This window comes from Sporomusa malonica (assembly GCF_900176355.1).
Classification (GTDB): domain Bacteria; phylum Bacillota; class Negativicutes; order Sporomusales; family Sporomusaceae; genus Sporomusa; species Sporomusa malonica.
Genome location: NZ_FWXI01000014.1, coordinates 1 through 115,343, shown reverse-complemented (window position 1 = coordinate 115,343; position 115,343 = coordinate 1). Strand labels below are relative to the sequence as shown.

Annotated in this window: 112 protein-coding genes, 8 tRNA genes, 1 other RNA gene and 2 riboswitches (1 of these 123 running past the window's edge); of the genes, 17 read left to right on the top strand and 104 right to left on the bottom strand. The window is 43.3% G+C overall.

Going from position 1 to position 115,343, the window contains the following annotated elements; genetic code table 11:
- The 4 genes from B9A22_RS15940 to pheS form a co-directional block, all read right to left on the bottom strand.
- Positions 1-66, bottom strand: the start of a protein-coding gene (locus B9A22_RS15940) for a cell division protein ZapA (protein ID WP_084576933.1). 189 nt of this gene lie to the left of the window's left edge; 66 of the gene's 255 nt are visible here — the first part of the coding sequence; the start codon lies at positions 64-66; the stop codon falls past the left edge of the window.
- 107 nt (positions 67-173) lie between these two features.
- Positions 174-1,571: an amino acid permease gene (locus tag B9A22_RS15935; RefSeq protein ID WP_084576932.1), complete on the bottom strand. Its 1,398-nt coding sequence runs from the start codon at positions 1,569-1,571 to the stop codon at positions 174-176.
- A gap of 188 nt (positions 1,572-1,759) precedes the next feature.
- On the bottom strand, positions 1,760-4,189 hold the full coding sequence (pheT, locus tag B9A22_RS15930) for a phenylalanine--tRNA ligase subunit beta (RefSeq protein WP_084576931.1): 2,430 nt from the start codon (positions 4,187-4,189) through the stop codon (positions 1,760-1,762).
- A gap of 21 nt (positions 4,190-4,210) precedes the next feature.
- Entirely contained in the window at positions 4,211-5,233 is a 1,023-nt protein-coding gene (gene pheS / locus B9A22_RS15925) for a phenylalanine--tRNA ligase subunit alpha (protein ID WP_084576930.1), read from the bottom strand.
- Between the two features lie 55 nt (positions 5,234-5,288).
- Between pheS and B9A22_RS25515 the strand changes: the two genes are divergently transcribed.
- A complete protein-coding gene (locus B9A22_RS25515; RefSeq protein ID WP_176215553.1) occupies positions 5,289-5,657 on the top strand; it encodes a hypothetical protein in 369 nt (122 codons plus the stop codon).
- An 11-nt stretch (positions 5,658-5,668) separates the two neighbouring features.
- Here B9A22_RS25515 and B9A22_RS15920 read toward each other — a convergent pair whose 3' ends face one another.
- The 3 genes from B9A22_RS15920 to B9A22_RS15910 are packed head-to-tail and all read right to left on the bottom strand — an operon-like array spanning position 5,669 to position 8,523.
- Positions 5,669-6,481 carry a TrmH family RNA methyltransferase gene (locus B9A22_RS15920; protein WP_084576929.1) on the bottom strand — a complete coding sequence of 271 codons (813 nt, stop codon included), beginning with the start codon at positions 6,479-6,481 and terminating at the stop codon, positions 5,669-5,671.
- Positions 6,478-7,140: a potassium channel family protein gene (locus B9A22_RS15915; RefSeq protein WP_084576928.1), complete on the bottom strand. Its 663-nt coding sequence runs from the start codon at positions 7,138-7,140 to the stop codon at positions 6,478-6,480. The genes B9A22_RS15920 and B9A22_RS15915 overlap by 4 nt, the downstream gene beginning before the upstream one ends.
- Positions 7,141-7,155: 15 nt before the next feature.
- Positions 7,156-8,523 carry a TrkH family potassium uptake protein gene (locus B9A22_RS15910; RefSeq protein ID WP_371361009.1) on the bottom strand — a complete coding sequence of 456 codons (1,368 nt, stop codon included), beginning with the start codon at positions 8,521-8,523 and terminating at the stop codon, positions 7,156-7,158.
- 98 nt (positions 8,524-8,621) lie between these two features.
- Between B9A22_RS15910 and B9A22_RS15905 the strand changes: the two genes are divergently transcribed.
- On the top strand, positions 8,622-8,801 hold the full coding sequence (locus B9A22_RS15905) for a hypothetical protein (protein ID WP_084576927.1): 180 nt from the start codon (positions 8,622-8,624) through the stop codon (positions 8,799-8,801).
- Between the two features lie 77 nt (positions 8,802-8,878).
- Here B9A22_RS15905 and B9A22_RS15900 read toward each other — a convergent pair whose 3' ends face one another.
- From B9A22_RS15900 to B9A22_RS15865, 8 genes are all read right to left on the bottom strand, one after another.
- The gene (locus B9A22_RS15900; RefSeq protein ID WP_084576926.1) at positions 8,879-9,727 is read right to left on the bottom strand and encodes a class II fructose-bisphosphate aldolase; all 849 of its coding nucleotides are present in this window, start codon (positions 9,725-9,727) and stop codon (positions 8,879-8,881) included.
- A 243-nt stretch (positions 9,728-9,970) separates the two neighbouring features.
- Positions 9,971-10,324 (bottom strand): 50S ribosomal protein L20, encoded by a 354-nt coding sequence (gene rplT / locus B9A22_RS15895; RefSeq protein WP_084576925.1) that lies wholly within the window; start codon positions 10,322-10,324, stop codon positions 9,971-9,973.
- A gap of 40 nt (positions 10,325-10,364) precedes the next feature.
- The gene (gene rpmI, locus B9A22_RS15890) at positions 10,365-10,562 is read right to left on the bottom strand and encodes a 50S ribosomal protein L35 (protein WP_084576924.1); all 198 of its coding nucleotides are present in this window, start codon (positions 10,560-10,562) and stop codon (positions 10,365-10,367) included.
- Positions 10,563-10,583: 21 nt separating this feature from the next.
- Positions 10,584-11,099 carry a translation initiation factor IF-3 gene (infC, locus tag B9A22_RS15885; RefSeq protein WP_084576923.1) on the bottom strand — a complete coding sequence of 172 codons (516 nt, stop codon included), beginning with the start codon at positions 11,097-11,099 and terminating at the stop codon, positions 10,584-10,586.
- A 245-nt stretch (positions 11,100-11,344) separates the two neighbouring features.
- Positions 11,345-13,255, bottom strand: coding sequence for a threonine--tRNA ligase (thrS, locus tag B9A22_RS15880; RefSeq protein WP_084576922.1), 1,911 nt, complete (start codon positions 13,253-13,255; stop codon positions 11,345-11,347).
- Between the two features lie 324 nt (positions 13,256-13,579).
- Positions 13,580-14,485 (bottom strand): putative sporulation protein YtxC, encoded by a 906-nt coding sequence (gene ytxC / locus B9A22_RS15875; protein WP_084576921.1) that lies wholly within the window; start codon positions 14,483-14,485, stop codon positions 13,580-13,582.
- A gap of 79 nt (positions 14,486-14,564) precedes the next feature.
- Positions 14,565-14,891: a GRAM domain-containing protein gene (locus B9A22_RS15870; protein WP_084576920.1), complete on the bottom strand. Its 327-nt coding sequence runs from the start codon at positions 14,889-14,891 to the stop codon at positions 14,565-14,567.
- Between the two features lie 12 nt (positions 14,892-14,903).
- Complete coding sequence (locus B9A22_RS15865) at positions 14,904-16,508, bottom strand: peptide chain release factor 3 (protein WP_084576919.1); 1,605 nt, start codon at positions 16,506-16,508, stop codon at positions 14,904-14,906.
- A gap of 93 nt (positions 16,509-16,601) precedes the next feature.
- On the opposite strand from B9A22_RS15865, the gene B9A22_RS15860 reads away from it, so the two are divergent.
- The 4 genes from B9A22_RS15860 (at position 16,602) to B9A22_RS15845 (ending at position 17,367) form a co-directional block, all read left to right on the top strand.
- A complete protein-coding gene (locus B9A22_RS15860) occupies positions 16,602-16,964 on the top strand; it encodes a hypothetical protein (protein WP_084576918.1) in 363 nt (120 codons plus the stop codon).
- A 163-nt stretch (positions 16,965-17,127) separates the two neighbouring features.
- Positions 17,128-17,203 (top strand) — tRNA-Met (locus B9A22_RS15855).
- A gap of 2 nt (positions 17,204-17,205) precedes the next feature.
- Positions 17,206-17,281, top strand: a tRNA-Thr gene (locus tag B9A22_RS15850).
- A gap of 9 nt (positions 17,282-17,290) precedes the next feature.
- A tRNA-Met gene (locus tag B9A22_RS15845) sits at positions 17,291-17,367 on the top strand.
- A gap of 107 nt (positions 17,368-17,474) precedes the next feature.
- On the opposite strand, the gene B9A22_RS15840 is transcribed toward B9A22_RS15845, so the two are convergent.
- The 9 genes from B9A22_RS15840 to B9A22_RS15800 form a co-directional block, all read right to left on the bottom strand.
- Positions 17,475-17,551 (bottom strand) — tRNA-Val (locus B9A22_RS15840).
- Positions 17,552-17,610: 59 nt separating this feature from the next.
- On the bottom strand, positions 17,611-18,744 hold the full coding sequence (locus B9A22_RS15835) for an acyl-CoA dehydrogenase family protein (RefSeq protein ID WP_084576917.1): 1,134 nt from the start codon (positions 18,742-18,744) through the stop codon (positions 17,611-17,613).
- Between the two features lie 108 nt (positions 18,745-18,852).
- Complete coding sequence (locus tag B9A22_RS15830) at positions 18,853-19,314, bottom strand: DMT family transporter (RefSeq protein ID WP_245824019.1); 462 nt, start codon at positions 19,312-19,314, stop codon at positions 18,853-18,855.
- Positions 19,315-19,461: 147 nt separating this feature from the next.
- Positions 19,462-20,226: a 3D domain-containing protein gene (locus B9A22_RS15825; RefSeq protein WP_245824018.1), complete on the bottom strand. Its 765-nt coding sequence runs from the start codon at positions 20,224-20,226 to the stop codon at positions 19,462-19,464.
- A gap of 60 nt (positions 20,227-20,286) precedes the next feature.
- A riboswitch (cyclic di-AMP (ydaO/yuaA leader) is annotated at positions 20,287-20,436 on the bottom strand.
- A 108-nt stretch (positions 20,437-20,544) separates the two neighbouring features.
- Entirely contained in the window at positions 20,545-21,264 is a 720-nt protein-coding gene (locus B9A22_RS15820) for a L,D-transpeptidase family protein (RefSeq protein ID WP_245824017.1), read from the bottom strand.
- A gap of 97 nt (positions 21,265-21,361) precedes the next feature.
- Positions 21,362-22,150, bottom strand: coding sequence for a 3D domain-containing protein (locus B9A22_RS26345; protein ID WP_281252399.1), 789 nt, complete (start codon positions 22,148-22,150; stop codon positions 21,362-21,364).
- A 136-nt stretch (positions 22,151-22,286) separates the two neighbouring features.
- Positions 22,287-23,540 carry a Zn-dependent hydrolase gene (locus B9A22_RS15810; RefSeq protein ID WP_245824016.1) on the bottom strand — a complete coding sequence of 418 codons (1,254 nt, stop codon included), beginning with the start codon at positions 23,538-23,540 and terminating at the stop codon, positions 22,287-22,289.
- Positions 23,541-23,738: 198 nt separating this feature from the next.
- Positions 23,739-24,410, bottom strand: a complete 672-nt coding sequence (locus B9A22_RS15805; protein ID WP_084576916.1) for a nitrite/sulfite reductase domain-containing protein — start codon at positions 24,408-24,410, stop codon at positions 23,739-23,741.
- Positions 24,411-24,571: 161 nt separating this feature from the next.
- Complete coding sequence (locus tag B9A22_RS15800; protein WP_084576915.1) at positions 24,572-25,081, bottom strand: ferritin family protein; 510 nt, start codon at positions 25,079-25,081, stop codon at positions 24,572-24,574.
- A gap of 130 nt (positions 25,082-25,211) precedes the next feature.
- On the opposite strand from B9A22_RS15800, the gene B9A22_RS15795 reads away from it, so the two are divergent.
- Together B9A22_RS15795 and tpx are read left to right on the top strand one after the other, a co-directional pair.
- Positions 25,212-25,589: a molybdopterin-dependent oxidoreductase gene (locus tag B9A22_RS15795; protein ID WP_084576914.1), complete on the top strand. Its 378-nt coding sequence runs from the start codon at positions 25,212-25,214 to the stop codon at positions 25,587-25,589.
- 29 nt (positions 25,590-25,618) lie between these two features.
- Complete coding sequence (tpx, locus tag B9A22_RS15790; RefSeq protein ID WP_084576913.1) at positions 25,619-26,131, top strand: thiol peroxidase; 513 nt, start codon at positions 25,619-25,621, stop codon at positions 26,129-26,131.
- 60 nt (positions 26,132-26,191) lie between these two features.
- On the opposite strand, the gene B9A22_RS15785 is transcribed toward tpx, so the two are convergent.
- The 3 genes from B9A22_RS15785 to B9A22_RS15775 form a co-directional block, all read right to left on the bottom strand.
- Positions 26,192-28,102, bottom strand: a complete 1,911-nt coding sequence (locus B9A22_RS15785) for a type I glutamate--ammonia ligase (RefSeq protein WP_084576912.1) — start codon at positions 28,100-28,102, stop codon at positions 26,192-26,194.
- A gap of 267 nt (positions 28,103-28,369) precedes the next feature.
- The gene (locus B9A22_RS15780) at positions 28,370-30,463 is read right to left on the bottom strand and encodes a glutamine synthetase III family protein (RefSeq protein ID WP_084576911.1); all 2,094 of its coding nucleotides are present in this window, start codon (positions 30,461-30,463) and stop codon (positions 28,370-28,372) included.
- A gap of 257 nt (positions 30,464-30,720) precedes the next feature.
- Complete coding sequence (locus B9A22_RS15775; RefSeq protein WP_084576910.1) at positions 30,721-31,392, bottom strand: TMEM165/GDT1 family protein; 672 nt, start codon at positions 31,390-31,392, stop codon at positions 30,721-30,723.
- Between the two features lie 199 nt (positions 31,393-31,591).
- Between B9A22_RS15775 and B9A22_RS15770 the strand changes: the two genes are divergently transcribed.
- A complete protein-coding gene (locus B9A22_RS15770; protein ID WP_084576909.1) occupies positions 31,592-32,152 on the top strand; it encodes a nitroreductase family protein in 561 nt (186 codons plus the stop codon).
- A 161-nt stretch (positions 32,153-32,313) separates the two neighbouring features.
- On the opposite strand, the gene rnpB is transcribed toward B9A22_RS15770, so the two are convergent.
- The 14 genes from rnpB to B9A22_RS15700 form a co-directional block, all read right to left on the bottom strand.
- Positions 32,314-32,667: RNase P RNA component class A (rnpB, locus tag B9A22_RS15765), an RNA gene on the bottom strand.
- Between the two features lie 82 nt (positions 32,668-32,749).
- Positions 32,750-33,466: a thiamine phosphate synthase gene (gene thiE, locus B9A22_RS15760; RefSeq protein ID WP_245824015.1), complete on the bottom strand. Its 717-nt coding sequence runs from the start codon at positions 33,464-33,466 to the stop codon at positions 32,750-32,752.
- A gap of 5 nt (positions 33,467-33,471) precedes the next feature.
- Positions 33,472-34,572: a 2-iminoacetate synthase ThiH gene (gene thiH / locus B9A22_RS15755; RefSeq protein ID WP_084576908.1), complete on the bottom strand. Its 1,101-nt coding sequence runs from the start codon at positions 34,570-34,572 to the stop codon at positions 33,472-33,474.
- 22 nt (positions 34,573-34,594) lie between these two features.
- Positions 34,595-35,383 carry a thiazole synthase gene (locus B9A22_RS15750; RefSeq protein ID WP_084576907.1) on the bottom strand — a complete coding sequence of 263 codons (789 nt, stop codon included), beginning with the start codon at positions 35,381-35,383 and terminating at the stop codon, positions 34,595-34,597.
- Positions 35,384-35,388: 5 nt separating this feature from the next.
- Positions 35,389-35,583, bottom strand: a complete 195-nt coding sequence (thiS, locus tag B9A22_RS15745; RefSeq protein ID WP_245824014.1) for a sulfur carrier protein ThiS — start codon at positions 35,581-35,583, stop codon at positions 35,389-35,391.
- 71 nt (positions 35,584-35,654) lie between these two features.
- Positions 35,655-35,765: riboswitch (TPP riboswitch) on the bottom strand.
- Positions 35,766-35,845: 80 nt separating this feature from the next.
- Positions 35,846-36,964: a Nif3-like dinuclear metal center hexameric protein gene (locus B9A22_RS15740; RefSeq protein ID WP_084576905.1), complete on the bottom strand. Its 1,119-nt coding sequence runs from the start codon at positions 36,962-36,964 to the stop codon at positions 35,846-35,848.
- Positions 36,955-37,644 (bottom strand): tRNA (adenine(22)-N(1))-methyltransferase, encoded by a 690-nt coding sequence (locus B9A22_RS15735; RefSeq protein ID WP_084576904.1) that lies wholly within the window; start codon positions 37,642-37,644, stop codon positions 36,955-36,957. Before B9A22_RS15735 ends, B9A22_RS15740 begins: the two co-directional genes overlap by 10 nt.
- 101 nt (positions 37,645-37,745) lie before the next feature.
- Positions 37,746-37,821: transfer RNA gene (locus tag B9A22_RS15730), tRNA-Val, on the bottom strand.
- Between the two features lie 181 nt (positions 37,822-38,002).
- Positions 38,003-38,077, bottom strand: a tRNA-Glu gene (locus tag B9A22_RS15725).
- Positions 38,078-38,086: 9 nt separating this feature from the next.
- Positions 38,087-38,161: transfer RNA gene (locus B9A22_RS15720), tRNA-Ile, on the bottom strand.
- Positions 38,162-38,219: 58 nt separating this feature from the next.
- A tRNA-Asn gene (locus B9A22_RS15715) sits at positions 38,220-38,295 on the bottom strand.
- 63 nt (positions 38,296-38,358) lie between these two features.
- Positions 38,359-39,465: an RNA polymerase sigma factor RpoD gene (gene rpoD / locus B9A22_RS15710; RefSeq protein WP_176215551.1), complete on the bottom strand. Its 1,107-nt coding sequence runs from the start codon at positions 39,463-39,465 to the stop codon at positions 38,359-38,361.
- Positions 39,466-39,521: 56 nt separating this feature from the next.
- Complete coding sequence (gene dnaG, locus B9A22_RS15705; RefSeq protein WP_084576902.1) at positions 39,522-41,333, bottom strand: DNA primase; 1,812 nt, start codon at positions 41,331-41,333, stop codon at positions 39,522-39,524.
- A gap of 278 nt (positions 41,334-41,611) precedes the next feature.
- Complete coding sequence (locus tag B9A22_RS15700; protein ID WP_084576901.1) at positions 41,612-42,610, bottom strand: deoxyguanosinetriphosphate triphosphohydrolase; 999 nt, start codon at positions 42,608-42,610, stop codon at positions 41,612-41,614.
- Between the two features lie 161 nt (positions 42,611-42,771).
- On the opposite strand from B9A22_RS15700, the gene B9A22_RS15695 reads away from it, so the two are divergent.
- Positions 42,772-43,251 carry an LptA/OstA family protein gene (locus B9A22_RS15695; protein ID WP_084576900.1) on the top strand — a complete coding sequence of 160 codons (480 nt, stop codon included), beginning with the start codon at positions 42,772-42,774 and terminating at the stop codon, positions 43,249-43,251.
- A 59-nt stretch (positions 43,252-43,310) separates the two neighbouring features.
- Here B9A22_RS15695 and B9A22_RS15690 read toward each other — a convergent pair whose 3' ends face one another.
- From B9A22_RS15690 to gpr, 39 genes are all read right to left on the bottom strand, one after another.
- On the bottom strand, positions 43,311-44,102 hold the full coding sequence (locus B9A22_RS15690) for a pyruvate, water dikinase regulatory protein (protein ID WP_281252398.1): 792 nt from the start codon (positions 44,100-44,102) through the stop codon (positions 43,311-43,313).
- A 23-nt stretch (positions 44,103-44,125) separates the two neighbouring features.
- Positions 44,126-44,776, bottom strand: coding sequence for a transcriptional regulator CcpN (ccpN, locus tag B9A22_RS15685; RefSeq protein WP_084576898.1), 651 nt, complete (start codon positions 44,774-44,776; stop codon positions 44,126-44,128).
- 37 nt (positions 44,777-44,813) lie between these two features.
- Positions 44,814-46,877, bottom strand: a complete 2,064-nt coding sequence (glyS, locus tag B9A22_RS15680; RefSeq protein ID WP_084576897.1) for a glycine--tRNA ligase subunit beta — start codon at positions 46,875-46,877, stop codon at positions 44,814-44,816.
- A 3-nt stretch (positions 46,878-46,880) separates the two neighbouring features.
- Positions 46,881-47,756, bottom strand: coding sequence for a glycine--tRNA ligase subunit alpha (gene glyQ, locus B9A22_RS15675; RefSeq protein WP_084576896.1), 876 nt, complete (start codon positions 47,754-47,756; stop codon positions 46,881-46,883).
- Between the two features lie 570 nt (positions 47,757-48,326).
- Positions 48,327-49,145 carry a hypothetical protein gene (locus B9A22_RS15670; RefSeq protein WP_084576895.1) on the bottom strand — a complete coding sequence of 273 codons (819 nt, stop codon included), beginning with the start codon at positions 49,143-49,145 and terminating at the stop codon, positions 48,327-48,329.
- 1,156 nt (positions 49,146-50,301) lie between these two features.
- Positions 50,302-50,454 carry a hypothetical protein gene (locus B9A22_RS25510; RefSeq protein WP_176215550.1) on the bottom strand — a complete coding sequence of 51 codons (153 nt, stop codon included), beginning with the start codon at positions 50,452-50,454 and terminating at the stop codon, positions 50,302-50,304.
- Between the two features lie 106 nt (positions 50,455-50,560).
- Entirely contained in the window at positions 50,561-51,007 is a 447-nt protein-coding gene (locus B9A22_RS15660) for a DUF4342 domain-containing protein (protein WP_084576893.1), read from the bottom strand.
- 57 nt (positions 51,008-51,064) lie between these two features.
- A complete protein-coding gene (recO, locus tag B9A22_RS15655; RefSeq protein WP_084576892.1) occupies positions 51,065-51,805 on the bottom strand; it encodes a DNA repair protein RecO in 741 nt (246 codons plus the stop codon).
- A complete protein-coding gene (locus B9A22_RS26575; protein WP_371361028.1) occupies positions 51,796-51,963 on the bottom strand; it encodes a YqzL family protein in 168 nt (55 codons plus the stop codon). Before B9A22_RS26575 ends, recO begins: the two co-directional genes overlap by 10 nt.
- An 83-nt stretch (positions 51,964-52,046) precedes the next feature.
- On the bottom strand, positions 52,047-53,411 hold the full coding sequence (locus tag B9A22_RS15650; RefSeq protein ID WP_084576891.1) for a hemolysin family protein: 1,365 nt from the start codon (positions 53,409-53,411) through the stop codon (positions 52,047-52,049).
- Entirely contained in the window at positions 53,395-53,979 is a 585-nt protein-coding gene (locus B9A22_RS15645; protein WP_084576890.1) for a DUF502 domain-containing protein, read from the bottom strand. Before B9A22_RS15645 ends, B9A22_RS15650 begins: the two co-directional genes overlap by 17 nt.
- 100 nt (positions 53,980-54,079) lie before the next feature.
- Complete coding sequence (gene era / locus B9A22_RS15640; RefSeq protein ID WP_084576889.1) at positions 54,080-54,973, bottom strand: GTPase Era; 894 nt, start codon at positions 54,971-54,973, stop codon at positions 54,080-54,082.
- Complete coding sequence (locus B9A22_RS15635; RefSeq protein ID WP_084576888.1) at positions 54,973-55,371, bottom strand: cytidine deaminase; 399 nt, start codon at positions 55,369-55,371, stop codon at positions 54,973-54,975. The genes era and B9A22_RS15635 overlap by 1 nt, the downstream gene beginning before the upstream one ends.
- A gap of 12 nt (positions 55,372-55,383) precedes the next feature.
- Positions 55,384-55,731, bottom strand: a complete 348-nt coding sequence (locus B9A22_RS15630; RefSeq protein ID WP_084576887.1) for a diacylglycerol kinase family protein — start codon at positions 55,729-55,731, stop codon at positions 55,384-55,386.
- Between the two features lie 9 nt (positions 55,732-55,740).
- Entirely contained in the window at positions 55,741-56,196 is a 456-nt protein-coding gene (gene ybeY / locus B9A22_RS15625) for an rRNA maturation RNase YbeY (RefSeq protein ID WP_217805969.1), read from the bottom strand.
- Positions 56,138-58,219, bottom strand: a complete 2,082-nt coding sequence (locus B9A22_RS15620) for an HD family phosphohydrolase (RefSeq protein WP_245824013.1) — start codon at positions 58,217-58,219, stop codon at positions 56,138-56,140. Before B9A22_RS15620 ends, ybeY begins: the two co-directional genes overlap by 59 nt.
- 173 nt (positions 58,220-58,392) lie before the next feature.
- Entirely contained in the window at positions 58,393-59,349 is a 957-nt protein-coding gene (locus tag B9A22_RS15615; RefSeq protein ID WP_084576884.1) for a PhoH family protein, read from the bottom strand.
- Between the two features lie 17 nt (positions 59,350-59,366).
- Positions 59,367-60,581 (bottom strand): sporulation protein YqfD, encoded by a 1,215-nt coding sequence (gene yqfD, locus B9A22_RS15610; RefSeq protein WP_084576883.1) that lies wholly within the window; start codon positions 60,579-60,581, stop codon positions 59,367-59,369.
- Entirely contained in the window at positions 60,571-60,846 is a 276-nt protein-coding gene (gene yqfC / locus B9A22_RS15605; protein ID WP_084576882.1) for a sporulation protein YqfC, read from the bottom strand. The genes yqfD and yqfC overlap by 11 nt, the downstream gene beginning before the upstream one ends.
- 69 nt (positions 60,847-60,915) lie before the next feature.
- Complete coding sequence (locus tag B9A22_RS15600) at positions 60,916-62,427, bottom strand: ATP-binding protein (RefSeq protein ID WP_084576881.1); 1,512 nt, start codon at positions 62,425-62,427, stop codon at positions 60,916-60,918.
- A gap of 124 nt (positions 62,428-62,551) precedes the next feature.
- Positions 62,552-62,938 (bottom strand): hypothetical protein, encoded by a 387-nt coding sequence (locus tag B9A22_RS15595; protein WP_084576880.1) that lies wholly within the window; start codon positions 62,936-62,938, stop codon positions 62,552-62,554.
- 12 nt (positions 62,939-62,950) lie between these two features.
- Positions 62,951-63,952: a flotillin-like protein FloA gene (gene floA / locus B9A22_RS15590; protein WP_084576879.1), complete on the bottom strand. Its 1,002-nt coding sequence runs from the start codon at positions 63,950-63,952 to the stop codon at positions 62,951-62,953.
- Positions 63,953-63,972: 20 nt separating this feature from the next.
- On the bottom strand, positions 63,973-65,277 hold the full coding sequence (locus tag B9A22_RS15585; RefSeq protein ID WP_084576878.1) for an NfeD family protein: 1,305 nt from the start codon (positions 65,275-65,277) through the stop codon (positions 63,973-63,975).
- Positions 65,278-65,851: 574 nt separating this feature from the next.
- Positions 65,852-66,304: a GatB/YqeY domain-containing protein gene (locus tag B9A22_RS15580; RefSeq protein ID WP_084576877.1), complete on the bottom strand. Its 453-nt coding sequence runs from the start codon at positions 66,302-66,304 to the stop codon at positions 65,852-65,854.
- A gap of 20 nt (positions 66,305-66,324) precedes the next feature.
- On the bottom strand, positions 66,325-66,501 hold the full coding sequence (gene rpsU / locus B9A22_RS15575) for a 30S ribosomal protein S21 (protein WP_021167731.1): 177 nt from the start codon (positions 66,499-66,501) through the stop codon (positions 66,325-66,327).
- Between the two features lie 96 nt (positions 66,502-66,597).
- Positions 66,598-66,945 (bottom strand): histidine triad nucleotide-binding protein, encoded by a 348-nt coding sequence (locus tag B9A22_RS15570; RefSeq protein ID WP_084576876.1) that lies wholly within the window; start codon positions 66,943-66,945, stop codon positions 66,598-66,600.
- Between the two features lie 99 nt (positions 66,946-67,044).
- Positions 67,045-68,367: a tRNA (N(6)-L-threonylcarbamoyladenosine(37)-C(2))-methylthiotransferase MtaB gene (mtaB, locus tag B9A22_RS15565; protein ID WP_084576875.1), complete on the bottom strand. Its 1,323-nt coding sequence runs from the start codon at positions 68,365-68,367 to the stop codon at positions 67,045-67,047.
- A gap of 2 nt (positions 68,368-68,369) precedes the next feature.
- Entirely contained in the window at positions 68,370-69,107 is a 738-nt protein-coding gene (locus tag B9A22_RS15560; RefSeq protein ID WP_084576874.1) for a 16S rRNA (uracil(1498)-N(3))-methyltransferase, read from the bottom strand.
- Positions 69,108-69,119: 12 nt separating this feature from the next.
- Positions 69,120-70,058, bottom strand: coding sequence for a 50S ribosomal protein L11 methyltransferase (prmA, locus tag B9A22_RS15555; protein WP_084576873.1), 939 nt, complete (start codon positions 70,056-70,058; stop codon positions 69,120-69,122).
- Positions 70,059-70,093: 35 nt separating this feature from the next.
- Complete coding sequence (gene dnaJ / locus B9A22_RS15550) at positions 70,094-71,230, bottom strand: molecular chaperone DnaJ (protein ID WP_084576872.1); 1,137 nt, start codon at positions 71,228-71,230, stop codon at positions 70,094-70,096.
- A gap of 20 nt (positions 71,231-71,250) precedes the next feature.
- A complete protein-coding gene (gene dnaK, locus B9A22_RS15545; RefSeq protein ID WP_084576871.1) occupies positions 71,251-73,092 on the bottom strand; it encodes a molecular chaperone DnaK in 1,842 nt (613 codons plus the stop codon).
- A gap of 31 nt (positions 73,093-73,123) precedes the next feature.
- A complete protein-coding gene (gene grpE, locus B9A22_RS15540; protein ID WP_084576870.1) occupies positions 73,124-73,705 on the bottom strand; it encodes a nucleotide exchange factor GrpE in 582 nt (193 codons plus the stop codon).
- Between the two features lie 18 nt (positions 73,706-73,723).
- Positions 73,724-75,307, bottom strand: a complete 1,584-nt coding sequence (locus B9A22_RS15535; RefSeq protein ID WP_084576869.1) for a TCP-1/cpn60 chaperonin family protein — start codon at positions 75,305-75,307, stop codon at positions 73,724-73,726.
- A 14-nt stretch (positions 75,308-75,321) separates the two neighbouring features.
- Positions 75,322-76,353: a heat-inducible transcriptional repressor HrcA gene (gene hrcA, locus B9A22_RS15530; RefSeq protein WP_084576868.1), complete on the bottom strand. Its 1,032-nt coding sequence runs from the start codon at positions 76,351-76,353 to the stop codon at positions 75,322-75,324.
- A 101-nt stretch (positions 76,354-76,454) separates the two neighbouring features.
- Positions 76,455-77,594 carry a radical SAM family heme chaperone HemW gene (gene hemW, locus B9A22_RS15525; RefSeq protein ID WP_084576867.1) on the bottom strand — a complete coding sequence of 380 codons (1,140 nt, stop codon included), beginning with the start codon at positions 77,592-77,594 and terminating at the stop codon, positions 76,455-76,457.
- Between the two features lie 12 nt (positions 77,595-77,606).
- Positions 77,607-79,403 (bottom strand): translation elongation factor 4, encoded by a 1,797-nt coding sequence (gene lepA / locus B9A22_RS15520; protein WP_084576866.1) that lies wholly within the window; start codon positions 79,401-79,403, stop codon positions 77,607-77,609.
- Positions 79,404-79,488: 85 nt separating this feature from the next.
- Positions 79,489-79,989 (bottom strand): hypothetical protein, encoded by a 501-nt coding sequence (locus tag B9A22_RS15515; RefSeq protein ID WP_084576865.1) that lies wholly within the window; start codon positions 79,987-79,989, stop codon positions 79,489-79,491.
- 19 nt (positions 79,990-80,008) lie between these two features.
- Entirely contained in the window at positions 80,009-80,959 is a 951-nt protein-coding gene (gene spoIIP, locus B9A22_RS15510) for a stage II sporulation protein P (RefSeq protein WP_245824011.1), read from the bottom strand.
- Positions 80,960-81,237: 278 nt separating this feature from the next.
- On the bottom strand, positions 81,238-82,209 hold the full coding sequence (gene gpr / locus B9A22_RS15505; protein WP_084576863.1) for a GPR endopeptidase: 972 nt from the start codon (positions 82,207-82,209) through the stop codon (positions 81,238-81,240).
- 151 nt (positions 82,210-82,360) lie between these two features.
- Here gpr and rpsT point away from each other — a divergent pair, with 151 nt between their 5' ends.
- The gene (gene rpsT, locus B9A22_RS15500) at positions 82,361-82,633 is read left to right on the top strand and encodes a 30S ribosomal protein S20 (protein ID WP_084576862.1); all 273 of its coding nucleotides are present in this window, start codon (positions 82,361-82,363) and stop codon (positions 82,631-82,633) included.
- Positions 82,634-82,681: 48 nt separating this feature from the next.
- On the opposite strand, the gene holA is transcribed toward rpsT, so the two are convergent.
- The 4 genes from holA to B9A22_RS15480 all read right to left on the bottom strand — a co-directional run bounded on the left by holA (position 82,682) and on the right by B9A22_RS15480 (position 88,052).
- Positions 82,682-83,722, bottom strand: coding sequence for a DNA polymerase III subunit delta (gene holA / locus B9A22_RS15495; protein ID WP_084576861.1), 1,041 nt, complete (start codon positions 83,720-83,722; stop codon positions 82,682-82,684).
- A 146-nt stretch (positions 83,723-83,868) separates the two neighbouring features.
- A complete protein-coding gene (locus B9A22_RS15490) occupies positions 83,869-86,256 on the bottom strand; it encodes a DNA internalization-related competence protein ComEC/Rec2 (protein WP_084576860.1) in 2,388 nt (795 codons plus the stop codon).
- Positions 86,257-86,258: 2 nt separating this feature from the next.
- Positions 86,259-86,867, bottom strand: coding sequence for a ComEA family DNA-binding protein (locus B9A22_RS15485; protein ID WP_084576859.1), 609 nt, complete (start codon positions 86,865-86,867; stop codon positions 86,259-86,261).
- Between the two features lie 69 nt (positions 86,868-86,936).
- Positions 86,937-88,052 (bottom strand): GGDEF domain-containing protein, encoded by a 1,116-nt coding sequence (locus B9A22_RS15480; protein WP_176215549.1) that lies wholly within the window; start codon positions 88,050-88,052, stop codon positions 86,937-86,939.
- A 530-nt stretch (positions 88,053-88,582) separates the two neighbouring features.
- Here B9A22_RS15480 and B9A22_RS15475 point away from each other — a divergent pair.
- Together B9A22_RS15475 and B9A22_RS15470 are read left to right on the top strand one after the other, a co-directional pair.
- Positions 88,583-90,001, top strand: a complete 1,419-nt coding sequence (locus tag B9A22_RS15475; RefSeq protein WP_084576857.1) for a sodium:solute symporter family protein — start codon at positions 88,583-88,585, stop codon at positions 89,999-90,001.
- 13 nt (positions 90,002-90,014) lie between these two features.
- Entirely contained in the window at positions 90,015-90,437 is a 423-nt protein-coding gene (locus B9A22_RS15470) for a HutP family protein (protein ID WP_084576856.1), read from the top strand.
- A gap of 124 nt (positions 90,438-90,561) precedes the next feature.
- Here B9A22_RS15470 and B9A22_RS15465 read toward each other — a convergent pair whose 3' ends face one another.
- From B9A22_RS15465 to B9A22_RS15445, 5 genes are all read right to left on the bottom strand, one after another.
- A complete protein-coding gene (locus B9A22_RS15465; RefSeq protein WP_084576855.1) occupies positions 90,562-91,023 on the bottom strand; it encodes a hypothetical protein in 462 nt (153 codons plus the stop codon).
- A gap of 121 nt (positions 91,024-91,144) precedes the next feature.
- The gene (locus tag B9A22_RS15460) at positions 91,145-91,891 is read right to left on the bottom strand and encodes a peptidoglycan-binding protein (RefSeq protein ID WP_084576854.1); all 747 of its coding nucleotides are present in this window, start codon (positions 91,889-91,891) and stop codon (positions 91,145-91,147) included.
- 172 nt (positions 91,892-92,063) lie between these two features.
- Complete coding sequence (locus tag B9A22_RS15455) at positions 92,064-93,881, bottom strand: two-component system sensor histidine kinase NtrB (RefSeq protein WP_084576853.1); 1,818 nt, start codon at positions 93,879-93,881, stop codon at positions 92,064-92,066.
- 273 nt (positions 93,882-94,154) lie between these two features.
- Positions 94,155-94,607 (bottom strand): 2-thiouracil desulfurase family protein, encoded by a 453-nt coding sequence (locus tag B9A22_RS15450; RefSeq protein WP_084576852.1) that lies wholly within the window; start codon positions 94,605-94,607, stop codon positions 94,155-94,157.
- An 81-nt stretch (positions 94,608-94,688) separates the two neighbouring features.
- A complete protein-coding gene (locus B9A22_RS15445; protein WP_217805967.1) occupies positions 94,689-94,940 on the bottom strand; it encodes a DUF1294 domain-containing protein in 252 nt (83 codons plus the stop codon).
- A 269-nt stretch (positions 94,941-95,209) separates the two neighbouring features.
- Between B9A22_RS15445 and hcp the strand changes: the two genes are divergently transcribed.
- Complete coding sequence (gene hcp / locus B9A22_RS15440; protein WP_217805966.1) at positions 95,210-96,577, top strand: hydroxylamine reductase; 1,368 nt, start codon at positions 95,210-95,212, stop codon at positions 96,575-96,577.
- A gap of 78 nt (positions 96,578-96,655) precedes the next feature.
- Here hcp and B9A22_RS15435 read toward each other — a convergent pair whose 3' ends face one another.
- The 15 genes from B9A22_RS15435 to B9A22_RS15365 form a co-directional block, all read right to left on the bottom strand.
- Positions 96,656-97,939, bottom strand: a complete 1,284-nt coding sequence (locus B9A22_RS15435; protein WP_084576850.1) for an ammonia-forming cytochrome c nitrite reductase subunit c552 — start codon at positions 97,937-97,939, stop codon at positions 96,656-96,658.
- Positions 97,932-98,405, bottom strand: a complete 474-nt coding sequence (locus B9A22_RS15430) for a cytochrome c3 family protein (RefSeq protein ID WP_139796270.1) — start codon at positions 98,403-98,405, stop codon at positions 97,932-97,934. The genes B9A22_RS15435 and B9A22_RS15430 overlap by 8 nt, the downstream gene beginning before the upstream one ends.
- Positions 98,406-98,633: 228 nt before the next feature.
- Positions 98,634-99,917 (bottom strand): ammonia-forming cytochrome c nitrite reductase subunit c552, encoded by a 1,284-nt coding sequence (locus tag B9A22_RS15425; protein WP_084576849.1) that lies wholly within the window; start codon positions 99,915-99,917, stop codon positions 98,634-98,636.
- On the bottom strand, positions 99,910-100,389 hold the full coding sequence (locus B9A22_RS15420; RefSeq protein WP_245824010.1) for a cytochrome c3 family protein: 480 nt from the start codon (positions 100,387-100,389) through the stop codon (positions 99,910-99,912). The genes B9A22_RS15425 and B9A22_RS15420 overlap by 8 nt, the downstream gene beginning before the upstream one ends.
- Positions 100,390-100,409: 20 nt before the next feature.
- Positions 100,410-102,623, bottom strand: coding sequence for a cytochrome c biogenesis protein CcsA (ccsA, locus tag B9A22_RS15415; protein WP_084576848.1), 2,214 nt, complete (start codon positions 102,621-102,623; stop codon positions 100,410-100,412).
- The gene (locus B9A22_RS15410) at positions 102,620-102,991 is read right to left on the bottom strand and encodes a cytochrome c maturation protein CcmE domain-containing protein (RefSeq protein WP_084576847.1); all 372 of its coding nucleotides are present in this window, start codon (positions 102,989-102,991) and stop codon (positions 102,620-102,622) included. Before B9A22_RS15410 ends, ccsA begins: the two co-directional genes overlap by 4 nt.
- On the bottom strand, positions 102,988-103,647 hold the full coding sequence (locus B9A22_RS15405; RefSeq protein ID WP_084576846.1) for a cytochrome c biogenesis protein: 660 nt from the start codon (positions 103,645-103,647) through the stop codon (positions 102,988-102,990). Before B9A22_RS15405 ends, B9A22_RS15410 begins: the two co-directional genes overlap by 4 nt.
- Positions 103,648-103,655: 8 nt before the next feature.
- The gene (locus tag B9A22_RS15400; protein ID WP_084576845.1) at positions 103,656-104,333 is read right to left on the bottom strand and encodes a heme exporter protein CcmB; all 678 of its coding nucleotides are present in this window, start codon (positions 104,331-104,333) and stop codon (positions 103,656-103,658) included.
- Complete coding sequence (locus B9A22_RS15395) at positions 104,308-104,922, bottom strand: ABC transporter ATP-binding protein (RefSeq protein WP_084576844.1); 615 nt, start codon at positions 104,920-104,922, stop codon at positions 104,308-104,310. The genes B9A22_RS15400 and B9A22_RS15395 overlap by 26 nt, the downstream gene beginning before the upstream one ends.
- 85 nt (positions 104,923-105,007) lie before the next feature.
- A complete protein-coding gene (locus B9A22_RS15390) occupies positions 105,008-105,364 on the bottom strand; it encodes a nitrous oxide-stimulated promoter family protein (protein ID WP_084576843.1) in 357 nt (118 codons plus the stop codon).
- Between the two features lie 567 nt (positions 105,365-105,931).
- Positions 105,932-106,855 carry an AEC family transporter gene (locus B9A22_RS15385; RefSeq protein WP_176215548.1) on the bottom strand — a complete coding sequence of 308 codons (924 nt, stop codon included), beginning with the start codon at positions 106,853-106,855 and terminating at the stop codon, positions 105,932-105,934.
- Positions 106,856-107,028: 173 nt separating this feature from the next.
- Complete coding sequence (locus tag B9A22_RS15380) at positions 107,029-107,949, bottom strand: hydroxymethylglutaryl-CoA lyase (RefSeq protein WP_084576841.1); 921 nt, start codon at positions 107,947-107,949, stop codon at positions 107,029-107,031.
- A gap of 19 nt (positions 107,950-107,968) precedes the next feature.
- Positions 107,969-109,168 (bottom strand): CaiB/BaiF CoA transferase family protein, encoded by a 1,200-nt coding sequence (locus B9A22_RS15375; protein WP_084576840.1) that lies wholly within the window; start codon positions 109,166-109,168, stop codon positions 107,969-107,971.
- Between the two features lie 81 nt (positions 109,169-109,249).
- Entirely contained in the window at positions 109,250-110,644 is a 1,395-nt protein-coding gene (locus B9A22_RS15370; protein ID WP_245824009.1) for an MFS transporter, read from the bottom strand.
- Between the two features lie 350 nt (positions 110,645-110,994).
- Positions 110,995-112,908, bottom strand: coding sequence for a sigma 54-interacting transcriptional regulator (locus B9A22_RS15365; RefSeq protein WP_084576839.1), 1,914 nt, complete (start codon positions 112,906-112,908; stop codon positions 110,995-110,997).
- 243 nt (positions 112,909-113,151) lie between these two features.
- Between B9A22_RS15365 and B9A22_RS26570 the strand changes: the two genes are divergently transcribed.
- The 3 genes from B9A22_RS26570 to B9A22_RS15350 all read left to right on the top strand — a co-directional run.
- Positions 113,152-113,553 carry a YkvA family protein gene (locus B9A22_RS26570; protein WP_084576838.1) on the top strand — a complete coding sequence of 134 codons (402 nt, stop codon included), beginning with the start codon at positions 113,152-113,154 and terminating at the stop codon, positions 113,551-113,553.
- A 134-nt stretch (positions 113,554-113,687) separates the two neighbouring features.
- Complete coding sequence (locus tag B9A22_RS15355) at positions 113,688-114,521, top strand: DUF2935 domain-containing protein (protein WP_084576837.1); 834 nt, start codon at positions 113,688-113,690, stop codon at positions 114,519-114,521.
- 264 nt (positions 114,522-114,785) lie between these two features.
- Positions 114,786-115,343 (top strand): TMEM165/GDT1 family protein (locus B9A22_RS15350; RefSeq protein ID WP_139796268.1); only part of this gene is annotated, 558 nt, incomplete at its 3' end.

Genomic DNA, 115,343 nt, shown 5'->3' with positions numbered 1-115,343 from the left:
ATTACCTTTTAGTGCATAGCTTTCACCGTATATTTCAACGGTAACTTTGTTTTTTATATCTGACATACTCCACCTGAAATCATATATTTATTGAGACTATACTTCTACCACCCAAAAACTAATTCCTGCTAGAAAAAGAAAAAAGGCGGAACAACCCGCCTGGTAGATAAAAATTATTGATCGCTAACAGCTTTGGCTTTATTTAAAACACTATTACGATAGCTGTAAATAAAGTACACAACGAAACCGATAGCCGACCAAATCCCAAACCGTACCCAGGTTTCTATCGGCAAATTAAACATTAAATAACCGCAGGACAGGACAGCTAATGGTGCAATAACCGAAACAGCTGGGCACTTGAATGGACGGGGAATATCAGGTTGAGTATGTCGAAGGACTAATACACCAATTGCAGCAACAACAAAGGCAAACAACGTACCAATGTTGGTAAGCTCAGCGATAACGCCTATTGGTGTAAAACCGGCGATAAGCGCAACAGCGATGCCAGCAACGATCGTAATAATATGCGGCGTTCCGTATTTAGGATGTACCTTACAAATACTGGCCGGAATGAGTCCATCGCGTGACATTGCAAAAAATATTCTTGTCTGTCCATACATCAATACCAATAACACTGTAGTTATACCGGCGATAGCGCCAGTACCTACCAAGGCTGAGCCAAAGTTATAGCCAATGGCACGAAGCGCATAGGCAACAGGTTCAGCGTTATTCAAATCCTGGTAAGGAACTACCCCTGTCAAAACACCAGCAACAATAATATAGAGCACCGTACATACAACAAGTGACCCAATAATACCTATAGGTAAATCTCGCTTAGGATTGCGGCATTCCTCAGCAGCCGTAGCCACAGCATCAAAACCGATGTAGGCAAAAAAGATAATTGCCGCACCTGCCGCTACGCCGGAGAAACCATATGGCATAAGTGGTGACCAATTAGCGGGATTTACTTTAGGCCCAGCTAAGGCAAGGAAAATAAAAACTGCAACAAGTTTTACTATTACGAGAACTTTATTGAGTGTAACACTTTCCTTAGTACCACGCACTAATAAAAGACTTAAAAAAAGTGAAATAAGCATCGCTGGAAGATTTACAATTCCCCCATCGGCAGGAACGGCAGTGAGCGCCTTAGGAAGTTCAATACCACCAGATTTCAGCAGCCCGACCATATAGCCGGACCAACCAGCAGCTACAGCGCTCGAGCCAACCGAGTATTCAAGAACAAGATTCCAGCCAACAATCCAAGCAATGATTTCACCTAGTGTAGCGTAACTATATGTGTACGCACTCCCCGCAATTGGTACAATGGCAGCAAGCTCGGCATAAGCCAAAGCAGCGAATGCACAGGCCAAGCCAGAAATAACAAAGGATATCATAATTCCAGGACCAGCGTACTCAGCGGCAGCTACACCGGTTAAAACAAAAATTCCAGTACCGATAATGCAACCTATACCTAGAAGTATTAAGTCAGTTGCGCCAAGACTCTTTTTCAGACCTTTTTTCTCTGCACTATCTTTAAGCATTTCAATACCTTTTGTGCGGAAAACATTCATACTATCACCTCTCTGTAATTTCTTCCAATGGAAAAAAATAGACCTGTCCACAAAAGACAGATCTATTTTCTATAAATATCCAGCTAGCGCAGACATTTACAGACTACGTCCATCACGGTTAACAGTGTAACACAAAAATGAACATAGGTAAAGGTTTTTTTGTTCTTGTGTAGGAGACATTTTCCAGGTTATTCCCGGAGTTTCGCCGCGAAAGTCTTTTCTAAATAAACAATTATATTTCTATAATGTTCATCAATTACAACATCTGTCAATGTCCGGTCATTTGCCCGGAAGGTAAGCGAGAAGGCTAGACTGCGTGAGCCAGCTGTCACTTGCTGCCCAGTATAAACATCAAATAATTGGACAGCCGTAAGTAAGGGACCGGCATTTTCAATTATGGCTTGGGTTACAGCTCCGGCTGGAACATTTTCAGATAATACAAGCGCTAGGTCGCGAGTGATGGCCGGAAACTTCGGCAAAGCCTGGTAGCTGGGTTTAGCTGCTGCGTGTTTAACCAAGGCCTCAACATTTAACTCAAACAAATATACCTTACGGTTTATTTCATACGAATTAAGGACCTCCGGATGAACTTCGCCAACTACGCCCAGCAGGTCGCCGTCTTTTTTGATTGCAGCAGTTTTTCCTGGATGCAAAGACACATTGCTAGCTGCTTCTACAATGTAGTCGTTGATCCCCAGTCCTTCGAGGACTACCTCTACACTACCTTTCGCATCGTAAAAATCCACCGTATCACGTGTCTGATTCCATGCCAAAGTATGACGTTTACCAATAAGAGCCCCGCACAACATGAGCGGCTCATCAGGCAGCTCCTTGAGAGGTAACTCTTTAGGTAAATATACTGAACCAAGCTCGTAGAGCTTAAATTCCTCATTTTTCCGTGAGAGGTTACGGGCTATCGTATCCATCACGCCGCCCAGTAAAGTAGTACGCAAAATGGGAAAGTCGTCTGTAATGGGGTTCAAAACCTCGATAGTGCGGCGCAAAGTGCTGCCTTCTGGAATATTTAGTTTGTCAAGAGCATCTGGGTGAGAAAAGCTGAACGAGATAATTTCTGAAAAACCGCTCCCTGTTAACAAGGCTTTAATCTTATCTACAATTGTCTGGGTGTTGCTCTGCTTGCCTTGGGCCATGCAGCCGGCTGGCGTAGTCGAAGGCACATTATTATAGCCGTATATCCTGGCAATTTCTTCACAAATATCAGCTGGCATCGTAACATCACCGCGCCATGTAGGTACAGTTACAGTAATCTGTTCTGCCCCAGCATCAACATCAAACTCGAGGCGTTTAAGTATATCAATCATCGTGCTGGCCGGAATATCTGTTCCCAAATACTTATTTATTTGTTCAGGCGTAAAGGCAACCTGTCTTGGCAACTGCATATCAGGATAAACATCAACAATTCCTGGGCATACCTGGCATGCGCCCATATCTTCAAGCAGCTTGGCGGCCCGATCAAGTGCCTTAATAACATTAGCCGTATCTACCCCGCGTTCAAAGCGCCCAGATGCTTCAGACCGAAGTCCCAGCGCTCGTGAGGTCCGCCGGATGCTCACGCCTTTGAACGAAGCCGCTTCCAACAGGACGTTTTGTGTACTGCCAGTTACTTCAGTAGCTAAGCCACCCATAACCCCAGCAATACCAACAGCCTGTACTGCATCGGCAATAACCAGCATATCGGGTTCAAGTTCCCGTTTAACGCCATCCAGTGTAGTCAGTTTTTCACCAGGATTGGGCTTACGAACAACCAGACTATGGCGTGCCAGCAGGTTATAATCATAAGCATGCATCGGCTGTCCCAACTCCAGCATGACAAAGTTGGTCACATCTACGACATTGTTAATCGGTCTCATCCCAGCAGCTTGGATACGCTGCTGCATCCAAGCTGGCGATGGTCCCACCTTAATATTAGTAAGCATTCTGGCGGCGAATCTTGGACAGAGGCTAGGATCGGTTATTTGGATATTAGTTAAGCTAGTAGCTTTCTCGGTACCAGCCTCTTTTAGTGAGAGCATAGGCTTCTTCAAAACAGCACCAGTCAGTACAGCAATCTCACGAGCAATGCCTATGATACTAAAACAGTCTGCCCTGTTAGCAGTAAGTTCAAATTCAAGCACAACATCATCAAGCCCAAGCGCAGTACGAATATCGATCCCAACCTCGGTATCGTTAGGCAAAATATAAATGCCATTTCTTGCCTCAGATGATACCAGCTTGTTATCAATATTGAGCTCCTCGGTTGAACATAACATACCGCTCGATAACATGCCCCGCAGTTTTGTCGGCTGAATACTCATCCCACTCGGCAGCTCAGCGCCTACGGTTGCGACAGGCACAATATGTCCCTGTCGAACATTGGTTGCTCCAGTAACAATGGTAAGCACTTCTGTCCCAATATCAATTTTGCACACTGACAATTTATCAGCATCTGGATGTGGCCCGATTTCTATTACTCTTCCAGTAACTACACCTGATATATTCTTGCCTAAAGTTTCAACCGCCGCAACAGGAATCCCAGCCATGGTCAGCATATCGGCCAGCTTTTCCGGTGTCTCGTTTATTTCAACATAATCTTTAAGCCATTTAATTGACGCTCTCATAACTTTCCCCCTTTACTAGTCTTAGAATTGACGTAAAAAGCGTATATCATTGTCAAAAAACAGTCTAAGGTCATCAATACCATATGTCAGCATTGCAATACGTTCTACGCCCATACCAAAGGCAAAACCACTTACCTGGTTCGGATCAAAACTGCTCATTTCCAGCACACGCGGATGAACCATGCCTGACCCCAAAATTTCAAGCCAGCCAGTACCTGAGCATACCCGGCACCCTTTACCTTCACACATTACACAGGAGATATCTACTTCTGCGCTAGGCTCGGTAAAAGGAAAAAAGCTAGGACGGAATCGTACATTGACTCTATTGCCAAATATTTCTTTAGAGAACAGTTCAAGCGTACCTTTTAAATCGGCAAAACTTATGCCTTTGTCAACCACTAACCCTTCTACCTGCTGAAACATTGGTGAATGGGTAGCATCATAATCTCTCCGGTATACTTTCCCAGGGGCGATAATTCTAATTGGCTGATTAGGCTCAGCCGACTGCATTGTCCGGACCTGGACAGGCGAAGTATGCGTCCTGAGTAAAAATTCTTTTGTTATATAAAAAGAGTCTTGCATGTCGCGCGCAGGATGATCCTGGGGTAGATTTAACGCCTCAAAGTTATAATAGTCTTTTTCGACTTCTGGGCCTTCGGCAATTTCAAAGCCCATTCGCATAAACGTATCCTTAATTCGATTGAGCGTAAGTGTCAGCGGATGTAAATGACCCAGTTCAGCCCGCCGCCCCGGTAAGGTTACGTCAATAGTTTCTGACGCCAACTTCCGGACAACTTCGGCTTGTTTCATAACTTCAAACTTGTCAGAAATAATTTGTTCAATTTCATTTCTTATCTCGTTGACAACTTGCCCCACGCGCGGCCGGTCTTCCGGACTTAATGCCCCAAGGCCGCGCAACACGCCTGTCAACAGTCCCTTTTTCCCTAAATACTTCACTTTCAGCTCGTTAAGCGCGTCTTTACCGGCAATCTCTGCCAGCTCTGTAAGAGCTGTTTCCCTTAATGACTTAAGCTCTTGTTCCATACATGCCTCCTAAGGAATAAAATAAAAAGACTTTCAGCCCCAAGGGGCGAAAGTCTTGATTTCGCGGTACCACCCTAATTATACTCAATTTCCTGTAACGCGGAAAAAACGCCAGACCTACACAAGAACCTCTTCAGTCCGGATACTCGGAAGTGAACTTCTGCCAGCTGTTTCGGCGCCGCTCTCAATCTGTGGCAGCATCCTCCCTGTAGAAACGTGGCTAACATACTCTCTTCGTCATTGTACTGCAATGAAAATCATTATTAAATTATTGCAGCATCAGCCGTTTATACCACAAATACGCAGCAATGGAACCGGTAGCTTCGAACATTCTCCAGAAGAATTCGGCGGTCATCATCGTAAGACCACACCCTCTCTGCCTGTAATGGCAATTTCCGTCATTGCTAAGCGTATTATATCATAGCATTGTGCAAATTACAAGTTGCCCCGCTGCCGAACAGCCTCATATATTATTACGCCTGCAGCTACTGCAACATTGAGCGATTCAGCCTGGCCGACAAGCGGTATATTAATGCGTGCATTAGCTGCTTCAATCAGTTCATGGCTCACCCCTTGTCCTTCATTACCTAAGATAATGGCAACAGACTTTGTAAAGTCTAGCTGATAATAGACATCTGATTTTTGCAAACAAGTAGCCAGCATGGTAACACCACTCTGCCTGAGTTCTGATACCAACTCTTCAGGGGTTACGCCTTCTATTACCGGAAGATGAAATAAAGACCCCATCGTTGCGCGTACCGTTTTCCCCGCATATATATCTGCCGATCCCTTAAGCATAATTACGCCTGTACAGCCGGCGGCATCTGCCGTACGGATAATTGTACCTGCGTTACCTGGATCCTGAATACCGTCTAAAACAACAATCAATGATGACATATTGTCTTGCGTGATCATTTGAGTGATCGAAGCCTGGCGCTTTTTTAAGACAGCCATAATTCCTTGCGGCTGCTCTGTATCAGATATTTTATTATAGATATCTTCAGGTACTATTACCATGCGACATTTTGTTGCGGACAACTTATCAATAATAACTCGCGTCCGTTCACGAGATGCAGCGGCTTCAGTATAAATACAGACTTCAGCAGGCCATGCAGAAGCAGCACATTCTTCGACTATGCGCATTCCCTCAGCCACGAACATTCCTAGACTATCCCGGTACTTTCTTTGCTTAAGTGAAGTAACTTCTTTGATTAACTTATTTGTCGGGCTGGAAACGAACTCGGTCATTCTAATTCCTCTAGCTTTCGAACACCTTTTGTTTGACCAACAAAGATTAAAATATCTCCAGTTTTAATTTTCTCGTCAGGCAGCGGCGGGACAATAAGTTCTTCTCCCCGCTTAATAGCCACGACGTTAACTTCATATTTAGCCCTTAAGTTAGCTTCTGCAAGACTTTGGCCTACTAATGACTTTGGTGCAGTGATTTCAACAATGCTAAGGTTGGGAGATAATTCAATAAACTCTAATACATTTGTTGATACCAGGTTGTGAGCAACCCGTTGCCCCATATCACGCTCTGGATAAACAACACGGTCTGCTCCGATTTTGGATAGCATCTTACCATGTAATTCATTGCGCGCTTTAGCCACAATATATTTTACGCCAAGATCTTTAAGCAAGAGTGTTGTTAAAACATTGGCTTGAATATCTTCACCAATGGCAACAACTACTACATCAAAATTACGGATACCTAAGGCTTTGAGCGAGTTTTCATCAGTGGTATCAGCCTGAACAACATGGGTTACTTCTTCACTAAATTTTTGAATTCGCTCTTCGTCTGCATCAATGGCTAACACTTCACAACCAAGCTTATATAATGCGTTAGCCACACTAGTACCAAAACGCCCTAATCCGATAACAGCAAATTGCTTGTTTTTATTTTTCATGATAACGCTCTCCTCTTAACCGATAATAATTTTACCTTCTGGATATTGCAAATTACCCTTTCTGGTTTTTAATGCCAGCGCCAATGCCAAGGTAACCGGACCAACCCTTCCAGCAAACATGGTTAAAACAAGCCAAAGCTTGCCAGTAGTTGTCAAAGTTGGCGTAATCCCCGTTGATAAGCCTACAGTACCAAACGCAGATGTTGCCTCAAATAATAATTTAAGAAAAGGTTGTTTTTCAGTAATACTGAGCATCATAGTTATAAAAATAACTAAGACAGCTGAAATCAGCATTACTGAAAATGCCTTATAAATAATTGAATAAGGAATTCGCCGTTCAAATAGTTCTGCATCATTTCTTCCCCTGATAAGCGCCCATATGGCAGCTCCCATAACACTAGCTGTTGTAGTTTTTATCCCGCCGCCTGTTGATGACGGTGATGCTCCGATAAACATGAGCAGTACTATAAAGAATAGTGTGGCATCAGTAAGCTTACCGATGTCAAGAGTATTGTACCCTGCCGTACGCGGTGTCATCGACTGGAAATAACTTCCCAAAATTTTTCCTTGCCAAGACAAGTTAGCCAATGTATCCGGGTTATCATATTCCAGCAAAAAGAATACAATTGCACCAAAAATCATCAGTATTAAAGTAGTAATTAATACAACCTTAGTATGTAAAGAGAACCGAGAAAAGCGGCGGTTTGTCCAAATATCTGCAATTACGGTAAAACCAATACCGCCTAAAATAAAGAGCAACGAAATTACTAAGTTAACTACAATGTCATTTACATAATTGGTAATACTAGAAAACGGGCCAGTAACGCTACCAAATAAGTCAAACCCTGCGTTGCAAAAAGCTGAAACTGCATGCCAATAGCCAAAATAAAAGGCTTTGGAGCCCAACTCTTGGTACCATCGGATTGCCAGAATGGTACCGCCAATAAACTCGATTAATAAGGTTGCCTTGATCATATACTGCATCAGGCGTACAACTCCAGCTACTGAAAGCTGATTCAACGCTTCTTGCATGACTAGTCGCTGCCTTAAATTAATCCTTTTGCCAATCAGTATTGCCATCAGTGTTGACATGGCCATTATGCCTAAGCCACCGATCTGAATTAAACTCACTACAACAAGTTGTCCGAATAATGAAAAGTATGTACCAGTATCAACTACAACTAAGCCGGTTACACATACAGCCGAAGTTGCAGTAAATACAGCATCAATAAAACTTAATCTTTGGCCTGTCGCTGATGCCATCGGCATCATTAGCAAGAATGCCCCTCCCAAGATCAGCCCCGCAAACCCCAACACGAGTATCTGGTATGGGGTAAGTTTCCACTGAGCGATATCGAGCAGGTTAGCAATTTTCCCCTCCAAAATATTCCACCTCTTATTCAACTATACCTAAAAATTATACCCAAATTAAGAAAACTAAACAAGCTCCTGGATAAACTATTTAAAAAGGGGGTGATACTTTGAATTCATCAGGAGATTCTGGAGCAACTATGCAGCATATTTTTAACAAAAATATAGCTAACACAGCAACTGTCAACTATAAGCGGCCAGTAACCTCAGGCGAAATTCAAGACAAACTGCGCAACAATCTAACTGAATACAGCGAAAGCAATCCCGAGCCACCATCTATGAAAGACTAATACTAATATATACAAATTTAAGTAACAAATACCCCCGGTCGCTATGCGCCGGGGGTATTAAATAAGTCTTTTATCGCCTATATCGCTTTAGAGATGCAGTCAAAAGATAGCATATATCTACGGACTGAATCCTTAACACCTTTTTTCACCATCGACATAAGATGAATATAGTTAGCTGACTGATTTTTAGCAAGCTCGGCTCGTATGGTTTCACCAGCTGCCATCGACATGTCAGTTGCAATATTAATTTTAGTTATACCTGACTGAATTGAGCTTTGATAATCTTCTTTAGTAAGCTTTGAACCGCCATGCATAACAAGCGGTACATTTACTGTATTGTTTAGTTCTGATAACCGGGAAAAATTGAGTTTGGGACCGCCGTGGTAAACCCCATGATTGGTCCCTACTGCCACAGCCAACGCATCGACTTTGGTTTTCTCTACAAAATTGCAGGCAATATCTGGTTTAACTATGTTTTCTTCATTTATATCTTTGACATTGTCGTAACAACCAACATAGCCCAATTCACCCTCGACTGAAACACCGAGCGAATGGGCTATGCGCGTAATTTCCTTGGTACGTTTTAAGTTGTCCTCAATAGACAGGGCTGAACCATCAAACATAACAGAAGTAAATCCCCAGCGGATGGCTTTCATTACCCCTTCGTAAGTATATCCATGGTCAAGATGGAGCGCAACAGGCACAGATGCTTTTTGTGCACCTCTGATCATTGCCGCACTAAGAGTATCAACATCGACAAATTTAAACAAACGCTCAGGAATACCAAGCACCAGGGGAGTTTTCAGTTCTTCTGCCACCTCAATCACAGCGCCTAAAGTCTCAAAATTAAATACATTAAAACCGCCTACTGCATACTTTCTTTTTCTTGCATCCTGGAGTAATTCTTTCATTGTTACTAAGGCCAAGGGTAACTCCTCCTTTTTTGTTATAGTAAGCCAGTATTAAGTTTTTAGTAATTATTGGTTATATATTTTATTCGCCACTACCCTAAAAAAACCTGCCCATTATAATAAAATTTTAAAAAATCAAATTTTTCAGCTTATATTATACTTTTCTGGATTTGTTTACTAGTAATTCCAATATATATATATATTATGCATTAAGGACGCAAAAAAACTCTCGGAAATATTCCGAGAGTTTTTAAAAACTTACAATTGCTCTTTTGCAGTGCCTACCAGCTTGCCGAATGCAGCCATATCGGTAACTGCCAGATCTGCCAGCATTTTGCGGTTAACTTCTACACCAGCTTTTTTGAGTCCATTGATAAGCTGGCTGTAAGAAATGCCGTTAATACGAGCGGCAGCATTAATCCTGGTAATCCACAGTTTACGGAAGTCGCCTTTCTTGGCGCGGCGGTCACGACGCGCATAGTACAGCGCTTTCATCACTGTTTCGTTGGCTTTTTTGAACAGCTTGCTCTTAGAACCGCGATAACCTTTGGCTAATTTAAGAATCTTCTTATGACGTCTATGTGCAGTAACGCCTTTTTTAACTCTTGGCATGTCACATACCTCCTGATGTACTTATAAATTGTTATATACTTTAGGCGTAAGGAAGCATTTTCACTACGCGGTCATGGTCAGATTTGCTAACCATAGCTGCTTTACGCAGGTTGCGTTTACGGGACGGAGACTTTTTCTCAAGAATATGACTCTTGAAGGCTTTGGCGCGTTTAAATTCACCGCTACCAGTTACTTTGAAACGTTTAGCAGCGCTTCTGCGGGTTTTCATTTTTGGCATGGTTGGATATCCCCTTTCTATTTATGTGCTAGATTGCGTATTGTTGTTGGGCTTTGGAGCTACAATCATAATCATATTTTTACCTTCGAGCTTGGCATCACGTTCGATATTAGCCATCTCTTTAAGCAAGCTAGCCATTCTTACCAGCACTTGTTTGCCAAGTTCAGGATGAGAAAGTTCACGTCCTCTGAACATGATGGTTACTTTGACTTTGTCGCCGTCTTCTAAAAAGCGCTGGGCATTCTTTAGCTTAACGTTAAAATCATGGTCCTCAATGTTGGGACGGAGTTTAACTTCTTTAAGCGCAACTACCTTTTGCTTCTTTTTGACTTCTTTGTCGCGTTTTTGCTGCTCATACCGGAATTTGCCAAAATCCATAATCCGGCATACTGGTGGCTTAGCTGTTGGTGCTACTTCCACCAAGTCAAGGTTTTGCTCCACTGCCAAACGCAACGCGTCTCTCAGCAACATAATCCCCAGCTGCTCATTAGTGCTGCTAACTAACCGAACTTCCCTTGCCCGAATTTCTTCGTTCATCTTTAAAGTTTCTTTGCTAATTGCCGCTCACCTCCTAATATACTTTGCTAAAATAAAAAACGGATGGCATAAACCACCCGCGTAACAGCACAATCCAATAATGATTTGCTTGATAATACCCTACTAACTACCCTGCAGGCGCTGTAAGGTGAGAAGCGGATGGCTTCTGCTTTAAAATCGATTCAATTTACTTGATAATATTAACACCTTATACCATAGAAGTCAAGTTGTTTTCTTTAAAAATATCAACTTTTAGCAGCAATCTCGGCAATCACTGTGGTAACAAAGCTGTCAACAGGCATTGCACCAATATCGCCTTGGCCGCGCTTACGAACAGCAACACAACGCGTCTCAGCTTCTTTGTCACCGACAACCAGCATATAAGGAACTTTTTCTAACTGGGCTTCACGAATTTTGTACCCAATTTTTTCGTTACGGTCATCAACATCCACACGAATGTCCTGGTCACGCATTTCTTGAGCTATTTCTCTAGCGTAATCAGCATGCCGTTCACTTATTGGCAAAATCTTAACCTGCACGGGCGCAAGCCAAATGGGGAAAGCTCCGGCGAAATGTTCGATTAGAATCCCGATAAACCGTTCTATACTTCCGTAGGCCACGCGGTGAATCATTACCGGACGATGCTTAAGGCCATCTTCGCCAATATAAGTCAAGTCAAATTTTTCTGGCATTAGCATATCAAGCTGAATGGTACCGCATTGCCAAGTACGGCCAATGGAATCTTTCAGATGGAAGTCAATTTTGGGGCCATAAAAAGCGCCATCCCCGGGATTAATTTTAAAAGGCATATCAAGCTCTTCTAACGCCTCTCTCAGCGCAGTTGTCGCAGTTTCCCATATCTCATCAGAACCCATAGCCTTTGCCGGTTTGGTACTCAACTCAGCGTGATAGGACAAGCCAAATACGCTGTACACAGTATTAAAGAGCTCAATAACTTTCTTAATTTCAGCCTTGATTTGCGACGGAAGCATAAAAATATGAGAATCATCCTGTGTAAAACTGCGCACTCGCATAAGTCCGTGCAACGCTCCAGAAATCTCATGGCGGTGAACAAGTCCTAGCTCACAGGTGCGCAGCGGAAAATCACGATAACTATGGTGCTGTGTGCGATATATCAGAATACCGCCCGGACAGTTCATGGGCTTTACTGCATAACCTTCTTCGTCAATTTTCGTAAAATACATATTCTGCCGGTAGTGATCCCAGTGACCTGACTGCTGCCATAGTTTTTGATGTAAAATAATCGGGGTCTTGATTTCCTGATAGCCGTACTTTACATGCAGTTTGCGCCAAAAGGCTTCCAGCTCATTCCGGATAACCATACCCTTCGGATGAAAGAATGGGAAGCCCGGGCCCTCATCCTGAATACTGAACAGATCGAGTTCACGCCCTAACTTGCGATGGTCACGCTTGGCCGCCTCTTCCATCATAGTTATATAAGCTTCTAGGTCTGCTTTTTTCTCAAATGATGTTCCATAGATACGCTGCAGCATTTTCCGTTTTTCGTCCCCACGCCAGTAGGCACCGGCAATGCTTTGAAGCTTGATAGCTTTAACACGTCCAGTGGAATGAACATGGGGTCCTGCACATAAGTCAACAAATTCGCCTTGTTTATACAGCGATATTTGCACATCTTCTGGCAAATCACGAATAAGTTCCTGTTTATATACCTCACCTTGTTCGCCAAATAGCTCAATTGCCTCATCGCGACTGACTGTCCGGCGTTCAAGCGGCAGGTTTTCCTTAACTATGGTTTCCATTTCGGCCTGAATTTTTCCCAAGTCTTCAGGAGTAAAAATATGGGTAGTATCAAAATCATAATAGAAACCGTTCGCAATCGCGGGACCAATTCCTATCTTAACATCATCATATAGGCGTTTAACAGCTTGGGCCAGAATATGCGATGATGTATGCCGCAAAGCATCTTTGCCTTCAGCATCTTCAAATGTCAAAAATTCGACTGCTGCATCTTTTTCAAGTTTGGCAGACAAATCTATTACTTTACCGTCTACCTTGGCAACTAACGCTGCTTTAGCTAAATTGCGGCTAATTGATTCAGCAGCTTGGGCCAGTGTTATTCCTTGTTCGACTTCGCGCACTGCTCCGTCTTTTAACGTCATCTTAATTTTGTTCATGTTCGGCAGCCTCCTTAACAAAATAAAAAAACTCTCATTCCCTATAGGGACGAGAGTTTTATACCCGTGGTTCCACCCTGCTTGGCGCAATGCCATCTCAGTATTTGATAACGGGGAGTTATCCCCCGGCTCAGCTTACACGTACTTGTTCAGCTAAGCAGTTTCGAGGTGGTAATGAACGCTTGGTTTGCGTAAAGATGCTTACAGCCTATGACATCTTTTCTCTGGAACGCCTTTCAATACTTCATCTTGTCCTCGGCATTACTGTTAATCGCAGTGTTTAATTATCAAAAATTATATACCAATTCAAAACCATTGTCAAGGCTATAACTCGGTATGAGTAGATTTTCCTGTATAGTCGGCTACACACATTTCACATCCGTCACATAATAGTACCCGGCCATCAAAAACACTTCTTATTGTTTCTAATGCCTCCTGATCTCTAACTCGGTTGGTGCTATGTACCATAATATTATGAGGTGCAATGGTAATCAGTGCGCTTATTAATAAATCTTCATAATTAAGGTTAGTTGAATCGCCTGCACTCTGGCTTTGCAGCACAGCATTTTCCAGGTATTGATTGTTTATTATTTTGCGCTGTGAGTCGTATATTTTGAACACGCCGATGCCGCTGATAACCACATGCGCTTCTTCCACTCGCGGCTCCTGAACATCAACAAAATAGCGCAAAACTCGTATAAATTCCTTATATTCGAGTTCCATCATGAAGTCATCGACCACTTTGTCAATAACCTCAGACAATTGGAGGCGATAATCCTTAAGCCTAAAATTCATAAAACCGTCAAGTACTAACTCATGGTGATTATCAAGATAATCTAAAATTCGTGACAGAACTAAGTCATACCGGGTAGCTGGGCTAACACTCAACGCTTTCATGGCATTGGATTCGACCACAGCGCGTTCGTCGTTATTAAAATAAAAATAGTTGCTGGTAACAATTTTATTTATAAGCTTGTTTTCTTCATTAGTTATAATCCAGTCGGCCAGTATCTGCGATACACTACCTCTTAGCATACTCTTTATCCGTTCATAATTACGAAAAGATAGCTCGCCATCACTGATATTTACGCCGAGAAATTTATAACCGCCTTTATCAAGCTCTTCTATGACTACCCGGAAGCCTTCTTGGGTCAGCGTTTTACAGTCGTTTTCCAGTTTTTCCCTGATATTTCCAGTTGTCCCGTTCAGGCCGATCGAAAGTAACTTCACCACCCTCACTCCCTTCCCATATATTATATGTTCCACAGTGTATTTGCATACAATGAGGGGGATGAAGTGTTTTGGCGGTTTAGTTTACCATGTCTATTTGCTTGTAAATCTCCTCAAGCCATTGATTCCGGCCTTTTATAACAAATTTAATTACTTTATCTTTGATAGTAACGACTTTAAGCACATTAGGGATAAGGAAAAAAGTCTTTTCAGGTCGCAATTCTTTAATATGGGCCAGCGGCACCTCATCCATATATTTATTGCTTATGCTGAGGGCATAGCCAACAAATACCAGCCGATAATCTGTTAAGTAGAGCGCTCCGCTTAAAACATCTCCGTCACAGCTATAACTCGCAAGACACTTTTTCACAATGGTCTCATCTGCTTCTAACGGGAAGCTATACATACAAACCCTCCCTTAGACAAGCCGCGCATCTTCAGGCACAACCAAAAATTCAATGTCTGGGTTGCGTTCCATGACCCATCTGAGCTGCCATTCATTGCTGATCAAAGCGACCGGTCTATCTTTAATATCTTGCACAAAAAGCCCGCTATCCATATTTTTCATAGACTTTACATCAATATTTTCACCGCTAAGCCATCTGGCTACAGAGTATGGCAGCCGGTTCATTAAAATATCAACACCGTATTCATGTTTTAGACGGTATTCAAGCACTTCGAACTGTAGAGAACCAACAACCCCAATGATAAAAGACTCTACCCCATAATCTGGCTGACGAAATACCTGGACAGCCCCTTCCTGGGTCAGTTGAGTCATACCTTTAACAAATTGCTTGCGCTTCATGGTATCTTTAGCTTGTACACGGGCAAATTGTTCTGGCGGAAACACGGGGAAGTCTTGGAATTTAAAATTAAAACCTTCTTGGCATAAAGTATCGCCAATACCAAATATCCCAGGGTCAAACAAACCGACAATATCTCCTGGATAAGCTTCATCAATAATTGTCCGCTCCTGAGCCAAAAACTGCTGCGGTTGAGCTAACTTTACTGGTTTACCGGACTGAGCATGATAGACTGTCATGCCTCGTTCAAACTTACCTGAGCAAATCCGCATAAAGGCCAGACGATCACGATGGGCTGGATTCATATTAGCCTGAATTTTAAAGACAAACGCCGAAAAATTATCATCGCTGGGGTTAATCAACCCTTCTGAGGATACTCGGGGCATAGGCGGCGGTGCCAGCTCCAAAAAGTCTTCCAAAAATAAACGTACTCCGAAGTTAGTCATTGCGCTACCAAAGAACATGGGGGTAAGTTCCCCACGGGCTACTTTATCAAAATCGAATTCTTCGCCTGCTGCATCTAAAAGCGCAATGTCATCACACAGCGCTTGATGAATGTCAGCGCCAAGAATTTCTTTAAAAGCGGGGTCATCTACACTACCCTGTGTTGATGGCAAGGCCCATTGACCGTGTACACCGCCGCGTTCAAACAACTCAATCTTGGCTTCTTTGCGTACGTATATCCCGCTATAATTACCGTCAATTCCAATGGGCCAGTTCATCGGAAAGGCGCGAATTCCTAAAATATTTTCGATTTCTTCCATCAGTTCAAAAGGGTTGCGACCATAGCGGTCAAGCTTATTAACAAAAGTAAATACCGGTATTCCCCGTTGTTTACAAACCTGAAACAGTTTTTTTGTCTGCTCCTCAACACCTTTAGCCACATCGATGAGCATAACTGCACTATCGGCGGCCATCAGCGTACGATATGTATCTTCACTAAAGTCCTGGTGACCAGGGGTATCTAATATGTTAACACGGTAACCGTCATAATCAAATTGAAGCACACTTGATGTTACTGAAATACCACGCTGCTTTTCAATCTCCATCCAGTCTGATACGGCATGTTTTTGCGCTTTTCTAGCCTTTACCGAACCGGCCAGGCGAATGGCACCTCCGTAAAGCAGTAACTTTTCTGTTAACGTTGTTTTACCGGCATCAGGGTGAGATATAATAGCAAAGGTGCGTCGTTTATTAGTTTCGGGAGCAAGGTTTGACATTATTGCCTCCTAAGGTTAATTATATTATTTCTACGGCATAACTGTCCTATTACCGGGCATAATCATATTGAGACTATTAATGGAGGGACACTTATGAGTATACACATGAGTCAACTGCCAGTCAAAAAAGTTTGTATTGATGGCCGTGCGCTTTCAGAAGACGGCGCCTATGAGTTTACTGTCGATTGCGGCGCTGTATATTTTGACGCAGTTTATGATAATGATGGCAAGCTTAAATCAATTGAACAGTATTTTTATACTGACCGTTTTTCGCGAGATGATCTTGACAGTGCTATGAAAGATGATCAACTTCTCACTGTTGATGAGCGGGACTTTCCAGCAAAAACCTACCTGCTAAGCAAACATATATCTGGTCAGGATTGGCTGAGATTCCATGCCGTTGTGCCCTGTGCTGTAAATCCAGATTACTTTTATAACAAATTCATCGGAGAATAAACCTCTTAATAACGTAAACAGTACAATAATTTAATATACACCATTAATTGCTAGTAGTCAACGGCACATGAAAATCCAATAATTACTACATGAGTTAATCAAAAAGACATTGACATAGTATCTGTCGTGCTATATAATCTACTTTGTGGTAAAAAGCCAATATCGCGGGGTGGAGCAGTTGGTAGCTCGTCGGGCTCATAACCCGAAGGTCACAGGTTCAAGTCCTGTCCCCGCAACCAATGCTGGTGTAGCTCAGTCGGTAGAGCGTATCCTTGGTAAGGATAAGGTCACCGGTTCAATCCCGGTCACTAGCTCCATATTTGTTTGGCGGCGTAGCTCAGCTGGCTAGAGCATTCGGTTCATACCCGAAGTGTCCGGGGTTCAAATCCCTGCGCCGCCACCATATTAGATTTTTAGAACCTTGCCGGTTATGGCAAGGTTTTTTTGTTTTAGTATTTTTAAAAAAAATCAAAAAGGTTCACAGGCAAAAACCTGTGAACCGTTATGTACTGGTGGGACTAACTGGACTCGAACCAGTGACCCCTACGATGTCAACGTAGTACTCTAACCAACTGAGCTATAGTCCCCTAACATATTTGTAATTATATTACGGTCAACTTTAAAAGTCAAGCATCAAAATTGCAAATTAGTACAGGATGTTATTGGCAATTACCAAGCGTTGTATTTGGTTGGTTCCTTCGTAAATCTGCATAATTTTAGCATCGCGCATATATTTCTCAGCCGGGTATTCTTTAGAATAGCCATAGCCACCTAACACTTGCACAGCATCGGTAGTAACCTTCATGGCAGTATCAGCGGCAAAGCATTTGGCAATAGCCGATTCTTTTGCATATGGAACACCCTGATCTTTCATCCAGCAGGCTTTATAAACCAACAGGCGAGCAGCCTCAATTTGCATAGCCATATCAGCCAACATGGCCTGTACAAGTTGGAATGAAGCAATTGGCTTATCAAATTGTACCCGCTCTTTCGAGTATTTAACAGCAAGTTCAAATGCAGCTTGCGATAAGCCTACTGACACTGCACCAACAAATGGACGAGCAGCATCAAGCGTCTTCATTGCAACCTTAAAGCCTTCACCTTCACGGCCAATTCTATTGCTAGCCGGGATACGCACGTTTTCCAAAACCAATTCGCAGGTATTAGATGCTCTTATACCCATTTTCTCTTCTTCTTTACCAATAGAGAAGCCTGGTGTACCCTTCTCAACAATAAAGGCCGTTAAGCCGCGGATACCCGCTGTTTTGCGAGTATTGGCAAATATAATATAGATATCGGCAATACCACCATTGGTAATGAAGCACTTAGTGCCATTAATGATATAATCGCTGCCGTCTTTGACAGCGGTCGTTGCAACTGCCCCAGCATCTGAACCGGCACCAGGTTCGGTTAGAGCAAAAGCAGCCAGCTTACCATTATTGATAACCTCAAACATTTTTCTTTTTTGCTCATCAGTACCTAATAACACGACCGGATAGGAAGCTAACGCATTAGCAGCAGTTGTCGTGGCTACACCTGCACAGCCTTTGCCTAATTCTTCATATATAAGAGCAATTGAAACCGCATCAAGACCAGGCCCGTCATATTCTTCAGGAACAGTTAAATTGAGCAAGCCTGCCTCGGCAAGCTTCTTCCACAATTCAGGCGGAACCACACCTTCTTTATCCATCTCTAAAGCGTGAGGCGTGATTTCTTTTGCAACAAAATCTTTTACCATCTTTTGTAGATCCAGTTGATCGGGAGTAAAGTTAAAATCCATGCTTTGCCTCCTTGTTTGTTAGCATAATACCAAAAAATACTAATGATAAGTATACCGCATAATTTTTTCTTTGTTAACACCTTAATGCAAAAAAATAAAAAAAATGTACTATTTTAACAACATTTTAGCGCCAACTGCGAGTAATACCAGTCCAACTACCTGTTTTGGGCTGCAAGCCATACGTTCAAGACCAAATCCGCCAAACTGATCAATAATGATAGCCGTTAATACCTGACCAACAATGATGGCCGTGGTGGCATTGGCCACACCGACACTTGGTATGCTGGCAGCTACCAGGTATATTATGGCTACACCAATAATACCGCCCAGCCAGGAATACCACGGTGCGTCCTGCCATGCATACAAATTGCCTTTTCCCAGGTTAAATATAAACAGTAATATCATCACTAAAATAGTTCCCGTAATTTGAACAATAAAGGTAGCTTCTAATAGGCCAATGGCCTTGCTTAACGAAGTATTAAGCGAACCCTGTACCGCCATTAACACCCCGGAAATTAAAGCAAGTACCAGCGGCAGCATTTCACCAGAGATTAGGTTCAATCCCAACACGCCCCCGTATATAGTATAAAAAGTTTAGCCGACCACCTTCCAACGACTTGGTCATCGGATAAGTGTAGTATAGTACTTGGGGCTTTTTAATATTCTGTGATGGATAACAATATATACAAAAAAAAGCAGGCCGAAGCCTGCTGATCTTTAGTCAATTATAAGGACTGTTACTTTTTGAACACCAAAGTTCAAAGCATCACGACGGCTCTCAAAAGCCAAGTCAATTCGCTGTCCTTTAATAGCGCCGCCGATATCGTCAGCTATTGCATAGCCATATCCTTTGATGTATAACCGGGTTCCTAAAGGAATTACTGATGGATCAACGGCAGCCATGCCTTTACGTAAGAGGTTGCCTCGATATGTATAACTACCATTGCCAGGATCATGTGCAGTGTAGGCGGACGCACTCATAATAAGAGAACGGCTGTATCTACTGGGCTCACCAGCCAAACGCTCAAGATAGGTAAATGTTTCTTTGTCAACAGCACCAGTAACTTGTAAACTGGTACTGTGTTGAAAATCTTTTACAGCCTTAGCGGTGACCGGACCAAAAATACCGTCAATCTCCCCGGCATAAAATCCACCATCTGCAAGAAACTTTTGTACGGCTCGCACAGCATCGCCCCGCGTACCCACAGTTAGAGGAGCAGCTTGTTCCTGTTGTGGTGCAGTAGTAACTGCTGGTGTTGTAGTAGCTGCTGGTGTTGTAGTAGCTGCTGGTGTTGTAGTAGCTGCTGGTGTTGTAGTAGCTGCTGGTGTTGTAGTAGCTGCTGGTTTTGTAGTAGCTGCTGGTTTTGTAGTAGCTGCTGGTTTTGTAGTAGCTGCTGGTGCAGCAGCTGATTCCACTAAAGGCATGCTAACGCCAAGCAACAGGGCAGCAGCAAAAATTGCTGCCAAAAAAGATTTTTTCAATGTATCACCTCTCTTACAATAAGCCTCCGAAGTTAGTTGTCATGCAGTGCAAATAACAAAAACCTCATTAGCTTTAGCCTCCGGGGTTAGCTGTCGGATTCGGGCAAAAGAGAAGGAACATGAGAACGCCCTACCGCATATTTTTGCGGATTCACCCCTGTATTTTTATTGGTTCCCCCGTACCTTATAAGGATTCGGCATTATAAGTAGAATACACGAAAATTCAAGCTTGGTCAAATTCAGTAAACTGCTATAATTTCAGATTATCTCCTATTATCGGCCAATTGTTAAATCTTCATTAAAATTCTTTACTACTTTCTATATTCCTAGTGTTGCACAAAGTTCTTTAGTAGCTACACCGTTAACAGGTATTCCTTTTTCTGCCTGATAGGCTTTTACCGCCTCTTCAGTCATAGCCCCAAACAAACCGTCAGCTCGCCCCTGAAAGTATCCTAACTCTTTAAGCTTAACCTGGAGGGCAACTACGTCAGATCCTGATGTCTTGTATTTTAGATTCCTTTCTATCTTAATTTTTCGACCCTCAATACGTACCGGGGTACCAATAGGAATCCACTCAAACAGTTCTTCAACATCTTTGTTGCGCATCCTGATACAGCCATGGCTGGCGAATTGGCCAATTGTCCACGGTTTATTAGTCCCGTGAATACCAAATGTACCCCAAGGCACATTTAACCCCATCCAACGTGTACCAAAACCTGTCCCCCAGTTGTAATCCTTCCATACTACATTCCACTCTCCAATAGGGGTAGGTGTTTCCCCTTTACCTACAGCAATCCGATATTTTTTATATAACTGGTCATCACTATATATTTCAAGCACTCTTGATTGAATTTTTATTACAACACTCACTTTTCCCTGCGGCGCCTCAGTAGGCTGATTAGTCTCAATAGCAGCTAGTTCTCGCTCATCCATATATTCAAAGCCAATAATACCAAAAACAACACTCAAGATGGCCACGATAGCTATCCCATAAAATATACGGGAGCGCCTAAATCTCAACGATACTTTAGAACTCACCCTGTGTTCCCTCCCTGCAACCAGCTATTCTTCTCAAAAATATATGCACTGACAGAAAGGGATATGAAGTCAATAAAGAAAAACCGGCCTCAGCCGGTTAATTAAGCACATATACCTTTACTTTCTTAATACCATAATCCAAAGCTTCTTGTCTTGTATTAAAAGCTAAGTCAACACGATTTCCTTGTATAGCGCTCCCTTGGTCGTCTGCAATGGCCTCGCCATAACCTTCGATCCACAATTTTGTTCCCATAGGGATAACATTAGGGTCAACAGCCACTACACCTTTTTTCACCTTACCGCCTGCATAGGTCAGATCATTCCACTTACCATTATCAAGCGGGCCAGGGCCATAAGCAGTTGCTGTCATATCAAGCATTTTACGATAGTTTTGCGGAGCACCGGCAAGCGAGTTATTATTCTCTACAGCTTTAGGAGTTAGGATATTGCTGTTATTTAATAACATCGAAAGCAAGGCGAATTCATTCTGGTATCCGGCTAAACGGTCAGTTACCTCTGTCTGGACTTTCTCCTGTACTTTACTGCGGACAGTGGTCTCTACCACCTTAACAATATTCTCCTTTAGGCCTGTCTGGTCTTGGCCTGTCAGTTGTGCCGCCACAGCGGCAATATCGTTAACTGTACTAGCTTTACCTGTACGTTCAATAGCAGTCTGCGCAATTGTACCCCACAAAGCTTCTTTATTGCCCTGTCCCAGGCTATCTTTTATTTTGATCAACTCTTGTATTTGGGCGGCAGTTGGGCTGCCTGCAACGGCTTCGGCAAGCTTGTCCTCCAAAAACGCGGCCTCAGCCTTAGGCAGAGCCGAGGAAAGCAGCGGCATTGCGAAAACCATCAACAGGATAGCAGCTATCTTGTTCTTCAATGTTACGATACTCCTCTCATTTGATGGTCTGGGTTCGAATGACAGTTTATCATACAGTTAACATAATTAATAGCGGTAATTTCAAGAAAAAAAGCCCGCTTGCTTTAGCAAGGGGCAATAATATATAAGAAAAGTTCTATTTTGCTAGTTGGTAGATAGTTTCGGTTAGAACCGCCAGACCAGCAGCAATAGCTTCACTTGCAACATATTCACTGCCATTGTGACTGACACCCTCCTTGCAGGGAATAAATATTAATCCTGCCGGCGCGATATGAGCCATATTCATTGCATCATGCCCTGAACGACTATCAAGCCGCAAGCTTGTCAGTTTTAGCTTCTGGCAGACATCTTCAATTGTTTTATTTATTGTATAGTCAAGTATCATCGGTTTTTCTGACGCGAGCACCTCGATAGCTACCGGTGTATCGTTATCATCAGCGATTGTACTGATAGCATCCTTTATTTCTTGCAGTATTTCAATTATGCTGCCATGCTCTGTACCACGAATATCCACCCACATTTCAACCTGTCCGGGGATTACGTTAATTGCACCTGGAAATGTTTTTAGAATTGTCACTGTCGCCACTGACCCCTGATAATCATAGTCTGCAGCAATATTTCTGACAGCTAACACAATCATAGCCGCGCTAACCAGCGCATCCTGCCGTTCTTCAATCGGGGCACCGCCGGAATGGCCAGCCATTCCAGTCACTGTTATTTTTAATCTAGTAGGAGAAGAAACTTTATCAACTATGCCGATATTCACTCGACCCTGTTCTAAAATTCGTCCTTGTTCAATATGGAGTTCAACAAATCCCTTAATACTATTATTGGCCCGGGCGGCAGACCCAATATGTTCAATTTGTAGGCCAAGGGTCGCCAATTCAGAAGCAAAGCTTATTCCCTCCTGATCTACAATTCGTTTCCAGGAAGAAATATTTGCCAGACCAGCCATGGCTTTACTTCCCATCGTCGCAAAGTTAAAGCGGCTGGACTCTTCGGCAGAAAAAACCACTACTTCCAGGGGATGCTTAATATCACTTCGTTCCTTTAATCTTTTAACAGCTGCTAAGCCGCATATTACTCCCAGTACACCGTCGTATTTGCCGCCTGCAGGGACAGTGTCAAGATGGGAACCTGTCACCACAGCCGGCACGTGTGCTTGAATACCTTCTGGCTCATACCGGCCGATAATGTTGCCAATAGCATCAACATGTACGACAAGTCCTATATCTTGCATAAGCTCAATGATGTACTGCCGCGCCTGATGATCGGCTTTGCTAAATGCCAGGCGTGTGACGCCAGACTTATCTTGGCCAAACTGAGCTATATGCTCTAGCTGCGCAAGAACCCATTCAATAGTATGCGAATGATTAGCTTGAATAGCCACCGCCCCCTTAAGTACATTCTTTACTCACAGTATACCGCTATTTTAGAAAAAATTCCATAATTCTTGCTAAAGAAAACACGGCTTGCGCCGAGCCTTTGGCGAAAGCGGAAGCCGATGTTGCCCTTATCCAGACGGAAAGTTATACTTTCTTACAGGATAAAAGAAAAAAGCGCCTGGGTACACCAAGCGCTCTACTCATTAAGCCAAGATACCTTGTTTTACAGTGTCTAAACCTAAGCGATCAATCATCATACCGATACGCTCATGTTTTCGAGCGGTTGCCTTATAGTAGGCAATAATTTTTTCAATGAGCGGCAACACATCAGCCTGGGGTAATTCTTCAGCTAACAGGTCGGCTATTCTAGCTCTGGCGCCGGCGCAACCGCCGATCACAACCTTCCAGCCTTTGGCGGTACCAATAAGGCCAATATCCTTAACCCAACCCTCAGCACAGGAATTGGTACAGCCGCTAACGCCAAATTTACATTTACCAGGCAATTCCATACCATGATACAATTTATCAATCTCTAGACCCAATGTGAGTCCATCTTGTTGAGCACGCTTGCAGAAATGAGTTGCAGGACAAATCTTGACGCTACGGACGCACAGGCCAACGGCAGCACCTTTTTCCATCCCCAAATCTTCCCAAACAGCGTCAATTTTATCTTCAGAAATACCAACAATGGCAATCCGTTGTGCTGAGGTCAATTTGAGTGCTTTGGCACCATATTTTTCAGAAACATCAGCAATTTTTCTTAATAAATTAATATCAAGTATAACCCCCCCAGGAATATGAGGAGCAATTGCATAGGTTTCTCTGTCGCGCTGAACAATAGCGCCTTTCTCAAGTAAATCAGTTTTAAGTTCCATAAATCGAACCTCCCATATGATAATTATATGTATTGGAATATTATTATAAATTAGATGTTTCTTGTAAAATTCCTGCTAAAAGAAAGAACTTTTTTTCTCAAATAAAAAATAGCGCCAAAACGACGCTATTTTACTTACTTTAAAATAAATAAATCCGATTCTTAAGCCCAACCGTCAAGCATTTCACGTAATTTTACTACGTGTGTCTGCTCCTCGGATTTCAAGAGGTTGAACACATTTCTGGCGTCTTCAAATTTGGCACATTTAGCCAAGGCATCATAGAACAATATTGAATCTTTTTCATCCTGCATAGCCGCTCTTAAAATATCAGCAATACTTTTAAATTCAGGAAATTTTTCCTCAGCTTTGTCTTTAGGGAAAACATATGGTTCAGCAAGCACAGTAAGGTAGCGGGAAGTCTCTTGATCAAACAGATAATCCTCACCAACTTGTTGGTTTTCTTTAACCTTGTTATAGAGCTTAGTAAATTGATCGTGATGTTGAATTTCTTCATTCATAAGTAGCATGAACAAGTCTTTGTGTTCTTTGGTTTCAGCTTGATCATACGCTTTTTTGTAGAAATCGCGACCACGGGCCTCCATATCAATCGCGATTCTTAAAGCCTCCAGATCGCTGAACAAATTGCCCATATCACAGGCGTTTTTTCCCATAATTATATAACCTCCCTTTATTTGCATATTATAAATCTACTGATATATTCCATATTTCCAAGCAAATTCCTTTTGGAAGTTTGTGACTTTTATAACTTTTTTCAAAAAATAGTGAATAATTAGCAATGTCATGTTACATTATTATTATATACCCAATAATCATTCTTGGAAAGGATGGATTTGCGTAAGAAGATATGCCCTCTTCTCAAGAGCTAAAGACTATACTACTACAGTACTGCTCACTGATTTGTCAGCATCAACCTCGATGCTGGTATGGGGTGCAGGCGGTGAATCGCTTGAAGATGAATACGGCGGACCACTCAGAATGCTTATCCCCAATCTCTGGGGATATAAAAGCTGCAAATGGCTGGTAAAAATCGAGTTTGTGGAAAAGTATGTAATGGGCTATTGGGAGTTAAGAGGCTATAGTCACAGCGGTGATATTGAGCCTGGTGAAACCTATGATTCAATACCAGGCAATATCGGTCAATTAGCGGCGGTGAAGTGACTGAATTCTAATATTAAGGGGGACTATTTATGGACAAGCGTACCGATGTCGTTAAATTCGGCGGTAATCCGCTGACACTTCTGGGCAAAGAGGTGAAAGTCGGAGACACAGCACCTGATTTTACAGTATTAACACCAGATTTGAAAACACTCTCTCTAAGTGATACCAAAGGGCAAGTACGAGTGATTAGTGCAGTACCATCAATTGATACTCCTGTGTGTGATATGCAGACTCGCTGGTTTAACCAAGATGCGGGTAATATTGAGGGCCTTCTGGTATTATCCATTAGTGTTGATTTGCCGTTTGCGCTGACACGCTACTGTGCGGCTAAAGAGATTAGTAATGTTAAAACTGTATCCGACCATAAGGATCTTGATTTTGGCTTAAAATACGGCTTTGTTATTGAGGAACTGCGCTTGCTCAGCCGAGGTGCCGTTGTGATTGATAAAGAAAATGTTATCCGTTATGTTGAATATGTTTCCAATATTGAGGAACAACCAAACTACCCAAAAATCATGGAGGTTGTAAAACAATATTTATAAGATGTAAATATAGAAAACTCCCAGTAATAACTGGGAGTTTTCTTATGGACGGATAGCAAATTAGCAGATATGAATCATATTTTTCTTATATTGGCGATAAATAGTTTTTAAAGCACTTACTTTATCTGTCATTTCAATTTGAAGCTCTGATGCAATATCAAATTCACCGGCTTCAATAGCATCTTTAATACGGGTAAACAAACTCTTTTGTGACAAGCAGTCTTTAGCTAAATAGACTCTGAGGGTATTTATTTTGTCCCAATTGTTCAGATCAAGGTCGCTAGCTGAGTCAGCATCATGCAAAGGTTTAGCATCTTTAACAATATCGAGGTTTTCAGGAATAATGCGATTTAACAGTTCAGTTTTCCACCGAACAAGCGCACCGGCAACAAAAGCTTTAATAAGTTCCGGACGGAAAGCCTCCCCAGCAGTAAGAGCTTTAACTTTCTCAGGATATTTAGTAATATTTTGCATATTCTCCCAAACAGTAGCTGGCGGTTTGGCAAACAAGCGGTCACGCTCTTCATCAGAGTAATCATCGAATACGTCATGCTCGCTGCGATATGCCCGTTCAGTCTCAAGATAGAATCCTTGTACCCCGGCATCTTTGGAGAGCTCAGCATCCAATTCTTCTACTGTTTTACCAGAGTTAACAGCAGCTTTGATGCCATCAAGCATACTCATATAGATAGCAGTTAGTGCAATGTAAGTGTTGGTATACGGATTGGGGGAACGAACTTCAAATCTGGTAGCCATAGGATTATTAACATCACGGACAAGGCCAGCTAAAATAGTTCTGTTACGGGATGGTACAGCAGGTGTATGTCCCAATGAGGTGACGATGCATACCGGTGCTTCAAAACCAGGCTTCAAGCGATTAAGCGAGTCATTAGTAGAAGAAATAAACGGATTTATCACTTCATAATGTTTCAGCAGTCCCATAATGGCACCATAGCCAATGGCACTTAAGAAATATTCTTTCATATCGGCAGGTGAAAATAGGTTAACAATTTTTCCGGACTTAAGTTTAGCGGCAAAACCAACATGAGTATGTTCGCCGCTACCCGCAACACCAATAATCGGTTTAGCTTTAAAGGTTACTTCAAGACCATTCGCCCGGAAAGCCTCTTTAACTAAGATCCTGGCTTGCAGTTCATTATCTGCGCACTGAAGTGCATTGGAGAATTTCCAGTCAATTTCAAGTTGCTCCATAACATGAGTCAGGTGACCGGCTTCATCAATTGTAGCTTTTACACCGCCAACTTCTTTGTGACCCATTTCCGGCTCAAGACCGTATTGGGACATCATCAGCAAGGCCTGTTCCATGGCAGTACGAACATTACCGCGAGTCCGCTGCCAGTATTGTTCTTGTAGAACCTGAGAAGCAGATAGCTCTTCTACTTCAGCTTTATTAGTCGGGGTTTTTACCCAAAACTCAAGTTCGGTAGCTGCAGTAAAAACAACATCTTCCACATCAGCACCATTGATATGTTCTAAACCGGCGATCTTACCATTCTTCTGGAAAATCGCCTTTAACTCAGCTCTAATATACTCTAGGCTTTGAGCAAGAATTGACCGCGAATCAACTCTTAGTCCATTATGTACCAAAAATGCCGGGATACGAAGTGTGCCAACAGGCTTACCGGTTTCCTCATCAATATGTTCATAATTATAATCTACAAACCAGTTAACACTAGCATCAGCAAGCATATCTAACTTGGCATTGTTTAAGGTTGCAATGCCAGTAAGAACAACTGACGAGCCGTCTGTTTGCACTGCGCTGCCATTATAGAAATCTTCCATATCTTTAGCGAACAGACTGATAGGAATTTTTTCATCAGTGTCATTGCCAGCCAGGTCAATGCCAACAAGTGAAGCAAATTTGATTTCAGGGTGATTATTGAGCAAGCTTATAATTTCTTCTTTGCCATACTTGCCTGCAGGAATCAAATACACTAAATCTTTTACCATTGTTCTTCACCTCATACACAGAATGTCTTACAGTATAGGTTTTCACATTATTCCCTGGTCAATACAAGTAAAAAAACAGACTCCTCCACTTGCTACTTGCGGAAGAATCCTGGATTGATTCAGGGTTTAAATATGTTTTTATTATAGCATAAAAATACAATTTGTCCAGGAGTTTACAAGCCAGTAGACATTACGGGTCTGCGCGCATGTCAATTTTGCATAAAAAAGCCCCGACTTTTATCAAGTCAGGGCTTTTTTTATCATATATTATACGTTAAATAATAGGTCTCCATAAGTTGGCATTGGCCATACATCTTTATCTACTAAAGTTTCAAGTGTATCAGCAACTTCTCTTAAGGTGCCCATCTTTTCAAATACATCAAATCTGAATAATGAGGCTTGCGCATAAGTATCGCCGTGAGCATTTGAAGCTTTTTCTACAGCTTCTTCAAGTACAGCAATATTTTTCTTTAATGAAGCGGTTAATGAGGACACTTCTATTAACAATTCAGTTTGAGCTGTTAAATCAGCTGCTACACCTGTAGCTTTGATTGTATTGATTGAAGCAGCAAGGTTGGTAGCAAACTTGATAACTGCAGGAAGTATTTGTCTCTTAGCCATTTCTATCATTGTTAAAGCTTCAATATTAATAGTCTTGATATAATTTTCAAGATCTATTTCATAGCGGGATTCCATTTCTACTCTGCTTAATACAGCATGTTTCTCCATTACTGCAATATTCTTTTCAGAAATTAATGCTTTAATGGCTTCTACAGTAGTCTTGATGTTTGGAAGTCCTCTCTTTTCGGCTTCAACTACCCATTCATCTGAATATCCGTTGCCATTAAATACTACATTCTTATGCTTAGTTACATATTCGGTAAGAATTGCTTTAACTTCAGCCTCTACATCTGTAGCCTTCTCTAATCTTTCAGCAACTTCACTTAATACCTCAGCTACTATGGTATTTAAAATATAGTTTGGTGCAGCGATTGAGGCAGAAGAAGGAACCATTCTAAACTCAAACTTATTACCTGTAAATGCGAATGGAGATGTTCTGTTTCTGTCAGTTGCATCCTTAGGTAATGCGGGAAGTGTGGTAACACCTATTTCCATGTGACCGCCAGTTTTCGAGCTTGTTGCTCCACCATTTTCAAGTTGTTCTAATATGTCTTGTAATTGCTCGCCTAAGAATATTGATATAATTGCCGGAGGCGCTTCGTTCGCACCTAGTCTATGATCATTTCCTGGATTTGCAGCTGATACTCTTAATAAATCCGCATATTCATCTACAGCTTTTATAACTGAGCATAAGAATACAAGAAACTGCTCATTATCATGTGGAGTATGACCTGGCTCAAGTAGGTTCACTCCATCATCTGTTCCCATAGACCAGTTATTATGTTTACCGGAACCGTTAATTCCAGCGAATGGTTTTTCATGTAATAAGCACACAAGATCATGTCTTAAAGCAACCTTCTTCATTGTATCCATAGTAAGTTGGTTGTGATCTGTTGCTATATTTGTAGTCGTGAATATGGGAGCTAACTCATGCTGTGCAGGAGCAACTTCGTTATGTTTAGTCTTGGCAGAAATTCCAAGCTTCCAGAGTTCTTCGTCTAATTCCTTCATGTAAGCAGAAATTCTTTCTTTGAGTGAACCAAAGTAATGATCTTCTAATTCCTGGCCCTTTGGAGGTTTAGCCCCAAAAAGTGTTCTTCCTGTAAATATTAAGTCTTTTCTTTGGTCAAATGTTTTCTTATCAACAATAAAGTATTCTTGTTCTGGTCCAACAGTTGTAATAACTTTATTTGCGGTTGTATTTCCAAGGGCTTTTAATACACGCAACGCTTGTTTTGATAAAGCTTCCATTGAACGCAATAATGGAGTCTTCTTATCTAAAGCTTCACCAGTGTATGAACAAAAAGCTGTTGGTATACATAATGAATCATCTTTTATAAATGCTGGTGATGTACAATCCCATGCAGTATATCCTCTAGCTTCAAAGGTAGCTCTAAGACCACCAGATGGGAATGAAGAAGCATCTGGTTCGCCTTTAATTAATTCTTTACCAGAGAACTCCATTATAGCCTTACCATCTGCAGTTGGTGCTATAAATGCATCATGTTTTTCAGCAGTTATGCCGGTCATTGGCTGGAACCAATGAGTAAAATGTGTTGCACCTTTTTCAAGCGCCCAATCTTTCATTGTGCTAGCTACTACGTCTGCAACTGCTGGATCTAAAGGAAGACCCTCTTCAATTGTTTTCCTTAAAGCCTTATAAGTAGCTTTAGGAAGACGTTCCTTCATAACAGCATCATTAAATACGTTTGAACCAAAAATTTTACCTAGCTTGCTCATCAAAAAAACCCCTTTCAATTTTTCATCTTGCATTAAACTTTGAATAATTTATGTTTAAAAATTTTTATCAAATAATTATAGAACCCATTCTTGTATACATAACGCAAACACAACTAAAAAAACAGACTCCTCCACTTATCACTTGTGGAGGAGTCATCATTGACTCAATCTTATTAAATATGTTTTTATTATAGCATAAAAATGTCCTTTGTCTAGATATTAAATTACTTTTTTATTTTTTTTTGGCGGTAAATTAACTATTCTTGCTCACGGGGAAGCTTTGCGCCGCCACTCATTCTGGCAACAAGGAACATTGACAATAAAATTGCCGCTAAACCTCCTACCATGACTGGTGTTGTTAGAATGTGGCGTGGTAAGTATTCATATAGACCAAATACACCGAAAAAGATAAAAATGATAGCTGCCACCCATTTTACCAGACGCTCGGGAATTTTTTTTCCCAAAACCACACCAATGAGTATGCCTATTGCATTAGCTATCATCATACCGGCCGTAGTTCCTAGCCACACAGGTATAATTTCATTTGCAAATTGAGCAGCCAATGCAACAGTTGCCAGCTGCGTCTTATCTCCCATTTCCGCAATAAAAAAGGCAATCGTAACTGTCCAAAAAGGACTGCGGTTTGTGGCTTTATCCTCACCGTTCAGTTCATCACCGCGGATTGTCCATAAGCCAAATATGATAAATGATGCAGCAGCAGCAATCTGTACATATTGTAATGGTATAAACATAGTTATATAACTGCCAACAATTACTGCGAAGAGATGATTAAGAATGGTAGCTACAAAAACTCCCCACAATACAGTAGGCCATGGATAGCGAGTAGCAAAGGCCATACCTAACAATTGAGTCTTGTCCCCCATTTCGGCAAGGACCACAAAGGTAAGCGCTGTAATAAATGCTGTCAAAAAAGTTCCCCTCCTGGAAAGTAATCAATCCACCAGTGATAGTATGACCAAAACCTTGTTATTTTTCAACCCCAAAACTTTACATTTCAAATTGATTAGGCTAATATGTTCATATAATTAACCAATGACCGCATAGAAATGTCCAGACGAACACACAGCTGGCATTGTAATCGGTCGATATCGAAAGGATTGATTTCAATTGGATTTACTTGAGGCCTTAGCCAACCGCCGTTCAGTACGGAGTTACACTGATACAAAAGTAGATAAAGTAATAATTGAGAAATTATTCGTGGCAGCAACCCAAGCTCCCAGTGCCATGAACTCTCAGCCTTGGGCCTATGCAGTAATCCAAGACGCCGCCATTTTGAAAGAATATTCTGATCGTAGTAAACAATTTCTTTTAAACTCGCTTGATAGAGTTCCACAGCTTAACAAGTATAAAGCGGCATTTGAAAATCCTGACTTCAATATTTTTTACAATGCGCAATCTCTTGTGATTATCTTTGCAAAGTCCGAGGGCCTGCACAACGCTGAAGACTGCTGTTTAGCTGCGCAAAATCTTATGTTGACTGCACACAGTCTAGGTCTTGGAACCTGTTGGATCGGCTTTGCCCGCCCATTTTTGAATCTATCTGAAGTTAAAGAAGAACTTGGCATTCCCGCTGACTATGAAGCAGTAGCCCCTATCATTGTGGGGTATCCTCAGGTTAATCCGCCTGCAGTTCCAAAGAAATCTCCAGAAATCCTCTTCTGGAAATAAAGGAAAGTTATACTTTCTATCAGGATGACATAAAACCCGCAGCCAATAAGGTTGCGGGTTTTTACGTTCGCTTGTCCTGTAAGAAAGTATAACTTTCCGTCTGGATAAGGCAACATCGGCTTGCGCTGTCGCCAAAGGCTCAGCGCAAGCCGTGTTTTCTTTATCTGAGTAGTCATTAAGCCGAGTTCTGTTCCGCATTTGCGGCGACGATCATTTATCTGGGCCGGCAGTTGCCTGACAGCTCTAGCGACACAACCCGGAAGGTTCAGCGGGCAGCTTCATCCCTTCCCTATTCGGTCTTGCTCCAGGTGGGGTTTACCTAGCCAGTCAGTCACCTGACTGCTGGTGCGCTCTTACCGCACCGTTCCATCCTTACCTGGCAGATGCCAGGCGGTTCACATTTCTGTGGCACTTTCCCTGAGGTCGCCCTCGCTGGACGTTATCCAGCACCCTGCCCTATGGAGCTCGGACTTTCCTCGAATGCATAAAGCACGCGCGATCATCTTTCATACTCAGAAGCTATATCATTTTGGATATTTATCATAGCATTATTTACTCAACAAGTCAAACTAAGGACAATTACTATTTATCCGATGACTAACCTTCAGGTGGGGTTAAAACCCCATCTGAAGCTAAGTCTACTTTATTAAGTGCTTGACGAATTGAGCGTACTTTAGCTGGAATGTCCGGAGAACCAACAATATCAGTAACTAAAACAAAAATTTTAGCACCATGCTGTTTAACTTCCTGTATATTGTGCTCCTTAATACCGCCAATAGCAACAAACGGGATTTCATGGTTTTTAGCAACATACTCAAGATAGGCAAGCCCTACCGGCTCACAAACGTCTTTTTTGGTATGGGTGGCAAATATTGGCCCAACACCTATATAATCGACACACCCTATTGCTACCGCAGCTTTGACCTGCTCTGGCGAGTGGGTAGACAACCCAAGAATCATGTCACTACCGATCAACTCCCTAACTTTAGCTGGCGGCAAATCTTTCTGCCCAATATGTACGCCATCAGCAGCAACAAGGATCGCCAAATCGATATGATCGTTGACAATGAAAGTAACGCCAGCATTCCTTGTTATTTCCCGTATTTTCAGGCACTCTTCATACATTTGTCCAGCCTTTTTATCCTTTTCTCGGTATTGGATTACCTTAATTCCAGCAGCAATTAGCAATTCTACCACTTCAACATTATTTCTGCCAAGAGAAAATTCTTCGGCAGTTAAAGCATAGATATCGGTTGTCAAAAAATTGCTCATCCCAGGTTTGTGCATCTTAACGATCTCCTTTAATTGATTCATATCAATTACCACATCTGCCAATCTTTATATACAGGCTGATAATTCTGAGAGTATAGCATAGCGGCCATGTCAGCTACACTGCGTTCGTCAGATATCTCAAACTGGGGGACAGAGCCGTCCTCCGAATGCCCCCCCACAGTTGTACACGACCCAGCTGACATCTTGGTAATTCCAAGTTTGAGCATATTATTACGGAGTTCAGCGCTCTCGCGGGTAGATAATGTTATTCCTCCGCGCGGCATAAACAACCGGAAGGCCAACACATACTGAACCAGATTCTTGTCACTCACAATTACCTTTGGCGGAAAGCCGCCGACATGAGGCCTCATTCTGGGAGGCGACATACTTATCTCGACATCCAGGTAGTTGCGTTGCAAATAGTCGGCATGCACCCCCGTTAGAAATGCCTCACTCCGCCAATCGCTAAGACCTAAAAGAGCACCAATATTTACGGCCCGCAACCCAGCCTGGCAAGCGCGTTCAGGGGCGTCAAGGCGATAACGGTAATTACGTTTAGGTCCGGCTGGGTGTAATTCAGCATAGGTTTGTTCATGATAAGTTTCTTGATAGATCGTCATGCCGTCAACACCGGCGTTAGCAAGCTCAACGTATTCTTCTACGTTAACAGGATAAATTTCAATACTAATGGAGGTAAAGTAATCTTTTAATGTATTTACACACTCTTTGATATACTCAACTGAAGAGTGATGACGTGATTCGCCAGTAAGAATCAGAATATGTTTTAAACCGGTAGCGGCAATAGCCTCAGCCTCGGCTCTCACTTGTTCGAGTGATAATTTTTTTCGCTCAATTGCATTATTGGCGTGAAAACCGCAATAGACACACTGATTAACACAGTAGTTAGCCAAATACAGCGGTGTGTACAGCAGTATAATATGTCCAAACTGCTGTACGGTGAGACGATGCGCCTGCTGGGCCATAGCCTCAAGATGGTTCTCAGCTTTAGGTGACAATAATGCCAGATAATCAAAGACGGTTAAACGGTCTTTACTGATAATTCTTTGAATATCGCTGTCAGTAATCTGCGCAAAGAGATCGGCAAAATTCAAATCCCTGTATTTGGCTAATTCTTCATAAACACTCATGCTATCCCTCCTCTAGATATCCTCAGCAATCATGCAAAAAGCCGGTTAACGGCGACGAAGCATCCGCATAATCCTGAATAGCACCAGGACCAGCGAGATATGCTTTGCGGCCGGCGGCAACAGCTAAGCCAAAGGCTTCAGCCATTACTACCGGGTTGCTGGCTGTTGCTACAGCAGTATTAACGAGTACAGCGGCCGCCCCCATTTCCATAGCTTCAGCCGCTTCAGACGGGCGGCCAATACCGGCATCAACAATAATTGGCAATGCAATCTCTTCAATAATAATTTTTACTAACTCTTTGGTTTTAAGACCGCGATTGGTACCTATTGGCGCTCCCAAAGGCATGACAGCTGCTGCACCGGCTTCTACCAAACGTTTTGCAGACATTAAATCAGGGCTCATATAGGGAAGCACCACAAAACCTTCAGCGGCTAAAATTTCGGTGGCTTTAATCGTCTCGATGTTATCTGGGAGCAAATAACGATTATCAGAAATAACCTCAATCTTAATCCAGTTACCACACCCTGCTGCCCTGGCTAACCGAGCAATACGAACAGCTTCATCTGCTGTTCTGGCACCTGATGTATTGGGCATCAGCGTACACTCTTTCGGGATGTAGCCAACTATGTTTTCTTCCTTATTGTTAGGGTCTACCCGCCGCAAAGCTACTGTTACTACCTGTGACCCAGAGGCTCTGACTACTTCTGGAATAAGCCTGTTGTTTGCAAATTTTCCTGTCCCTAAAAACAAACGACTGGTCAGCTCCTTACCACCGATTGTTAAAAGGTCTCCAGCTAGTTTATTCTCCATAGAAATCAGCCTCCTCCTACAAAAGTGACTACTTCAAGGCAGTCTTCGGGTTGTAAAACAATGGCTTGCCAATCTTCCTTTTTAACTATTTTTTGGTTGTACTCAACCACAATAATATTAGGGTTAAATCCTTGGTTAACAACAAACTCGGCAATATTAGGACCAGCTGCTACAAGCAGTTCTTTACCATTTACAGTCAAGCGCAAAGTTGTTCCTCCTTTTTTTTTACAATAAAAAAAGCACGCCCCCGAACGGTAATGACGCGCACAATTACAATTACACACGACCTCCCTCCGCAGGTATTATCCTGATCAGGTATTAGAGGTAAGAAACTTACTAGTTCCACTCTCAGCCCATAACATGAGCTCCCTCGGCCACTCGATTCACTTATATAAATTATTTTATACCAGCATTAGCCAATCGTCAAACTCTTTATAGTTGTACGATACTGAACAAATCTACCTAATACGTTGTGAATATATCTTTAGTTATATTTCGAGTAATAATTGGAACGTTCCAGGAGTTTTTTGCAGAACAATGGTTTAAATAGTCAGCGATACATTCCACTACCGGTTGTTCAGTAGCAAAATGACCGGCATCAACAATTGCCAGCCCTTCGGCAACCGCCTGCTGGGCTTCATGATATTTTACGTCGCCAGTTACTAAGACGTCTGCGCCAGCCTGGATTGCATTTTTTATCAAACCAGCTCCACTACCGCCACATACTGCTGCTCTTCGTATTAGGGTATTTACTGTAGCTGCCACTTTTAGCGAATTAATATTTAATGCTATTTTTACCTGACTGATAAAGTCATCAAGACACAACGGGCTACTAAGGTGGCCTACTCGCCCTAGCCCATACGCAGATCCTTCATTTAGCAGCAAATATTCATCATATGCAACTTCTTCATAAGGATGTGCTGCCAACATCGCGCTAATTATGCTAGAACGTAAACGCGCCGGTAAAACTGTTTCCAGACGACATTCATCAACATACTCCATTTTACCCTGTTCACCAATGAACGGCTTTGTGTTAGGTAACGGCAAAAAAGTTCCCGTGCCCTGAGTTAAAAAAGTACAATGACTGTAATTGCCAATATGACCTGCGCCAGCCTCAGTCATAGCACTTCGTACCTGTTCAACATGTGTACCCGGAACAAACACGATAAGCTTATGAAGCTGTTCTTGATATACAGTAGTCAATGGCTTAACATCTTTCAGATTAAACTTTTGGGCTAATACGTCATTGACACCGCCAGGAGCGCTGTCAAGATTAGTATGCGCTGCATATACGGCTATATCAGCTTTAATCAAGGATGATATCATACTGCCGTACGGCGAGTCAGTGCGGATATTGGTAATACCTTTAAATATCATTGGATGATGAGCAATAATTAAATCTGCGCCTGCTGCAATAGACTCACTGACAACTTCCTGATCTACGTCTAGGGTAACCATAATTTTATGTATCACTTGATTAGGGCTGCCAAGAAGCAGTCCAACATTATCCCAATCCTCAGCTAAGTGCTTTGGAGCCAGTTGCTCAAGTTTTTTGATGATATCACTGCATTTTATAGGCATAGCAGCTTATCCTCCAGCTCTTTAAGTCGGCTGGCATACTCTCTGTATTTATCAGAATGCACGGCATCCGGGCTGCCCTGCATAGCTGATAGCACGCCGCGCAAATGCTTGATTAGTTCATTAATATGCAGTTGTAGCAAAGGATGCTTTGTCTGCCAGAGCAGCGGCCCAATCTCATTTAGCACTGTTTCAAATGCGGGGCTTTCACCCGGTTCGGCAGCGATAATTTGATAAAGTTTCCCATCTTCTTCCACCAACTGCTCTTCAACAATCTGCCAACTATGAGTATGCAACCAGTTGCGAACAAGAGAGGCGGCAATCATGGGCTGTAAAATAAGTCGCTTCAGTGTTCGCGTTACTTCGGGACAGGAGCGCAAGATATCAATAATAGTTGCACCACCCATGCCGGCGATAACCACAACATCAGCCTCACCAGGCTTAACAACCTCAAGCCCATTACCTAGCCGGACGAAAATATGATGTTCTAAATGTACTGATGCGACAGCATTTTGAGCTGATAAATACGGACCTTGGTGAACATCTCCTGCTATGGCGCAGGGAACAATATTCTGCTGTACAAGGTATATTGGCAAATATGCATGGTCTGTGCCGATATCAGCCGGTGTTGATCCGCTGGGGACCATATCTGCTATCGCCTTTAGCCGCTGACCTAATTTCACTAATAGCCCTCCTGTCAAATTCCTGTTAGTAAGCACGATGAATAAACACTAATCAGATGTATAGCAAAAAACCTGCGAAGTTATTTCGCAGGTTTTTTGCATGGTGGGCGATGACAGGATCGAACTGCCGACATCCTGCTTGTAAGGCAGGCGCTCTCCCGGCTGAGCTAATCGCCCGTGTAACTAGTATAAGGATGTTCTTCGCTATTGCTCAGAACTAAGCGATTCGCACAGGTTTTCGCGTCGCTCTCGCTCCTAAAAGACCTGGCTCTCTGCTTATCACTACCGCTCGGAAGTAAGCGACTCACTCAGGTTCTCATTTCGCCTATCGGCTCGTGAGAACCTGGTTCGCTGCTTATGGTGACCCGTAAGGGAATCGAACCCTTGATACCGCCGTGAAAGGGCGGTGTCTTAACCGCTTGACCAACGGGCCAATAATAAATGGTGGGCCCACCTGGGATCGAACCAGGGACCAGCCGGTTATGAGCCGGCTGCTCTACCGCTGAGCTATAGGCCCTAGAGATATTAAAACAGGTTTTCCGAAGGAAAGCCTGTTTAATCAGCTTAATAATAACTGGCTCCTCGAGTAGGACTCGAACCTACGACCGATCGGTTAACAGCCGATTGCTCTACCAACTGAGCTATCGAGGAATATCGCCAACGTTGATTATTATAAAACAATGTCCGTATTACGTCAAGTGCTTTATTTAATTTTTATTCAAGAAAATCTTTCAACTTTTTGCTCCGGCTAGGATGACGGAGTTTTCGCAGCGCTTTAGCTTCTATCTGGCGAATACGTTCGCGCGTAACACCGAAATACTGCCCTACTTCTTCAAGCGTCCGCGCCCGACCATCATCTAGACCAAATCGAAGACGAAGCACCTTTTCTTCACGCGGAGTAAGTGTTTCAAGCACTTCCTCCAACTGTTCCTTAAGTAGCATAAATGATGCGGCTTCGGCTGGAGCTGGAGCATCCTGATCCTCAATAAAGTCTCCCAAATGAGAGTCTTCTTCTTCACCAATCGGAGTTTCCAGCGATACGGGTTCCTGAGCTATTTTCATAATCTCCCGTACCCGTTCAACACTGACATCCATAGCTTTGGCAACTTCTTCAGGTGCCGGCTCCCGGCCTAATTCCTGCAGGAGCTGACGTGATACCCTAATAAGCTTATTAATGGTTTCAACCATGTGAACTGGAATACGAATGGTACGCGCTTGGTCAGCAATAGCTCTGGTTATTGCCTGACGTATCCACCAGGTAGCATACGTACTGAACTTATACCCCTTGTTGTAGTCAAACTTTTCTACAGCCTTGATTAAGCCTAAATTACCTTCTTGAATAAGATCAAGAAAAAGCATCCCACGGCCAACATAACGTTTTGCAATACTTACAACAAGCCTAAGGTTAGCCTCAGCCAGCCGGCGTTTAGCCTCCTCATCACCCTGTTCCATACGTTTGGCCAGTTTAATCTCTTCATCTGCAGTTAAAAGTGGTACCCTGCCAATTTCCTTGAGATACATCCGAACAGGATCATCAATACTAATGCCTTCAGGAATGGTGAGATCTATATCTACTTCTTCGGCCGTTGCTTCCATCTCGGACATGTCTGGGCCTTCAATTAATTCGGCATCTGGAACTTCGTCAACAATTTCAATGCCCTTGTTGCTAAAGATTTCATACATATCGTCAATTTCATCAGGGCTCATATCTTCTGTCTGCATGGTATCCATAATTTCAGAATACGTTAACACACCACGTTTTTTAGCTTTGTGTAAAAGCTCATTGACTTGCTCACCGGACGTAGTTTTCTTATCGGCCATAGTTTTCCCCCCTTCCTCTGGCATTTGACGGTAATAAATGGTTTAATCCTTGATTATTAGTGATGTAATTTGCTGATTTCATGTTTAATTCGCTGGCTTTCCGCCAATTCCTGCAGAAAACCACTATCCCCCATGCGTTCTAATTCATCGGCCATCAGCCGGTGTTGTTCGTACAATACGGTTAGATGTGCTAACTGCATTGTTTTAATACAATCGTCGACCAATTTGGCCACATCGTCAAATTGGGTCTCCATCAACATAATATGCGAAAACTCACTGTTTGCTTTTTCACTCAGGCTATTTACACCGGCATTTATCGCCGCCTGTGTTATATTTTTTTCCATATTATACGCATTAAATATGAAATTAATTATCTCCTGCTGCAGAACGCCTTGTACTTCTTGTGGTGAAATTTTAGCAAACACATAAGGGATAAGCGATAAATCATCACACATCATCCTAATAAGCTGACGCTCAGCCTGCACTACTGCCGGAGCTGGCTGCTTATATAGGAGTGCAATATTTACAGTTTTCCCACTTTTTACATTTTTATCCTTTTTGGCTTGAAGAATATACTTTGTTATCTCGCTTCTTAATGCGCTTTCATCAACAGCAAGAACTTGAGACAAACGGGTAATATGAGCGTTTACTTCCACTGCATTATCTGCTTCAGCCAAAATAGGCGCTAACTTACCGACAACAGCAATTTTACCTTGAACGGTGGAATAATCATCTGATTTCAGTGCTCGCTCAAGCTGATAATCTAAGAGCGGCTGCGCCGACTTGATCAAATCCCGGAAAGCCTCACTGCCATGTTTCCTGATAAATTCGTCTGGGTCTTTGCCATCAGGCACAGATACTACTTTAATGGCTGCCCCTAACGAACGCACTGTCTCAAGTGCCCGGACGGTAGCATTCTGCCCGGCCGCATCTGCGTCATAGGAGAACAGTAGCTCGGCGTTAAGCTTAATAAGGTTTCTAGCCTGCTCAGACGTAAACGCTGTGCCTAGTGATGCTACTACATTCTTGATACCCTGACTATATAGTGTTATAACATCCATATAGCCTTCAACGATAACAACCTGGCTAGAATCACGAATATGCTTATAAGCATGTTCAAATCCATATAAGACATGCCGCTTATTAAAAATCTCAGTTTCCGGCGAATTAAGGTATTTGGGTTGACTATTGTCTAAAACCCTGCCACCAAAACCAACCACCCGCCCTCTTACATCACTTATGGGAAACATAATCCGGTTACGGAATCGGTCATAAACACCATCTCCTGAAGTGCGCGCGGCAGATAAACCCGATTTTAGCAGTATATCAAGAGCTATACCACGTTCACTGAAGGTTAATGATAGTTTATCCCATGGCGGCGGCGCAAACCCTAGTTTAAAAAAATCAATCATTTCGTCAGAGATGCCCCGATTAGCCAAATACTCACGGGCAGCTTTGCCATAATTGGTTTTAGTTAAACAGGCGTGAAAAAAATCTCTGGCTAACTCATTCACCTGATATATTTTGGCAAGTTCCAGGTCTCTGGCTTGCTCACGCGGTGACTTTTCCTTTTCAGGCAAAGGAATATTAAGTTTTTTTGCCAGCAGTTTTACCGCTTCAAAGAAAGTATTGTTTTCAACCTTCATTAAAAAGTTAAAAACATTGCCCCCGCTCTGACAACCAAAGCAATAGAAAAAACCTTTGTCTGGGTTTACTGAAAACGATGGCGTTTTCTCGTTGTGGAAGGGACAACAACCCCAATAATTTTTCCCTTTCTTTTTTAGCGACACATAATCGGAAACAACGCTGACAATGTCGCTCTCTGACCGCAATCTATCGATAAAATCATCGAAAACTGCATCTTTCATTAACTCACCTTATCCAGGTTTGACAAAATTCCCTGCTAAATTTTTTGAGGATGCGGAATATGCAAATAGTTCCAAGCTTTGACTTTATTCTACATTAAGACTAATATTCCTGCCAAAAGAGTGTACGTCATAGAAAGTTGTTTATATAGCCTTTCTTATCATCTTTTGATTTAATAATTATTATTCAATATAAATAATAAAATTCCTCTTTTACATCTTGACAACAATGATAATATTTGCTCAAAAAAACACAGAGCTTATTGGTTAAGCTCTGCGAACTATTTTGGTATCCCCCAGGTAGCTGGGATGAATAGTTTTTCAAATTGCTTAATAGCGTATAGATCAGTCAAACCAGCAATGTAGTCAATCACTACCGTCTGTAATCCCCAGCGTTCTTCCCGCTCCAGAAACTCCTGGGGAAGACTTCCGGGGTTATCGACGTAATACTCGAACAGTTTACTGACAATATATTTGGCCTTTTTCCGGTCAGGCTCAAGTTCATTTGAATGATAGATTCTTTTAAACATAAACTCGCGAAACTCATCCATAGCCGCTTTGACACGGCTGGACATAATAATCTCATTTTTCCCTTCAGACTCGGTAATAATATCAGATACCATTACAGTGATCATGCTTGATGGGTTTGTACCTAACACTTTACTTACATTGGTTGGTAAATCAGAGGGGTTTAACATGCCAGCACGAATGCCGTCATCATAGTCATGGCAAAGGTACGCAATTCGGTCACCAATGCGAACGATACTGCCTTCAAGTGTAAATGGTTTATTGTCGCCAGTATGGTTTAGAATACCGTCCCTAACTTCGGCAGTCAGGTTAAGACCCTGCCCGCCCCGTTCAAGATGTTCCACCACTCGCAAGCTTTGCTCATTGTGACTATAATGGCCAATCAATTCGCGTAAAGCATATTCACCAGCATGCCCAAACGGTGTATGGCCAACATCATGGCCTACTGCAATTGCTTCGGTCAAATCTTCGTTAAGCATCAGGCCACGGGCAACTGTTCGGGATATTTGCGCAACTTCCAGGCTGTGTGTCATTCTCATACGATAATGGTCGCCAGGGGATATGTATACTTGTGTTTTATGTTTAAGTCGTCTAAAGGATTTACTATGAATGATTCGATCCCTGTCTCGTTGAAAGGCGGTACGGAAATCACACAACGGTTCTTCCCTATCCCGGACGGCTTCGCGACTTTTCGCAGCATAGGGTGATAATATTTTAAATTCCTGTTGTTCAATGCGTTCACGAACTTTCATGCTGTCAAGCCTCCTTTTCTTACCTATTATTATACCATTGTTTACCTTTTTTTGATAGCTGAGACATAAGTAGTAACATTTCAAATTCACACTACATATATTTCCTATAGGCGTCTTCTAGAATTATTTGCTATAATAGATGTGAGAAAGGAGGGAATGGAGTGAAATATAATAGAATATTTTTATCCACTCTTTTAGTATTTATTCTTTTAACAGGCATTGCATCGGCCGCCAAACCAATTATAACTGCTGAACGTACATACTTTGATATTAATACAGGCCTGTATGTTTTAAATGGCAACGTTTACATTGAAGTTAAAAACAGGACCATTACTGCTGGCCAAGCCAAGGTAAATCCAGCTACGTTAGAAGTATGGGCCTCAGGCGGCATAACTGTAAAGCAGCGTGACATCTATTTTACCGGTGATAGTGTTTATGTTTATGGCACCAAGGACCATGCGAAGATTGACGGTGGCGTAAACCTATCACGGAACAACCTCTCAATTGGCGCTGACAGTGTCGACTTTAACTGGCGTACCAGAGTCGCCGTTTTCAACGGCAATGTCCGCGTATCCGAGGGCGGTACCAATTGGACGGCCGATTCTGTAAGCTACAATGTTGATCAAAATTGTTTTTTATAACCAGAAACGTCCCTGGAAAACAGTTCAAAACTGAACTGCACCAGGGACGTTTTTATTGGTTATTTTGCCAATTTATTTTTCTGAACTACTTCTAGTATGCGATTGGCCGTCTCTTCTATTGCCTTGTTTGAGACATCGATTACCGGGCAGTCCAGCCGCCGCATAATTAAGCGGGCATAATCAAGTTCCTCATGTATCCGCCCAATATTGGCATAGCTGGCATCAGGTGCTAACCCCATAGTCTTTAGGCGTTCACAACGAATCTCATTAAGCTTAAACTTATCAATAATCAAGCCGACAATCCGGTGTGATGGAACTTGGAAAAGCTCCTGCGGCAGCGGTGCTTCTGGTACAAGTGGCACATTAGCCACTTTAACTTTCTTATGAGCCAAATACATACTAAGTGGGGTTTTCGAGGTACGTGATACACCAATAATAACAATGTCGGCTTTTAAGAGGCCCAGCGGGTTTTTGCCATCATCGTATTTAACGGCAAATTCCACTGCTTCCACTCGTTTAAAATATTCCTGATCCAGCTTATGGATCAGGCCCGGTTTGAGCCGTGGAACCATACCTGAAACATTTTGTACAGCATGAATCATAGGGCCCATAATATCAATTGTAGGAATATTGTGTTCCTGAGCTTGTTCCAGCAGCGCTTCGCGCAAATCAGCAGACACTAAGGTATGACAAATAACACTGCTATGTTTAGCCGCTTCTCGCACTGTTTCAGCAATTTGTTCTACCGAGTTGATATATGGGATTCTAATAATATCAAATTCTCCGGAGTTAAACTGACTGGCGGTAGCACGAGCCACCATCTCAGCAGTTTCGCCAATAGAATCTGACAATGCATAAATAATCGGCAGGTTAGCTATAGCTGTTCCCCTCCTCGTCCCTCGCCAAGTTCAACGAACAATCTGGCGATATTAGTTTTGGTAAGCCGTCCGACCACTTCATAGACTTTCGCGCCTTGATGATTGGCCAGCAAAACAACTGGCAGACTGTCTACCTCGTTGTCGATAATTTTCTTTGCCGCTGTTAAAACAGGTTCGTCTGGAGATGTTACCACAATCTTGGGCATAGGAGTCATCAGCACTTTAACCGGCATCTTATGAAGGTCGCTCCCCCCCATAGCTACCTTAAGCACGTCTTTACGAGACACCACCCCGGCTAGGATTCCTCCTGGCTCAACGACAAATACCGAGCCTACATCCTCAAGAAACATGGTAACAACAGCATCATACGCACTTGTACCTGAGGTGACAACAACAGGTACTGATTGTATATCCTGTACCTTGATTCGGCTCACTTGTTCAGTAACCATGCTTAACGCATTCTTTCCGGTATAAAAGTAGCCTACTTTGGGACGGGCATCCACCATACCGGACATAACCAGGATAGCCAAGTCAGGCCTGAGTGCCGCTCTGGTCACATTAAGACGCTCAGCAATCTGTTCTCCTGTAATCGGCCCTAAAGTCCTGACCATCTCAGCAATTTTCTCTTGCCGTGCCGTTAACCCCAATACCTTGCCACCCCCTTCGCTCACGGGCGTAAATCAACTACATAATGACAATTTTAGATAAATCAGCAGTTTGCGCTGACAGACCGGATATAGCTTTGAGCAAAGCCAAGCGGTTGTTTTTAACAGCAGTATCTTCTACCATAACCATAACAGCACCGAAAAAGGCGTCAATTGGCGCAGCCATACCAGCCAATACGGTAAGTACGCCCTGATAATTTTTCTCTATTTGGTACTTTTCAATCACCGTGCTGGCTTCTACATAAGCCTTATACAAAGCGTGTTCAGCCTCGGTGGAAAATAAACCTGGTTCAATGGTTTCCGACCCAGCATTTTTCGCCAGATTCCCCACCCGTACAAGGGCCTGCACTGCCTTTTGCATAGCAATGGTTCCACCCTCTACTGCCATGGCTTTAGCTCTCAACCAGGTATCATAAATATCGTCAATACCGGCTGCCAATACAGCGTCAATCATGTCATATCTGAGGTTTTCGTCAGTTAGAATATTTTTAATGCGCAGACGGAAAAACTCCTGGATATCTGCTAATAGTTTAGTCCGTCGTTCATTGTCGCTAATTCCTAGTAAGTCCATGGCCTGCCCTGCTATAGCTGCTAAGGAGGCGTGGTATTTAGCGTCAATTAAAATGTTTACTATGCCAAGAGCCTGACGTCTCAGCGCATAAGGGTCTTGAGAACCTGTCGGCAGCAGTCCCCGGCTGAAGGTGGCCACAATATTATCCATCTTGTCGGCTATACTGATTAAACGTCCAGCAGTTGACTGCGGCAATACATCCCCGGCAAACCGTGGCAGGTAATGCTCAAAAACAGCATCGGCAACTTCAGCCTGTTCGCCGCTTAACCGGGCGTATTCCCGGCCCATGATACCCTGCAGCTCGGTAAATTCATTAACCATACCTGTCACTAAGTCGGCTTTGGCCAAATGAGCACCGCGATTAACAACATCTAGTTCGCTCTGGCTACTCCCAAGCATTTGCCCAACCCCAGAAGCCAGACGCTCTAAACGTAAAACTTTATCATAAAGAGTTCCCAATCCCTCTTGGAATACAATAGACTTAAGTTTCTCTACGCGGTTGGCTAATGGCACTTTTTGGTCTTCTTCAAAAAAGAACTGGGCATCTGCCAGTCTTGCCCTAAGAACTCGCTCATTACCATGGCGAACAATATCAATATGGTCTGAGCCGCCATTTCTAACTGTGATAAATATAGGCAGCAGTTTTCCAGCTTTATCGATAACAGGGAAATACCGCTGATGTTCACGCATAGGAGTAATAATAGCTTCAGGTGGCAGACTGAGATATTTTTCTTCGAAATTGCCACACAGTGCTGTCGGGTATTCTACCAGATAGACTACTTCTTCCAGCAATTCTTCATCAATAGTTGCTGTTCCGCCCCTGCTTACTGCTAAGGTTTCGATTTGCTCTCTGATTACACGACGGCGTACGTCTTGATCAACCATGACAAAGTTTTCGCCGAGCCGAGCAAAGTAATCTTCAACTGAGTTTACTTCTACCTCGGCCTGTCCCAGGAAACGATGTCCACGCGTAACATTGCCTGAAGCCACACCCGGCAGGGTAAAAGGAACGACTTGGCTACCAAATAATGCAACCACCCAGCGGATTGGACGAACAAACCGCATGTCCAGATCGCCCCAGCGCATGTTCTTAGGAAACGACATATTATTTACAATATCGGTTAAAAGCCCGGGCAGGAGCTCTGCAACCGGCCGGCCGACTTCCTGGACGATAGCATATATATAGTCATCTTTAACAACAAGTGCCGCCGGATCAATCCCCTGGCCCCGGGCAAAGCCTAATGCCGCTTTAGTAGGTGCACCATCTGGACCAAAAGCAATTTTTACTGACGGACCTTTATTTTCACTATGCTTATCTGCTTGGCTTGCAGCCACTTCTTTTACAATTACAGCCATACGGCGCGGTGTGCCGACAGCCCGGACTTCACCATGGATAATTCTGAGTTCTGCCAGTTTCGTTTTAGCAGCACTTTCCAGTTGCGCCAACGCACCAGGCATAAACTTTGCTGGGATTTCTTCTGTACCTATTTCTAACAATAAATCGTTGGTCATAGCTTATTTACCTCCCTTTAGGAGCGGGTAGCCCAGCTTTTCGCGCTGCTCCAGATAGCCTTGAGCACAGAGGCGTGCCAGGTTTCGTACTCTACCAATAAAGCCAGTACGCTCACTGACACTGATCGCACCGCGGGAACCGAGCAGATTGAAGCTGTGGGAGCACTTTAACACATAGTCATATGCCGGTAGCACATAACCCAGTTCAATGACTCTAATGGCTTCTTTTTCATACATGTCAAATAGCTTAAACAGCAGCTCAGTATCGGCGATTTCAAAATTATAATAAGACTGCTCCACTTCATTGCGGTGGAAAACATCGCCATAAGTAATGCCATTTACCCATTCGATATCAAAAACATTTTCTTTTCCCTGAATATACATAGCCAACCGTTCTAAGCCATAGGTAATTTCTACAGATACCGGTTTCACATCAATACTGCCTACTTGCTGGAAGTAGGTAAATTGAGTGATTTCCATACCATCCAGCCATACTTCCCAGCCTAGACCCCAAGCGCCTAGTGTTGGTGATTCCCAGTTATCCTCAACAAACCGGATATCGTGTTTAGCTGGATCAATTCCCAGCTTAGCCAGGCTGGCTAAATATAATTCCTGAATATTGGACGGTGACGGCTTCATAATGACTTGATACTGATGATGCTGGAACAGGCGGTTAGGGTTGTCACCATAACGCCCGTCAGCCGGACGGCGTGAGGGCTCAACATAAGCCACATTCCATGGCTCAGGTCCCAGCGCTCGTAAGAAAGTTGCCGGATTCATAGTACCAGCACCTTTCTCCACATCATAAGGCTGTTGAATTATACAATTTTGTTCTGCCCAAAAATTTTGCAGTGTCAGGATTATCTCCTGGAATGTCATAAACGTTGACCTCCTACTAAAAAATAAAAACATCTTGTCCCAGTAACTTATGTTCAAGTTACAGGGACGAGATGTTATTCCCGCGGTTCCACCCTGATTGGGTGTATAAAACACCCCACCTTAATATATTGCAAGCTTTACTTTCCGCAAGATCTACGACCTCCGGATTTCCTCCTGCAGCTTGGGAAGGCCTTTCACCTTTAAATACCAGGCTTACACTCTCCCTGGTTCGCTGCATGAAAAAGGTTACTTATTCCCGCATTGCCGTAATTGTCGACTCTAATCGCTGTATAGTTTTATCTATTAGCTATAGTACCCAATGTTCAAAATTTTATCATGGAAATACAGGAAAATCAAGGACTTCTTACTTTTCAGCATACATACCCAAGCAAAATTTTTAATGAAATTCTATATTAACATATTTTTGATTACGTAAATTACATAATCCTTTGAGATGCTGTCATAGGTGGATGCATACCCTAAAGGAAACAAGTACTGGTACTATAAACGGAAGCCCCCTTCCCACTACAACAAATTCACATTCACACATATCCGTGGCTTGCTATCATATCACCTACCAAGATTGCCAATTAATGTAGTGTCAAGAAATATCGAAAATATAGTCGCAATTCGTCTGTCAAATTTGCTATTTGTGTCAGGGGTTAAATCTATATTTCTCAAGGACATATAATATTTGCCTAATGTTTCGTTACATTCTCCTTTTAGCATAAAATAATTGAATTTACTTGAACTAGAATATCCTTGCAATGTGTCTAAGGCTATTGCCCAATCGGCAACCGCTCCAAAACCATCATCGGTTACATTTTCTGGAGTTGCTGTATATATTGAAATATTATCTATATTATTAAAACTTAATCCCTTATCAGTAATTTTTATACTTCCGATAATAGATTGACTATCCTTAATGAGGTATTTCAGACCAGCTATCTCCTCGCTAACTTGAAGAACTATTTCCTTATTTGCATGTCCAGAATATAGCGTAATTGAATGAACTTTACCTTGATTTAAAATACACCTGCTTCTCCCGAACATTAATTTTTCCTTGTTTAGAATTTGATACTCTATCAATTCATTAGTTAATATACTTCGCGCTAAATATAGGTCACTATAATCATTTGGACTGTTTGATTTTTCTTTTTCACTTTCAGTAAATTTTTCTATTATTTTTTCTTTTTCCTCTTTATTAAAAATCCTACGAAATCCGCTATATAAGATTAAGAACACTATTATAAGAGCAATAATTAAAAATGGTTGTACCATAGCCATTCCTAAAATTTCTCCTAATACGTGATTGTACTCTCCAACAACAAATGAAATTATCCCTGCCAATACTATGACCGCGCAAATAAAAATTCCTTTCATAACCAACTCAACTCCCCTCCTGTGAGTGGTAACTATACCTTTTTTAGTACATTTTTACTTGACCTCTCACATATTGCCAGTAACACTTTTCAAGATATATTTCGGCATATACATTGATCTTATATTTCAGACAATAACAAACGCTATTAAAGGTGTTTTAAGGCTTGTATATTTTGTCACAGAAACCCTTAGTGGCAATATATTGAACGCTCTAAAGCTTGCGGTGAGGTTTGATGTCAAAAAATCTGATTATAAATTTGCTTAACGAAGAAAATAGGCTTAGTAAACAATACTTCCATGAGCCTAAAACCTATTGTCATTCCTTCACTTTCAGATACATTTACTGGAGGGGTTGTAGGAGGCGTAGTTATTTCTAGTATTATAATTGCTAATGTTAAACCAAAGTATAAGAGATATATTGGCGTTAAGCTAACAATAATGAAAGCGAATAAGATACTCTTCAAAATGAACATAAATATATTACTCCTTCACTAATCAATTAATTTCCATTATATCAAATAATAGGAAGAAGGTGAAGGATCACAGAAATAGTGACTTCTCCCTCATTTGAAATAATCGGCAGCCTTACACATAAATTTCCGCCAATAATTTACTTATATATGCGAACATAGTCCTCTTACGCCAGCTATGATATTGTTAGAGCCAAAGCCATACCGCTCTCATATTGCTGACATACCAAGAAAACAAGTAACAATACCATTAGCGGAAGCCCTACCCTAAACTTACTAGGTTGCGTCAAGAATACTAATCTCTAATGACATTAACATAGAAATCGAATCTGTCACAATTACATTTTGTCAGATTCATACAAGTTCACTAACCCTTAGTATCCTTGGGTTTGTAGGGCTTTTATTATGATTATTGGCAGGAGTCTTATTTATTATCTGTCATATTGTATATTAGAATTCAATAAGATAGATTGACTGCGAGGCTATTAACAATGGACTCCGTTCAGCCGATTCGCGATAAAAAGCAAACTGATAACATGAATCGCTAAACATAAAAAGAAGGTAGTGCTAGGTATTGACTTTGGCTTAAGAATATCTGACTTGTTATCCCTGTGATAGAGGATGTCAAGAATAAGGAGCGAGTTACTATTCGCAAAAAGAAAGCCAACAATAGAATTTAGTATTCGGACTCGTTAGAAAAGTACTGCTCCAATACCTGCAAGATAACCATTAGGAGCACTATTGCCAAGCAGAAAATCTGGCAGACCTATTACCAGACAGCAAGCCCATAATCTTTTAATGCTGCTGCCAATGCTATTGACATTAAAGACGCTATCGGCATTCATACATTGCGAAAAATTTGGGATTGGGCATATAAAAGTAAAAACTCCCCGCTTAGGGGAGTTTTTCGTAGGTCATTCTATTTGTCTAGTAAATTTTCTTTATCAAATACTAATACGCATCTCTAGGAAACTTGTCCATTTCATCTTCAGGCTCTTCTGCTTGGTCATTGTCCTGCTCCATATCTTCTCGTACCACCTCGATAGTGCAGCGTTTAAACACAGCCACCAGGACGCCCAATGCAGCAAGCTGCGGCAAGACTACAGCGCCGATAGCGCCAAGTGCTACAGGTATTTCAGCCAACACCCTTCCTTCGTGCTTAATACGGATCTTGTTGACGTTTCCTTCGCGAATGAGTTCTTTCACTTTATCAATGACCTCAGTCGAACGCACCGAAAACTCTTCTGTCCAGTTCGTACTATTTTTAGTCTTGTCTTCCAGCTCAATCAGAGTATCAATAACATTGCCGTCATTACGCTCTAGAGCCTCTTTGGCTTCTCGGTAAGATACACCTGTGCGTTCACGAATCGAATCAATCTTTTCCAAACTAATATCCATCTTATAACCCCCAATGTTTTGGGTTAGTATCCCCAATTATAAAATCATTATTCTAGGCTATAAGGCATTAATTCTGTTAATAAAATCCAATGACTTAAGTGGACGTTCGAGTTGATACCGTACAAAACCATAGAGCAGTCTTTCGGCACTAGCCAGCGTCTTGGCACTCACAACAAACTGACCTGGTGCATTCAAATCAATAGCAAACAATTTGTCTAAAAAATCTTTATCTGACTGTTCAAACTCTACAGCGCTGGGCAGACTGCATTCACTACAGATACCACCGCCATCAAGAAAACTAAAATGGGCTGGTAACTTCAGTTCCCTGCCGCAGCGCGCACAGCGTTCATATTCAGGCTGAAACCCAGCCAATACCATCAAATGCCATGCACCTGTCAGTGCAGCAATACGTGGATTACGAATTGCTATTAAATTTAACACTGACAACAGCGAATCAAATACCTCAGGTTCAGACTGTCGCTCCGGCCACAGCCCTGTTGTTAATTCAGCAATAAAATTAGCATAAGCCAACCTAGTTAAATCTTCCTTAATTTTCCGGAACGAAGTTTGTACTTCACACTGCTTTATTGCATCCATTCCCTTGCCAGTAGCCATTGCTAAACTCAAATGAGAAAACGGCTGCAGACTGCCCCCCAGCTTGCTTTTTGGTTTACGGGCACCATACGCCATAGCGGTGACAATACCATATTCGCGCGAAAACAAAGTGACCACTCTGTCAGCGTCGCTCCAATCGCGAGCCGCTAACAGAATGGCTTCAGTTTGATACTCTACTGCCATCTAACCTCACGTAGTAAATTATTCCAAAGATATTCTGGTACAGCTAATAGCTCAGTAGATTCATCTACTGATTCAGGTTGGCTGGTGTGGCAATCTAAACATGCACGATAGGCAAGGTAAGCATCGATATTACCGGTACTTAAAAAAATCTCCCACATTGTTTCCCGTAATAACACTCGACATCATCCCTTCACACTAATATTGACAAGCAAGGATTAGCCTCAAGCCTATATAATTAAATCTACGCCCCTTCAGCTGCTTCCAGCGGAAAAAGCGGTATAGCCTTCACTCTTACAATTCTAAAACCGTTAACACGAAGCACCTCAAACGAATAGTCACCAATATCCACCTTGTCGCCTGTTTCAGGACGACGCCCTAACATTCCGAATATATAACCTCCAAGAGTATCTTCCTCATGGTCTTCTAACCGGATATTTAAGAGCTCGGTTACATCATCTAAAAGCACTCCGCCATCAAACTCATAACTCCCATCAGGCAAACGCTGGATTTCAACGTCTTGAACTTCATCATGTTCATCTTGAATATCGCCAACAATTTCTTCAATCACATCTTCGAGTGCCACTAATCCGGCAGTACCACCATATTCATCAGCAACAATGGCCAAATGAGTACGTTTTCGGCGCATGACTTGCAAAAGATGCGCAACCGACATACCCTCAGGTACTACTAATATCTCCCTGACAATCGAGGTCAGGTCACGCTCACCGTCTGGACATGTGTCAAAGTCCATCAGGTCACGAATGTGAACCATGCCAATAATGTGATCTTTATCCTCCACGCACAGTGGATAACGGGTATGGCCAGTCTCCCGTACCACCTTCATGTTTTCCTCAAATGTATCGTCAGAAAACAGACAAATCATATCCTGCCTCGGCAACATAATCTCCCTAGCCAGACGGTCAGCAAAATCAAAAACGTTGTCAATGAGCTCACTTTCCATCTGATTCAGCACACCACCGCGATGGCTGGCACTTACGATCATCCTGAGTTCTTCCTCCGAATGTGTTATATCAGCAACATCCGCAGCTTTAATTCCCAGCACGCTTAAAATGGACTTGGCGGTGCGATTAAATAACAGGATAATAGGATAACCAAGTTTATGAAAAATATATAGCGGCCAGACACAAGCCAGCGCCATATTCTCGGTTCGTTGAATGGCCATCGATTTCGGTACAAGTTCTCCTAAAACAATGTGTAAAAAAGTAATAACAATAAAGCCCAAAACAATACTTATGGTAGAAATCGCCCACTGAGACAGCGGAACATATTCTATCAAAACAGGCTCTAATAAGGATGAAATGGCCGGTTCTCCTAGCCAGCCAAGCGCAAGGGAAGCTAGGGTAATACCCAGTTGTGTTGCGCCAAGATAGGTATCAAAAGAAGATACTACCTTTAATGCTAGCTTTGCTCGGCTATTGCCTTGTTGAGCCAGTTCTTCCAGTCTGGTTTTACGAATTTTAACTAGCGAAAACTCAGCCACCACAAAAAAAGCATTCAATAAGACCAGTAAAATAGCGGCCCCCAGTTTAACTAAACTGAATAAAGGCGAATCGATAACGCATCTCTCCCTAGTTATTGCAATCATTACCGCGAGGCATAATTGAACCAGCGGTAATAACATATTGCAGTGCACTTTCGCTTGTTACATCTAAAGGTATTATGTCCCGTCTGGGGAGGATAATATTAAATCCTGAGGTCAGATTGAGACTCATAGGAACAAATACACATACGTGCTCTTCAGGAAATTTGTTGGCCAGCGGAGCCGATAACTCTGGCATAACAAATCCCAGTGACTTAACCCCGGGATGCGGATAAGGCACCAATACTGCATTTTTTAATAGCTTCTGTGATTCAAACACAGCTGTAGACAGTTGTTTGACACTGTTATAAATAAATTTTACTACCGGTATTGAGCCTACCACTCGCTCACCGTAACCAATTAGTTTTTTGGAAAGCCAGTGTGAGGACATCCAGCCAATAATAACAATCAAAGATAACACAACAGCGAGCGCTAATCCCGGAAAATGAATAGGCAGATATTGCCCTAACAAACGCTCGGTAAAGGAAAAGATATTAATAATCACAAAGGCCGTAATTGCAATGGGTACGATTACAATTAAGCCATTAATAAAATATTTGTAAATACCCTTCATTAATTCACCTCTCTTTACAAATGATACCATTAAGCGTCGTATTGGTCAATAAACGAATAAGCTACCGCTGAGCGGTAGCTGTAAAAAATTGCGCCTCTTATTACTCAAAACCAAAACTTTTTAATACATTAGCCCGGTTGCGCCAATCTTTTTTGACTTTGACCCAAAGATCAAGATACACTTTAGAGCCCAAAAGATTCTCAATGTCGGCCCGTGCCATTCGGCCAACATCCTTAAGCAGACTTCCACCGGCACCGATTACAATGCCTTTTTGCGAGTCGCGTTCAACATAAATGACCGCTCTAACGTATAAGTCATCATTTGGCCTGGTAGCAATTTCTTCAATGTCAACAAGTATTGCGTGTGGAATCTCTTCTTTAGTCAAATGCAGTACTTTTTCTCTGATCAGTTCGGCAATGACCAAGCGTTCGGGCTGGTCGGTAATCATATCTTCCGGATAATATTGTGGACCTAGTTCAAGGTGTGTTTTTATCTCGGCAACAAGTCCCTCAAAATTGGTATGGTCTAGCGCTGAGATAGGCACTACAGCCGCAAATTGAAATTGCGATGTATATTTCTCAATGATTGGAAACAATTTTGGTTTTTCTATTCTATCTATTTTATTTACTGCAAGAATAACCGGTGTACGGACGTTTGCCAGATTATCTAATATGTAGCGTTCTCCTGGCCCCATTTCGGCAGTCACATCAACAACAAACAGTATGACATCAACTTCACGCAGCGAGCCTTCGGCTTCCCTGAGCATATATTCACCCAGCTTATGTTTGGGTTTATGGATACCAGGGGTATCAATGAATAGAATCTGGGCATCATCCTGGGTAAGCACACCCATAATCTTATTCCTGGTAGTTTGAGGCTTATCTGACATAATGGCCACTTTTTGACCAATTAAATTGTTCATCAGTGTCGACTTTCCGACATTAGGTCGACCAATAACAGCCACAAATCCTGATTTATAATTTTCTTTGTTCACTATTTATCACCGTCTCTTAAAAAATCTTCCTTAGCAAAACTAAAGGGTAAAAGCTCAGCCATACTAACTGTCTGTTGTTCCCCTTTTAGGTTCACCAAAATAATTTGGCCAATGCCAAACTCAGCCATGACTTGCCGGCAAGCGCCACACGGCGATACCGGTCCAGGCGTATCAGCCACCACAGCGATTGCAGTAAGTTTCTCTTCCCCTTCTGATATTGCTTTAAAAATGGCAGTGCGCTCAGCACAGTTGGATAAGCCGTAAGAAGCATTTTCAATATTGCAGCCAGTGTAAACCTGACCGCTCTTTCCCTGTACCGCCGCCCCTACCTTAAAACCGGAGTAAGGTACATAGGCATTCTCTCTAGCCTTAAGAGCAGCTTTAACCAGTTTCTCCATCGCGCTCCCCACCTATTTCAACAGTTTGTCCCAAAACAAAACATAGCCAACACCTAAAGCAGCGACAGCCTGTACTAGTACTGCTCCGGCAGCCGCATCCTTTGCCACCTTGGCCAGGGGGTGATACTCAGGCGAAACCTTGTCGACAATGGCTTCAAGCGCAGTATTAAATATCTCAGCAGTAATGACTCCAGCAATTGTCATGAGCAAGACAACCACTTCAATACTGCTAAGCTCAAGCCACCAAGCCAACCCGATTGCAGCAAATGCTGCAGCCAAATGAAGCTTCACATGACGTTCGCGGCGCACACAGTAAATAATACCAGCCAAAGCGTATCGAAAAGCTGCTAATACTCGCATAGCCGGTAGCTACTGCTCGCGGGTAATTCCCAGGAGCGACAAAACATATTCTTCTTCCTTCCGCATCTCAAGGCGTTCTTCCTCATCTTCATGGTCATAGCCCAAGAGATGCAGCATACCGTGAACTGTCAAATACGCTAGTTCACGTTCCAGGCTATGACCGAATTCTTCGGCTTGGCGGGCGGTAGTCTCAAGGGAGATTATTATATCCCCAAGTAAAATTTCAATATCACCGGGAGCCTCAGCAATATCTGGTTCATGATCACCTGCACAATGCTCGTTCATGGCAAACGACAATACGTCAGTAGCTACGTCTTTGCCGCGGTACTGACGATTAAGTTGCCGGATGTAATCATCGTCTGCAAGTACCACACTCACTTCTGTCTGTGGCTCTAACCCGTATACCTCAGCCGCTTTGTTTAGCACTTGCGTCAGCATTTGTTCCATTACCGGAGTTAACGTCATCTTTTCCTGCAGGTTGTTTATTATTATTTCCATTCTTGGTCTTTCTCCTCTCAAGCTCTTTTAAAGCTTCAGGGTATTCAATACGGGTATGAAACATGCTTGATAATAGTCTAATATACACATCACCAATTATCTTAAGGTCTTTTAAGGTCAAGTCACATTCATCTAACTGGCCATCCTGCAGCCTTTCTCTAATCATTTTGCGGACAGTAGCCTCAATGCGGTTCACATTGGGCTTACTTATCGATCGTACCGCCGCTTCACAGGCATCAGCCAGCATAACGAGCGCCGCCTCCTTGGTCTGCGGTGTCGGGCCTTCATAGCGAAAGTCCGCTTCGATGATACATTCGCCATGTTCAGTTTCAGTAGCCCGCTTATAGAAGTATGACGCCAACGTAGTACCATGATGCTGTTCTATGATATCTGTTATTACTTGCGGTAATTTGTAATCCCGACACAATTCTAGGCCATCTTTGATGTGGGACGTAACAATCAACGTGCTGAGTGATGGCGCGATTTTATCATGCGGATTCTCACAACCTGCTTGGTTTTCAATAAAGAAATACGGCCTTTTGATTTTACCGATATCATGGTAATAAGCGCCTACCCGTACAACCACCGGATCTGCACCAATCGTAACGGCAGCCGTTTCAGCTAGATTACCAACGAGAAGGCTATGGTGATAGGTCCCTGGTGCATCTAACAACAGTCGTTGCAGGAGTGGATGGTTAGGCTTAGCTAAATCTAAGAGCTTGATTGGTGTAGTAATATTAAAGGCATGCTCAAGATAGGGCAAAAGGCCGGTTGTAATTACTGCTGAGGCAATACCGCTGATAGCGCCAAATAGTCCCTGTAATAGTACCTCAGTACCGTCAAGCTGCTCAATAAGGCCAGTTGAGCCAATCACCAGAAAATTAATGGCTGCAATCGAAACCCCAGCTTTAGTAAGGCTGTAGCCATGAGCCATCTTTGTTACACTATATACCCCGGTCATACCGCCAATAAGCGCAGCAGCCACAGCTCTCAGATCATGGTCGACAATTACGCCAAAAAACAGCGCCATAATTACACTAATCAACAGTCCTACCCTATTATCAATAAGAATAGCTGTTAGCAGTGCTCCAGCAGCAACCGGTGCCGCAAAATCCGAGTAATAATGGGCTACTTTACCAATCAGCATGGTGACTAAAACAATTAATCCCAGTAAAATTAAATGCATATCATGGTTATATATATGGGGAGCAAATTTATGTAAATAGCCGAGGGAAATACCCATTACCAGCAGCACAAACACTGTAAGCCCAAGAATTCGTACCTCGCTTACATTGCCGGCATATAGTCCTAACTCTTCCATTACGTGAATCTGCTCGCCGGTTACAACATCACCGCGCCTTACTAATACCTGACCTTTCTTAACAGTTTCTCTTACTGGTTCAATATTAGCCAGCGCCGATTGTTTTCGTTTGTCTGTCTCACGGACGTTTAAAATAAAATTAGGTTGAATCAATGTTTGAGCAATACCGGCTACAACGGCTTCGGCATTTTTACCAAACTCCAATTCTTCCGCTTCCAGTACGACCTGTTTCCGGGCAATATCAAGGTCGTCATCCCTAATGCCACGCTGTAGATACTTGCGCAATATCGATTTAGTGTTTTCCTCAGTTTTTACTAATCCGGCCTCATCTAAGTTAGCGAGAGCATTTACAACCGTACTAGGAAGACTTACAGGCAGATCACGTGATAATCTTTGCAGCTTTTGTTCATTAGTTGTTAGCGTCTTATCTGCTTGAACAAGCCCGGCTACACGAAAAACAGCTTTGGCAGCTTCATCAGCTTTGACCATTATAGCACTATCCAAATCATATACATTGGCGACACTTGCCATTACTTCCAGCTCAAGTTTCTTGGTTTTAGCACTATCAACATAAGATACTGTCCTAGGCGCAATTACGTCTCTGTCACTTACTTGGCCAATCTGCAGCGACACTTTATCTGGAATAAAGTCAGCTGATAAGGATAACATATACAACGCAAAGAAAAGCACAAGCAGCACTATCCGGCGCACTAATGGCCGAGCGTATATGCTGTCTGGCTGAACAAACAATTTACGCAACCTATTATTAACCGACATCATCTTTTTTCAACTCCATACGACATGTATATTCAGCGCCAAAATAGCGCTGAACATACATGTTCTTACTCTTGGCCGTACTGTGCGTAAGCCTTGATGATTCGGCCGACTATCTCGTGTCTTACTACATCGCTTTCGTCCAAACTGAGTACTGCAATACCAGGCGTTTCTGCCAATACAGCCTTAGCTTGCTTAAGTCCTGATTTAACACCTGACGGCAAATCAATCTGAGTTATGTCGCCAGTGATCACCATTTTTGACCCAAACCCTATTCTTGTTAAAAACATCTTCATCTGTTCTGAAGTTGTGTTTTGGGCTTCATCTAAAATGATGAAAGAATCTTCGAGGGTTCGTCCCCGCATATAGGCGAGTGGCGCTACCTCAATAATATTTTTGGCCATATATTTCTGTACCGTCTCTATACCCATAATATCATACATGGCATCATATAGCGGCCGCAAGTACGGATCAACTTTTTCCTGTAAATCACCAGGCAAAAAACCAAGCTTCTCACCGGCTTCTACTGCCGGTCGAGTCAAAATTATTTTTTCCACATGCTTATTTTTCAAGGAAAATACTGCCATCGCAACAGCAAGATAAGTTTTCCCTGTTCCTGCCGGTCCTATTCCAAAGGTGATGTGATTGCGGCGAATTGCTTCCAAATACTGACTTTGTCCTAGGGTTTTCGGTTTAATATGACGGCCTTTGACAGTTACAAGAACAGTATCTGTAAACATCTGGTGGAGAAAATCAGCCTTACCTTCCTGAATCATGCGGAGGCTGTAACGCACATCATGGCTTGTTACCGGGTTGCCCTCACGATATAGATAGATAAGTTCATGAAACAGACGGGTAAGCTGATCAATTTCACTAGAGTCGCCGTCCAAAGCCAGTTCTATTCCCCTAGCTGTTATCCTACTCGCGAATTGCTGACTAATGATTCCTAAATATTCGTCATTTCTGCCCAAAACCGCTATGGCTTCTTTAGTGTCGGCAAAGCTAATCCGTTTTTCCAAATATATAGTGCCCCCTAATTCAATTATTGCGAAATATTTATAGTTTGCCCAATATCTTCAATTGTTTCCACATTCACCTTCACCCTGACAATATTCTCTTCTGGTGTTTTTAGTACTTCAAAATTGCGCGACAGCATTTGAGCTGCTTCAGGAATGGAATTTTGCACTACCTGGATAGCCTTTGCATGAGCCTCATCGCGCGCATCTTCAAACGATTTCACTGCCAGGTTTGAGTTTACCTCATGATAGAGTCTAATAGTTGATTCGACGGCAAACTCGCTATTCCTCCATACAGGTAGCTGTTTATGTATAATCTCGGTTTCAAACTCCCGGAATGGCTGATCTGACGTTGTGTTAAACGCCAACTCACTGCCACCGATTTTTAAAATTACGGCTGCCTGACGGTTGCCGGTGCGAGTAACAGTTGTCTCTTCTAGTTCTGTTTCAGCATAACTCTCATACCAGACACGGGCTTTAATAATACCTTTAGCCCTAATAAGTTCTCGCGGAACATCGATTACCGGCGGTTGGCCTTCAGTAGCAGTCGGCGTTAGTTCAGGCGCAAACCCTTTGACAAGCAAATCACCTTTTTTCACGGTATCGCCTTTTTTTACCGCCGGTTGACCGGCTAAAGCAATAATCTCAGTAATTAAGCCGTCTTTGATAGCAACAATATGCGCCGGAGCTTTGTTTTCCTGTTTTGGCATAGTTTTTTCAACTACTTCAATAACAGCCCGGGTACCAGTAAAGTTGATACCTACCCAGGCTACCTCAGGAATATTTAATAATATTTCCCGCTCGACTGATTTGATGTTAACATCATCTCTTACCGCGCCAGGTTTAAGACCTTGCTGGCTAGCAACATATCTGATTCCGTTTTCCGGAACGCTTTTTAAACCAGTAATATCGACAAACCAAACATAGGAAGAAAGCAGGTTTAGTAAAATAATAAACAGAATGGCACCTGCCATCAGCATCTTTCTGCGTTTAGCACGTTTTATTACAAAAGGCAAACCGCGGTGAGATAGTACTTTTACTTGGGTACGGCTGCGGAACACCAGCGGACGAATCTTAAAAAAATCATTAAGACCGATCCAGGCAATTAAGTCTTCATTTGTTTTATTTATATCCCATAATAGGATTCTTTCAGCAATACAAAGATTAATAAATCGTTCGGGCATTGATCCGCTTATGCGGATTTTCACAGCGCCGCGTACGTAGTTGATATTAAAGATCATATTTTACCTCCTGCACCACACCCTCTACCAGAATTTGCTCAGCTTGCAAGTTCCCCAGCATTAGATCTTCACCAAGAATACATAACTCTCCCTGGTTGAGTTTAATACGAACGAGTGAAGGGGTATACTCAATAATCCCTCTATGGTTCTCAACCAACAATTGTTTATTACCAAGCATAGTTATTCTCGGCATATCAAGCACTATATCTTGCGGTATTTCAAGAAATCCGGCCAGTGACTGCAAATTCCCTCTACGGCGTAGCATGACAAATCCCCCCTCATATACAAATGTATGCCTGCGAACAGGCCAATTAGTACATGAGAAGGGGATTTATTAGATACGAGCTAAATATTCATCAAATTTATGCACTTTAACCGGCGCAGCAAAACGCATATAGTTGGTAGCAACAATGAGTTCACCACAGTCCAGATTTTTAATCTCGTTGCGCTGCTGGAGAATATCTTTACGGCACATAGCCTCCAGTTTACCTCTATCAGATTTAGAGGCAAGTCCCAATATAAACAAAGTATTTAGCTGAGACAGCACTTTATCAGCTAACAGCCGGGGCTGCTGGTCGACAACACATAAGCCAATATTAAATTTCCGCGCTTCACTAACCAGACGGGCAAAGACATTCTGTGTGCTTTGTTCTTTTTTACCTAAGAAGCGGTGAGCTTCCTCAAGAACTATTAGTACTGGCTTAGCAAAAGAGCGTTCGGTCTCAGACTTGTTGGCATAATGCAGCAGCATTTTTTTCGATAACAATGTTGATAACGCCTGCTCTCCCACTGGCGAAATATTTTTTAGCTCAATCAATACCACTTTGCCCTGCTCTAAATCTTTAAGCATTTGGCTAACTGCGGTAATCTCGGCAGGATTATTTGCTTCTTCACTAATATTTAGCTCTTGTTCCAGGTTCCAACAGATGCTTTTGATCTTACTTATTGTACGCGATTGGAATTTTTGACCTGTACATCCCGCTATTTCTTCAATTATATCTTCGGCATCATATTTTAGAACATAATCCATCCATCGATCCTGCCACACGGATGACAGCTTATAGATAGCGTCTAGCTGCGGCTCGCTAAACGTTGCGCAGGCCGTAATATCTTCGGGCTCAACCTCATTATAGTTAAGCGCAAGCTTACGCACATTAGGACGCGCTGCTTCAGGGTTAGTATTATATACCACCAAGCGTTCATTTACCCGGGGATGCAGCGATAAGTCACGGTAATACTCGTTATGCACATCAAAAATGAGTAACCCATAGTTTTCGCTATCAATGATTGAACTTGAAAGCACTTTTACCAAATTACTCTTACCTGACCCAGTTGTTCCAAAAATACCAATATGCTCGGTTATGGCTTTTGAACCAAAAATGCCAACAGGTAATTTGAGTACTGCCCGTCCACTTTTTAAATAGCCAATTTCAAGATCGCCTTTCATTTCATTGAGTAATGCTGTATCATCTGTGGCTAAACCACGTACTTCGCAGAAAAAGTCTGGACAGGTTTTAGGGTTATATAACTGCCCCTGTGCATCTGAATAACAAAGCTGCTCAGCAATGCCAATTTTCACAGTATGGTTGCCGCCCAAATAGAAATCAAGCTCCTCTTGATTCGCTACTTGCCCATTCTCGTCTAGTTTGCTCATTAGGTAACTGACACCATTCATCCCAGACCAACGTGATTTAATCTTAAAATCATAAGCGCGAATATAAAACCGATCATCATTTTTGCCCTCAACAACTAATATGTCCCCAAAGTCAACATCTTGATTAGGAGCAACGACAAATTCCATATAGGTGCCTTTTGCATAAGTAAGGCGGCCTTTATACTCTGACATATGTTTGCCCCCTTGATAAATAAATTTACTCGTGATTTAGTGTGTGCTAAAACAAAAAAATAAAACAGGGGTTATTTTCCCTGTTTTATTTGACTTTGTTCAATTCAACCTATTTTGCCCAGTTCTATTTAAGATGCCGCCATATTGGCCGGTAAGCGCGTGGAGGCTGGATTATTTCTGCAAAAATCAGGCCATTTTGCACCATCTGCGGCGAAACTTTACCCTCCCAAGGCGTAGCTGGTTCTGAAAAGTGTGATACAGTTACAGCCGTCGGCATAGAAATAGCTGGTTTTGGAGGGATTGCCCATGTTTTAGGAGCTTCTACTGCAACCTCAGCGGTTTGTTGCGGAGTATGCTTTACTTTAATTTCTGCTGGTTTTATGTCAATTGGTTGCGGTACTTTTTCAGGAATATCAGGATACTCATATTCTTTGGGCTGCTTGCGCCGTTTTAATAATTCAGGCACAAGATACATGACCAGCATTAATAGCAGCGGTATTAATATGTCCATAGCTTCACCAACCTATTTCTTAGGTTCATCGGTCTTAGGAGTCAAGTCTACTGGACCGGCTTTAGCAATGGTTTCGCGCATCTGGGTATCTGCCAGCACATTGTTCATATTGTAGTAATCCATAACGCCCATGCGTCCTTCTTTTAACGCAACTGCTAAAGCTGTAGGAACTTCGGCCTGGGCTTCTACTACTTTAGCCTGCATTTGCTGAGTATATGCGCGCATTTCCTGCTCTTGGGCCACAGCCATAGCTCGGCGCTCCTCAGCCTTGGCCTGAGCAATACGTTTTTCGGCTTCAGCTTGGTCTGTCATAAGTTCAGCACCAATGTTACGGCCGACATCAACGTCGGCGATATCAATGGATAAAATTTCAAATGCTGTCCCTGAATCTAAGCCCTTAGTCAATACCGTGCGTGAGATATGATCAGGGTTTGCCAATACTTCTTTATGGTCATCAGTCGAACCGACAGTTGTAACGATGCCCTCACCAACACGGGCCAGGATAGTAGCTTCACCTGCACCACCAACCAGTCGGTCAATATTGGCTCTTACAGTAACCCGGGCTTTAACTCTGAGCTCGATACCATTTTTGGCTACCGCTGAGACAAACGATGTTTCAATCACTTTCGGATTAACACTCATCTGTACGGCCTCTAGTACATTCCGTCCAGCCAAATCAATGGCTGCCGAACGTTCAAACGGCAGAGGAATCTCCGCACGATGAGCGGCAATCAAGGCATCAATTACCCGGTCGACATTGCCGCCAGCCAGATAATGGGCTTCAAGCTGGTCAACATTTACAGCAAGACCGGCTTTATTGGCTTTAATTAAGGGAAGTACGATATTACCAGGTGGTACCCGGCGGAGTCTCATACCAACAAGGGTAAAGATACCGACATTGACTCCAGCTGCCAGAGCCGAAATCCACAGTCCGATAGGGACAAAATGAAGGAATATGCTAATAGCGACAATCACCAGGGCTACTACGAAAACACTACCAATTAAAGTTGTCAAATGATTACCTCCCTATATATTTAAGATTTTACTGGGCGTACAACTATACGATTTCCGGTTATGTTCACCACCTTAACTAAAGTATTTGGCTCAATAAACTGGCCCTCAGATACTACATCAAGTTGAACACCATCAATTATCAAGGCTCCGGCAGGCCGAAGTCCTGTAGGCGTTATCCCCATCTTACCCAAATATTGGCTGTAATCTTGGCTGCTGCTAAAACCGGCACTTTTGGTCTCAGCATCTTTTAAAATTAGCCTGGACCATAATTTACTTGTAGGTAATCGCTTTACAAGCACTAAGAACAAGCCAATAGCAACAACTAAACTAATAGCCAGCATGTTAATGGCAACAGCATTAGCTCCAAGCGTTAGAAATAGACTAGCAAAGATAGCAATAATACCACTAATGCCAAAAATGCCTGCTCCTGGTGTATAGAGTTCAAAAAGAATTAGCGCAATACCACCTATAAACAGGATAATTTCCAGCCAGCCGGCAATCCCAGTAATCCACTGACTGCCAAAGAACAGCAGTGCTGCGACTAAACCGATGAGGGCTGCCACGCCTAAACCAGCTGTTTTGATTTCGGTTAATACTGCTAAAAATATAATTGACATTAAAAATGACTTAATTGCAGGGTCAGACAACCATCCTACCAGCTTTTCCTGCCAGCCTGGCGTATATTCCAGTACTTCGGTACCTGCTAAGCCGAAATTTGCCAAAACAGCTTCCCGGTTAGGAGCCACAATATCAGCAAAGCCTATCTGTGCTGCCTGATAATCGGTCAGCGCTAATATTTGACCAGGTTCGGCATAGCCTGGGAAACCAAGGGATTTATCCACCATGGCCTCAGCTACCCTTGGATTGCGTCCTGTCTTATTTGCAGTCGCCGCAAATTCAGCTTTTAAGGCAGCTACCGTCTTTTCTGTGGTGGGTATTGGCTCAGCTGCCCCAATACTGCCTCCTGGCGCCATAGCAATATGCTTATGAGAAATAGCAATAAGTGCCCCGGCCGACCAAGCCCGGTTTTTTACATAACAAATCGTCGGCACAGGTGAATTGATAATCATATCACGAATACTTACCGCAGCATCTACCAGACCACCAAAAGTATCAATTTCAACTAAAACAGCCTGAGCCTGTTTACTACGGGCATCAGTCATGGCCTTATGGACAAGGGCTGCCTGGCCGGCATTTATCTCCCCTTTGATCGATATACTGATTACTGGCCCAGCTTCAGCCTTTACCGGCCTGTCCACACTCAAGAAGGTAACTAAGGCTACTGCTACTATAAATAGAATTCTATAATAAACCGGTTGCCGCATATACTCACCCCAAGCATTCATTTGATTGTATCTTCAGCTCATTACTAGTTTATTCGCCAACAATTGCCATCATTCCTGTTTTCCCCAAAGCTGTTTTGTTATATGTCGAAAGTTTGAAAATTATTACTTATTATTAACCTCTTGACTTGTCGATTGATGTATGTTATTGTCTTATTATAGTTCAAGTGAAGCCCATACAACATGGATCGAAACACTAGTCACAGCTAAATCAGCATATTAAACATAGCTTTTATCTACTACTCTATCTAACACTTCTGTAGTAACTTACACAACATTAATTGTAGCACTTTTACTAAGTATTAATCTCACCAGTATTTTTTCATAAATCGCTGCAGCATAATTACACTATCTGAAATAATAAACTTCACTAACTATAAATAAGACAAGCCTAGCTTGTCTTATTTTTTTGCCCTTCCCCTATCCTTATTGAAAAACGGCTTGCGCTGAGCCCTTTGCAAAAGCAAAAGCCAATGTTGCCCATCTTCAGGGAAATCTTTACCTTCTATCAGAAAAACTAAAATCCGGCGTTTATAACGCCGGATTTAAATTTGTTCTACTTATTTAAGAACTCGCGTACAACATTGTTTACCAGTTTGCCGTCAGCACGGCCCTTAACTTTTGGCATCAGTACAGCCATAACCTTGCCCATATCCTTGGCGCTTGCAGCTTGGGCCTCTTTAACAGCCTCAGCTACAAGAACGCGTACTTCTTGTTCGCTCAATTGTTCAGGAAGGTACTGCATCAGAATGTCGATTTCTTGTTCAATGGTCTCCACCAAATCAGGACGGTTACCTTTGTTAAACTCTTCGATCGAATCCCGGCGCATTTTGACTTCTTTAGCCAGTACGTCCAGAACTTCCTCTTCAGCAAGTTCTTTCTTTTTGTCAATTTCTACATTTTTGATACTGGCACGTACCATTCGTATAACGGAAAGCCTAAGTTTGCCGGCTTCTTTGTCCTTCATGGCCTGCTTCATATCTTCGGTTAACTTGTCTTTAATAGACATGCAAATTGATACCTCCGAAACTAGTTAAACTTACGTTTACGAGCTGCTTCGGATTTTTTCTTGCGTTTTACGCTGGGTTTCTCATAATGCTCGCGTTTTCTTACTTCCGCAAGAACCCCGGCTTTTTGGCAAGTACGCTTGAACCGGCGGAGTGCGCTGTCAAGCGTTTCATTTTTGCCTACTTTAACTTCAGACATCTGATCTCCCTCCCTCCACTAGAACCATTACGAGGAAGTGTACTTGAATAACATACACCTAACTATTATACACCAAAACAAGGAATACTGTCAATATTAACCTGGAGGCCAAGTCATAAATCGACCGCCCAGTATGTGGAAGTGAAGGTGGTACACAGTCTGTCCACCATTATCTTTGGTATTTATGACTGTACGGAAACCATCCTCAGCTAAACCGGCAAGTGCTGCTATCTTAGGAATTGTCGCCATTAAACGTCCGAGCAATGCGGTATCTTCAGGCGCTGCTTCAAGAATGTTTGCAATATGTTTTTTGGGTATTACCAGTAAATGTACTGGAGCAACGGGATTTATATCAGGAAACGCGATAAGATGTTCATCTTCGTATACGGCATTTACCGGAATATCCTTGGCCGCAATTTTACAAAATATACAGTCCTGCTGCATGGGCATTTCCTCCGCAGTAGATAGTAATATACACTTACTCTCTAAAATATTCTGCCTAATTACACAAATTCCTGCCGGAAAAATGGTAGAAAAAGAATTTTATTCAACTATTCGGCCCCAAAGCCCATCTTGGTAGAGCCCTTCAAGCTGTACGCTGCGAATTTTACCATTGTCTTCTTGACTGCCCCTTGTGTAAACGCGTATATAATTCCCGGTCAAGCCTGAGATTATTCCCTTAGTTTCTGTAGCTTCAACCAATACATCAAGCATCTGATCAGTAAACGACTTATGAAATTCTTCAGTCTGCCGATCAGCTATCTGTTGCAGCTGTTGTACCCGCCGCTTTTTTTCAACTTCAGGCACTTGCGCAGAGAATTCGGCAGCTGGGGTACCTGTCCGGCGCGAATAGGGAAATACATGAATCTTGGCAAACGCCATAGTATTAACAAAAGCCAACGTACTTTCAAACATTTCGTCGGTTTCCCCTGGAAACCCAACAATGATATCAGTGGTAATCGCAATTTCCGGCACTTGAACTTTTATGCCGGCAATTAAATCCCGATACTGAGAAGTAGTATAATGCCTATTCATGGCTTTCAAAATCCTGTCATCGCCTGATTGAAGCGGCAAGTGAAGATGCGGGCAGAGACGCTTATCTGTTTGCATTATAGATATTAGTCTGTCAGACACCTCCACCGATTCAAGCGAACCCAATCTAAGACGCATTAGTCTGCTGCCGCCAGCAGCCAACACTGTCTCTAGGGCATCAGTAAGCGTAACCTTTGTCCCCACATTAGCCAAGTCACGACCAAAAGCTCCTAAATGAATCCCAGTGAGCACTATCTCAGTAAACCCGGCTGCAACCAGCTTCTCGGTCTCTGCAGCAATACTGGCAAGCGGCCTGGAACGCAAAGGACCACGGGCGTAAGGAATTATGCAATATGTACAAAAATTAGTACAGCCTTCCTGGATCTTAAAGAAAGCTCTTGTTCGGCCCGGGATAGAAAATAGCGGTATATCCTCAAATTCCCTGGCCTGCATGATATCAGTAACAGCGTTCAGTTGGGCAGTCCGGTTATTAGCAGCAGCTGACTCTACCAATTCGACAATCTGTGCTCTATCCTGAGTACCAACAATAACGTCAACACCAGGGATTTGAGCAACTTGGCCGGGTGAAACTTGAGAATAGCACCCTGCAACAGCAATAATCGCACCGGCATTCTGCCGATTGGCCCGGCGAATGAGCTGCCGGGATTTCTTTTCGCCAAGGTTAGTGACTGAGCAGGTGTTAATCACATAGACATCAGCCTGCTCACTAAAACTAACTACCTCGTAACCACGAGCTTTAAACAAGCCTTCCATTACTTCGGTTTCATACTGATTTACTTTACAGCCCAGTGTTGTAAATGCCACTTGTGGCATAGCTAGCCCCCTAAATCGCCGCACTGATACATAACAGCAGTTAACGCAGCTAAAGCTGCTGTCTCAGTACGCATAATCCGCGGCCCCATGGTAACAACTTTAACGCCATGTCCCAGGCATAACTCAACTTCATCTGAGCTAAAACCGCCTTCCGGACCAATAAACAGTAGATAGGTCGGCCTACCAGTTTCGGTCAATGTCTGTTTTAAGCCTTGAGAAGCTTGTCCCTCATACAGCATGATTTTACTTGCAGAGACAAATTCGTTATTTTTAAGCACATCGGCGAGGCGGGTCACTGGTAATATTTCAGGAATATAACTCCTACCGCACTGTTTGGCAGCTTCACGGGCTATCTTTTGCCAGCGTGCCACCTTTTCTGTTTGTTTAGCCAAATCATATTTAACTACACAATGCTCAGTGACTGCCGGAATTATGCCATACACGCCAAGTTCCACCGCTTTTTGCACAATAAAGTCCATCTTTTCGCCTTTGGCCAAACCTTGAACAAGATAGACAGCCAGTGGTGGCTCAGTTTTGTCTTCAATAAGCTCAATCAACCTGAGCTGGACAGCCTCAGGACTTACTTGAGTGATTTCAGCCTTACCAGATTTTTTGTTTTGACCAGACACTAACACAGTATCCCCAGCGGTCATCCTAAGCACAGAAGCTATATGACGGGCGTCAGTACCGTCAATCACCATAGTTTGGCTAATGGGCGCATCGATAAAGAAACGGCGCATGCAAGCGCCCCCTTAAAGGCTGCCGCTGCCAGCCACAATGGCTACCCAGCCGCCTTCTTCAATCACTTTATCAATAACAAACCCATTATCAATGAGTGCCTCAGTGACATCACTCAAACGCTCGGTAATAATGCCACTGGCAATAAATACGCCTTTACCGACCAGCCGTGTTCGAACGTCAGGCAGCATTTTTATAATTATATCAGCAATAATATTCGCAACGATCACATCGGCCTTACCATCTACACCTGTCAAAAGGTCACCCTGGGTAATTTCTACAGTCTCAGTGACGTTGTTAAATGCAGCATTCTCCTTGGCTACCCGCACAGCTACCGGATCAAGATCAACAGCTCGTACGCTGGCGGCTCCCAGTTTAGCTGCAGCAACTGCCAATATTCCAGAACCTGTGCCAACATCGAAGACAATATTATCCGGCTTGATAACATCTTCCAGGCAGCGGATGCACATAGCAGTAGTATGATGCGTACCTGTACCAAAAGCCATGCCTGGATCTAGTTCGATAACGAGATCCCCTACAGCTGGCAAATACTCTTCCCAAGATGGCTTAATGACAATATGCTCACTCACCCGCACTGGATGAAAATATTCTTTCCAGGAAGAAGCCCAATCCTCTTCCTGTACTTCACGGCAATTAATGCAGCCCCGCCCTTTATCAAGGTTATGTTCGTGCAACTCGTTTACTCGTTCTTCAAAAACTCGCAGTTTATCGTCTAAGAGCTCGTCAACAGGTAAATAAGCTTTGATAATTACAACTTCTGTATTGAGTTCCTCGGGGATGTCGCAATAATCCCAACTCCCTGAGCGCCGGTACGTATTTACCAGTTCTGGATCTTCGATTACTACCCCGCTAGAGCCCAGGTCATGGAAAATATCGGCCACTGCTTCAGTAGCTTCATGAGAGGTTTGAATGCTGATCTCAGCCCATTTCATGCGCCATCGCCCCTTAAACTTCAAATATAAATATATTACACGCCAAAGGCGTCTTTAAACTTTTTAAAAAACCCTTTTTCCTCTGATGTAGGATCAGCGCCTCCGGCTTGAGCAAACTCCTGTAAGAGCTCCTTTTGACGGTCAGTTAGCTTCTTAGGGGTTATTAATTTAACCCGCACATGCTGGTCGCCGCGTCCATGACCGCGTAAATGCGGGATTCCTTTATCCTTGATGCGGAATACTGTGCCTGTTTGTGTACCTTCAGGAATTTTCAGCTTGACCTTACCGTCAAGTGTTGGAACTTCGATTTCATCCCCCAAAGTAGCCTGAACAAAATTAATCGGCACATCACAAATAACATCATTACCCTCACGTGTAAACAGTTTATGCGCTTTTACGAAAAGATAAACATATAAATCCCCTGGGGGACCACCACGTTGCCCGGCTTCACCCTCATGCGCTACGCGAAGTCTTGATCCATTGTCAACGCCAGCCGGAATCTTGATTTTAATTTTGCGTTTAACCCGGACTTTAGCCCGCCCGTTACACTCTTTGCACGGCGACTTAATGATCTTTCCTTCTCCACGACAGCGCTCACAGGCTCTAACATTAACCATACGGCCAAAAGGAGTATTTTGCGTTACCTGAACCTGGCCTGTGCCTCGGCAGTCAGGACAAGTTTCTGGATGAGTTCCAGGTGCTGAGCCTGAACCATGGCAGGCGCTACAGTCTTCAGTCCGCGGCACTTGAATTTCAGTCTCTAAACCGAAAGCTGCTTCCTCAAAACTTATCTCCATATCGTACCGTAAATCAGGCCCCCGCTCTGGCCCAGTATTCCGACCACCGCCAAAACCAAACCCAGCCTGACCGAAGAACATGTCAAATATATCAGAGAAGCCGCCGGCACCGGCACCACCACCAAAACCGCCCCCGCCATTAGCGGCATCAAACGCAGCATGACCAAATTGGTCATACTGCGCCCGGCGTTCGGTATTTGATAGAATTTCGTAAGCTTCGTTTATCTCTTTAAATTTCTCCTCGGCTTCCTTGGGTTCATCGCGGTTAACGTCAGGATGGTACTTGCGGGCCAGTTTGCGGTACGCCTTTTTCAGTTCGTCTTCAGACGCCGTCTTGGCTACGCCTAGCACTTCATAATAGTCTCGCTTACTCACTTCACACCATCCCAAAAAAATTATTTCTTATCTTCGTCCACCACTTTATATTCGGCGTCCACTACTTTATCGTCATTTGGAGCGCCTTGCTGGCCACCTTGTGGGGCACCTTGGGCGCCCTCAGCTTGAGCATTAGCTTGATACATAGCAGTTGACAATTCATAAAGCGGTTTAGTAAGTTCTTCAGTGTCAGCTTTGATTGCTTCAATATCACTGCCTTTTAACGTTTCCTTCAGTTTATCAGCAGCTTGTTGAACCTTTTCTACAAGGGCTTTATCAGCTTTTTCGCCAAACTCTTTGATGGTTTTCTCTGCATTATATACCAGTGAGTCGGCATTGTTGCGTACTTCAACTTCTTCCTTGCGTTTTTTGTCTTCAGCCGCATGGGACTCGGCTTCTTTTACCATTCTTTCTACTTCATCTTTATCAAGTCCACCCGAAGAAGTAATTGTAATCTTTTGTTCTTTACCTGTTCCTAAATCTTTTGCAGAGACGTGAACAATACCATTAGCATCAATATCGAAGGTAACCTCGATGCGCGGAACACCGCGTGGAGCAGGAGGAATGCCTGAAAGTTCGAAGCGTCCCAACGTCTTATTATAAGACGCCATTTCGCGCTCGCCCTGCAGTACATGAATATCAACAGATGGTTGATTATCAGCAGCAGTCGAGAAGGATTGGCTCTTGGAAGTCGGAATGGTGGTGTTACGGTCAATAATTTTGGTAAATACCCCGCCAAGAGTTTCAATACCCAAGGACAGCGGTGTAACATCCAGGAGTAATACGTCTTTTACTTCACCGACAAGCACGCCGGCTTGAATGGCAGCACCAACAGCTACGCACTCGTCAGGATTAACACCTTTGTGTGGCTCTTTCCCCAAGGACTTTTTAATAGCTTCTTGGACGGCCGGGATACGAGTGGAGCCACCAACAAGAATAACTTTGTCAATATCTTTAGCTGATAGCCCGGCATCACTCAAGGCCTGGCGGGTTGGTCCCATGGTAGATTCAATAAGATCAGCGCACAGTTCCTCGAACTTAGCACGAGTCAGGTTAATATCAAGGTGTTTCGGTCCAGTCTGATCAGCAGTGATAAACGGTAGGTTGATATTGGTAGTAAGTACGCCTGACAATTCAATTTTGGCTTTTTCGGCAGCTTCACGTAAACGCTGCATGGCCATACGGTCATTTGCCAAATCAATGCCTTGCTGTTTCTTGAATTCGGCTACCAGCCAATTCATAATACGCTCGTCAAAATCATCGCCGCCAAGGCGGTTATTACCACTTGTGGCTTTAACCTCAAATACGCCGTCACCCAGCTCAAGAATGGACACGTCAAAAGTACCGCCACCCAAGTCAAATACTAAAATGGTGTGGTCGTTGCCTTTATCCATACCATAGGCCAGAGCAGCCGCAGTAGGTTCGTTGATAATACGAAGCACTTCAAGGCCAGCGATAGCACCAGCATCTTTAGTAGCCTGACGCTGGCTGTCAGAAAAGTAAGCAGGAACAGTAATTACAGCCTGAGTCACGGTTTCGCCAAGGTAAGCCTCTGCATCAGATTTTAGTTTTTGCAGAATCATAGCTGAAATTTCCTGTGGAGTATAATCTTTGCCATCAATATTTACTTTATAAGTAGTTCCCATATGGCGCTTAATAGAGCTAACTGTGCCTTCAGGATTAGATACTGCCTGGCGCTTAGCTATTTGTCCAATTAAACGCTCCCCATTTTTTGAAAAACCAACTACTGAAGGCGTAATGCGACTACCTTCCGGGTTGGGGATAACAACAGGCTCGCCGCCTTCCATCACAGACACACATGAGTTAGTAGTACCAAGGTCAATACCAATTACTTTTGCCATTGTTAATTTCCTCCTTAAGTAAAATGCTTAATTAACTGTTTCCTGCTACTTTTACCATGCTAGGGCGAATTACCCGTCCGTTGACTTTATAGCCTTTTTGCAACTCTTCGATGACCATGCCATCAGGCTGGTCGTCTGCTTCAACCCGCATAACTGCTTCATGCTCGGCAGGGTTAAACATATTGCCCACAGCATTGACAGGCTCTACACCTAACTGGCAAAGAGAATTATTCAATTGCCGGAAAATCATTTGGACACCTGTTGTCAATGTATTGAGATCAGTTGTAGAACTGGCAGTTGCCCGTTCAAAGTTATCGACTACAGGCAATAGCTCGCAGATAATACGTTCAGCTACTACTATCGATAATTCTTCTTTTTCCTGCCTGGTACGCCGCCGGAAATTATCAAAATCGGCCTGCAGCCGCTTATATCTGTCAGTCATTTCATCAAGCAAGCGACTTTTCTCATTTAGCGCAGTCAAAAATTGATTTACATCCTGGGGCGAAAAGCAAATTTCTGGATTATCACTAGTTGCCGTATCAGCGTATTCATTTTCCTGGCCTGTATTGGCCTCCACTTGCTCTTGCTTTTCCTCTTGCTCTTTTTTTGCCATAAATTCCACCTCCGCTAGTTAAAAATCCGGCATACCGCTATCTGCAGCGCCTGCCTTCTGGGCATTAGCCCCTTCTTCTTTTTTCTTAATAATAGTATCAATACGCAAAATGGCTACAGCCACTTCACCTGCAGCCTTTATGGCGTGAAGTTTTACGGGGACAGGATCAACGACGCCCCGTTCAAGCATATCGACTACTTCGCCAGTATCACAATCTATACCAAGCGAATCGCAGTTTTGCGTTGCTTGGGTAGTAACAACTTCTTCTACCTTTTCAAGCGGATTAAAACCGGCGTTTTCTACGATTTGCGACAAAGGCTGTTTAAGAGCGTTTGTTACGCAGTCAAGGCCATAGGCAGCCATTCCCTTGAGGTTATCGCGGTACTTACCGACCTCCCTGGCCATGGTAACCTCTATCGAGCCACCACCTGGTATATAGCCGCCTTTCACAGCAGCCTGTACGCTTGAAGCAGCATCTTTTGCAATACGCTCGCGCTCTCCAACTACCTCTTCAGTCGCTGCCCCTACTAATATTGTGGCCATAGGTTTGCCGCTACCGCCGATAACACGTACCTGTTCGAGTTTTTCATCTTGGTAGACCTTTTCAGCAGCCCCCAGATATTTTTCAATATCAGCAGGTTCCTTTTTGAGACCAGTGCGTTTGATCATCCTCGCACCGGTATGATCGGCCACTCGGCGCAAGTCTTTTGACGATACGCGTTCAATCACCATGATGTTGGCATCTGTAAGAATTTCTTCGGCAGCACTATGTACACCACGGTCAACCATAACAACGTTCACACCAAGGCTAACAATTTTTTGAACATTTTTCTTAAACTCGTCCTGAAGATCAATGTAGCGTTTAAAACCAGCCTCGGTACTTAACGCCTCATCTTCAATCTCTTCCGGCTCAAGGGCATCATCAATCAGTAGTAATTTTGCGCCTACTATTTCCTCAGGCATTTCTTGAGTCATGCGCTCCTGATCAACAATAACGCCCATGAATACCTCGTTATTGGCACCGGCTTCAGCGGTTATGATTTCGGATAGCTTAAAGTTATATTCGTTGAGCTTTTCTACACCAATCAGCTTGGCTGCTTCCACGACCAAGTCGGCAATATCATCATGTTCCCGCCCGGCAATCATGGCAATACTCCGGAGGATAGGGTCATTCACCTCGGTAATAGTACGAGCGCGTTCCTTAACGCCGTCTAAGACCTTAGCTATGCCATATTTTACTCCTTCAATTACCCTGGCAACAGGTACACCGCGCATGACCTGACTTACGCCTTCTGATACCAGGCTGCCGGCCATAATTGTGGTAGTAGTTGTACCATCTCCTACTTCTGCTTGCTGCGCCTTGGCAGTATTAATCAGCATTTTGGCTGCAGGGTGATTGACGTCCATCTTATCTAGAATGGTAACACCATCATTGGTAATGATGACTTCGCCAAAGCGGTCAACCAGCATAGTATCAAGCCCTTTCGGGCCGATAGTTCCTTCAACGGCAGCGGTAATTGCCCGCACAGCATTCGCGTTAGTTAATAGGGCGGCCAAACGCTCATCCACATCAGCGCCACTGCCAGCTTGCTTTAAATTCATGTAGTTCCCCCCATCTATAACACCTTATACTTTTTCAGAATATCACCTAAATGGCGCTGCATAAACTTTAACACAGACATAGTTTTTCCATACTCCATTCTGGTGGGGCCCAACACGGCTACAGTTCCTACCACCTGACCATCAATGCGGTAAGTGGCTTGAACAACGCTGCAGTCGTGAATGCCTATATATTTATTCTCCTGCCCAATAGTAACAACAACTCCATCGCTATCGGCCATATGAAGAATATCGCAGAGCAATCGGTCTTCCTCAAACATGGTTAATAAGTCTTTAACTTTATCGACATCCCTGAATTCAGGCTGATTTAACATCTGATTCGTACCGCCAAGATAAATCTTCTCATTTTTCTCAACTGTAAGAACATGCTTTAAAAGTGTAATAGCCCGTTCAAATACTTGAGGGTCAGGCAAAATGTCGTTTTGAATATCTTTTAGAACCGGCGTCGTAATCCGGTCAACAGCTAAGCCTCCAAGCCGGGAATTTATTGCTGTTGCCACCCGGCTCAAGTCTTCATGACAGAGCCCTTCAGGTATTTCTATTATTTTATTTTCCAGCAGCCCGGTATCTGTAACTATGACAACGATTGATCGACGCTCATCCAGTGGTAAAAACTGAAGATATTTAAAAGTACACTGTGACACCTGTGGCGCTAGTACCATGGAAACATTCCGAGTCATGCGAGACAATATCTTAGCTGTCTCTTGGAATACTTCTTCAATCCGTCCGGCCTTAGTATGGTACCAATTATCAATAATGGCAATATCTTGGTCGGAGATCTGGGGTGGTGCCAATAAACAGTCAACATAAAAACGGTAGCCTTTGACTGACGGTATTCTGCCAGCGGAAGTATGCGGTTGTTCAAGATAGCCTAAAAGCTCCAAATCTGCCATTTCATTACGAATAGTTGCAGGACTGACCCCTAAATTGTATTTTCGTGCAATCGTCCGTGAGCCGATCGGTTCTGCGGTAGATATGTAATCATCAATAATGGCCTGCAGTATTTGGCGCTTTCTTTCGTCTAACATCGACAACACCTCCCTGTTGTTAGCACTCATGTCAATCGAGTGCTAACACCTACTAAAAAAATACCACTCCTTGGGTTTAATGTCAAGATAGTACTGCTTATCTAATCAGGCAAAAAACTACTAAATACAATATTACCAAATTTCATGCCTCTGTCAGTCAGCCATATTCGCCTGCTATCTGTTTCCACCAAGTCTTGCCGCTGGAGCTTTTCAAAAATATTGCCGAAATGTCTGAAAAAATCAACGCAAAAAAGTTGAGAAAAATTAGCTACGGTCAGCCCTTGAGAAGTGCGTAATGCTAAAAATATATACTCGGCCATCGACTGGTCGTTAGTTAGTGTTTCTCTCATTACAACCGGGGAACATCCCTCAAATATGGCACTGATGTATTCCGGAATTCCCGTTACATTACTTAGCCGCTCACCATTTAAGAAGGAATGTGCTGCGGCGCCAATACCTAAATAGGGTTGATACTGCCAATATTTCAAGTTATGGCGGCACTCCAAACCTGGTCGAGCAAAGTTTGAAATCTCGTAACGCAGCAAACCCCGGCCAGGCAAAAAGTCAACCATGTGATCATACATTGCTTCCTCGGTTGCTTCGTCTGGTAATTTAAGCAACCCTCGATCATAGGCTGCTGCTAATGGAGTGCCTTCTTCCAGTTTAAGGCCATATACCGAAATGTGGCTGGTATTAACCGCAACTGCCTGCTCAAGCTCCCAGGCAAACCCTTCGAATGTTTGTCCCGGCAGACCGTACATCAAATCAATACTAATATTATTAAACCCAGCGGCATATGCGTATTCAATTGCAGTTAGACTATCAGTGGCCTGATGAATCCTCCCCAATCCTGCAAGTAATTCATTGTTGAAGGACTGTACGCCAAAACTGAGTCTATTTATCCCTGCAGCTTTCAGTGCACTCAACTGCGCTCGTGTTACCGTTCCCGGGTTGGCCTCCATACTAATTTCAGCCTCATTGCTGACATGAAAATTAGCATAAAGACTGGACATTATTTGCTCTAAAAGCTGAACAGGCAACAAGCTGGGTGTGCCACCGCCAATATAGATTGTGTCAACAACCGACTTACATAACACACCGCCCTGCTCAGCAATCTGCTGACACAAGGCGGCGGTATAAGCTGCAAATAGATGCTCTACTCCCTGATAGGAAGAAAAGTCACAATACAAGCATTTTTGCCGGCAAAATGGGATATGAACATATAGGCCAAGCTTACTCATCGCGTTCAACCTTTAATCCATTTTTAAAATAGCCATAAATGCTTCCTGCGGAACTTCCACGCTGCCAACTTGTTTCATCCGTTTCTTGCCCTCTTTTTGCTTTTCAAGCAGCTTCCGCTTACGGGTAATATCGCCGCCATAGCATTTAGCAAGCACATCCTTGCGCATGGCCCGCACAGTCTCCCGCGCGATAACTTTGCTGCCGATAGCAGCCTGAATAGGAATTTCGAACATTTGCCGGGGAATAATCTCTTTTAACTTCTCCGCGAGCTGCCTGCCGCGATGTGTTGCCCGATCTCGGTGGACGATTACACTAAGAGCATCTACAGGCTCGCCATTAAGCAGGATATCAAGTTTAACGAGCGCTGAAGTCTGGTAGCCCAGAAGCTCGTAATCAAGAGAAGCATAGCCACGTGTTGATGATTTCAACTTATCAAAGTAATCAAAAATGATCTCACTGAGCGGCAAATGGTATGTCAGCATAACTCGGTTAGCATCAAGATATTTCATATCTTTAAACTCGCCGCGCTTTTCCTGAGACAATTCCATAACCGCGCCTACATAGTCATTAGGAACCATAATTGTAGCTTTTACATAAGGTTCTTCAACATGGTCAATCTCTTGCGCTGTAGGTAGTTTGGATGGGTTTTCAATTTCAATAACTTCACTATCAGTTTTAAACACACGATAAATAACACTTGGCGCCGTTGTGATAAGAGTAAGATTGTACTCACGTTCGAGACGTTCTTGGACAACGTCCATATGAAGTAGTCCTAAGAACCCACAGCGAAAACCAAAACCAAGTGCAATAGAAGTCTCAGGTTCAAAAACCAGCGAGGCATCATTTAACTGAAGTTTCTCCAATGCGTCACGCAAGTTCTCATAGTCAGAGCTATCGACCGGATAAAGACCGCAATATACCATCGGAGTAATTTTTCGATAGCCTGGCAACTGCTCGGCTACCGGTCGTTCTGCGCTGGTAACTGTGTCGCCTACTCTGGTATCTTTTACGTTTTTAATACTTGCGGCAACAAAGCCGACCTGACCTGGCCCTAATTCATTTACATTAGCCAAATACGGCCGGAAAACTCCAACCTCAGTAACCTCAAAGACTTTATTGGTTGCCATCATTTTAATCTTCATGCCAGGTTTGATCAGGCCATTCATAACTCGGACATAAACAATTACGCCTTTATATGAATCAAAATGAGAATCAAAAATAAGGGCACTTAAGGGGTCGTCTACTTTGCCTGTCGGCGGGGGAACTTTCCTAACAATTGCTTCAAGAATGTCTTCAATACCAATCCCGCTCTTGGCACTAGCCAATACGGCATCAGTGGTATCTAAGCCAATTACGTCTTCAATTTCGGTTTTAACCCGTTCCGGCTCTGCACTTGGCAGGTCAATCTTATTAATTACTGGAATAATCTCAAGGTTATGTTCGAGTGCCAGGTATACATTAGCCAGAGTCTGGGCTTCGATTCCCTGAGCGGCATCAACCACCAAAAGCGCTCCTTCGCAAGCAGCCAGACTGCGGGAAACCTCATACGTAAAGTCAACGTGTCCTGGAGTGTCAATCAGATTAAGCATATACGTTTCGCCGTTTTTTGCTGTATAAGATAACCGGACAGCCTGAGCTTTAATTGTAATGCCACGCTCGCGCTCAAGCTCCATCTGGTCTAACACCTGGTTTTCCATCTCGCGGGCAGAGAGAGCTCCTGTGTACTCCAACAACCGGTCTGCAAGCGTCGACTTGCCATGGTCGATGTGGGCAATGATTGAAAAATTACGAATATGTCCTGTATCCATCAAACTGGGGCTCCTCCCTGGTATAATAAAGCTTTTTTACGCATTTCTATAAATTATACCATCAGCCGCCCGCTAACTGCAAGCTCTACCTATATTCGCGGATATATTCACTCAATTGCTGTATGGCATATTGAGTCCTGGCTCTTATATATTGCGAAGCAGTCTCAATATAAGGCTTGGCTTGATTCCAATATTCGATGGCTTTCTTTTTAGTAGCGAACGCTTCTTCAACGAATTGCCTGTGCCAGACAGAAAACCAATACCATAAACGCGAGCCGTCAATTTCTACCTTGGTAGGAATAATAACTGTGTGATGAGAGAACTTCAGAACAATACTGCGCTCAGTTAGTGAAATATTACCTAACGAATATACACTCCCTAAAGTAAAACCATAACCAAAAGCATAAGCCGAATACACATGCTCTTGATTACGTCCAATATAAAAGAAACGTTCTTGCTCTGGACGCTGGGTAAGTGCAGCCAACTGATGCTCAGCTACCCCCACACCAATTACAATAATTGTTAGTAATATCAGCAGTCCGCGAGCAATTATCCCAGCATCGCCTGTTGCCACCCGTTCGAACACGGCATCCCTCCTATCACAGTTACCGGCTTTCTGCAAGTATTTCTGCTAATACATCCCCAAGCATCTCAATACTACGCACAGCCTCCTCCTTACTGCTTTCCTGGGAACCTACCTCAATTAAGAGCGCCCGTGGATGAAGATGTTGATTATACCGCCATTCTACCAGTTGAATACCTTTACATAATCCAGGGTATTTAGCATTTAGTTTAGCATCAATCAATTTGGCGAAAGCATGGTTTTGCTGCCAATGCGGTTGAGGCAGGTCTTGCTGCCCGGTGGCTACAACAATTGTAATCTTAGCCACTGACATACCAGTAGCCATTGCAGTTACATTTTCGCGTTTATCAGCATCCCTGTGAATATCAAAAATCATTTGGATAGACGGATTATCGGCAAGCAGCTTTTTCGCTGTAGTTTCCGAAGGTCCGTACGCTTTCATAAAACTTGGATAATCATGAATAGTAGCGTTATGGATGGCTTTTACCCCATCTTTCTCTAACTGCTTAGCCAACGCCGCACCTACGTCCACAATATCGCCACGCTGTCCGCCCGGCCTATGCGCCACCCCTGAGTTGGGGATAAAGGCTTCAGCGGTATGTGTATGATATATTGCGACCAATGGCTTGTCATTGCTTGCAGTACTACTAGTATCAAATTTGGGGAAGTTCGGCAATGTTGCAGCACTTACTAGTGGAGTTCCAGGGGATTTAAAAGCCATCATAAAGGGAATTTCCTGAGAAAGTAATGAACGCAAGTCTCTAAAATCAATGCCGCTAAAAAGTAGCACTAATTTATGAACAAGGTTTCCGGCATTGAGTTCCGGCGTTATTTTTATTGCACTCTGCGGCTGGGCTGCACGCGACAAACCAGGAATACCTAAAAAAAGCACGTCCTTCCCTCTGGGCCACAGAGAAGGCAGGTATTGACCGGAGTAGACCGATCCGTTTACAGGAATTGCATTGGTTGTCAAACTGAGATACGTGCCTATGGATAAACCGCTTGCCATTAAAAATATGAACCCGATTAACGCTATGTTAAAAATCTTAGAGGTGCTGTAGACTCGCAAGAAATTATTCAAAAACCTACTTTGGGTGCTTTGTTTTCGTTCTTTTCTTGTTACCATTGCCGCCTCCGCCAGACCCCCGACTGGGTTGTCTCTTGCTAATTTTGTTTACATACAATGTATATGCCTGGCGGCAAAGCGATATTACAGTTATATCGGACTAGCTTTCCGAGTACTTCCTCGTACTAGTGTAAATACAGGTGAATATTCTCGTAGTCAATGTTTGGATGCATGGCTTGGTTAATTCCGCCTGCTACAACAGCGGCAATATCTTCAATCAGCCGGTCAACTTCCTTAGGCGTTACCATAAGGTCACCAAGCATTTCAGGCAACACTTGGCGAACAATAGTCTGGCGGTCTTGATCAGACAAGGTAGCCATGCTTTTGAAATAACGACTGAACGCAGCATGCTCCTGTAGGGTATTAATAGTGTCCATAGCAATGGTCGAAGCATGTACGACTGTCGGTACCCCGATGGCAACAACAGGTACTCCTAAAGAGGCTTGAGTAAGGCCAAAACGTTTATTCCCTACACCAGAGCCAGGGTGAATACCAGTATTAGCGAGTTGAACTGTGGTAATTACCCTATGGCTTGAAGCTGCGGCTAAGGCGTCCATAGCAATCACTAAATCCGGTTTAATATTACTCACAATTCCCTGAATAATCTCAGCAGTTTCCATACCCGTTATGCCAAGGACGCCTGGTGCAATCGCACACACCGAACGGACTCCGCCTTTCAGTTCTGGTGACAGCATCTCCTGAAGGTGACGAGTAACCACTATTTTGTGCGCTGCTCGCGGTCCCAAGGCGTCAGGCGTTACATTCCAGTTGCCAAGTCCAACAATTAAGACTGTTGCATTACGCGGCAGGTTGACCATTTCGACAAGCTCGGTAGCTAAGAAATTCATTATTTTTTGCTGTAACGGGGTATTTTTATATCTCAGCCCTGGCGCTTCAATCGTAATATATCGTCCCTGTGCTTTACCCATCATTCGCTCTGCTTCAGGTGTACTAATATTTACCCGGGTAATAATCGCATCGTCGTCTTCACTGGTCTCAACCACCACACCCGGAATGTCTTCCCGCACCTGCTTTGTCAGCATTTCGCGGGCTTCCAGGGCCAGGTCGGTCCGTGCTGTATTAAAATTTTGATCCATCAAATTCTCTCCTTTTCTCCCAAAATGCTTCAGACCTATCTTATCCGGAAAAAAAGGCGGTTATACGAACCTAGTTTTACTTTATTGCTTGCTTTTTCCTGTAGTTCATGCTAAAATAGCTCAGTAATATATACATAAGGAGGTGAAATACTTGCCAAATATTAAAGCATCTGAGCGTAGCGTAAAAACTGACGCTGAACGGCGTGCCCGCAATTATTCGGTGAGATCAACAATCAAGACTTCTATCCGTAAGGTGGAGGAAGCTGCACATGCCGGTAAAGCAGATGAGGCCAAGACCCTCCTGACTAATGCCGCAAGCGTTATTGACAAAGCTGCCGCCAAGGGCGTTATTCATAAAAATGCCGCAGCCCGTAAGAAGTCCCGCCTAGCTCGTAGAGCAAATGCCACTCAACAAGCTCAATAATTGCAAAAACCTGTTCACTATAAAAGTGAACAGGTTTTTTTATTGCGATTACTCGCACAGTTCAATAATTATTTTTTCCAGCACCACTGGTCCGGTCCGACCTGATTTTAAGTCCCGGTCAGCTGCCGCTAGGCTAAGCATAGCTTGTTTTAGTTTAGCATCATTAAAACCGCGGCTTTGTTTTGCCAGCTTTTCACCAATAAAACCAGGCACTTTTAAAAACTCGGCTACTTCGCGACTGCCATAACCCTTATTTAGCAGTTCTTTAACCTGCCATAGTTGTCTGACTTGCCGGGCTAAGAGCGCCAGGATTCTGACCGGATGCTCGCCTGCAGTCAGTTCTTCCCGCAGCAGCGCAATAGCCTGCGAAGTTTGTCTTTGGCTTAACGCTTCCACCATCGTAAATATGGAAACCTCAGGAACAGCTGATAGAATTTGCAGTAAATCCTGGCGAGTAATCAGTGATTTGTCTGCTGTATATAAGATTACTTTTTCCAGCTCGTTATTCATAAAATCAAGAGAAACCTGCGGCATCATGCTGACCGCCGCCAGCAAATGCTCCTGTGCATCAGGAGTCATTTTAATTTTCAGCTCAGTAAGACGATCTGTCAGCCACCCCCGCACATCTTTGCCTTTTAACGGCGCGGCTTCCAAAACTACACCGTTCTTCTCAAGAGCCTTATAGACCTTGCGGCGTTTGTCCGGCTTATCGGGTGTAATAAACACAACATGACTGTAGGAAGGCATATTGCTAAATAAACTAATTAACCGCTCGGTCGCAGGATCAACCTTGTCCTGAACCTCATCGCCCCCACCCTTGCGTCCGGCACTAAACAGCGCTGTACTACGAACAATAACTAGGTTTTTCCCGCCCAGAAATGGTATTGTTTCAATTGTATTTATCAGTTCCTCCAGACGCGGGTCAGACTCAAAAACAATAAGGTTCATATCTCTGTCTTCAGGAGCTACCACCCCGTTAACAAGGGCTTGCTCAACCTGGCGTATGTGATAGGTTTCCTCTCCATACAGGAGGTATACCGGAGCAAATTTATTCTGCTTGATGGCAGTAAGTACTGCTTTGTAATCCATAGCTCACCATTCTTATTCATTATTTATCCGATGACTAACCCGCTCTAAGACTCCCATCTTCTACAAGTGGGAGTTAAGAGCGGCTAAGTCCCTGGATAAGGGCGACTAACCTTCAGATGGGGTTAAAACCCCACCTGAAGCTAAGTCTACTTTATATAAGTATTAACTTCAATATTTTTGCCGTCTGATTTGAAAACGATGGCCCCTTGTTTATCTGTACGATATACTAATGTGTTCATTTCTGCAAGCCGTTTTATCGTATCTGAATGCGGATGCCCAAACCGGTTACCATAGCCGACAGAAATAACGGCAAACTTAGGAGAAATAGTTTGTAGAAAAGGTACCGTGGTCGAGGTTTTGGCACCGTGGTGCCCCACTTTCAGCACAGTACAGGGAGGTACACCTTTGGCAAGCAGCATTGCTTCTCCCTGTGCTTCCAGATCTCCGGTAATCAAAAAACTATGCTGTCCATAGCTTACCCTAATTACACTGGATACTTCATTACCGTTAGCTCCGCGGCGGCTAGTTTCACTATCACCGACAGCCTGCTCTAAACGAAATACTACGCCGTCAAGCTGAAAACTCTGCCCGGTGTATGCCGGAATAACGGCGATTGCCGGTTTAGTGCGAAGCAGCGCTTGTACTGCCGGTGAGTGCTCTTCCCGCGCCAGCATAACTTTATTAATCCTAATATCGCCGGCAACACCGGCTGCCCCACCAGCGTGATCCTGATGTCCATGAGTCAAAATTAGATAATCAACAGCAGTCACGCCATAGTGTTTAAGATAGGGAGCGACTACCCGCTCCCCAATATCAAAATTTGAACTGCCAAAGCTACCGCCAGTATCTACAAGAACGCCCTTGCCACGTGGTGTGATTACCAGCGTGGCATCCCCCTGTCCTACATCAATAAAGTGTACGGTCAACGGTCTTGGATACCATGTAATGGCTAAAAATATTCCTATAAATAGAAATACAGTAAACGAGCATGCTCTTGGCCACTTTTCAACCAACTGACCAGGCCCTGGCATATGAAGCGGGCGCCAGCCATATACCCAGGCTAGCACAAAATAATAAGCGGCACTGCCTGTTATCCCTACTGATGGTATATACATAGAACTGTAAGGCACCGAAGCCAATAGCGCTGTAAGCATCATAACAAGACCTATCAAGAGACTGCTAATCACAAATATTATGTTTCCAACAGCCGGAACAATGGTGTAGATAATAACTCCGGCCAAACCAAGTATTATGACCAGTTCGACAACAGGTAGGATAATGATGTTGGCAGCAAAAGAGATAACCGGGAAATTATTAAAATACCAGGCTATCAGCGGCAGCACACCAAGCTGTGCACTCAAAGTCACGGCTAACGGTCCTGCTATCCAGGCTGGAAACCGAGCCAGATAGTCTACTGTTCGCTGGTATAAAAATACCAGACCTGCTGTTGCTCCAAAGGACAATTGAAAACTGATATCATATAATAGCAGCGGCTGATAGACAAGCATGCCCAAAGCCGTAATCGCTAAAGCAGCAGGAGCATAGTTTTCTCGGCCAAGTATTACGGCCATCAGGCTAATTAACCCCATAATAGCCGAGCGTATTACCGGCGGTGTAAGCCCGCTCATGACCGCATACAGAATAATCGTCAGAGCAGCTATACTAATAGTTGCCAAAGAACCCAGCCTCAAACGGCTGCCGAACCATCTTATCAGACCTGCTACCAGGGCGATATGCGCACCTGACACAGACAAAATGTGAATTAAGCCTGTTGTCGCAAAATCATCAATCACGTTTTTATTTATACCCTCATAGCCGCCAAAGAGCACAGCTGTTAAAATAGCAGCATCATTTACAGGCATAACCTTTTGTAACGCCTTAACAATTCCATCTTGCCAGCCAGCAAGCGCCACCCGCCAGGAATATGTATTGGAAACTGAGATAACTTTAATGGCCTGCCCTTGTGCGGACATACGGGCCATGATATTCTGCCGTTTGAGAGCGACTGTCATGTCTATCTGGCCTGGATTATTATAACCATGTAATTCCAGTACCTTCCCATAAACGACTATTCTCTCGCCATAGGCTGCAGGTTTAATTTTTTTGTCCTTGTATTGGGCACTTAACCGAACTTTGCCACTGGCACGTACTGCGATACCTTCCTGTTCAGGTTTGACTTTTTCGACTTGCACCACATATCTTACTTGCTTCGTATACTCATCAACCCCAGTTATCTCTGGAACAGTATCAACAACTCCTTCAATACTGACGGTCTGTCCTGCATAATGACTGATATCGCCGGCACGCACTGTAGTATCCTGGCTGTAATAAATCATCCCAGCAACAAAAAACAAGCCGATTACCGGCCAAAAACTATGTCGACAGTTGGTATTGGCACGCCATAACGCAATTATTAGCAGCAAGAGAGCTATGATAGTAAGAAGAGGAATATGCCAGCTATATACCCCAGCTAGCCATATGCCTGCGGCAAAAGCAGCACAGGCAAATATGACGATATTGTTTAGCTCCTCCATGGCTATAGCGTTATTTTATCTTTAAATTGATTATATTTAGATTCACCAATTCCAGGTACTTTTCTGATATCAGTAGGATCTTTAAATGGCCCATTAGCTGTGCGGTATTCAATAATCCGGTCAGCCAACGCCGGCCCAATACCAGGCAGCTTATCAAGATCTGCCTTTGATCCGGTATTTATATTTATCCGATCACCAATATTACTGCCAGCATTACTGACGGCTGGCATGCCCGAAGTCGTGCTTACTGGAACAGCTGAAAAAGGGACATTGACTTGCATTTCATCTTTTAGCTGCATTGCCAGATTAATTCTAGCAGCATCTGCGCCTGGCGCAAAACCGCCAGCCATAGTCACAGCATCGACTACCCGACTGCCGTGAGCAAACTTATACACACCTGGCTTATTAACGCCACCACTGACATACACTACAACTTCGTTGCTGGTTCCGTTGTTAGCGGTGCTGACAACTGCCGCATTGCCTGGTGGAAGTGATTCTGCGGCCATCTCCTGATTATCTGAACTTTTTTGCCAAAAACCGTGAAAGCTATAGGCCAATATCCCACATGCCAGCATAATAACAATAATTAGCTTTTTCTGCAGAATTCCCATAAGGCATACCTCACAATTTGCGCTTTTGAGATATATTTCCACATATTGAGCTGATATCCTTCATGTTTTTTAGTGAACGCAATTTCTCCCTAGATTTTTTGCCCAATAAAGAGCCGTGTCCGCCTCTTCAATGATATTCTCTTTGCTCTTATCCGCCTCTGAGCAAGTTGTCACGCCAATGGAAACCGTTACTTGCCGGCCTAAAAATTGGGTCTCTTGAACAGAGGTTCTTATTCGCTCGGCAATCTCAAATGCCTCGGAGGGTTTCGTCTTAGGCAGCACCACGATAAATTCTTCACCGCCATACCGCCCGACTATATCAGAATCTCGAACACATTTCTTGATCGCCAATGCAACCTTTTTAAGTGCCACGTCCCCTGCCTGATGACCGAAGGTATCGTTATAAATCTTAAAATAATCAACATCCATCATTAAAACCGAGACAGGATTTTGAGCTGCATCCTGTAATGTGTTAGTTAGAAGCTCTTGAAATCTCCGATGATTGGCTAGCCCTGTCATATCATCTGTGTTAGCTAGAAATGTAAGATTGGTAAACTGTTTTTGCATCGCGACGATCTTAAATAAGGCCCGGTCAAGCAGGAGAACCGCCAATGCATTGCATAAAAATTTAGACACTGCCAATACCTTGAAGTTTGACCACGCAGTATACGGTGAAATCGACTGAAACCAATCATAATGCCAAGAAAGAGCAGCCAATGTTAGCAGGTAGATAAATGTCCCTATTGTGGAGGCCAACACAAGCCCCAAATAACGTTTTTTTGAGTGAAGAATAATGTAATACGCTACCGGCCCATACAACAAAGCAGGGATAGCCCACAAAATCCAGCCGCTCCCACCAACTACACATCGGATAATAATGGTCAATATTGCAAGGATAGCACCATCCCGCAGACCCAGATATAAGCTTCCAAGAATAACAACCGCAAGCCTAAGATCAAATATGACTCCTTCGGGTGAACTCTGGATAGGGATTCCCATTGTAAATGCTGACAATAAAGCAAACATTAATATACCAGCCCAATTAATTTCTTTTCTGTCTAAGTTAATCTCCAACCGCAGCTGCGCATATTGTGAGAATAGCGTAATTAACGTAAATAGCACACACAAATTTTCAAGCAACTGAATAGTGAAAGTCCACAGAGATATTTCAAATACTTCTTTCATAGTTCCTACCTTATTCTTCATATATAAAAGGAATCTAAATTAAAAAAAGACCAGATAGCTGGTCTCTATTACTTTTCCGAAGATTATCTTCATTTTACTATTTTTCAACCATGGCTGTCCAACTTGTTTTTGTACATGTAGGTGCCCTGTCTGTCATGAAACGGTAAATACTTGATTTATATATATAGTTCTTTAGCAAATTGCCCTATTTTGCCTTATCGCTCCGTTTGTCTTCATTTTTTTGATGTTGTAATTTTCGCTATTTCTCGACAATTTATTCCTCATTTCGACCGTAGTGAATAAATTACTCCTGGAAATACTATTTTACGAAATAATATAATAGCTGGTATTAAAGTGTTTTACATATATCACCATTGACATTATTTGGTGAGTTGTTTACCATTAAAATTGTAGAATAGCAGCTTTGGACCGGTTTTGTAGGATGGCAGGATTGTAGGAGCCTTTGAAAGCGGGTGAGTAATGATTAGCCGGCCATAGCCAGTTGGTAGTGTAGAAAGGTAGGATGGTTAATGTCAATTCAATTTGGAATCGTAGTCTTGTATATTGCTCTGCTCTTTGGAATTAGCCTCTATGCTAAGCGGAAAGCGGCGGGCGGAAGTATTAACTTTTTATTCGGCGGACGTCAGATGAATACCCTGCTAGTAGCCGCAAATGTGGCCGGCTTGGCTGTTGGAGCCGCATCAACTATCGGCGTTGCCGAAAACGCCTTCTCGGCGGGAATTGCGGCTGGTTGGTATAACGGAGCATGGGCGGCCGGGGCACTGGTAATGGGTGTATTGGCAGCCGGTAAATATCGTGAAATGAACTGTACCACCATTCCTGAATTATTTGAGCGATACTATGATAAGAAGGGCCGTGTCATTAGTGTTATCGGCTTAATCACAATACAATTGGTCATAACGTCACTGCAGTATCTGGCTGGCGGGGCAATTTTGTCTTCCATGCTACCTGAGGTATTCTCTTTTAATGGCGGTATGGTTACCAGCGCTGTTGTTTTCGTTGGAATAACCCTGATAGGTGGTCTCTGGTCTTCTGGTTTATCTAATATTGTCAGCGTTGCACTAATATATATAGGAGTCATTACTGGAACCATAATAACGGTAAGTCAGCAGGGCGGATTACCCACCTTAGCAGCTAACTTACCTCCAGGCACTGATTGGTTTGGTCCAATTGGCGGACTTGGTCTGGCTACTATTGTTGGCTGGTTTGCTGTTATGATTACCCAGAGTATAACGGCTCAAGGGCCTGTTCAAATCGCCTGCGGCGCCGTTAGTGCCAAAGCATCCAAACATGGTTTTATCTGGGGTGCCATCCTGATTTTTCCGATTGGCTTTCTCTGTGCCATAATGGGCTTGGCTGCTAAGGTTGCTTATCCTGACGTGAAGGCGACTATGGCACTGCCTAAGATCATCATGGCGCTTGATCCCATCATCTCTGGAGTAACACTTGCCGCCTTATGGGCTGCTGATGTATCTACAGCTTGCACATTGCTGCTTGGTGCAGGCACCCTGTTTGCACAAGATATCTATAAACGTTTTGTAAATCCAGGAGTTGCCGATAGCAAATATGTTATTATCAACCGTACAACAATTTTAGCACTAGGATTTATCACATTATGGCTGGCCTTTAATGCAGTAGGAATTTTGAAAACCTTGCTGCTCGGATTAAGCCTGACTACTGCTTTTACTCTTGTGTTTTTATTCACCATCTTTGCGCCCGGGTTATGCCGGCGGAATTCCGCCTTTTACACAACCCTTGCCGGAATGTTGGCTTTGTTGGCTTGGCAGTTGGTTCCAGAAGTAAGAGTATTTGCTCACCCCATTTATCTTGAATGGCTTGTATGTATGGTTACATTCCTGGCCGTCTCAGTGATTGATCCTCAAAGGATCATCGCCCCTGAACCAGTCGCTCAAATTGTTAGACAATAACAGGAGATTAAATATGAATGAAATTTCCAGCATCGATGTTGGACGAGCCGCGCTGCGAATGGCCATCAGTGAAACCAGGCAGGATGAGCAAGATACCCGCCAACAGCTTGCTAGACAAAACATGCAGGCAGTAGCTGTAGATTTCGGTGGCGAATTTATTCCCTCAGTAAAAAAAATAATTGAACGTGCTGTTGTTGCTGCCCAACGTCAAAATTTAGTACCTGCCAATCACATTGGTGAGGGCGCAGTTGCAGGAGCAGTGCGTGGTGCTTTAGAGCAGATTGCAGCTAAAGCAGTAGGTCTTAATGTCGGAGGTAAGATCGGCATCGCCCGTTATGGTGAGCACCTTTGTGTAGCTGTTTATTTCGGCGTCGGCGTGCTAAATCTTAATGAAGTAGCGGTAGGACTTGCACACCGCTCATTGCCATTAGGATAAATGAACAAAAACAGGGTACCGGTCATCCGGTATCCTGTTTTTGTTTAACTATGCATAATAAATTACTACATGATTCCTTAAAAAAGCTGAGAGCACCCTTCCTGGAATGCTCTCAGCTCTGATACTAAAGACCTTTTAGCAATTGTGCTAATACTTGATACTTCACATCACGGAAAGCCTGGTCATAATCAACGATATACCACTCGCCGTTTACTTTTTCAAGACCAATTGGCTTAATTACAATACTGAGAGAGTTTTGCCCTTGTTGGAGAGTAGCAAGAGCTGCAGCGTAATTTCCCTGTTGAACCACTTTCTTTACTGAGAGCAAATTAGCATTTTTAATAGTCGTACTGCTTTGCCCTGTAACAAACTTTAATACTGTCTGGGTGTCACCAATAGACGTCGGCGATACGTAAAGCGCGGCCTCATTCATACGATTACCCTTTGCTGCATCAAAAAAGCTATGTACCACCTCTTCTGGTGATAGACCTGACTGACGCTTAAGTTTCGCGCCGCCCCCGCCACAACCTGCTGTAACAAGTAGTGCCATGATGAGTACTGCAACTAGAATAAACTTGTTTCTCATAGTTAGTTTACTTCAACTCCTTCTTTCTAACATTATGGTAACAAGATACATCTGTATTATATCATACAGCCCATGTATTTTCCCTGTTAATTACTGCCTGTTTTTGCATTGAACTGATACGCTAACTAATAATATAGGCGGTAATGTGCCGCCGCCCATAGTCAAAGGCCTCCTCTAAAGTCTCCATGGCCAGATCTATCTTATAACCTTGAATTGCACCACCAATATCATCAGCAACTGCATATCCATACTCCGGAACATACATTTTAGTTCCCAGCGGTATTATGTCTGGATCTACTGCTACCAACCCCCGTCGAACGTAATTCCCCCGGAAAGTAAAGTCAGTGCACCCTTCATCAAAACGGGTATATGCAGTCGATTCAAGCTGAATAGGACGCCAATTTGCCGGGACACCTGTTTCACCTTTCGGTCGCTCTGGTTTCCTTGGCGCAGAATATGGTGGTTTTACAGGAGTAGATTTAACTTTCTTTGTGGTCTGGGGTGTCTTAACTTTATCTTCTAGCTTTAGCGGAGGTTTCTTTTTAGCAGGTTTATATTTCTTCAGAGCCTCCATTGTTTTGCCCCCAATAATTCCATCCACTTCTAATTTGGATATTTCTTGAAAACTCTTTACCGCTGTATATGTTGCCTTCCCAAATATTCCATCTGCTTTGCCTTTTAAAAAACCTGCTTTTATTAGCCTGTCTTGCAGTTTTTTTACATCCTCTCCCTTCATCCCATATCGGGCAATAATTTTTCCTTTTGCTGCATTATTAGGTGACTTGTTGGCGTTAATTGCTGCCGAAGCGGTAATGGGGTGAAAACTGATGGCCAGACCTAATAACACGAGAATCAGCTTTATACGCATTGATTCACCTCTATTTTGCCTTTCTACTTTACTTATACCATATATTACGTTAAATGGAATGGGAGAAAAGTACCATTTTGATGTGGTAATTTATGTTAACCAAAAGGTTTGAAAACTCAAAAACCCCCGCTTTTCAGCCGGAAGGCCGAAAGCGAGGGTCTCTTTTTGGGCATTAATTGACTGGAAACCTAATAACAAAGACAGTGCCTTTACCTTTTTCGGATTGTACACTGATACACCCGCCATGTCTCTCGACAATGCTTTTACATATCGACAATCCCAGACCAGAGCCGTTTTTCTTTGTTGTATAGAACGGTTCAAATACTTTCTCAATATCACTCAGATCCATACCGCATCCAGTATCACTTACTTCCAACTCAACTTCGCTGGTTTGATTATTATATGTACAGGATATAGTAAGCCCCCCTTCATCGAGAGCATCCAGTGCATTCATCGAAAGATTTAAAATAAGCTGCTTAATCTCTTCTGAGTTGAGCAATAACACGGGTAATTCTTCATCAAGCTGAATATGGCAGCTGATATGTCGCGCTAATGCTTCGCTTTCAACAAGTGGGATGATGTCTTTTACTATTTTACTTAAAGACTCTTTTTTCTTCTCAACGTATTTGTCTCTGGCAAGAGACAAGAAATCACTAATAATACGATTAGCTCTATCTAATTCCTCAATGATAGTATCGAACTGCGAACTATAGGCTCCCCCTGTCTTCCTGGCAATGCTTTGAATGTATCCACGAATAACAGTCATAGGATTTCTTACCTCGTGGGCCACAGAAGCTGCCATCTGCCCAACAATATTTAAACGGTCAAGTCTAATCATATCCTTACGTAATTTTTCATGCTCTGTAACATCATGGCAAACTGCAATTGCCCCCGTTATTTCTCCCTCGTTCGCTTTCAAAGGAAAGGCACTGCTAATCCAACACCTATTAAGAAAAAAGTCATACTCATCGTGAATTTCTTCTCCTCTTAAAGCACGAATAATCACAGTACTTTCAAATTCTCTATTGGTACTGTCGGTAAGCAACTTATAGGGGTGATTTACTACCGTCTCCCTGTTAAAGGTTGGATGATAGCTTAAAAACGCCTGATTGCAGTTCTTCACAATACCTTTTCTATCCACAACAAAGATTGCAAGAGGTGTTAATTCAATAAGCTTTTTTAATGTCTGGCTCTCTTCCTGATAATGCTCTGTTTCCTTTTTTAGCTGCTCCCGAAGGGACAAAACGGTATCAAACAGTGGCTCAAGTTGTGGGAAATCCTCAAACTCAGCCGTTGGTAACTCCTTACCCGTAATTTGGTTTGCGAATCGTATCAGCAAATTATCCAGTTTACGAAATACTACCCAAACAACAAGCATCAGAACTACCCACACCAAAAGGCTAATAATGATACCCTTGATAAAGAAATTACTGCTCTCGCTTAAAACATTATCTATTCTCTTACTAACCCACGTAAAGCCAGCTACCGTTCCTAAATGATAGATAGGTGAGATCGCCACAAGCACAGGCGTTCCGTCATACTCAGAATCTTCTACCGAAACCACAGTTTGCCCAGTATTGTACATTTCCCTCACCGCCGGACCATCCAAGGAGATAAATTTTTCCGGCTGTGTGTACGGGTGCATGGCAATGATGCTATCTAAGTTGCGGTGGTAAATACCTATTCTATAATAAGGATGCATACTAGCCATTTCATCCACAAAAGACTGATAATACGCGTTAATGTCTGATATATTTTTAGAGAAAGAACGATCTCTTATGAAACTATCTCTCCAATAAACCAGAGGCTTTCCATTTTGCGGGAGCTTCTGTGCCAACGTTACAGAAATCCTTGCAATTTCCCGTTCATTTTCCATTAAAACAATCTTTTTTTGCTGATCGGAAAAATGATAGAATGCAATGCAAAGCGGTAAGGTAATCACAAATGTGATAATAAGATACGCTTTATGAGCAATACTTTTACTTATCAATGATAGCAAGCCTCCCACATCTGTACGCCGAGTAAATACATAATGGAAATAAGCCAAATAGCGATTCGCTACTCCAATCTATCTCCATCCTATGTAAAATAGATACAACATTTATTTCCATAAAAGTATAATAAATCCTGCAAAATTTCAAAATCATATAGTATTTATTTCTTTTCTAATATACTAAGCTCACCGACTGGTGAGCTTAGTATATTACCACCACATAAAAAAACCTTAGCCAATAACTTGACTAAGGCAAAACGCAATTTACTCTCATCGATTCAAACCAAAATCCTCCCTAAAATTTAAGGCTTGAAATTCATCCTCAGTGTAAACTTTTATGTTTTCCTCTTTTAAGAGTGTACAAAAAATACCATCACCCTCAATCAAATTCCCTGAAAACGTACCATCATAAATCAGTCCACTGCCACAAGTAGGTGATTTTGATTTTAGTATGGCTATTTTGCTCTCAACTAACTTCGAAATAGCTAACGCGACCTTTGCTCCAGCCATATACTCAGCCGTTAGATCTTTACCGCAGTTAGATAAAAATTTCCCAGCGCATTGTTCTACGCTAGGCCGCGGCGTCGATAAATTTGCCAATATTTCCGGGCAGAGCGGTATAGCCTTCCCTTTTTTCACCAGCTCTACTACTTCAGGTATAGGAAAAGCCTGTGCATTATATCTACACTCCACCCCAGCCAGGCAAGCACTAACGATGATCATGCTAACTTACCTCCAATTATCTGTAACCCTGCCTGCAGCAAGGGTTTGCTTCCTGATTGTATAAGAAATCAAATGTATAAATTATATATAATAATATCCAAGTAAGTTGAGGATAAGTAGACAAGGGACACCAATAACAAAAGATACGTGTTTGGTCTTATGACGAAAAGTATACATTCCTGCTAATATACCAAGAGCACCAAAAAGCAACGCACACAAAAACAGAGCCCTTTCGCTTATGCGCCGTCCTCCCTGCTTGGCCTGGTTTTTATCCATCAACATTAACAATAAGGTCACTACATTCCAAGCTATCAACAGCAGTTCTACTTCCAATCTGATGTGAACGATATGTTATTCCTCCAATTCTGCCTTTATTTTTGCTATTGCCCTGTTACGAGGTTACATAGCGATTCATTAAACGTATTATATTTCGATTCACATATAGTGAAATCCTGTAAGTTAAAAGGAACCTACTCAGTTTTTGATTCTCTTCTCTGAGTAGACCTGAATCACATTTCAGGTGATTTACGTCACATACTGAAGAGCCTCTTTTCTTTATACTTAAACATATCAGAAAAAACAATGTAAGGGGGCTCACATTTATGAGCATGTTTTGTAACCAATGTGAACAAACCGCCCAGGGTACGGGTTGTACCAAAATCGGTGTATGTGGTAAAAACGAGGATCTTCAAAGCTTACAGGATATTTTAGTATTCGGCCTTAAAGGTATAGCCGCCTATGCATACCACGCGCGTGAACTTGGTGCACGCGATGAAGAAGTAGACGCATTTGTGCACGATGCCATGTTCTTCACTCTTACTAATGTCGACTTCAACCTTGACCGTCACATCGAAATGGTAATGAAATGCGGCCAAATGAATTATCGGGTCATGGAACTTTTAGACAAGGCCCATACCGATCGCTTCGGTAATCCTACTCCTACTAAAGTTTCTACTGGTACAAAATCTGGTCCTGGAATACTAATCACAGGCCACGACCTCCTCGACCTTTACGAACTTTTAAAACAAACCGAGGGTACTGGTATTAATATTTATACTCATAGTGAAATGCTGCCAGCCCATGCCTATCCAGAATTAAAGAAATTCCCGCATCTGGTAGCTAATTACGGTACTGCGTGGCAGAACCAACAAAAAGAATTCACTGATTTCCCAGGCGCAATCTTAGTTACGACCAACTGCATCATGCCTGTAAAAGACGCTTACAAAGACCGTTTATTTACTAGTGGCGTAGTCGGCATGGATGGTTGTCAGCATATTACAAACCGGAATTTCAGCGCCCTGATTGACAAAGCCAAGGCCTTGCCTGCTTTACCAGAAAATGCGGGCGGCAACCTGACAACAGGTTTTCACCATACTGCGATTTTAGGCTTAGCTGATAAAATCGTTGATGCAGTAAAAGCTGGCAAAATAAAACGTTTTTTCCTTGTTGGTGGTTGTGACGGCGCTAAAGTCGGCCGTAATTACTACACCGAACTTGTAGAGAAAATTCCTCATGATTGTGTAATTCTAACAGTAGCCTGTGGTAAGTACCGTTTTAACCATCTTGAGCTTGGTGACATTGATGGTATTCCACGCTTACTCGACCTTGGACAATGCAATAACTCCTACTCTGGAATTCAGGTTGCTTTAGCCTTATCCAAAGCTTTTAACTGTGGCGTTAACGACCTACCGCTTACCCTAATCTTATCTTGGTACGAACAAAAAGCAGTTGCCATCCTCCTCACGCTGTTAAGTCTAGGTATCAAAAACATCCGGATTGGCCCTACTCCACCGGCCTTTATCTCTTCCAATGTACTTAAAGTATTGCAAGACAATTTCAATTTACAACTTATCTCAACTGCAGATGAAGACCTAAAAGCCATCTTAGGGACCCTGCCTGAATCAAATCAAATTCCTGTTAAATCTGATTCTTTCTTGGCCCGCATTGCGTCTTGGCTTGGATTAAAATAAACCGAAATTAGAAATACCCGCCTAAAACTTAACGTTTTAAGCGGGTATTTTTACAAAATCCTCTGGTCATTACATATTTTATAAAGAATTGGTGCCAGCTGCTTTATTAGCAGCATCAATTGCCTGATGAGCTAAATCAATTGCCTGCCCTAGTGTGTTAAGCTCCTGCACAGGATTATGAAAACCCATACTATTGGCTGCGGCAACATAGTCCCAGTACCACTGGGCGCGACGCAGAAGCTCGCGGGCATTGGCCAGCTCAGTCTGGTTGGCGGCGCTATTTGTACCAGCCTTTTGAATGGCTCCATGCGCTCTAGCAATATTTTGTCCTGCCGTATGCTGAAGCTGCCAAACATTATCCTGGAAGGCTTTTACTTGACTGAACAACAACTCTTTGCCTTGAGTATGGCAAGGTGAGCAACTTTCATCTAGTGTTTTCAGCGGACTTGTTATCCAGTGCGAAGTATACTTTTGTCCACTCTTGCGCATATATGGCATATGACAGTCGGCACAAGAAACGCCAAATTGACCGTGAACACCGTTCTGCCATTCTTCATAATCTGGGTGTTGTGCTTTTAGGACAGGTACCTGAGAATCTGTGTGGATAAAATCCTGGGCAAAACCGCTAGGTTTGGTTGAATAGTATTCGTACATCTGCTGTGGCGTCAACCCTTTATCCCATGGAAAGGTAACCTTGAAAGTTCCTGGTTCAAAATAGTATTCCGAATGGCATTGAGCACAAACATAGCTGCGCATTTCCTCCCGGCTGGCTTTGCTGACATCAATGCCACGTTTCTGCATGGCTTCAGTAAAGGCCGGATTAATGACTCGAAGGCCCATTGTTTCTGGATCATGGCAGTTAGCACAGTTAACAGGATGCTTAGCCTTATCCATCAATTCGGTGAGCGGCTTACTGGCAAAGCCCCAGCCCATCTCTTGGTAAGCCTTCTCAATGTATGGAGTTTTACAGGTAATGCAAGCTCCTTTGGCGGCTGGGCCAATCCGTTTTGATTCACGCAGATCTTCCATGGCATAGGGGTGGCCTCTATCTTCGGTATAGTCTTTGCTAAACGGATTGCCTTTAAAGTTAGTGTACAGCTCTGGCTGCATCTCGGCTTTTTGTACTTTGACGCTGCCGCCATAACCGGTCGGAGACGGTGCCATTTCCATATTCTTTTTATAGCCTGCGTATTCTAACGGATAGTTTTTACCCCATATCTCTGTGTCATATTCACCAATAGAAATTTTAACAAGTTTAACCGTTGACTGTGGTTTAAAAATCCACACCCGACTGATAACTACACCGGTAAACAAAACAACAAGTGATAAAAATGCAATCAGCAATTTTTGTGTCCTATTCAACGCGAATTCCCTCCTTAACAACAATCTGGTTGTGAATCATACCCCTGTGGCATTTCGTACATGATTGTCCGCCTGTAGACATAAAGGTATTGGCAACTGTATGTGCGTGGCAACGCAGACAGTTACGTTCAACAATTGCTCGGCCTTTAGCGCTCAACCGAATCGTGTCAGGATAATCGCGTAAAAATTCATGATAAGTGTCATGCATTCCAGTTTGGTTTTTGACAATCATTTTTTCGACGATATTTTCTTGGGGTAAGTGGCAGTCGCCGCAAGTAAACTGACGGTGGTTAGACACTTGCCACGTAGCTGCGACATACTGCATAGAGTGACAACTGCTGCAAAATGAGGTCTTATCGGCATACGCAATACCACCACCAGCAATAGCCACTCCAATAACAGCGGCTAGAGCACCAAGCAACATCAGCTTAATACTGTTTTTCTCCAAGTACCTTTTCCAGCCCACTAAAGCTACCTCCTCGGTTTTAGCTGCATGTCCGTGCTATTATTTGCTCTATTAGATTTCCAATCTTGGAATTGTTTATGCACTAGACTGGATAAGCCAGACAACAAATAGCATAAGCACGTCCTACTGAAATCAAAAAAAGGACTACCGACAGGTAACCCCAAAAATTTATACTTGCTCTATTTCACAAAAAAAAGAAAGCCGAATACAACGGCTTTCTTTTTGACGTTAAAACTGTTTAATTCCAGCTGCCCTATTGGCGGCTTCAATGGCTTTGTGAGCTAGTTCGTTGGCTTGCCCGAGCGTATTAAGCGCCTGGGACGGGTTATGGAAGCCCATGCTGTTTTCAGCAGAAAGGAGATCCCAATACCATTGAGCTTTGCGCACGAGCTCGCGCGCTTGCGCGAGGTTGGCCTCGTCGACGTCAGGTTGTACAGCTGCTGCTTTTATCGCCTCATGAGCCCTGGCGATATTTTGCCCTGCCATGTGCTGTATTTCAAACGTCTGATCCTGGATGATCTTTACGCGTTCCTGCAGCCAAGGTGCACCTTGACTGTGACAGGGAGAGCAAGAGGCATCCAGCGTTTTAAGAGGGCTGGTAACCTGGTGAGACGAATATTTTTGCCCATCTTTTCTGGTATAGGGCATATGGCAGTCAGCACAGGAAACTCCTGATTTGCCATGAATGCCTGTCGAAAATAGCTCATAATCAGGATGCTGGGCTTTAAGCATCGGAGCTTTGGAATCAGGGTGCTGCCAGTCCTGAACAAAGCCACTCGGCTTGTCGCTATAGTAAGCGTACATATCAGCCGGTTTAAGGCCCTTCTCCCATGGGAATACAACTTTAGTTGTGCCAGGCTCGAAATAATACTCAGAATGACACTGAGCGCAGACAAAGGTGCGCATATCTTCCCGTGATGCCTTGGTTACATCAATACCACGCTTAGCTTGAGCCTCAATGAACGCTGGGTTAATGACCCGAAGGTTCATAGTCGCCGGATCATGGCAGTTAGCACAAGCGACTGTGTGTTTTGATTTATCTAGCATCTCTGGGAGCGGCTTGTTGGCATAACCCCAGCCCATTTCTTTGTAAGCCTGTTCCACGTAGGGCGTTTTACAGGTTATACATGCGCCTTTACTGGCTGGGCCGATCCGTTTAGACTCGCGCAGATCTTCCATAGCATGTTCATGGCCTCGATCCTCGGCATAATCTTTACTGAATGGCATGCCTTTAAATAGCATAGTGATCTCAGGTTGCATCTCAGATTTTTGGACTTTGATACTGCCACCATAGCCTGTTGGCGACGGCAGCTCTTCTGCTGTCTTCTTGTAGCTCGCATACTGTAAGGGATAATACTGCCCCCACACCGCTGGGTCAACCTCGCCTGCCGGAATTTTAGCCACTTTAACGGTAGCGGCAGGTTTGGCAACCCCAATGCGTACGACAACAAACCCAAAGAACAGCAAGAATACTGCGAGCAAGGCGATTAAAGATTTCTGCGGCTTACTCAACCTTTATCCCCCCTTTGCTTTTACTCATGCCGTGGACCAGGCCACGATGACATTTCAGGCAGTCCTGCCCACCGGCTGCCATAGCAGTATTTTCTACCGATGATTGGTGGCAACGCAGGCAGTTGTCATTTACAATGGCCTTGCCTTGGGTTGATATTACCATTGTCGCAGGATAATCCCTCAGTACCTCGTGATACGTGTCATTCATACCGGTCTTGCCTTTAACGATCAATTTGATCGCTAAATTTTGGTGCGGCAGGTGGCAATCAGTACAGTTAAACTGTTTGTGATTTGACGCCTGCCAGCTTGCTGCGCTTTCGGTCATTGAGTGACACGAGCTGCAGAACTGTGGACTGTCAGCATACGCGTACCCAGCACCGCCAGCCAGCATTCCCACTGCCGCAAGCGCCAAGACTGCCAGTGCAATCTTCAAAGCGTTACGGTTAAGGAATTGACCAGTATCCAAAAACATCCCCTCCCCCTATGAATTTTTTAGTGGGTTCTACTATTAGTCCTGGCAGCAGGACTTTGACCCCTTTGTAATAATTGTCTGTGGCCGACCAGTTTATTTACCCCAGCCCAGCCTGTCCCCACAGTAATCAGGATGGCTCCCAGCCACACCAGATTGATCAGCGGTTTATAGCTGACTTCAGCCTCCAGCCGCTCCGGCCCAATGGCCAGTTTCGCCGCCTTGTTATCTTTAAACTCTATCGTAACCTTGTCCTCGCTTGGTCTGATGCCGGTTATATGCAGCTTATACCGGTCAAAGGCAGTGACTGTCGAACCAATAATTCGTCCATTTTTATTGGTAAGCTCTGGCTTAACTTGCTGAGTCTGTCCCTCAGCAGACACCTCAATTATGGCTTGAACCCGCACTTCAGAGGTTCCATCCATACCTGCCATAGTAAACTTAGTGAATTTCAGGCTTACACCATCCTGGGATAGCGACTGGCCTTTGACCAGTGTTAGTTCAGGCCCGGCAGCAACCTCCTCTTTTACGATAGGAGCAATATACATATCTGCAAGCACACTCCGGTAAATGCCTGGCTCTCTGGCTGCTGGCATCCCCTCTTTGTTGAGCTTAGTCAAAGCCTGAACAACAGCTTGGTTAGGCCCTACATGAAATGTATTATAGATACCTTTTCCCGACTGGTCTGCCTCAGTTCCGGCATAACTGACCTGCTGGCCGAAAACCTCCTGTGGCTGGCCCTGAACAAAAGTCACAGTTGCTGACTGGCTGGCCGCACCTGAGGTAATAATGCCTGCAAGCATGACAGCTACGCCAATATGACTGCAGGCTGCTGCCCGGGACATACGCTTGGTGAAAGCAGAGTAAACATTGGCAGCTACAGCAGCAACCGCCAGACAAAGAACAGTAATAAAAAGTGGCTGATACAACTTGAGCCAAACAGCCACCACCAGCCCACCTGCTAAAAACAGGCCAATCCACCAGTACTGCTTGATCCCGCCATAAGACCCGCTGCCCCACTTAGCCAACGGCCCTGCTATAAGCGCAGCCCCGATGGCTACCGCCAGTGGTAACGTAGCAGTATTATAGAAAACACTGCTCACACTCTTAGGACTGCCGAAGGCCATGGTAACAAGCGGCGTAGACATACCGACAAATACCAGCACACCGAAGAACGCCAGAATGAGAGCAGTAAACGCCAGGATAAATTCCCTGCTGGCAAGCCTGGAATACAACTCCCCTGACGGCATACTAGGCCATTTGACGATATACAGAACAAAAGCGACAAATGCAGTCACCAGCACCGTCAGCCCTAAAAGACCACCTATGCCCTCATCAGCAAACGAATGGGTGGAAAAATCGCTTAACACACCGCTACGAGTAAGAAACGTGCCGTAGAGAACCAAAACAAAGCTGCAGATTACCCCTGCATAAGCCTGTTTAACGGCTCCTGCCCGCACCTTGGCCATGACCAGGAGATGAGCCAATGCCCCAGCGGCCAGCCATGGCACCAGTGATGAATTCTCGACTGGATCCCAGGCCCAGTAGCCTCCCCAGCCCAACACCTTATATGCCCAAAAACCACCGATAAACATCCCCGCACCCAGACTTGACAGTGCAAACAGCGTCCATGTTGACGCGGCGTCCAGCCACTCCTGATGGCGTCCTGTCAGCATAGCACCCAGCCCATAGGCAAATGGTACAGCGAGCGCAGCATATCCCCAAAAGAGAATCGGTGGATGAATAACCATCCAAGGGTCCTGCAACAGCGGATTAAGACCAGCACCATCCAGGCGCGGTTCAGCCAACATCATAAACGGACTCTTAACAAGCAGCAGCCCTAGGAGCACTGCCTGGATTAGACTATACACAGCCATGACTGGCACTGGAGCAGCTGGTTTGCGTAAGAGAACCAGGCCGAAGACAGCATGAAACACCAGCCAGAGCATAAACGAGCCTTCCTGCCCAGCCCAAAAAGCTGAGACCTTATACGCCAGCGGCAAATCTCGCGACGAGTAACCAAATACATAGGCATAGTCAAACCTGTTGCCTAAAAGTATGTACAGTAAGTAAAAAGCTGCCACGCCAATCAGCCCTGCTGATAAAACATAGAGTAGCCGTGCATTGCTTGACAGGCTTTGCTTGCCGGTTTGCTTATGACTTGCCGCTGCTGAGTAACAGATTGCTGCAAACACTGTAACAATAAGCGCTAACATTACTGCACCATAGCCAATCATTTGTTCACACTCCCTTGGTATTTGGACGGACATTTCACCAGCAGCTTGTCTGCCTGGAATTGCCCATTGCTATATTTACCAATAGCCACGATGCCTGTCGCTTGCTCTAGCCCCTCTGGTTTGACGCCCCGGTACACTACTGCCACTTCTTCACCGGCATCATCACGCAGCATAAACTGAGTTAATTTTCCATCTTCAGTAGGCGTTATTTTAGGAGATGCCAATGTTCCTTTAACCTGAACAGCACTTTTTGCACTTTTTGCCTGCGAAAAGGTTACATAAGGTGTAACTGAGCTTTGAAATACAAAAACGCTATAAGCGATAAACCCGGCAATAACTGCCAGACAAACCAGCCGGTACTTTTTCATATCGGTAGCCCCTTTCCTGACGGCGCTGTTGCTCTGGCAACACTCCGGGTTATGAGTAAGCCATAGAGAGCCGTGGCCCCACCCACAGCAGCCAGCAGCACATACAGCATGATCGGCTCCATAGTTACCTTGCCGGCACTGTTAAGCACAGGCTCTGGGTGCAGCGAAAAGTACATGCGCGGGATAATAAACATCAAGAATGGTACAGTTAAAAAGGATAACAGCGCATACACAGCACTCACGACCGCCCGCCGCTCCTCTTCTTCAATGGCTGTCCTAAGTGCCAGATAAGCACCGTAAATTAATAGCAAAATAAACACGGTCGTCTGCCGGGGGTCCCAATTCCAATATGCTCCCCAGGTCAGCTTAGCAAAAACTGCACCGCTGACTGTCGCCAAGAGGCAAAATCCGAGCCCCAACCGGGCCGAGCAGGCACTCACACAATCATATTTACGCTGCCTGGTTCTGAGATACTGCCCAGCTGCAGCGGCTGAAACCAGAAAGGCCAGTACTGACACCCAGGCAACAGGAATGTGAAAAAAGGCAATCCGGACAAGGTAACCCAGTCCCTCTGCCGGCGGCACCAGGTAAAATACAGCAAACATCACTCCGGCTATCCATACTGCAATTAATGATGCAACTATTCTAAAATTCATACATCCTCCTAATCCTGCCAAAGATAGTCAAACAAGAGTACTCCGGCGGCCACAACAGCGGCGTCATAGCCGGCCATAAACACCAATTCGCTTAATTCAGGTACACCGCCTGATAGAATCTTGGCCGTCGCACCAATGGCGCTTAAAAACTGTGGCAGCAGCACTGGAAAAGTAAGCACCGTAAAGATAGCCTGCTTACCTTGTGCGTACATAACCATAGCGGCTGTCAATGTAGACACAGTCGCTATTCCTGCACAGCCAAGCGCCAAAACGGTGATAAAGGGCAACCAATTCCCAACTTCGACGGCTAGAAAAATGGTAAACAGCGGCACCACCAGACAGGCCAAGCCGCTTAAAAGAGCTAGATTAAACAACAATTTACCGAAAAAGACAGCTTGACCAGTAGCATATAATCGCAGACCCAGCAAGGTACCCGCTTCCTGCTCCTGGACAAACACCCGAGCTAAACCGGCCATGGCACAGAAAAATAGCACAACCCAGAGAAGCGCGGCGGCTAATTCCGGTGGCAAAGCCGCTCCGGCTATCGCCATGCTGACACTTGACAACGCTGTCAGCGCGAACATAATTAGCGCTCCGGCAGCGTACCTTGTTCTCATTTCACATACCGCATCTTTGACCAAGACTGCCCATACGGCACTACTAAAGCTCAATTGTACTGTTGCCATATAGAGCCTCCTCGACCTCGTTGGTAGCAAGTATAACAGCGGCATTCTGTCTGACTGCATCGGCAATCAACTCTTTTACAATGCTTCTCCCACTAACATCCAAGTTGGATGAAGGCTCGTCCAAGAGCCATACAGGCGGATTAATTGCCTTAATAACCGCCAGCTTTAACCGTTGCCGCATGCCTGTGGAGTAGGTGGCAACCATATCACACCCAGCTCCGCCTAACCCCATCTGACAGCATAACTTTTCAGCCTCAGACTTGGAACAGGCCACACCCCGCACCTTTGTCCAGAAGATAATATTTTCGATTCCCGTAAGCGCCGCATACATTGCCATATCAGGCGATACAAAACCAGTATAAGAAATTCGCTCTTTTGGGCTAGGTGTATTGTCCAAAGTTAACCTAATCTGACCTGAGCTTGGTCGAACCAACCCCGCGATGATTTTAAGCAATGTAGACTTACCGGAACCATTACATCCTGTTACTGCCAAACACTGTCCACTAGCAACTTCGGCACTGATATTTGAAAACAGTAGCCTTTGGCCAAAACTTTTACCAATATTGTCGATTACAATTTTAATATACATCTCTATCTACTCCACATAAGGAAGATTTATGATATTATACCATTTATTTCATAAGATAACACTCTTACCCACTTTGCCGCCGTAATTACTTCTTCGAGCCTATTGATGTATTCCTAAATGAGTCAATGAGATGAAGCATAGCTAATACTGGGTGCTTATATATCATACGGGGTCCCGAATAGCGCATTACAGCGACAATCTTATCCCTCATGGTTTTGCGGTAACAATGAACTGGACATTTAGCGCATACAGGTTTATCTTCACTAAAAATACAGCGTTGAAGCCGTTGCAGCGCATATTCTAACAAACTGTTGCAATCATCACACAACCCCTCACGTGTTCGATGCTCTGCCTTGCAGTATATAATAATCATTTTTTCGATACTAACCCGCTCTCGCAAAATCCTTTTACCCAGCAAATTTATAGCCCCCGCCCAAATCATACTTTATTCCCCTAACACAATCTGCTATCTAATCCCGGTATTTGAACCCCACCGCCACAGGTACTATAAGTTTTGCATAGGTCATACCATGAATGTCATAACCATTGGTCTTTTCCACTTGCATCCTCTTTAGCATTATTTTACAGAAAAATAATTGTCTTTGCAGTGATATTTATCACAATATTATGTGTATTGAAGACAAATATTTTGCCAGGAAGCTACGTCTAACACTTAAATAGATTGGCAACGAAAAGAAGCCACCAGTCAACACCAGCGGCTTATCTCCTGTTCCTTGAGGAGAAACAACATCCTGCTCTCAAAATGGACCCAATGATGTAATTAGTAACTGCGTTGGAGAAGTACTTGGCTCACACAGACTCAGCTTCTTCAGCGCAGTTTTTCTATCCGGGGTTATACCAGGTCTTGTTCAACTTCATAATAAATACCATTAATTGCTACGCTGGCCCCTTCCCGCATAGCAATTGAAGCCTGACTTACTCTTATAAGGGATTTATTAAATCGTAAAGCGAACACATTAGGCTAACATTAGGGGGTTATTTCAAGCTCTTACTGAAACAAAGACATTGACAAATAAATGACCACCGTTAATGTAATACTGCTACAAAGGGTAGATATCAGTACTGTTTGAGCTGCGAACTCCGGCTCGTTGTCATATTCCAAAGCAAGTGCGGCACTATTCCGAGATGAAGGCATTGCACTGGCAATCCACAGCGCCTGGGCAACCGTCCCATGTAAATCTAGAATTGTAATCAGTAAAAGCGCAAGCACCGGGGATATTATTAATCGAATAATACCGCTCAGTATCACATTCCATGTATTACGATAAAACCTGACATTGGCAACTTGGGCTCCGATTGAAACTAGCGCTATAGCCAGCATACCACTTGACACTGTATTTATGGGTATCCATATGAAATCAGGTATTTTCACCTGAAATATATTAAATATTAGTCCTAAAATAAATGTATATAAGATAGGCAACTTTACAAATTGTAATGCTGTTTTCTTTAGACCGACACTGGCAGCACTAGCATTTATCAACCCATACGTAAAGGTGACGAATATTTCAAACAACACTACAATCATCTGAATTGACATAGCCAGCGGATTGTGGTGAAATGCCAGATCATTAACAGGTATGCCAACATTTCCATTGTTGGTAAGTGCAATACTATTTGAAAAGCTAGCAACCATCTTCTGGTTATGCTTACTTAGTTTGCTAACAATCATTCCAAGCAGACAAAGTATACTAAAATGAATTATCAAAAAACCGAATACACTCAATAATAACCAAGGAGTAGCTTTCGCCTCATATATTTTGACAAAGGTTAACGCAGGCAGGTAAAAATAGAGGATTAGCTTTGAGAATGTTCTCATCTCAAACTGAAAGGCGCGGTGCAAAATAGCTCCCACCCCAATTAATAGAACAATCGGCAAAATAACTTGCTGCAGGATATGTGAGATAAACACCGCCATCCCCCTTTTTTAGTCAAGCAATCAAGTGTACAATTCTCACGGCTTTTCGATCTGTCTCTCCCATTATAGCTATAAGCTACCAAAATAGTAAACCGTACAATGCTGATACTATGGAGATAGGCGATCAGCCCCTAAAGGCCTGACCGCCTATAATCAATCAAACAGGACTATATATGTTTATATGAACAAGCATAGGCCATGCGACTCGTCAATACATCCTGAACTTTCTCGCGTACTATTCTGGTTGCTTCAATATACTTGCTTAAATCAATATCCGTTTTTATCCCCATAGCATGAAACATGTTGATTAGATCTTCGGTTGCAGCGTTACCGGCCGCACCGGGAGCAAACGGACATCCCCCAAGACCACCTACAGAAGCCTCAAAAATGGTGATTCCTGCCTCTAACCCTGCTAAAGTGTTCGCGAGAGCCATGCCGCGCGTATCATGCAGATGTAAACCCACTTCAACATTGGAGAACGTGGTTTTCACTTTGGACGCAAGATTGTAAACCAATAAGGGGTCAGCCACACCGATGGTATCACATAATACAACAGTTTTTATCCCTAATTTCACGGCTTCCTGAATGAGATTAGTCACCAAACCGTCATCCACTCTGCCTAAGAACGGACATCCAAAAGATGTAGCGACATCCAACCTGACTTTTAAGTCAGGCAATTCTTTTACGATGTTGCTTAGATCTTCTAATGATTGTATGTGTGTCCGATTAATGTTTTCCAGGTTGTGTTTTTCACTGGCGGAAATTACATACGATACTTCCCGTATCCCTGTAGAATAAGCTTTTTTGCCACCGGTAAGATTGGGGACCAAGGCGATTGGCTTAAAAGCTGTATTTTGGTACTTGCTAGCAACAGTCTCCGCAACTTGCGCCGCATCTGCCATTTGCGGAATAGCTTTAGGGTGAACGAAAGATGTTACTTCCATCGAAGTCACGCCTGCCGCAACCATAGTTTCAATGATACTCAACTTCGTCTCTGTAGCAATATATTGTTTAATATTTTGAAAGCCGTCTCTAGGTCCTACCTCAACAATTTTAACTTGCTCCGGCAATGTAAACAAATTCTTCACTCCTGTCTGGATCCAAAAATTAGATTACGCCTTCTTCTTTAAGAGCCTGGAGGTCACTGTCCGTAAGCCCAAGCAGTCTAGAGAGCACTTCTTGGTTGTGCTCGCCCAAAGCAGGCGATGGTGTCCGAATACCTGGTTTTGTATCGGAAAGCTTAATATGAGAGCCGGTAAGTTTGATGGAACCGGCCTTGGGGTGTTCTGTTTGTACAAACATCTCTCTTGCTCCAGCAATGTGAGGATCGTTAGCTACCTGCTCAATCGTATAGATAGGTGCAGCAGGAATCCCGGTAGCTAATAGTTGTTCGACTATTTCGCTGACAGTCCGGGAACAAGTCCATTCCTCTACGATCTTCTTCACTGCAACATGATTTTTTACCCGGTCGCGCGTACGTTGATACTCAGGATGGTCAGCTAGCTCGGGACGACCTATCACGCCGCAGAACAGTTGCCATAATTTATCATTGCCGCCTGCAATAATAACTAGATCATCCTTAGCTTGGAATGAGTCATAAGGATAAACCGATTCATAACGGTTACCTATGCGCTGCGGCAGCCGATTTTCCGTGAAATAAATCATATTTATGATTTCCAGGCTTGCAACTGCCGAATCAACTAAAGCTACGTCAACTTTCTGTCCCTTCTGAGTATAAGTCCTATTATGCACGGCTGATAAAATACCAATGGCTGCCGACAGACCTCCCAAAACATCCCCCATAGCTGTTCCTGACCGGGTAGGCTGGCCGCCCGGCCAGCCGGTGGTGCTCATCAACCCACTCATAGCCTGGGCAATAATGTCATAGCCAGGACGCTTGGTATATGGTCCAGAGTGTCCGAATCCCGAGATGGCTGCATAAATAATTCCTGGGTTAATTTCTTTTAACACATCATAGCCCAAGCCAAGCTTTTCCATGGTGCCAGGACGATAATTTTCAATTACTATGTCGGCATTTTTTACAAGGCCTATAAAAATTTCCTTGCCTTTAGAAGATTTTAAATTTAGGGTTACTCCCTTTTTATTACGGTTTAAGTTCATAAAATAGGCGCTTTCCCCATTTAAAAAAGGACCCATTTGTCGTTCATCAGCGCCTGTGCCTGCCTGTTCAATCTTAATTACATTAGCACCCATGTCTGCAAGCATCATGGTACAAAACGGGCCCGCCAAGACCCTAGTCAAATCTAATACCGTTAAGCCTTCCAGCGCACCTTTTCTATCCAACATAATTACCTCTCCCTTACAAACTTTATATTAAACAATAACTTTTTCAAAGATATACGTAAGCAGGCGCTAATTTTCACCTTACTAAGAGTGCGGTTTTTCCAAAGGATCCTCGACAGGTTCGATGATTGTAGAAACAATCAGCAGACAGATGAATGAACCGAACGCCAAAGAGGCAAAAACCACATCCCAGTTAAATTTGTCCAGAATCATTCCCACTATCAGCGGAAAGCATGTTCCCCCCAGTTGTCCGCCGGTATTAACGATGCCCCAGGCAACCGGATAAGCCTCTTTAGTAGTCCGCCCCATAGGATAAACTGCAAAAGCCGAATATCCTACGCTAAGCAAGAATCCTGTGCCAAATAAAAGCAATGCCAATAAATATGCGTCGGCAGGAGCATATACCAAGGAATACATCATGATAGTCGTTGACAGTGCGGTAACCATCATAAGCGGCTTACGACGCTTATTTAAGAATCTGTCCGAAACCCAGCCACCGAGAAAATTTCCTACCACAGTTCCGGCGAAGGGGGATGCAGACACAAATGCCGTCTTCATGATTGCAAATTGCTTGACATTCACCAGGTAGCTAGGAAGCCAAGACATCAGCACACTGACAATACCAACCATGAAGAAGTAACCCATTGCAGCCCCATATATATCCCAAGAACGAAATATCTGCTTGGAATTGACAAGAGGTTCGACTTTTTTGGCGCGTACGATTTTATCCAACCACCAGAGCTTGTATTCGCTCTTTTTTTCTGTATTTTTCTTTTCCATCGCTACATTTTCAGAACTATGGATATACTCTACTTCCTTTTGTGAAACAAATCTGCTTTCTTCCGGTTTATTGTTTACCATGATATACCAAAATACAGATAAGAGCACTCCCGGGATCATGAACGCGATGAAAATCTCTCGCCAGCCAAATGTGAGTATGATCCATGCACATATCGGGGGAACAATCAACGGACCAAGCTTCGATCCCGCCAGGAACATTCCTGTGGCTGTTCCTTTTTCCTTTGGCGGGAACCATTGATTAATTGTTGTCGTACAGCCGACTACGACGGGCGATTCAGCCAGTCCTATCAACAGACGGAGAGCCTTAAAATGAAACGCGTTGCCGGCAAATCCAAGAAGTCCGGTGAAGATAGAAGTTAATAACATTCCCATGCTAAACATAGATCGCATACCAAACTTACGGATCAGAAAACCTGAAGGGATTTGCCCGATTGAATACCCAGCGAAAAACAAACTGATAATAGCGCCTGCCTCGGTATTACTCATTGCAAACTCTTTTCTGATATACGGTAAAGCAAACCCGATATTCGCACGATCAGCATTCGCTATAGTATAGATTACAAAGATAAATGCCATCACCCACCAACGATACTGTGTCATTTTGCCTGACATTTTTTTCGCCTCTTTCTTTTCAAATTCTTTCTTTTTTAGCGTTTCATAATCGGGTTCTGGAATCACCTTATTCTAGACACGTTTACCATTATAAATACCCGCACCCCCAATCTAGTTCTTTCATGCTATATACATCGCAAAAAGCATGCCAACACGAAAACTCTTCAAAATTCACTATATTTCGCGATGCACTTTTCAATTTTGGAATTTCCATCAAACAACGACAGTTCACAAGCCCTTTAGATTATCCGATAAATTTCTGTTTTCATTTATGGAAACAGAAATTCTTATTTTGGAACAAGCTTCAAAGGTATGACAGCATAAGAAAAAGGTTCCGTAAACCAAAAGTTTACGGAACCTTACTTCAATAAGATGCCCCGGAATACTAAATCAGTATTTAAACCTACGAACTCTTGTTAATCTTTGCCTTTTCGCCAAAGGCTAGTACGCCCAATACCTAGTTTCTTTGCTACGATATCTTGGTTCTGCTCACATCTTGCCATCATTATTCCAATAATCGTTTTCTCTACATGATTAATGGCGGGTTTTAGGCCTCGCCCCACATCTACCCTGATAGTAATAGTCATGTCGTCTACAGCTGGCGTTAGCATTACCTTATGCAGCATCTCTGCCCAACGAAGCTCGCCCAAAGGTCGGCTAGCCAATAACGCCAGTCTCTCCATTACATTTTGCAGCTCTCTGATATTGCCTGGCCAATCATAGCTTAGCAGCATATTTTTTATTGCTCTATCTGCACCGTCAAGATTTATTCTAGAGTCAGTTTTAGACAAAAACGCCTTGGCAAGCAAAAATATATCTTCTTTTCGCTCTCTAAGCGGCGGTATTTTTAGATTAAATACATTCAATCGATAGTATAGATCGTCGCGAAATTCACCTTGTGACACTCTTTTTTCTAAATCCTTATTTGTTGCGCTAATAATACGAATATCAACAGGTAGTATTTTGTCACCGCCAACCCGCATTATTTCCTTTTCTTGAAGCACCCTCAACAACCTGGCTTGCAAAGACTGTGGAATCTCGCCTATTTCATCCAAAAAAATGGTACCTTTATGGGCCAATTCAAATAAACCCTGCTTTCCTTCTTTTCGAGCACCGGTAAAGGCTCCGCCTTCATAGCCGAATAACTCGCTTTCTAGAAGATGCTCAGGTATCGCAGCACAATTGACGGCAACAAATGGTCCCGCAGAACGTCTGCTGGCATTGTGGACACTTTGTGCAAACAGTTCCTTACCTGTGCCTGATTCACCTTCAATAAGTACACTAGAATCCGTAGTTGAGTATAAAGCAGCTAATTCCTTTACTTCCTGCATAGCAGAATTAACAGTCAATATATCTTCGAAACTATTCTTGGCTACAAACCCCTTCACATGCATCTGCTTACGGATTTGTTGCTCCAATCGTTGAATTGCAGTGACGTCTTCGAAAGTGCTTACCACTCCGATAATTTTTTCATCAAAAACTAGTGGTATCCGGTTTGTAGCGATATTGCCCCCATGAATTTTTTGCAGAACAGCCATTTCAGGCTCACCAGTTTCAAACACGTTATGCATCCTGGTATTAGGAATAACCGTTTGAACTGCCTGCCCAATAACTTGCTCACAAGGAATCTTAAATATCTTTTCAGCTGCCGGATTATACATAACGACTTGATTTTGTTCATCAGTAACAATAATACCTTCAGCAATTGAATCGAGTACCCCTTTGATCCTAGCTGCCCGGCTTTGCTCTATGAGTCGAACTTGAGCCAAATGGACTGCTTCGCGCACCGAAAGATAAACTGCCTCTTCACCGCTTTTTATCAGTTTACCTTCTAGGCCGTAGGCAGCAGCTAAGTTCTTTATAATTATACCGCCTATTGCTATCTTCAAACCCTTGCTCTTTGCATCCCTAAGCCCATCTTCAATATCCTGTTCGGAGACGAAAATATATTCATGAATCTTAATACTAAACATTTTTTCAATATCCCTGATTCCATACATCTTATCCCGATAATTAAAAAAGGCAAGTTCATCAAAACGATCTTTTACTTCATAGATCGAGCGGATAGCATCAAATGAAGTGATAGGAACAGAGACTACAGGAATATCCACCACTTTTTTTATATATTCGGCAGTCCCACCACGACTTATAATGACATCAGTGGTAGGAGATATTTCCTTGGCAATTGCCGCAGCTTTTTCTAGCGTTGCCGAAGCAATATAAGGGTTCAATCCTTCTTGTTCGGCTAACATGACAAAAGTCTTTGTCATGTCATCATATGTTGAAATCAGAGCTACACTAATTTTACGATGGTCGCGTAGATTTCCCATAACTCCCCCCTAGGCCTTAAATATTTCAAAGCTAATCATGACTTATGTATACTCACTATATCTAATATATATTGTTTTATCAATAAAAAAATCGATTATGATTATTGCGTCCTACCTTCCAACCATAATCGCCTACTTTATTCTTAGCTCTGTTCGCATTTTGTCTGCCAGTAATCTAAAATATTGAAACCTCCCGCATCGTATGTAACAATTACAGTAAAAGATGTACGGAGGTCTCGATAGATGGAAGAAGAAAAGTCCAGAGAGCAGGTGCTAAACCAACGGCTCAAACAATGGGCGCGAAAGCTTAAGAGCGATGTAATTGCTATGTACTTTGCACTGAAGCATCCACAGACACCGCTCTATGCTAAGATTTTTGCCGCCATTATTGTCGGTTACGCATTAAGCCCAATAGATTTAATTCCTGACTTCATTCCAGTTCTAGGCTATTTGGATGAAGTAATCCTTCTGCCACTTGGTATAGCCCTCGCAATAAGGCTGATGCCGACTAGCGTGTTAGACGCTTGCCGCGAAGAAGCAAAGAAGAATCCACCCACTATAAAGCCCAAGATGTGGCTTGCGACATATATCATTGTTATGCTATGGCTTCTAGTCCTTTATGCCCTGTACGATTGGATTAAATAAGCCTCAAATATTTGCGAAGCCTTGAGTGGTAAGAGATAACGTGCTGATATGATAGATTTATCCACAGTAGTAACCATTAAGCCGTAATTTACATATTATGTAGCAAATACAGATTTTAGTGGGAGGGACTACTGTTGGACATTTTTTGTAAGGAAGTACAACCTTTTGTTCCCCTAACTGTGCACGAAGTTAGATTCTGGCTTCGCATAATGAAGGAACATGCTTTGTTTATTAAACTCGGGCTACCTTGCGACCAGACTCAATTAATCAGTGAAGCACAGGGATTCTATAATGTCTTCGAAGACCTCGAAAATACAGCAGCTCGTATTAATTGTGACAGCAATTTTGAACGTTTTATTGAACGAGTTATTATAGCCGTTAAAAATATTTTTTGCTTTAAAAGACATCTCCTTCATCTTTTGATTGAATGCAAAATTCGCGGTGGTGCTAACTATCCTTTACTCATTGACCATGTGTCTCGCGAAGCTATGTATTTTCTTAAGGTGCTGGGAAAAATTCAATCCGGTGAAATGAAATATCCTGTTGATGCTATTGTGAGTGAAAACGTGTTCTGGCTAAGGATTATGGCCGACCATCTGAAGTTCATCCGTGGGTTACTTGATCCATCTGAACGGGAGGTTCTGAACACGTCAAATACCCTTAGTGACAAATTTGATCAGCTCCAACTGCATGCCCGAGATTTTGATAGTATGCTTTGGCACTTCCGTCCCAACAACGATTTTGCACGATTTGAGAAAGAAGTAACTAATTCAACCATAGAATTGAGGAACTTTAAAGCAACGGCCGAAGAGTTAATTCAGCAATGTGCGGTGCTATCTCTAATCCCGCCATTACTTGCTGATCATGTCCGTCGTGAAGCCGAGCACTTTCTTGAAATCCTCGAAATGATTCAAAGCGAAACGGCTGATTGTCAGCATCCTCACATAATTCATTGTGATTGCGACTAACGCTAAAAGTGATAATTTGCAGCCATCCCACCACAATCAGGGCTATTTTAGCATTGACATTTCTGCTTGTCTATTATAGAATAAAAAAATAATATAACACTCCTAAAGGGGAGTAGCTCATAGAACAGAGTCAACATACTGATGAGCAATCATCTGGCTCTGTTGTTGACAGTTGTCAATTAGCGAGACCTTTAGTATGGCCTAATACGGTCATACTAAAGGTCTCGTTTTTTATATATAACAACACATTAAGGAGGCTTCATTATGACAGTATTTTTGACTTCGCTTGTCTTTGTAGTTCTTGCAGAGATGGGCGACAAGACTCAACTTCTAGCCATGGCTTTTGCTACTCGCTACAAATGGCAAACGGTAATGTGGGGCGTATTTGTTGCCACAATTCTTAACCATCTGTTCGCCGTAGTTGTCGGCAGTTATTTGACTCATTTCATTCCCATGAATTACATCCAGATTGCGGCTGCCATATCCTTTATCATCTTCGGCCTTTGGACAATCCGTGGTGATGAGCTTAACGGCGAAGACAGAGCTTCTAAACGCAGTCCCTTTTGGACAGTAGCCATTGCCTTTTTCATTGCCGAGATGGGAGATAAAACACAGCTGGCCACTGTTGCATTAGCTGCTCAATTCAATGCCATTGTCCCTGTATGGCTAGGAACGACTACCGGTATGATGGTAGCAGACGGCATAGGCATTATCATCGGCATTGTGCTAGGAAAAAGAATCCCCGAGCGTGCAGTAAAATGGTTTGCCGCAATTATCTTTATACTGTTTGGCCTCTTTGGTCTTTACGAGTATTTACCTGGC

What these genes read in the sequence shown, in the direction of transcription:
- grpE (WP_084576870.1), bottom strand. Translation starts at nt 73,705, where the DNA reads ATGGCAAAAAAAGAGCAAGAGGAAAAGCAAGAGCAAGTGGAGGCCAAT.
- B9A22_RS15620 (WP_245824013.1), bottom strand. Translation starts at nt 58,219, where the DNA reads ATGTTATCCTTATCAGCTGACTTTATTCCAGATAAAGTGTCGCTGCAG.
- B9A22_RS15560 (WP_084576874.1), bottom strand. Translation starts at nt 69,107, where the DNA reads ATGCGCCGTTTCTTTATCGATGCGCCCATTAGCCAAACTATGGTGATT.
- yqfC (WP_084576882.1), bottom strand. Translation starts at nt 60,846, where the DNA reads ATGCTACGCCGTAGAGGGAATTTGCAGTCACTGGCCGGATTTCTTGAA.
- B9A22_RS15465 (WP_084576855.1), bottom strand. Translation starts at nt 91,023, where the DNA reads ATGAGAAACAAGTTTATTCTAGTTGCAGTACTCATCATGGCACTACTT.
- B9A22_RS15920 (WP_084576929.1), bottom strand. Translation starts at nt 6,481, where the DNA reads ATGACCGAGTTCGTTTCCAGCCCGACAAATAAGTTAATCAAAGAAGTT.
- dnaG (WP_084576902.1), bottom strand. Translation starts at nt 41,333, where the DNA reads ATGAAAGATGCAGTTTTCGATGATTTTATCGATAGATTGCGGTCAGAG.
- B9A22_RS15870 (WP_084576920.1), bottom strand. Translation starts at nt 14,891, where the DNA reads ATGTATAGCTTCCCGTTAGAAGCAGATGAGACCATTGTGAAAAAGTGT.
- pheS (WP_084576930.1), bottom strand. Translation starts at nt 5,233, where the DNA reads ATGGAACAAGAGCTTAAGTCATTAAGGGAAACAGCTCTTACAGAGCTG.
- infC (WP_084576923.1), bottom strand. Translation starts at nt 11,099, where the DNA reads ATGAACGAAGAAATTCGGGCAAGGGAAGTTCGGTTAGTTAGCAGCACT.
- B9A22_RS15475 (WP_084576857.1), top strand. Translation starts at nt 88,583, where the DNA reads ATGTCAATTCAATTTGGAATCGTAGTCTTGTATATTGCTCTGCTCTTT.
- B9A22_RS26575 (WP_371361028.1), bottom strand. Translation starts at nt 51,963, where the DNA reads ATGTGGGAGATTTTTTTAAGTACCGGTAATATCGATGCTTACCTTGCC.
- B9A22_RS15800 (WP_084576915.1), bottom strand. Translation starts at nt 25,081, where the DNA reads ATGGGAAAAAACGCCTGTGATATGGGCAATTTGTTCAGCGATCTGGAG.
- B9A22_RS15365 (WP_084576839.1), bottom strand. Translation starts at nt 112,908, where the DNA reads ATGGGAAATCTACGCGACCATCGTAAAATTAGTGTAGCTCTGATTTCA.
- B9A22_RS15585 (WP_084576878.1), bottom strand. Translation starts at nt 65,277, where the DNA reads ATGCGGCAACCGGTTTATTATAGAATTCTATTTATAGTAGCAGTAGCC.
- hcp (WP_217805966.1), top strand. Translation starts at nt 95,210, where the DNA reads ATGAGCATGTTTTGTAACCAATGTGAACAAACCGCCCAGGGTACGGGT.
- B9A22_RS15785 (WP_084576912.1), bottom strand. Translation starts at nt 28,102, where the DNA reads ATGGTAAAAGATTTAGTGTATTTGATTCCTGCAGGCAAGTATGGCAAA.
- B9A22_RS15595 (WP_084576880.1), bottom strand. Translation starts at nt 62,938, where the DNA reads ATGGACATATTAATACCGCTGCTATTAATGCTGGTCATGTATCTTGTG.
- B9A22_RS15390 (WP_084576843.1), bottom strand. Translation starts at nt 105,364, where the DNA reads ATGATTTGGGCGGGGGCTATAAATTTGCTGGGTAAAAGGATTTTGCGA.
- B9A22_RS15400 (WP_084576845.1), bottom strand. Translation starts at nt 104,333, where the DNA reads ATGGCAACAGTACAATTGAGCTTTAGTAGTGCCGTATGGGCAGTCTTG.
- B9A22_RS15740 (WP_084576905.1), bottom strand. Translation starts at nt 36,964, where the DNA reads ATGCCTATAAAATGCAGTGATATCATCAAAAAACTTGAGCAACTGGCT.
- ccsA (WP_084576848.1), bottom strand. Translation starts at nt 102,623, where the DNA reads ATGATTGGCTATGGTGCAGTAATGTTAGCGCTTATTGTTACAGTGTTT.
- B9A22_RS15795 (WP_084576914.1), top strand. Translation starts at nt 25,212, where the DNA reads ATGTTACATTATTATTATATACCCAATAATCATTCTTGGAAAGGATGG.
- thiE (WP_245824015.1), bottom strand. Translation starts at nt 33,466, where the DNA reads ATGAATCAATTAAAGGAGATCGTTAAGATGCACAAACCTGGGATGAGC.
- recO (WP_084576892.1), bottom strand. Translation starts at nt 51,805, where the DNA reads ATGGCAGTAGAGTATCAAACTGAAGCCATTCTGTTAGCGGCTCGCGAT.
- dnaK (WP_084576871.1), bottom strand. Translation starts at nt 73,092, where the DNA reads ATGGCAAAAGTAATTGGTATTGACCTTGGTACTACTAACTCATGTGTG.
- B9A22_RS15420 (WP_245824010.1), bottom strand. Translation starts at nt 100,389, where the DNA reads ATGTTTTTGGATACTGGTCAATTCCTTAACCGTAACGCTTTGAAGATT.
- B9A22_RS15450 (WP_084576852.1), bottom strand. Translation starts at nt 94,607, where the DNA reads ATGATCATCGTTAGTGCTTGCCTGGCTGGGGTGGAGTGTAGATATAAT.
- B9A22_RS15865 (WP_084576919.1), bottom strand. Translation starts at nt 16,508, where the DNA reads ATGTCAAACCTTGCTCCCGAAACTAATAAACGACGCACCTTTGCTATT.
- glyQ (WP_084576896.1), bottom strand. Translation starts at nt 47,756, where the DNA reads ATGACATTCCAGGAGATAATCCTGACACTGCAAAATTTTTGGGCAGAA.
- yqfD (WP_084576883.1), bottom strand. Translation starts at nt 60,581, where the DNA reads ATGATCTTTAATATCAACTACGTACGCGGCGCTGTGAAAATCCGCATA.
- B9A22_RS15600 (WP_084576881.1), bottom strand. Translation starts at nt 62,427, where the DNA reads ATGTCAGAGTATAAAGGCCGCCTTACTTATGCAAAAGGCACCTATATG.
- B9A22_RS15460 (WP_084576854.1), bottom strand. Translation starts at nt 91,891, where the DNA reads ATGCGTATAAAGCTGATTCTCGTGTTATTAGGTCTGGCCATCAGTTTT.
- mtaB (WP_084576875.1), bottom strand. Translation starts at nt 68,367, where the DNA reads ATGCCACAAGTGGCATTTACAACACTGGGCTGTAAAGTAAATCAGTAT.
- B9A22_RS15580 (WP_084576877.1), bottom strand. Translation starts at nt 66,304, where the DNA reads ATGTCTATTAAAGACAAGTTAACCGAAGATATGAAGCAGGCCATGAAG.
- rplT (WP_084576925.1), bottom strand. Translation starts at nt 10,324, where the DNA reads ATGCCAAGAGTTAAAAAAGGCGTTACTGCACATAGACGTCATAAGAAG.
- B9A22_RS15860 (WP_084576918.1), top strand. Translation starts at nt 16,602, where the DNA reads ATGAGTATACACATGAGTCAACTGCCAGTCAAAAAAGTTTGTATTGAT.
- B9A22_RS15805 (WP_084576916.1), bottom strand. Translation starts at nt 24,410, where the DNA reads ATGGAACTTAAAACTGATTTACTTGAGAAAGGCGCTATTGTTCAGCGC.
- B9A22_RS15650 (WP_084576891.1), bottom strand. Translation starts at nt 53,411, where the DNA reads ATGATTGCAATAACTAGGGAGAGATGCGTTATCGATTCGCCTTTATTC.
- rpoD (WP_176215551.1), bottom strand. Translation starts at nt 39,465, where the DNA reads ATGGCCGATAAGAAAACTACGTCCGGTGAGCAAGTCAATGAGCTTTTA.
- B9A22_RS15405 (WP_084576846.1), bottom strand. Translation starts at nt 103,647, where the DNA reads ATGAATTTTAGAATAGTTGCATCATTAATTGCAGTATGGATAGCCGGA.
- B9A22_RS15485 (WP_084576859.1), bottom strand. Translation starts at nt 86,867, where the DNA reads ATGGGAATTCTGCAGAAAAAGCTAATTATTGTTATTATGCTGGCATGT.
- holA (WP_084576861.1), bottom strand. Translation starts at nt 83,722, where the DNA reads ATGGATTACAAAGCAGTACTTACTGCCATCAAGCAGAATAAATTTGCT.
- B9A22_RS15835 (WP_084576917.1), bottom strand. Translation starts at nt 18,744, where the DNA reads ATGGATTTTAACTTTACTCCCGATCAACTGGATCTACAAAAGATGGTA.
- ybeY (WP_217805969.1), bottom strand. Translation starts at nt 56,196, where the DNA reads ATGACGTTAACTCCGGTAATGGAACAAATGCTGACGCAAGTGCTAAAC.
- thiH (WP_084576908.1), bottom strand. Translation starts at nt 34,572, where the DNA reads ATGAGTGTTTATGAAGAATTAGCCAAATACAGGGATTTGAATTTTGCC.
- B9A22_RS15700 (WP_084576901.1), bottom strand. Translation starts at nt 42,610, where the DNA reads ATGAAAGTTCGTGAACGCATTGAACAACAGGAATTTAAAATATTATCA.
- pheT (WP_084576931.1), bottom strand. Translation starts at nt 4,189, where the DNA reads ATGAGAGCGTCAATTAAATGGCTTAAAGATTATGTTGAAATAAACGAG.
- B9A22_RS15630 (WP_084576887.1), bottom strand. Translation starts at nt 55,731, where the DNA reads ATGCGAGTATTAGCAGCTTTTCGATACGCTTTGGCTGGTATTATTTAC.
- tpx (WP_084576913.1), top strand. Translation starts at nt 25,619, where the DNA reads ATGGACAAGCGTACCGATGTCGTTAAATTCGGCGGTAATCCGCTGACA.
- B9A22_RS15570 (WP_084576876.1), bottom strand. Translation starts at nt 66,945, where the DNA reads ATGCAGCAGGACTGTATATTTTGTAAAATTGCGGCCAAGGATATTCCG.
- B9A22_RS15660 (WP_084576893.1), bottom strand. Translation starts at nt 51,007, where the DNA reads ATGGATATTAGTTTGGAAAAGATTGATTCGATTCGTGAACGCACAGGT.
- B9A22_RS15470 (WP_084576856.1), top strand. Translation starts at nt 90,015, where the DNA reads ATGAATGAAATTTCCAGCATCGATGTTGGACGAGCCGCGCTGCGAATG.
- B9A22_RS15375 (WP_084576840.1), bottom strand. Translation starts at nt 109,168, where the DNA reads ATGTTGGATAGAAAAGGTGCGCTGGAAGGCTTAACGGTATTAGATTTG.
- B9A22_RS15645 (WP_084576890.1), bottom strand. Translation starts at nt 53,979, where the DNA reads ATGAAGGGTATTTACAAATATTTTATTAATGGCTTAATTGTAATCGTA.
- B9A22_RS15635 (WP_084576888.1), bottom strand. Translation starts at nt 55,371, where the DNA reads ATGGAGAAACTGGTTAAAGCTGCTCTTAAGGCTAGAGAGAATGCCTAT.
- B9A22_RS25510 (WP_176215550.1), bottom strand. Translation starts at nt 50,454, where the DNA reads ATGAATGCCGATAGCGTCTTTAATGTCAATAGCATTGGCAGCAGCATT.
- B9A22_RS15395 (WP_084576844.1), bottom strand. Translation starts at nt 104,922, where the DNA reads ATGTATATTAAAATTGTAATCGACAATATTGGTAAAAGTTTTGGCCAA.
- hemW (WP_084576867.1), bottom strand. Translation starts at nt 77,594, where the DNA reads ATGAGTAAGCTTGGCCTATATGTTCATATCCCATTTTGCCGGCAAAAA.
- B9A22_RS15780 (WP_084576911.1), bottom strand. Translation starts at nt 30,463, where the DNA reads ATGAGCAAGCTAGGTAAAATTTTTGGTTCAAACGTATTTAATGATGCT.
- B9A22_RS15535 (WP_084576869.1), bottom strand. Translation starts at nt 75,307, where the DNA reads ATGAATTTAAAGCAAGCTGGCAGTGGCGCTGATGTGGATGAGCGTTTG.
- thrS (WP_084576922.1), bottom strand. Translation starts at nt 13,255, where the DNA reads ATGAACAAAATTAAGATGACGTTAAAAGACGGAGCAGTGCGCGAAGTC.
- B9A22_RS15750 (WP_084576907.1), bottom strand. Translation starts at nt 35,383, where the DNA reads ATGGAGAATAAACTAGCTGGAGACCTTTTAACAATCGGTGGTAAGGAG.
- hrcA (WP_084576868.1), bottom strand. Translation starts at nt 76,353, where the DNA reads ATGTTAGACGAAAGAAAGCGCCAAATACTGCAGGCCATTATTGATGAT.
- B9A22_RS15410 (WP_084576847.1), bottom strand. Translation starts at nt 102,991, where the DNA reads ATGAAAAAGTACCGGCTGGTTTGTCTGGCAGTTATTGCCGGGTTTATC.
- rpsU (WP_021167731.1), bottom strand. Translation starts at nt 66,501, where the DNA reads ATGTCTGAAGTTAAAGTAGGCAAAAATGAAACGCTTGACAGCGCACTC.
- rpmI (WP_084576924.1), bottom strand. Translation starts at nt 10,562, where the DNA reads ATGCCAAAAATGAAAACCCGCAGAAGCGCTGCTAAACGTTTCAAAGTA.
- lepA (WP_084576866.1), bottom strand. Translation starts at nt 79,403, where the DNA reads ATGGATACAGGACATATTCGTAATTTTTCAATCATTGCCCACATCGAC.
- B9A22_RS15490 (WP_084576860.1), bottom strand. Translation starts at nt 86,256, where the DNA reads ATGGAGGAGCTAAACAATATCGTCATATTTGCCTGTGCTGCTTTTGCC.
- B9A22_RS26570 (WP_084576838.1), top strand. Translation starts at nt 113,152, where the DNA reads ATGGAAGAAGAAAAGTCCAGAGAGCAGGTGCTAAACCAACGGCTCAAA.
- prmA (WP_084576873.1), bottom strand. Translation starts at nt 70,058, where the DNA reads ATGAAATGGGCTGAGATCAGCATTCAAACCTCTCATGAAGCTACTGAA.
- B9A22_RS15915 (WP_084576928.1), bottom strand. Translation starts at nt 7,140, where the DNA reads ATGAAAAATAAAAACAAGCAATTTGCTGTTATCGGATTAGGGCGTTTT.
- gpr (WP_084576863.1), bottom strand. Translation starts at nt 82,209, where the DNA reads ATGGATCAAAATTTTAATACAGCACGGACCGACCTGGCCCTGGAAGCC.
- glyS (WP_084576897.1), bottom strand. Translation starts at nt 46,877, where the DNA reads ATGACCAACGATTTATTGTTAGAAATAGGTACAGAAGAAATCCCAGCA.
- B9A22_RS15935 (WP_084576932.1), bottom strand. Translation starts at nt 1,571, where the DNA reads ATGAATGTTTTCCGCACAAAAGGTATTGAAATGCTTAAAGATAGTGCA.
- B9A22_RS15480 (WP_176215549.1), bottom strand. Translation starts at nt 88,052, where the DNA reads ATGAAAGAAGTATTTGAAATATCTCTGTGGACTTTCACTATTCAGTTG.